We start from the raw sequence: 115,343 nt of genomic DNA, 5'->3' as shown, positions 1-115,343 counted from the left end.
AGAAATATTCTTTACGGCTATCATGACTAAACTACAACATTGGCTTTACTTACTTTTTGGAATTGCGGCATTTGTGTATTTAGGTTATTCCGGCTACAGTTATTATCTCACACCCTACGAAGAAAGATTCTTCCATCCTTCACACACTATCTTAAAACCAAGCGGAATTATTGGTCATGGTTTAGGAATTATTGGTTCGCTAATGATGTTGGTGGGCGTAGTTTTATACATGTTTAGAAAGAGACTGAAATCATTTGCAAGAGTAGGGGCGATAAAAAATTGGCTTGAGTTGCATATTTTTTTATGTAGTTTGGGTCCTGTTCTGGTCTTATTCCATACCGCATTTAAGTTTGGTGGAATTGTAGCGTTAAGTTTTTGGAGTATGGTAGCGGTTGTCATTAGCGGTGTCATTGGAAGATTTATCTATGTTCAGATTCCCCGTTCAATAAGAGGAAATGAATATTCTATGGAAGAACTGAAAATGTTGAACCATTCTTTTGGTGAAAAATTGAAAAACGAATTCAACATGGATAATTCTTTATTGAAAAAGTTGGAACACTTTGCATCGTTAAAAGTTTATAAGTCCCCAAATTTATTCTCAATCATTCCTCTCACAATCAAAGATCACATGGCAAATAAGAAGATCCTAAATGAATTGAAGACTCATTTGAGAAGCGAGAAGATATCAGAAAAATCTATTAATCAAATAGTTGCAATCAGTAAATCAAAATTGATACTTTCACGTAAAATTAGTTTGCTCAATTCTGTACAAGAAATGTTCCGTTATTGGCATATAATTCATCTTCCGTTTGCAATTGTAATGCTTCTGATTATGGTTCTTCATGTTGGAATTACAGTAGCGTTCGGTTACAGCTGGATATTTTAACAGGTATCTTTTGATGGAAGTATTGATAGAAAATATTATTACTTACTCTGTGGTTGTGATATTGATTGTTATACTGATCTACTTCCAGTTAAGAAAAAGTAAGAATCAATCTAGAACGGTTAAGGATAAGATTGAGAGAGCCAAACAACTTGGATTTCACGAACCGGTATCTCTTCATCCGGTTGTAAATTTGGATGTTTGTCTTGGCAGTGCTGCTTGCGTTGCTGCTTGTCCGGAAAAAGATATACTTGGATTGATTGATGGAAAGGCCGCGACAATTAACGCTTCCAGATGCGTTGGACATGGTGCATGTTTTCATTCATGTCCGGTTGGTGCTATTTCTCTGGTAATCGGAACTGAAAAAAGAGGTGTCGATCTTCCTCATGTAAGCCATGAATTCGAAACGAATGTAAAAGGAATTTTTATTGCCGGAGAACTTGGCGGAATGGGTTTAATTAAAAATGCTGTAACACAAGGCAAGCAAGCAGTTGATAATATTGCTAAAAATTTATCGCGCGTTCCGAAATCTGAATATGACATTGTAATTGTTGGCGCAGGCCCGGCTGGAATTTCGGCATCTCTGGCGGCTAAAGAAAAAGAACTGAGATCAATTACGATTGAACAAGATAGTCTAGGCGGGACAGTCTATTCGTTCCCGAGAAAGAAAATAATTATGACTGCGCCAATGCATCTTCCTTTGTATGGAAAAGTCAAATACACAGAGATAACAAAAACGGAATTATTAGAACTCTGGAATGAAGTATTAACGAAGAATAATATTTCAATTCAAGAGAATGAAAGAGTTCTATCTATTGAAAAGCATGAAGATCATTTTGTTGTTCAAACGAATAAAAGGACAGTTGCAGCAAACGCGGTCCTATTGACAATTGGACGCCGCGGTACTCCAAGAAAGTTGGGTGTTGAAGGGGAAGGATTGGAAAAAGTATCATACAGACTTATTGAGCCGGAATTGATAAGCATTCAAAATGTTTTGGTTGTTGGTGGCGGAGATTCTGCAATCGAAGCCGCACTTGCATTGTTGGAAGGAAATAATAAAATTACAATATCGTATAGAGGTGATTCATTTTCTAGACTTAAGCCGAAGAATTTTGAGAATATTAAAAACGCTGTGGATGAAAGAAAAATTGACATCATATTTAAATCCAATGTAACGTCTATTTCCGAGAAAGCAGTTAAAATAATGTTTGAAAAAGATGGTATTACTTTAGAAAAAGAAATCAAAAATGATTTAGTATTCATTCTGGCTGGCGGAGAACTTCCTAATGAGTTTCTAACTAAAGCCGGAATCAGGATCACCAAAAAATACGGAGAGGCGGTATTAAAACATCAAGACTAACATTTATAATATTATTCTTGGTAACTCTGTACTCAAAGTTATTGGGACAGATTTCTCCCGGAGATTTGTCTGCTCTTCATTCTCATTTAGAGGGAATGAGCAATTGCACAAAATGCCATAATATTGGAAGTCAGGTGCGCAATAATGAATGCCTGGCTTGCCATTCAGAAATATCTCAACTGCAAAAAGAAAATAAGGGATTCCATTCAAGCTCTGACGTAAGAAATAAAAATTGCGTTCTATGCCATAGTGAACATCACGGAAGAAATTTTAGAATTGTTAATATCAATCCCAAGACGTTTGATCATTCCAAAACATCGTTTCAACTTACAGGTAAGCATGGTAAAATAGATTGTTTCGATTGTCATAAGCCGGATTTTATGGCGGACGCGAAATACAAGAAACACAAGGGAACATTTTTAGGATTAAAGACTTCATGTAACTCTTGCCACCAAGATTCTCATCAAGGAAGTTTGGGAAACAGCTGTCAGAATTGTCATGGAACAGATGCTTTCCGTCCGGCACCAAAATTTAATCATAGTTCTACAAAGTATGATTTAACAGGCGCGCATCAAAAAGTTGAGTGTATCAAATGCCATTCAATCGAAACTAAAAATGGGAAAAATTTCCAGCGGTTCAATGGAATCGAATTTTCTTCATGCGCTTCATGCCACAAGGATTTTCATAAAGGCAAGTTTGGAGATAAGTGCGCAACCTGTCACGTTACAGAATCATTTCATGTTATTAAGAATTTGGGAAGCTTCGATCATGGAAAAACAAATTATCCTTTGCTGGGGAAACACACTTCAGTTGATTGTAAGGCATGTCATAAAAACGGTTTAAACACCAAGCCAAAATTTGAAAAATGTATTGACTGCCATTCAGATTATCACAAAGGAGAGTTCACTAAGAATGGATATCAAACTGATTGCAGTTCATGTCATTCGCTTGATGGATTTAATTTTACATCTTATACAATTGAGCGTCACTTAAAGAGTAGTTTTATTCTGAATGGTGCTCATTTAGCCATACCTTGCCAAAGCTGCCACAAAAAAAATGAAAAATGGAATTTCAAAATCGAGAGACGAGATTGCATTGATTGCCACAAAGATGTTCATGGCGGGTCGGTTCCGGTTAAATATACCGGAGAAAAAAGTTGTACGGCATGTCACACAACAGAAAAATGGAATGAAGTAAATTTTGACCATAACAAAACAAATTTTGTTTTATTGGGTGTTCACCAAAAACAAAGTTGTACTAAATGTCACACGAGTAATAAAAGTATTAATAGCGTTAATATTTATTTTACAAAAAAATCAGAATGCGTTGAATGTCATAAGGACATTCATGCAGGACAGTTCACAAAAAATGGTATTGTTTTATGCCAGAGTTGTCACCAATTTAATAATTGGAAGCCGGAACTCTTTGATCATAACAATACATTATTTCCATTAAGCGGAGCGCATTCTAAAGTAGATTGTTACAAATGTCACAAACAAGTAGTTGATGAGAAAGGAAAATACATCAAGTACAAATTTGGTGAGGTAAAATGCGCTCTCTGTCATTAGCAATTTTAATTTTATTATCACTTTCTGTATGTAACGGGCAATCTCCGCACGGGAAAAATTTTAAACGTGATTGCCAAGACTGTCATAAAGTTGACGGATGGACTGTAAATCCTGCCAAAATTCTTTTTCGTCACAGCGAAACCGGATTTGAATTAAAAGGGCAGCATCAAATTGTTAAGTGTACTGCTTGCCATGAAAGTCTTGTCTTCAGTGATAAAAAAGGGAAGGACAATTGCTCTGATTGCCATACGGATATTCATGAGAATACTGTTGGTAAGAATTGCGTTCGTTGTCATGATTCAAGAACTTGGATTATAGAAAACATAATTGATCTACACCGGATGGGGAAATTTCCATTGCTTGGTAATCATGCTAAAGCCGATTGTCAGCAATGTCATAGATTAGCTTCCAGTTTGAAGTTTGAACCACTTGGTATTAGATGTTACGATTGCCACGCTGCGACATATGCTGCGACAAAAAACCCGAGTCATATAAAAGCAAATTATTCTACTGACTGTCAGCAGTGTCATAATTTTACTTCATTCAGCTGGTCTGCAACTTCAGTTACGCATGATTTCTTTCCGCTTACCGGCGCTCATAACATAGCAAATTGTTTCACTTGCCATTCTCAAGGAAGTTACAAAGGTTTATCGCAAGATTGTTACACTTGCCATCAGACAAATTATGAATTTGTTCCTTCGCCAAATCATATGAAGTTAAATTTCTCAAAAGACTGCAAGCAATGTCACACAATAAGTGCAGGTTCTTGGAAACCGGCTTCTTTTGTTAATCATGATCTTGTTTATCCATTGTTAGGAGCTCATAACTTAATTAGAAATGATTGCATGAAGTGTCACTCTATGGGCTATAATCAAACCGCGAGACAATGTGTAAGCTGTCATCAGCAGAATTATGATGCTACAGTAAATCCAAATCATAAATCGGCACAATTCTCAACTGACTGTACAACTTGTCATTCACAAACTGGATGGAAGCCGTCAACTTTTGATCATGACAATAAATATTTTCCGATCTATTCCGGAAATCATGGCGGCAAATGGAATACTTGTTCTGACTGCCATACGAACCAATCTAATTTCAAAGTGTTTGAATGCATTAATTGCCATGAACACGCAAAAACAGATATGGATTCTAAGCACAGTGGTGTTAATGGATATGCTTATCAAAGTAATGTTTGTTATACATGCCACCCAAGAGGATCCAAAGACGGTGGAATAAATCATTCACTAACAAATTTCCCGTTGATTGGCGCGCATACAACTGTAGCATGTTCACAATGTCATCAAACAAGTTATGCCGGAACTCCTACTCAATGCGTTTCGTGTCATCTGAATAATTTCGCATCTGCACCAAACCATAGTGCGCAAAATTATCCGCAAGATTGTAAACAGTGCCATTCTCCTGCGAACTGGAAACAAATTAGTTTTAATCATACGTCAACTAACTTTCTGCTTTTAGGCGCTCACGCAACAGTTAATTGTAGTTCATGTCATACTACTAAGTTAGCAGGAACATCTAAGTTGTGTTATTCATGTCATCAATCAAAATATACGTCAGCGCCAAATCACGTTTCTCAAGGATATCCGCAAACTTGCGAACAATGCCACAACACAACTGATTGGAAGAGCGTAACATTTAATCACGCAACAACTAAATTCCCGTTAGTCGGAAGTCATACTACCGTTCAATGTAATTCATGTCATACATCGGTCTTTGCGGGAACGCCAACACTTTGTTATTCATGTCATCAATCAAAATATACGGCGGCACCAAATCACGTTTCTCAAGGATATCCTCAAACTTGCGAACAGTGCCATAATACAACAGATTGGAAGAGCGTAACATTCAATCACGCATTAACTAAATTCCCGTTAGTAGGAAGTCATACTACGGTTCAATGTAGTTCTTGTCATGCATCTGGATTTGCAGGAACACCGACACTTTGTTATTCATGCCATCAATCAAAATATACTGCAGCACCAAATCATGTTTCGCAAGGATATCCGCAAACTTGCGAGCAATGCCACAACACAATTGACTGGAAGAGCGTAACATTTAATCACGCTACAACAAAGTTTCCTTTGACAGGTTCACATGTATCTGTAACATGCATTAGCTGTCACTCCAATGGTTATGTTGGAACTTCAACTGATTGTTATTCGTGCCATCAAGCAAAATTTATTTCTGCGCCCGATCATGTTTCGAAATCTTACCCAACAGACTGCAAAGCTTGCCATACTACTACATCATGGCAAGGAGCAACATTTGATCATGCGACGACTGCTTTCCCATTAACCGGTGCGCACACTTCAGTAAACTGTAATAATTGTCATACAACAACATTGAAAGGAACATCCACTGTTTGTTCGAGCTGTCACACAACAAATTTTCAAAGTACTACTAATCCAAATCATGCAGCTATTAATATTCCTACTACATGCGAACAATGCCATACAACGAATGCAGGATGGAAACCAGCAACATTTCCTATTCATAATAATTACTATCAAATTCTTGGAGCGCATTTGCAAATTGCAAACCAATGTTCGAACTGTCATGCGGGTAATTATAATACTAAACACCCGCAGTGTGTAAGCTGCCATTTAACGGATTACAATAGCGTGACTAATCCAAATCATGCGACGGCTAAGTTTCCACTTACTTGTGAGCAATGCCATACACAAAATGCTTGGAAGCCTTCAACATTTAATCATGATGGACAGTATTTCCCAATCTATTCCGGTGAGCATAGAGGTAAGTGGACTCTATGCACCGATTGCCATACAAACCAAACAAACTATAAAGTGTTTGAGTGTATTAATTGTCATGAGCATAGTCAATCATCAATGAACTCAAAGCATAGCGGTGTGAATAATTATGTTTATCTATCAACGGCTTGTTACAACTGTCATCCAACTGGAAAGAATTAACAAATGAATAAAAGTTTTCTTATCCTTATACTGATTAGCGCTTTTCTTCTAAACGCACAGAATATTAGTGTAGATGAGAAGACCGGCCGGATTTCATTCGTGACTTCGCAAAATATTTATGTCCGGTTTGAAAGTACTAATGGAATAAATAAGAACGATACTTTATATCTGTCCGTAAGCGGTATATTAAAACCTGCAATCGTTGTTCAGTTTATCTCGTCAAACTCTTGTTCCGGTGTTGCTCTATCTAGTTACAAACTCAAAATTAATGAAGAAGTAAAAGCATTTATAAAAAAGAGCCCATTACTAAACAATGAAAAGAATAGAGAAATAATAAAGAGTCCATCAGAAGAAGTTTCAGTAACTCCTATTATTGGATCGATTAAAAGCTCTTCCAAATTCTTCAAGCGTACTAATGGGAATATTTCAATATCATCATATACTAATAAATCTAACGGGCCAAGCTCGCCGGATTTTCAATATTGGCGGATGAACCTTTCATTTAATGCCGATACGATTGCTGAGTCTCCAATCTTTTTTTCTTCTTACGTTAACTTTTCTTACCGCGCAGATAAATGGAACGAAGTTAAAAGTAATTTAGGGAATGCACTGAAAATATATGACTTTGCTTTTAGATATGATTTTACTTCAACAACAAAAATTACATTGGGAAGAAAAATCAATTTCAAAACATCAAGTCTCGGAGCGATTGACGGACTTCAATTTGAGACGACAGCAAAGAAGTTTGTATTTGGAGTGATAGCAGGCTCGCATCCAAGTTTTTCTGATTATGGCTATGATCTAAAAATGTTTGAGTATGGCGGTTATATTTTCAGAAGTGATAGCCTCGGCAGTATTACAATGCAAAATACAGTAGGAGTTTTTGAACAGACTAACAATTTCAAAACAGATAGAAGATTTCTTTACTTTCAGCATTCGAATAATTTATCTCAAAGTTTAGGATTTTTTGTCTCGTCTGAGTTCGATCTTTTCAAACGAAAAATGGGAATTAACCAAAACACTTTCGATATGACGAGTCTCTTTACAATGTGTTCTTACAATCCAAGCAGCTGGATTGGACTAAGCGCTTCTTATGACGCGCGTAAAAATGTGATCTATTATGAAACGTTCAAAACATTTGCGGATAGTGTTTTGGAATCGGCCACTCGGCAAGGATTTTCAGCAAGACTCAATCTGCGCCCGCTTAATTATATCTGGGTTGGCATAAACTATGGATACCGTTTCAGTAAAGATGATCCGCGACCATCTAAAAATTATGGAGTTAATCTGAGTTATTTCCAAATGCCATTAATTTATTCATCTCTTTATATAAACTATAATAAAATTGAATCCGGTTATGTTAACGGTAATTACTATGGCGCCAGTCTTTCGAAGGATTTGTTTAATGGTGTGATGAATTTTGGCATTGGCTATAAACGAATTGATTATAAATTTCCGTCCGGCCAATTTAATTTTTTTCAGCAAATTGGAAACATCGATCTAGCGATGAGAATGTTTAATACAATGTACATATCAGCAAGCTATGAGAGTACTTTCCAAGATACAGCCACTTTTAGCAGAATATATTTTACACTTTCGAAACGATTTTAATTTCTAACCGGAAGGGAAGCGAGAATAAGAAGTGGAATTCCGAAGGATGATTTATCGTAAATTCTCTTCTAAAAATTTCTTTAGCTCATCAACCGTTTCAAATACATAATCACTATTCATTTCCAAAACTTTTTCTTTTGCGTAACTATCCCATACAACGGAAGCAATTTTAACTCCGGCGCTTCTTGCTGCAAGAATGTCAGCAGGTGCGTCTCCAATCATCAAAACTTTTTCCGGTTTCAAATTGAATTTTTTTACAAAGACATCAATTCCTTCCGGAGAAGGTTTATGATCAACAACATCATCACCGGTTACAATCATATCGAAAAGATCAATGATACCGATTTTCTGGAGAGTGATGATTGAAGAGTCTCGTCCCTTACCGGTGTAAATTGATAAAGGAATATTTTTCGATTTGATAAATTCCAAAATTTCTTTCATGCCGGGATACACATCAGCCATTAAATGATGCTTTGCCTCATAGAATTCCATATAATCTTTTCGTGCATCGTCGTAGTCATCATTCATGAATTCTTTTAAAATCACATCTTCAGTCGGTCCGAAAAGAGAAATTATCTCTTCATCGGTCACTTTTTTATTAAGATATTTTTCTGTTACATGTCGAAATGTTGCGAAGATCAGTTCATTTGTTGATGTGAGTGTGCCGTCAATGTCGAAAATTATTCCTTCAAAATTTTGCAAGTTATTACCTTATTCCAAAGATTAGAATTGTTCCGGAAGAAGTGGCAGCTAAAAATTTATTATTGCCTGCCTGTATAAATGAAATGATGCTGGTTTCGCCAAAATCGAAAATCTTCTCTTCTTTTAATTTTTTGTCCAATGCATATATGCAGCCATTATTTGTAAAATAGATTTTATCTTGGTATTCAACCGGTTGAGTTCTGGATGAATCGAAAGAAACGTCATGTTTTAGTTGTCTTATAATAGTTCCTTTTTCAGCCGAGAAAAATAAAAACCTTTTATCTTCACTCTTTGCAAAAAGATTTTTGCTGTCATTTGATAGTCCAATCGAAGTGAGGATTTTCGGCTTCTCACTTTTCCAAATCAGAGTCCCTAGTAAAAAGTCAATGCAATAAAGTTGCGAATCTTTCGAAACTGCAAAAACTTTTTTCCCGTCGCAAACAATTTTAGCTTCGGAAAAATCGGTTGTCTCTGTTTCTTTCCATCGCCAGTTTAATAAACCGTTTCTTGCATCAATACAATACAAATATCCGTCTGTGCTGGCAAAAAGTACTTTATTCTGAATAACGAGAGGTGGATAAATAATTTTTCCGCGGGAATCTTTATTCCGCCAATATTCTTGGAGCGTTTCCAGATCAATACAGTAAATTGTTCCGGGTGTGGCTCCAAAAAGTATTGCAGTTTTTGAAGTTGATTGCTTGGGCAAAAATAATTCTTTATCGCCTTCATACTGCATTTCTGTTAAATCTGTGGTAAGAGTGTCATCTAAGCCTATTGATTGGATCTGTTCTCCGTTATGAGCAATGAGAGAAACAATTTCACCATTGGCAGTTCCAATTGCGATTTGTCCGTCTGTAACTAGTGGTCCGGTTACAATCTCAGCTGAAATGTTATGCTTCCAAATCATCTTCCCGGTTGTATCATAGCAAGCTACCGTCCCCGAATTTTCACAAATGTAAATTTTATTCTCCCAAAGAACTGAACTAACAGCGTTAAGAGATTTGATTTCAATTTTTGCATAAATATCAATTGCAGTTGCGGGAGGGTTTTCATTTCCCATATCCTGCGCCATCGAATTTGTAATTGCGGTGACGATTATTATAATGATAAATATTTTTTTCATATCTGATATTTTCCTATCCAAAATTAATAAAAAGAGAGATGACTTACCCTTGTCGCTAAATTGTAATTCCGTTACTATCTGATTATATTTTTGTAGAATAAATAAAAAATCGTTTCAACATTACATCTAGGAGTCGAAGATGCTGGGAGAAAGATCTAAAATCAAAATCTTAATACCTCTCTTATTCATTAGTTTCAGTTGTATTACACTTGCTCAATCAGATCCAGGTGGTAAAAAAAATGCGGATTCTCTTTCATCTAAATTCAATATTGAGAACTGCGTCAATGAATTTTCCATGGAAAAGACTGTGAAGACAGATGCCGGTTATCAATACTGGTTTATTGATAAAAATTTTATTGATGGAAGGACTCTAAAGATGAGTGTTGTCGCACCTCATATGGCAACTCATGCGCCGCATGCTCACACTGAAGATGAATTCTTTTTTATTCTGGAAGGAAAAGCAGATGTCTATTTGAATGGTAAATGGAAATCTGTTGGACCTAATACAAGTTTCTATTGTCCCTCAAACATTGAACACGGAATACGTAACCCCGGCGATAAAGAACTGAAGTATTTAGTCATTAAAAAATATGAGAAATAACAGAACTATAATTCATTTTTATCGACATGTAAAAATCAGAGGTTGAATATGCAAATCCAAAAATTGTCTACATTATTGTTGATGCTGGTTTGTTCAACTTTAATAATCGCGCAGAATAAAATCTCTGAAAAAGAAAATGCTATACCAATCACCGGATTTTATGACAGCTCTCATCACTGGTACGACATAAATGAAGACGATAGAGTAATCTCACCAATGCCAGGGCAACAGAGATATAATCCCAGTGAAATCAGAAAGATTGCAGACAACATATTGCTCTATCAAAAAACAAATGGCGGCTGGCCAAAAAATTATGATATGCTCACGATTTTAACCGACGAGCAACGAGATGCTGTTCTAAAATCAAAAGGGGAATTGAATACAACCTTCGACAACGGTACGACTCATTCGCAAATAGATTATTTGGCAAAAGCGTTTTCAATCACAAATGATGAAAAATATAAAGAATCATGTATTCTCGGGATTGAATTTATTTTATCCGCTCAATATCCAAACGGCGGCTGGCCTCAGTTCTATCCGGACACAAGCGGATATAGAAAATATATAACATTTAATGATGGTGCGATGATTGGTATAATGGAACTACTTAAAAAATTTACCGAAGATGCGCCTCAATTTTCTTTTCTTAACAATGACCTGAGAGAAAAAGTAAAGAATGCTTTTGATAAGGGTTTAGACTGTATTTTAAAATGTCAGATTAAGGAAGGCGATAAATTATATGTCTGGTGTCAGCAGCATGATAATGTAACTCTGCTTCCGCAAAATGCACGAACATTTGAACCGGCATCAATTTGTAATGGTGAAAGTTCAGGAATAGTTCTTCTGCTGATGAGTATCAATAATCCGGATGAAAAAATAATAAATTCAATTCAGAGTGCTGTTGAATGGTTTAAAGATTCTAAAATTTTTGGATTTAGGGTAAAAGAAATTCCGGCTCCTAGAGTTGAATATAAATATCGTACTACAAGTTCAGATAAAGTGATTGAAAAAGATCCGCTTGCGCCTCCAATTTGGGCACGTTATTATGAATTACGAATTCATAGGCCATTGTTCTGTAACCGCGATGGGAAACCCGTTTATTCATTAGCCGAAGTCGATAGGGAGCGAAGGATCGGTTATGGATGGTATATATATTCTCCGCAAGACGTTTTAAACAAATATTCCGAGTGGCAGAAAAAATGGGCACTTGCTAAGAACGTTCTCGAATAGCAAAATCTATTTTTGATCATTTGTTCTTTCATATACAGAATTATTATACCATCATCATTTTTTATATATTTGCGCACTAAAAATTGAGAAACATGATACACATCCGCAATTTCTGCATAATTGCTCATATAGATCACGGTAAGTCTACAATCGCCGATTGTCTTCTAGAAACAACGCACACAATTTCCAAGCGTGAGGCAAAGGATCAGCTGTTAGATAGTCTTGACCTGGAACGCGAACGTGGAATTACAATAAAATCTCATGCAATACAGATGAAATATATTGCAAAGGATAGCTTTGAATACACTCTGAATTTGATTGATACTCCCGGACATGTTGATTTTTCTTATGAAGTATCCCGCTCGCTTGCCGCATGTGAAGGTGCTATTCTGGTTGTTGATGCTGCACAAGGTGTTGAAGCACAAACTATCAGTAATCTTTATATGGCAATTGATGCCGGCCTGGAAATTATTCCGGTTATAAACAAGATCGATTTGCCAAGCGCAATGATTGATGTTGTCCAAAAGCAAATTATAGATTTGATAGGATGCAAAAACGAAGATATAATTTTAGTAAGCGCCAAGGAACGAATCGGTATCGAAGAGATGTTGGAAGCGATTGTTCATCGGATCGCTCCGCCTACAGGAGACGAAAACGCACCGCTTCAAGCACTCGTTTTCGATTCAATTTTTGATTCTTACCGAGGTGCTGTTGCTTACGTTCGTCTTTTCAATGGCGTTATAAAAGAAAAAGATGAAATAAAATTTTTTGTTAATGATAAAAAATATCTTGCAGAGGAAGTTGGCACTTTACGTCTTGGAAGAATTCGAACTGGTGAACTTAGAGCCGGTAATGTTGGATATCTAATACCCGGCGTGAAAGACGTTCACGATGCTAAAGTTGGTGATACCGTTACACATCTCCGTAATGGTGCAGAAAAAGCACTTCCCGGTTATAAAGAAATTAAACCGATGGTTTTCAGCGGTCTCTATCCAACAAGTTCCGATGATTACGAAAACCTACGAGAAGCATTAGAAAAATTCCGTCTCAACGATTCAGCTTTAAGCTATTCTCCTGAAACATCTGCAGCTCTCGGTTTTGGTTTCCGGTGCGGATTTCTCGGCATGCTTCATATGGAGATAGTTCAGGAAAGACTTGAACGTGAATATGATCAGTCAATCGTTACAACTCTTCCTAACGTTGAATACTGGGTTTACAAGAAAAATGGAGATAAAGTAATTGTTGATAATCCCTCTGATATGCCTGCCGTGGGAGATATTGAACACGTTGAAGAACCATATGTAAAAGCACAAATAGTTACCCCTAGCGAATATGTTGGGAACTTAATGCAGCTTGCGATTGAAAAAAGGGGTGTATATAAGAACACAACGTACATTGATCCGACTCGTGCCGATATTGAATTTGAGTTTCCGCTTGCAGAAATTATTTTTGATTTTTATGATAAATTGAAATCGATCTCGCGCGGTTATGCTTCATTCGATTATGAATTTACCGGTTACCGTGAATCGGATTTAGTTAAGATCGATATTTTATTGAACGGTGAAAAAGTTGACGCACTTTCGATTATTTGCCATGAAAAGAAATCTTTTGTGTGGGGACAGAAAGTATGTACAAAACTGAAAGAATTGATTCCGCGGCAAATGTTTGAGATTGCAATTCAAGCGGCTATCGGTTCTAAAGTTGTTTCCCGGACAACTGTGAAAGCGATGCGTAAAAATGTATTGGCAAAATGTTACGGCGGTGATATTACAAGAAAAAGAAAACTTCTTGAGAAACAAAAAGAAGGAAAGAAGCGGATGAAGCAAGTTGGCAACGTTGAAATTCCGCAAGAAGCATTCTTAGCAGTATTACAAATTGATGATTGATTCTTCATCTTGCTCATGATCTTAATCGTGTTCATGATCTTGCTCAAGAACGAGAATATGAAAATAAAATTAATAAACCAGTTCGCATAGAAATTTGAAGAAGGAAACATGGCGCTGTTAAACGAAGAAAAGAAAGAACAATCAAAAGAGAAAAAGTATCCGGTTGCGAAAACCTCAAAACAAAAATTTTGGGAGTTTTGGAAAAATTTATTATTCGCTGCTGTTGCCGCATTTCTAATCAAAACATTTTTTATAGAAACGTCGCGTGTGCCAACAGGTTCTATGGAAAAAACAATTTGGGTTGGTGACTTTCTCTTTGTTAATAAATTTGTATATGGTGCGTCATCGCCAAGAAATATTCCATTCACAAATATTTCTCTTCCATATTTTCAAATGCCCGCTCTTCGTGAACCAAAACGGGGAGATATTGTTGTTTTTGAATTTCCCGGTTCTAAAGATGAATTAATTCCACCCGATATTAGTAACTATGTTAAAAGATGCATCGGAGTACCCGGCGATACAATTGAAATTGTTGACAAAGTTGTTTTCGTGAACGGAAAGGAAGCGCCGCGCGCACCGCAAATTCAATATGCAAATAATTATGTTACTCCAAAGGGAATTGGTAATGAAGGAATATTTCCTAAAGGAAGTAATTACAACGAAGATAATTATGGTCCGCTTGTCGTTCCGAAAAAAGGAGATGTAATTAAACTAACAATTGAAAACATTGAACAATGGCGCACAATTATTGACCGTGAATTTGGAATGCGTGTTGTTACTGTCGATGGCAACAAAATTATGATTGAAGGCAAACCTGTTGATTCATATACATTAAAGCAAGATTATTATTTCATGATGGGAGATAACCGTGACGATAGTTTGGATAGCCGTTTCTGGGGATTTGTACGCCGGGATAAAGTTGTCGGCGAGGCACTTATGATCTATTGGTCATGGGATCCGAGTATTCCATTCTCTGATTTCTTTAACTTGTTAAGTACAGTTAGGTTAGGAAGAATTGCAAAATTAGTCCATTGAGTTTTTGCAAATAAATCTTTAAATCGAAGTGCGAATAGGGAAAAATTATTTCTCAATTCGCACTTTTTTATTTGGTACATTGTTAAATAGAAAAATTCATTTGTCTAAGAGGATTAAATGAGAAAAATCGTCTTTTTGCTAATTCTTATATCTGCTTCATTCATTTCAGCACAAACAAAATATCTGATCTATTTCAAAGATAAAGGTGTATCAGAGGCAAGAGTACTTCAGAAATCTTCCGCCTTATTTAAAATGGCAGAGAAAGAACTCTCACCTAAAGCTATTGAAAGAAGAAAGCAGGTTATGGGTGAGGATAATTATATAACGTATGAAGATATACCCCTCAACGAAGATTATACTACTCAAATTGAGCAGCAAGGAATTAAAATTGTGAACAAATTAAAATGGTTCAATGCGGTGAGCAGTTACTTAACTGATGCTCAAATAAATCAATTGGAAAAATTATCATGTATTACGAAAATTGAAAGAGTTCGGGTGTTCAAATCAAGAACGGATGAAAATCAATTAATCAATCAGAATAATAATGTTCAGCAATTAAATAAAATTGTTTCGACAACTTCTTTGAACTATGGACCCTCGCTGACACAAAATGCGCTCTCAGATATTCCTGTTGTGCATGATTTGGGAATTGACGGCACTGGAGTTTATGTTGGAATTCTTGATAATGGTTTCAATTGGAAAACTCCCCCCTCTTTATCATCCAGAAAAGTTTTAAGAGAATATAATTATGCCACTAATAGTAGCGATGTAAGTAATGCGAATACACATGGGACCGGAGTATTCTCTATCATGGCAGGATATGATCCCGGGCAAATCATTGGACCAGCTTATAACGCAAATTTTTTCCTTGCCAAAACCGAAATTGACAATGGAAATAACGACCTTCATATAGAGGAAGATAACTACGCCGCAGCTCTCGAAGATATGGAAAATGCAGGTGTTGATATCACCAGTAGTTCTCTTGGATATAGTACTTTTGATCCTAACCAAGCATCATATACTTATGCTGATATGAATGGTCATACTACTATTGTCGCACAGGCAGTTAACATTGCATTTGCTAAGGGTGTCTCAACATTTACTGCTGCTGGAAATGAGGGTAACTATTGGGGAGTTAATCAAGGCGGGATTGTTTCTCCGGGCGACGCTCCTAATATAATTACTGTTGGGGCTGTTGATCATTCTAATTTAATGGCTGGTTTTAGCAGCCGTGGTCCAACGTCGGATGGCAGAACTAAACCTGAAGTCGTTGCAATGGGTGTTGATGTGTATCATGTTATTTCTGGAAGTTCATATGGTTATGGCGATGGAACTTCTTATGCGACTCCAATAACGGCAGGTATTGCTGCCTTATTAAAATCAGCCTGGCCACATTTAACTAATGTGCAAATGAGAAAAATCTTTTTTGAATCGGGCGACAACACAGCTAATCCTAACAACGATAGGGGTTGGGGATTGATTTCAGCTAAGAAAGCAATTTCTTATCCAAATCTAAGTGCAGTTAATAATGTTTACAATGTACTCAATAAAATTTTTATAAATGCTGATGGTGTGAATTCTTCAACAGTAAGATTAAATTACAGTATTAATGGAAGTTCTTATCAATCAGTTCCAATGAATCAAGTTACTTTCAATAATACTCTTAAATTCAATTACACAATTCCTGGGTCTACCAACGGCGCTTCTGTAGAATTTTATTTTACTTATCAAACAAGTTCTGGCGGATCTGTAAGTGAACCAGCTAGCGGTACATACAAATTTTCTTTCGGAAGTTATAATATTAGTAATCTGACTTCTGTAGTAAGTAAAAATGAAATTCCATCTCAGTTCAATCTTTCTCAAAATTATCCGAATCCGTTTAATCCGAGTACAATTATCAGCTATCAGCTTTCAACTATCAGCCATGTACAGTTGAAAGTTTATGATGTGTTGGGAAAAGAGGTAGCCGTTCTTGTAAACGAAGTTCAACAACCTGGAAATTATAATTCGCAATTCTCAATTGTCAATTATCAATTATCTTCCGGTGTTTATTTTTATAGATTGCAGACAGATAATTTTACATCAACAAAAAAAATGATGTTGATCAAATGAGAGATTATTGATGACAAAAATTCTTTATGAGAGACAGCAAGTTTATTTATCGTCATTAAGAAATCCACCGGATGCGCTTCTTAAAGAGATGGAAGAATTTGCACTTGAAAAAAAAATCCCGATACTTGACTGGAATTCAGCTGAGTTTCTTGAAGAACTTATTCTCATTCATCGCCCTAAAAGAGTTTTAGAGATTGGAACTGCAATTGCGTATTCATCAATCAGAATTGCAAGACATCTGCGTAAGAAAGCATTATTAGATACTATTGAGAAAAGCAAAGATAATATTACACTTGCAACAGAATTTATTAAACGCGCCAAACTTAATTCATCAATAAATATTCTTGAAGGCGACGCATTAGAAATAATGCCGTCACTCGAAAAAAAATATGATCTGATCTTTCTGGATGCCGATAAACAAGATTATGAAAAACTTTTTTATTATTCATTAATGTTGCTAAAGAAACATGGAATTTTATTTGTTGATAATCTTCTCTGGCATGGTTATCCGGCAGCGAGATCTGTTCCCGCTTCTTATAGCAGATCAACAAAATTTATACGTGAGTTTAATAAATTGTTTGCTAACCAAACGTCTTTAAAAACTACAATCCTTCCTATTGGCGACGGGATTGGTCTTGGAGTAAAAGTTTAGAGATGAACCTAGAATTAACTACAGAAAATATTATGCTAAAAGTTGATGAACTTGCAGAAAATCATCTTCACAACCGTGAAGATCTCGAATTGATTATAGATACTTCAATTAAACAAAATAAAATTTCTCTTCTAAAAGAATTATCCTTTCAAGCAAAATTTTCAAATGGACTTCTTAGAGTCGTGCAGAAAAAAGACACTGCAATTGATGAACCATATTTTTTAAAAGCAGTGGAAGAATATAAAAACAGTATTGAAAAAGTTAGAATAATTCTGGAAGAACTTTTGAGTAATGGATCTGAGTTCATAAGATCTGTTCTTTCAGAAAAATATCTTCAGTTAAATCAGATCAGCCTCACGAATCTTAATATTTTATGCTCGGACTTGAGTTATCTCAAACTTTTTTTTAATGATTTGAAGAACTTCAAAAGTTAGTTTTCTTTTAAAATAAAAAAAGGATTTAAAGCGAAATGCCTTAAATCCTTTTTCTTCAGAATGATTTTATTGTCTCGGTTTCTTCAAAGTCTCTGCGTATTTTTCCGCAACTTCTTGAACCGATTTACTTGAAATAAGACTATAAATTTTATTCCTCAATTCAGCCCATTCATCATGTAAAGGACAAGGATATTCATCAGAACATTCTTTCAATCCGGTAACACATTTTAAATTAATAACAGGACCTTCAACTCTTTCCACTATTTCAAGAATTGAACTTTTTTTAGCAAGTTCGGTAATTTTGAAACCGCCGCCTCTTCCCTTGAATGAATCAACATATCCGTATTTGGCCATCCTTTGTAAAATTTTTGCAAGGTAATGAGCGGGGATGTCTTCATTTTTTGCAATCTCAGAAGACATAATTAGATTTTCTTTCGTTTGTCGAGCTAAGAATAAAATTGCTCTTATTGCATATTCTCCCGTTTTGGTGTAAATCATTTATGCCTCAGCATTTTATTGATATTATTTTTTCCTTTTAAAGGACTATAGGGTGCTTCTTATCCTAAAATCAAATTAAGTAAATAAGGGCTCTTTGTCAAGATATGCCAAATCATAAAAAAAAGCTATTTATTTTTTGTAGAAAATCTGGTCGGTTGTCTTAACGAGAATCTTACTATTCGAAGATGACGATACTTCCGAAGAAAATTTATTTATGATTGAATTTCGAATTAAGCATATTAATTTTGGATTTGGTTCAAAGAGATGATTTTGTATAATAAGTTGATATTTCGAGATTAAATGATGAATTAGGTTGGAATATTCAAACTCATATTCGATTTCGATCATTGCATGTAAGAATTTTTCTTCGGTTTTTGATGATTCTAAATTATGAATTGCGGCATCATAATAAGCTTTACCCAGAGGTCCAACACCAAGTTTTACACCGCCATAGTAGCGAATCACAATAGTTATCAAGTCTGTAAGACCAAAATGACTTTGCGCATTGAATATTCTTTTCCCGGCAGTTCCGCTCGGTTCTCCATCATCTGAATATTTGAATGTGCCGTCAACTAATTGATAAGAATAGCAGTGATGTGTCGCGTCGTAATATTTTTTCTTTAATGATGTTAAAAATGTTATCGCTTCGTCAATATTTTCTATAGGCTTTGAAATTGAGATAAAAGTGGAACCTTTCTCTTTCAATTTGAATTCACTCTCAGAGGAGATAGTTTTTACCTGTTCGGGAAGATTTGTCATAGATTTTTGATCTCATGAAAAATTGATTTTCTAATCTGCATTGTTTACAATAACATTTTAAACTACGGAAATTTATCTAATTGCAGTCTTTAAATAAAATAATAATAAAAGGTGCCCGCGAACATAATCTCAAGAACATCGATTTAGAGATTCCCCGGGATGCATTTATAGTAATTACAGGTCTTTCAGGTTCGGGAAAGTCAACTCTTGTATTCAATACAATTTATGCGGAAGGGCAGAGACGTTATATTGAATCTTTATCAGCTTATGCGCGTCAATTTCTTGGCGTGCTTGAAAAACCCGATGTTGATTTAATTGAAGGTTTAAGTCCGGCAATTTCAATTGAACAAAAATCTACGCATGGTAATCCGCGTTCAACAGTTGGCACTGTAACAGAAATTTACGATTATCTCCGTTTACTTTATGCTCGTGTTGGAAAACCACATTGCTACAATTGCGGTAGAGAAGTGGAGAAACAATCATCGGACCAAATTATTGATACGGTATTAGAAAAGTTCATAGATAAACGTGTAGTTATTTTGGCTCCGGTAATTAGAGGTAGAAAAGGGCACTACCGCGAATTGTTTGCGGAAATATTGGCGGACGGTTTTGTACGTGTACGTGTTGATGCGGAAACTCATGAATTGACCGAAACATTCAAAGTTGATCGGTACAAAGTTCATGATATTGAAATTGTTATTGACCGGATCAAAGTTGGTGAAAAATCCCGTACTAGAATTGCCGAATCAATTGATGTTGCATTGAACTATGGAAACGGAAACGTAATTATTAATGACGGAACACAAGATCATATTTACAGCCGCAATCTTGCTTGTGCTTATTGCGGAATCGGATTTCAAGAACTTGCACCAAATTCTTTTTCTTTCAATTCACCTTACGGCTCATGTCCGGATTGTGATGGACTTGGTGAGAAGAAAGAACTTGATATCAATCTTATTATTCCAGACTGGGGAAAAACAATTAATGAAGAGGGAATTGCGGCTGTAGGAAAACCGAGAACTGTTTGGTTCTTTAACCAGCTTGAAATTATTGCGCAAAAATTTGGATTTGATTACGACACCCCTCTCGAAAAATTTTCTAAAGAACAAATAGATGTATTGTTAAACGGAACAAAAGAAAAAATTCCTTTTACTTATACATACGGCGGAGGAAGAACTGTAACTTATACTCACAAGTTTAACGGTGTAATAAATTATATAAAACACTATTACGATAACACCTCCTCAAACAAAATGCGGGAGTGGGCAGAATCTTTTATGAATACAGCCACATGTTCAACATGCAACGGCGGCAGACTCAAAAAAGAATCGCTTTCGGTAACATTAAACGGTCTCAACATTTCACAATCAACATCAATATCAATTGAGAAAGCAATAAAATTCTTCTCTAATTTAAAATTGAAGCCCCGAGAAGAAATAATTGCACACCAGATTTTAAAAGAAATTAATTCCCGCTTGGAGTTTTTATTGAATGTCGGTCTGGACTATCTAACTCTTGACCGCTCGGCACGAACACTTTCCGGCGGTGAATCACAGCGGATCAGGTTAGCCACGCAAATTGGTTCTCAACTTGCCGGTGTTTTATACGTATTAGATGAACCGAGCATTGGATTGCATCAAGCGGATAATATCAAACTTATTAAATCATTAAAAGATTTACGCGATCTCGGTAATACAGTAATAGTTGTAGAGCATGACCGCGAAACTATTGAAAGCTCGGATTATATTGTTGACCTTGGACCACGCGCCGGTATTCACGGAGGCGAAGTTTGTATAGTTGGTTTTACCGATAAAATTTTGAAATCAAAAAGAGAAGAAAAATCATTAACACTCGATTATCTCAAAGATTTGAAGAAAATTGAAATACCTGAAGAAAGAAGAAAAGGGAATCATAAATTCATTGAGTTAAATGGTGCGAGCGGTAATAACCTCAAATCGGTTGATCTGAAAATTCCTCTTGGTAGTTTTACTGCAATCACCGGAGTGAGCGGTTCCGGTAAATCTTCTTTGATAAATGAAACTCTTGTAAAAATTTTGACGAAGAAAATTTATAACTCTAAAGTGACTCCACTTTCATTTAAAGAAATTAAAGGACTTGAACAAATTGATAAAGTTATAGAGATTGATCAATCGCCTATTGGCAGAACTCCGCGTTCGAATCCTGCAACTTACACAGGATTATTCACGCACATCCGGGATCTCTTTTCGCAATTGCCGGAGTCAAAAATGCGCGGTTACAAAGCAGGAAGATTCAGTTTCAATGTTTCCGGCGGCAGATGTGAAGAATGCCAGGGTGACGGACTAAAAAAAATTGAGATGAATTTCTTGCCTAATGTTTATGTATTATGCGAAGTTTGTAACGGCAAACGATATAATATGGAAACACTTGAAATTCTTTACAAGACAAAATCAATATCCGAAGTTTTAGATATGACTGTTGAAGATGCCGTAGGTTTCTTTGAAGATCTGCCGGCGCTCAATAGAAAAATAAAGGCATTAAATGATGTCGGTCTTGGTTACATCAAACTTGGGCAGCAGGCTACAACACTGTCAGGCGGTGAAGCGCAGAGAGTTAAGCTTGCAGCAGAATTGAGCAAAGTGCAAACGGGGAAAACAATTTATATTTTAGATGAACCGACAACTGGACTTCATTTTGAGGACGTTAATATTCTTCTTAACGTACTTAACAAACTAGTTGATAAAGGAAATACCGTAATTGTAATTGAACATAATCTGGATGTAATTAAAGTTGCCGACTATGTTGTAGATCTGGGACCAGGAGGCGGTGAATATGGCGGAGAAATAGTAGCGACCGGAACTCCTGAAGTTATTGCTCAAAATAAAAAAAGTTTAACGGGCAAATTTTTGAAAAAAGAATTAAACAGAAATTAGGAAATATTATGAAATCCAATGTAAATGAATTTAGAGCTTACCGGGCAGAAATGAATGACAGAATTCTCAATTCCGGATTTAGAGATTTTAATAAATTTTTTGCGCTCGATAATAAAGCATATATAGACGGTGCGCTTAATGCGAAGACTAAAGAATTAATGGGACTTTCTTCTTCTATGGTACTGCGATGCAATGATTGTATCCTTTATCATATTGACCGTGCCATTCAAGAAGGAGCAACACAGCAAGAACTGTATGAAACATTTAATGTGGCTTTAATTGTTGGCGGTTCGATTATAATTCCTCATTTACGTTATGCTGTAGAAAAGATGGATGAAATATTTGCTGAGAGAAAAATAAATGAAAAGTAAACTGATAGTACCAAACAGGATTGTTACAGTTGACCCGACCAACACAGTTCTTTATAACCATGCGGTTGAAATTGTAGATGGAAAAATTCAAAAAATTGCACCGCTTAATGAATTTAAAAAATTTGATAGAGAGATTCTTAATTACCAAAATTACACTTTGATACCTGGGTTCATCCAAACTCATATACATCTATGTCAAACTTTATTCAGAGGATTGGCAGATGATCTTGAATTGCTCGATTGGCTTCAAAAAAGAATTTTTCCTTATGAAAATTCACACACAAGAAATTCTTTGCGCGCTTCTGTCCGTCTAGGTCTAAATGATCTGATAACAGGCGGTACAACTACTTTGTTAGATATGGGCACACTGCGGCATCAAGAAATTATTTTTGAAGAATTAATCTCTTCGGGTTTACGTGCATTTGCCGGAAATTGTATGATGGATCAGAATGAACTGTATCCTTCATTTTGCGAGACGACCGATTGGAATTTAAAATCAACATATGATTGGGCAAAGTCATTTCATAATTCTAATAATGATAAAGTGAAGTTTGGATTTGCACCGCGCTTTGTTCTTTCCTGTTCCAAAGAACTATTAATTGAAACGAAAGGGATGATGAAAGATTTTCCTGGTTCACTTTTCCATACTCATTCTTCAGAAAATAAAACTGAAGTTGATACTGTTAGAAAAATGACCGGTAAAGAGAATGTTGAATATTTTGATTCGATTGGAATTCTTGATTCTCATACTGTTCTAGCTCACTGCATTCACTTGAATGATAAAGAGTTGAAAACACTCAAAAAGAATTCTGTTCGTGTCTCTCATTGTCCTTCCTCAAACCTCAAGCTCGGTTCTGGTATAGCAAACATTCCGCGTTATATTAAAGAAGGAATTTCAATCTCTTTAGGGGCTGATGGTGCACCATGCAATAACAGCTTAAGTATATTCAATGAAATGCGTAATGCAGCATTAATTCAAAAACCGATTCATGGACCAACTTCGATGGACGCCTTAACCGTATTTCGTCTTGCCACTATTGAAGGTGCTAAGGCACTGCATATAGAAAATGAAGTCGGAAGTATAGAAGTCGGCAAAAAAGCCGATCTTGTTTTACTCGATCTTGATAAGTCAGATCAACCATTACTCCTGAATAACGAAAATGTTTATTCCAGTATTGTCTATTCTGCTTCAAAAGAAAATGTGAAAGTAGTTATGACTGACGGAAATATTATTGTGTCTGATGGAAGGTGTTTGATGTATGATGAATTGGATATTGTAGCAAATGGAAAAAAGGAATTACGTCAGATACTAAGACAAACTGCAAAATGATTTTTAAGTTCTTGAAACTTCTGGTAAATATTTCTTGATGGTCATCAAGAGTTATGAAATACCAGGCGCCCCGCTTTTTTGCGGGGAAGTAATCTAAATTTATTTTGAGTCACGAAGTTTATACCGAACAAAGTGAAAGTACTCGCAAGGATAATTATTGAAATTTTTCAGATGTTTCTTTGTAACAGATGTTACGCATACTTTTTAAAACCTTTGCCACAAAGACACTAAGGCACAAAGAAATATCGAAAAACGAATAAATATCAAATTTATACTTGGTGTCTTTGTGCCTTAGAAGCAAAAAATTCACCTCTTGCGCAACATAAGTTAGTTTTAGAAAATAGTAATAATCAGCGTTCCATTTTAGAGATACTAATGAAAATAATTTTTGCTACACAGAATAAAGGCAAAGCAGATGAGGTAAAAGCCATCTTTGCGGATTCATCAATTGAAATAATTTCTCTTTATGATCTTGGAAACCACATTGATATTGAAGAACACGGAAAAACATTCCGAGAGAATGCATTCATAAAGGCGAAAGCAGTTTATGAGATCTATAGAGAACCGGTAGTTGCTGATGATTCCGGTTTATCTATTGAACAATTAAATGGAAAACCGGGTGTGTATTCTGCACGTTACAGCGGTGAGAACTGCACGTACGAAGATAACAATCTAAAAGTGATTGAAGAATTAAAAGATTTTCCGGAACCCCATATTGCAAAATTTATAAGTTGCGCGGTTTATTATGACGGGAAAATCGAGATTGAAGCGATAGGTGAATTACCTGGGCAGATCATCAGGGAACAAAGAGGTACAAACGGATTTGGATATGACCCGATTTTTATACCGGATGGTTACGAAAAAACAATTGCTGAATTAGATTTTAAATCGAAAAATGAAATCAGCCACAGAGCGCGGTCGTTCAATCAATTAAGAAAAAGGCTGATATAAAAATTTCAGAATACATTTTTCATATATAGATGTTTATATTATCATCAAAGTTTTGAAATGTAAATTCATCTCTTAAATAGAGGCAACAGCTCAATGGAATGGTTAATACTAATTCTTTGGTTATCAATAATTAATGGTGCTCTTGGAGGTCAGTACATTCTTAACTGGATGGGCAACCAAGAAAAGTTTGTTGGCAACCAGCCTGTAGGTGTTTCACCAGGTGTTATGACGTGGTGGCGTGAGATTTCAAAACTTGCCTGGGCAGTAATTGCTGTTATTGTTGAAGTAATTCGCGGAAAGAAAATGAAATATTTGTGGCCGGGTGCCATTTCCATGGTCACAATTGCGATTTGTGCCTTTACCGGAGTTATAGAAAATATTGGTTTCTTTTATTTACCAAGATATTATTCACCGCATTTATTCGCACCATATGTAAATGTTTACCTAGCACTTCTTCCATTCTTCGGGAAAGTATTATTTAACGCACCAATAAGAAAAGCGCACTGGATTGGAATTCTATTGGTAATTGCAGGCCTATCATTTCCTTATCTTCCTCGCATTCTCGGAGGAGTTGTTGATCCGAAGTCGGTTCTAGACGGATCAGCTATTGTCTGGATTATCATAATTAATTTATGTCTCTTCTCGCAGCAGATTCTAAATAACAAAACTGTTCAAACCGCATTTAAGGGAGTTGGTCCGAATGCTCTTGTAGCATGGCGCGAAGTCTGGAAGATGATGTTCATTACATCGGCATTATTCATAATTCCATTTATTGGCAATTTAATGAATGTAAATATTCCGGATAAGTTAAATGCGAACATTATGGAAACGAGAGTTTTTACGAAAATAAACAACGAACAGAAAGAATATCTTCTAAACTGTTATGTAGAAAAAGATGGTCAATTTATACTCAAGAGGGATTTGGCAGAAGTTACTCAAGAAAATGTAAAAAAGATATTTGCAACCACTGAGTATCATAGATTCTTCTCATTATTTCAAGGGACAATATTACCTAAGAACTGGTGGCCGATATTATTTGTAGTGCTCGCCGGATTGACCGGGTACATATATAGTTTTGGATTTTTCAAACTGGCACGCTTCTCTGCACATTTCTGGGTTCCGTACACAAATGTTTATCTGGCGATAATTCCATTTATAATGTTTTTATTCGGGCAAAATGTAACTATCTATCAAGTTATTGGAGCCGTTATTACAACAGCAGGTTTGATGGTAGGTGTTTCCGATTATAAAAATAATAAGATTGAGGAGATTGAGAAAAAGTATAAATAATATTCTTGTTAGTATTAGTTTTTCATTTAGAAAATTTGATGAGTAGTCTAAACTCTGCTTTACATATTCATTTAATCTCGCTATAATGATTACGGAATTATTTTTAGAAGAAGTATTCGTTATTGTAAACCTTCCCTTATTCGGCTAAGTATAAAATCAACTTCCAGTTTCTGATGAATAGAAATCTCAATCTAACGGAGGAAACTAAAATGAAAATTACATTTCTTCTTCTCGTAATTATTTTATCGACTAATTCAATAAACGCTCAAAGTGCCGTGTATTTTAGTAAAGACAATGGGGCTTGGGGAGCAGCATGGGGTCGGACAACCGAATCAGATGCCAAGGAAGCAGCATACCAGCAATGCATAAATTATGGCGGGTTGAATCCGGTACTAGTTGTATCTACCGAACAAAATGGATTTAGTGCCATTGCTATAGGGACCAATAACGAAGGTGCAAGAGTTATCGGTGTATCTTTAGCCGCGGCTGATTCGATCAATGCAAAAGATGGCGCAATGAGACAATGTCAATCTCTTGGTAATAATTGTGAAATAGTGAAAACTTGGTATGATACCAATAAAGAAGATATGTACTTTGATCAGGGATATAATAATATAAATTCCGAGAATTACAACGATGCCGTGACAAATTTTAATTATGTAATCTCGTTGAATCCAAATAACGCGTCTGCATACTACAATCGTGGTCTTGCTAAATATAAATTAATGAATTACTTAGAATCTATTGCTGATTACAACATGGCAATAGAACTTAATCCGAAGGATCCAGACTCGTACATTGGGCGTGGAAATGCAAAAGATAAAATGAAAGATTATTATGGGGCTATTGCTGATCACAGCAGAGCGATTGAATTAAATCCCTACGATGCAACAGCATATCTTAATCGCGGTCTCGATAAATATCACTTAAAAGATTATTCTGCTTCAACAATAGATTATAACAAGGCAATTGAATTGAACCCGAATTATGCTCTTGCATATTCTAACCGGGGTTTAGTAAAAACTCAATTAGAAGATTATTATGGTGCAATTTCAGATTACAACAGGGCAATAGAATTAGATGGGAATTATGAAGTTGCATATTATAATCGAGGTCTCGCTAAATATTATCTAAAGGATTACCAAGGAGCTATAGCAGACTATAACAAAACAATAGAATTGAACTCCACGGACCCGAACGTTTATATCGATCGTGGTAATGCTAAAGATGGTGCTGGAGATAAACAGGGCGCTAGTGCAGATTATAGTAAAGCAATTGAATTGAATCCAAAGAGTGCTGTGGCATATTTCAATCGTGCTCTCACTAAATATTATAGTAATGATTATACCGGAGTAATAGAGGATAATAATAAAGCCGTAGAGCTAAATCCAAATTATACTTATGCATATCTTAATCGGGGTCTTGCAAAAGATAAGTTGGGGGACTATTATGGAGCCATAGCCGATTATAGCCGGGCAATAGAAATAAAACCAGATTATGCTAATGCTTATAATAACCGCGGCTTATCTAAATATCATTTAAAAGATTACAAAGCGGCATTAGAAGATTACAATAAAGCTGTAGAATTGAAATCGGATTATTCAAATGCTTATTTCAATCGAAGTTTTTGTTATGCACAATTTGAGAAATTTAACGAGGCAATTAAAGATCTTAATAAAGTTTTAGAACTTAGCCCAAACTCTGCGGCAGCTTATAATAACATCGGATACTATTATTTATCAAATAAAAATTATAGTTCCGCCAAAAATAATTTTGAAAAATGTCTAGAACTTGATGCAGAACATTGGGATTCAATGCTGGGGCTGGCATTATTATATTTTGAGAAGAAGGATAATATTAATTCTTCGAAATTTCTAAACCTTGCTTTTAGCAAAGAATCGCGATTAAAGGAAGGTCTTGCCGGAATAAATAAATTAGAAAAAGAGGGCTGGAGTTACTCGGCAAAAGAGAAAGATCTATTTGTGAAAATGATTCAACAATTAAACAAATAATTTCTCTAAAAGAAGCCGGTTAAAATCAATAATAAATAATTAGGATGAGCCGAATGTTTGTAAATAGAAAAATTATTAGAAAGATTTTCGTAAAGAGAATTTAGAAACTTCGAATCATTTATTTTTCAGCAATGACAACTTGAGTTAACCCAAAAGTAAGTGAGTGCTTTTCTACTTTAGAAAAACCAGCTTCCTGAAAGAGCTTAACTAGGTCAATTTTTTTGTCAAACTCACCAACCGACTCCGGCAAATAAGTGTAAGCTTCATTGTCTTTAGAAACAATTCTTCCGATAAACGGAAGTACTTTGTTAAAATAAAAAAGATAAAAATTTCTAATCAGAATATTCTTTGGCAGACGGAATTCAAGAACAGTGACTTTCCCTTTTAAGGAAAGAATCTTGTAAAAGGATTTGAATGCTTGAGGGATATTGTAAAAATTACGAACTCCAAATGCTACGGTGATGTTGGAGAAGGACTCATCTTTAAATGGCAAATCCTCTGCGACTGTTTCAACAACTTTCCCATTTATCCAATCGACTTTTTTGTTGAACAAAGAGAGCATGTTGAATGAAAGATCTGCACCGAAAATTTTTTCCACACCGTTTTTTTTGGCTGTAATTGCAAAATCTCCGGTCCCGCATGCTATATCCAATAATCTTGTTTTAGGCGACATGCCGGAAAGCTGAATTGCTTTTTTGCGCCAATAGAAATCAACACCGGCGCTCAGAAAATGATTCAAGAAATCATAACGCTGCGAAATTGAATCAAATATTCTCCTTACTTGTATTTTTTTATTTGTGTCTTCCATCTTAAGTATCTTATTGTTAATTTTTCTACCGAATTGACGGGACAAATTTATGGATAAATATCTTAAAGCATTAAAACAAAATGTTTGTGCAATTTGTGCAGACTCCAATGAAAAAGGGGGCTGCTCATTAAATGAAAAAGAATCTTGTGCAGTTGAATTATTTCTTCCCCAAATTATTCAAGTGGTGCACAATAACGATTCTGACGATCTTCAAGAATTACACAATAAATTAAGAGAAACAGTTTGTGTTGAATGCCGTGCTCAAGAAAACGGAAACTGTTATCTGCGTGAAGATGCAAATTGTTCACTGGACAGATATTTCAGTCTTATAGTACAAACGATTCAAAGGGTTGACGAAGAAACCGCCTGAGGTTTGTAATACCATATTAGCTGTGCTATCTGTCGGTATTTTTGAATCTTTGGATGATTCTTGTCAAATCGACAAATTCTTTAATTGTCAATTCTTCTGCACGTCGAGATGTGTCAAATTCATTCGTATCAATCGTAATATTTGCAAATGAACTATTGCCAAGAGAGTTTTTCAATTTCTTCCGTCTATTTCCAAATGCTGCTTTTACAACTTGAATAAACAATTTGAAGTCAAGATCGTTAGGCAATTGTTTTGAAAAATCGAGATGAATTATTGCGGAATCAACTTTTGGTTTCGGATAGAATACTGTTGGCGGAATCTTAAAACATATTTTCGTATCAGCAAAAAAATTGAGCAGAACGCCGAGTATTCCATAATCGTCACTTTTTTCTTCGGCGGTAATCCGTTTTGCAACTTCAAACTGGACCATTAACATTGCATTTTTTACCAAAGGACGGTTCTCGATCAGCTTGAAGAGTATTGGAGAAGTAATATTGTATGGAATATTGCCGATAATTCGGAGCGGTTTTTCGTTTGAAAATTTGTTGAGATCTAACTTTATGAAATCATGATTTATAACATGAACCGCCGGATAACTAAGAGCTAGGCTTTCCACAACCCGTTTATCTATTTCGACAGCATAAAGTTTTTTTACTCTATTGTTTAATTCGGCAGTAAGAGAGCCGGTACCCGGTCCAATCTCCACCACTACATCGCTCTTCTCGGGTGCAAATTCAGAAATAATTTTCTTGATGATATTTTTATCAACAAGATAATTCTGCCCAAATCTTTTTAATGGTTGCGGATTGCTCATCAACTTTTCATTAATTATTAATTTTCTTTGTGCAATATAAATTTTTCGCTTTAACTTATGGCTGCAATTTTAAATTATTATTTAAACAGAGAAAAATGTTCGAAATTATTTTCTTAATTGGTGTTTCACTTTACTTCATCCAGCTTGTAATTTTTACTATTGGCGCCGGAAAGAGGTACAATCAACTTTTAGACGAACAGCTTCCGGCAATATCTGTTATTGTAGCCGCCCGTGATGAAGAAGATAATATTCTTGATTGTATGGAATCATTGAACAATTTGGTCTATCCGGATGGCAAACTAGAAATAATCATTGTAGATGATCACTCTAGCGATTCTACAGGTGAACTAATATCAGCATTTATCAAGGATAAACAGAAATTTAAGTCCATATCTCCAGAAGGTTCCATCGGTTCACTGAAAGGAAAGACGAACGCTCTTGCAAACGCAATTAAAATTTCATCCGGAGAAATAATTCTTACTACTGACGCCGATTGTGTGGTCTCACCAAATTGGGCAAAAACAATTGCGTCATATTATAAAGAGGATGTGGGCTTTGTTGGCGGATTTACAACCCAAGAAAATCATAATGCGTTTGCCGGTATGCAGGCCATTGATTTTGTTTATCTTCTTACAGTTGCTGCCGGAGCTATCAATCTAGGTAAACCGTTAAGCTGTATCGGCAATAATATGTCATACAGAAAAAGTGTCTATCTTGAAATTGGTGGGTATGAAGGATTGCCTTTTTCCGTAACCGAAGATTTCAATCTCTTAATGGCAATTCACAATTTAAAGAAGTACAAAATTATTTATCCCCTTGATAAAAATGCGTTGGTAACTTCCAAAGCATGCCCAGATTGGAAAACTTTATATTGGCAGAAGAAACGCTGGGGCGTCGGTGGAATGAAGAGCGATTTAATTGGTTACTCTGTAATGGCCTGGGGATATATTGTCCATACTGCAATTTTGTTGCTTCCATTTATTTTCTCACTCCCTGCACTGTATCTAACAATTTTCAAAATTTGTGTGGATTATTTTTTTGTTAAACCAGTTTTCAATAAATTGAATCTCAGAATGAAAATTTCACATTTCATTGCTTTTGAAATCTATTTTATAATATATGTTCTTGTGCTTCCATTTATTGTTCTGCCGAATAGAAAAGTTAAATGGAAGGGAAGAACTTTCTAAATGAAGATAAAACTATTATGAAAAAATATATATTTATTTATCTCATATACATTCTTGGTTCTTCGGTTAATGCTCAGTCTATAACCGAGATTGAATATTTTCCAAATTCTCTTTCTATTCATCCATTTACTGCAAATCAATTGGAGCCAAAACTCGGTTTTGATTTCAGATTAAATAGTAACCAGTTATGGCTTAACATTGGTAATTCGTTGGATATTATACAGATTAAAAATGATTACGAAACTTTTTCATTCGGCGCCGATCTTTTTACATGGACTCTCTTGAAGAAGGAAGATAATTTCCATTTTCCGGTTGATGCAGTTGATTACATGTTTGGAGTCAATTTAGGATACAAAACAAGTGTCCATAATTATTCTTTCGGCGGAAGAATTAGAGTGAGCCATATCAGTGCTCATTTTGTTGACGGACATTATGATGGAGTTAAAAATGAGTGGAAAGATGGGTTAATCCCTAAAGTTTTTAGCCGTGAATTTGTGGAGATGCTTGGGTTTTATGAATTTTATAATCTGAAAATTTATGTCGGCGGAACATATCTTTTCCATGTTGATCCGGCGGGAATTGGTAGAGCTACTTTACAAACAGGTCTTGAGTATTTTATGAAAGATTTGATAAGTTATAATTTATCACCGTATGTCGCCGCGGATGGTAAACTGAGAACAAACGATAACAGCAGAAACTTTGCACTAAATATTGGTCTTAAATTTGGGAAGATTGATGGTAGGGGATTGAGATTGTATTATCAATATTACAAAGGTTATGATATTAACGGAGAATATTACAATCTAAGACGAGAATACTCATCTCTCGGTTTAAATCTGGATCTATAAAATGCCTGAAGATAAATTCGATACTTACACACCGGCAACCTCAAAAAAAAAATTTAAGCACAATTATCTACTTCATATTGTGCTCTTCATTGTTACGTTCATAACAACCTTAATAGCCGGTATAGAATGGACTACTGGAAAAATAGGGCCATATCAATTGGAAGATTTGTATCGTGGGTTGCCGTATGCTCTTTCGATCCTTTTTATTTTAGGTGTTCACGAATTCGGTCATTTCTTTGCGGCATTAATTCATAAAGTAAAAGCGACTCTTCCATTCTTTATACCGCTTCCGCCTATTGGTGGACTTGGAAACTTTGGAACAATGGGTGCAGTTATTAAAACCAAATCAGAAATTCCCAACAATAAAGCAATGTTTGATATTGGAGCTGCGGGTCCAATCAGCGGCTTCATTGCGTGCGTAATTGTTTTGATATACGGATTCACACACCTTCCCGGACAAGAATTTCTTCTGAAAATTCATCCTGATTATTTTTCACCTCTATATGGAAAAGGTGAAATCGGATTAGAATTTGGCAATTCGATTCTCTTTGCTTTACTTAAAAATATTTTTACAAATCCCTCACAGTTTATTCCTCCCATGAGCGAGGTTTACCACTACCCATATTTATGCGTTGGATGGTTTGGTCTATTTGTAACTGCCATGAATTTAATTCCCGTTGGGCAGCTTGACGGGGGACATATTATTTACAGCATGTTTAACAGCAAAAAACATGAAGCGATCGCCAGCATATCGATGATCATTTTGGTACTCTTAGGAGTTTTGGGTCTCTTAGAATCGTTTATAAATTTAGAAGTTCATTTTGGATGGAGCGGATGGTTATTCTGGGCAATCATTCTTTACTTTTTCATAAAAATAAAACATCCGCCCGTAAATCATTTTGAAGAATTAAGTACGGGAAGAAAAATAGTTGGCTATTTGTCTATTCTGATTTTTATAATATCATTTTCACCTACTCCTTTTATTTTTTCACTTTGACATGTTATTAAAATTGACTTGACTATGTATGCAAACATCTTTTAATTTAACACCAAGAAAATGGGAAAGATTATAGAAAATTTTGCTACGGTTTAATTTTACGATATTTTACAACAAAGTTGGCAATTTTCTATTATGTCCTTTTTTCCGATTCATATCAAAACTACATTGAACAGACCGGGCAATCATTCCATTAGTATTTTATCTACCATGAAAAAAATCTTCAATAATAATCTTATTTATTCTTCATTAATTGGTTTTTTGCTCTTATCGTGTACTAAAATTCCGGATGGAGTTGTTGACGTAAGTACAGTTGAATATAATATTGTTTCCATCACAGCCCCGGCTGGTTTTACATATTCACAAACTGATTCTGCAATTGTAACATCCATTCAAGTTGCGAATTACGAAACAGTTTCTAATGTATGGTGCAAGGTGAGCTCCATTGATGGAACTCTTACGGTAATAGATCAGGCCACAATGTATGACAATGGAAACCTCGCATTTAATGGTGATCAGATTAAAGGTGATGGAATTTATGCTGCCAAATTTGTTATGGGGAAATTAAATCCAAACGGTAACTATCAGATCGAATATTTTATTGAGGATAATATCCGTCAAGCTCCGGAAAATTTAGTTAAAGCCGGAGTGCATATCTTCACTTTTAACAATGGACAAAATAATCTGCCCCCTGTTATTTCAAATGAAAATTTTCCGTTTACAGTTAATATTGATCAACAGTTCACGTTCTCTGTGAAAGCAGTTGATCCAAATGGTCAGAGCGATATTGATTCCGTCTATTATAAACTATATCGTCCAAATGGTACATTGGTTATCAACAGTCAAGGAATTTCAAAGTTTTTGTTATTTGATGATGGGAATACTTCTGTACATGGAGATATTACAGCTCAGGATAGAATTTATTCAGCCGTTCTAACATTTCCATCAGGTCAGCCTATAGGAACTTGGCGCTTCGAATTACAAGCAAGAGACCGTGGTGGAAAATTCAGTGATCCAATCTCACATAATTTACCGGTTAATTAATGAAGAAATTATTCCACATATTTTTTGTTCTATTTGTTTCAGTTGAATTGTTTGCTCAGCAGATTCCTTCAGAGTATGATCTTGGAGCTAAGCGGTTATTAAAAACTAACGATCAAAATCCGGCAAGTAATACGATAGAGAGAATTTTAATAAATGATAATATGATTTTGCTTGCAACATCTGATGGGCTCAGCAAATCAACGGACAATGGAGTGAGCTGGATAAACTATGGGAACACAGTATTCGGGACAGAAAGTGTATCTGCTGTTGGATATAATAACGGTGTTATCTGGGCGGCAACATGGCACATGGAAAACTTGCTTGGTTCGGATACTCCGGTTGGAACGGGATTAAGATATTCCACGGATTCAGGCTCAAACTGGCATGAAGTTACTCAACCGGTTGATGCTAATAGTGATTCAACAATTTACTATGGGAATAATAAACTTCGAGCCCTTCCGATAACCGTTCGCCCGGGCAATTTCATCTATGATATAGCGTTTACAAAAAATGCAATTTGGATTGTCTCTTATTACGGTGGGCTAAGGAAATCTACTGATCTTGGTAGAACATGGCGACGTGTAGTACTTCCTCCCGATAATCTTAATTCGATTAAACCAACGGATGTTTTAAAATTTGATCTTTCTCCTTCCTCCGGCGCTTTGGGATTTCAAAATAATTTGAATCATAGAGCGTTTTCGATTCTAGCTATAGATGATAATACAATTTATGTAGGTACTGCTGGAGGAATAAATAAAACAACAGATGCAGGTAGCGAGTTTCCAAGTTGGACAAAATTCAATAACACAAATCAGTCTAAACCGATAAGCGGAAATTTTATTTTAGCCCTTGAGAAAAATGATTTTGATAATTCGATATGGGCGGGAACTTGGAAAGCAGAAGGGCAGTCGGAATTCTGGGGAGCTAGTGTTTCCAGAGACGGCGGACTGAGTTGGGAAAATTATTTAAGCGGTGAAAGAGTTCACGATTTTGGTTTCAAATATTTTGGTCCATTGGGGAATTATTCATCTGCTAATATTTTTACCGCAACTGAGAGCGGTGTTTACAGGAGCAGTAATAACGGCACAACTTGGATCTCTGCACCAGAAATAAAAGATGATAATTCATCAGTCAATATCAACACAAAACATTTTCTTTCTGTTAAGGTTAATAACAAAAGTGATAATACAAGCGATATCTGGCTTGGTTCGAATAATGGTCTTGCACGCTTAAATGAATCAGATCAGGTAACAGGTGCATGGAACGGCACGTGGAAAGTTTTTTTAGCTTCGGAAAAGCTGAGTTCTGCTACCGAGTCATACGCATTCCCAAATCCTTTCTCACCAAACTCAGAGCAGGTGAAACTAAAATATTCTACTGCCGGATCATCAACTGTCACAATCAGAATTTTAGATTTTGGAATGAATCTGGTTAGAACTGTTATTCAAAATGCGTCGCGTATTCCGAATAGCGAACAGCTTGATCTTTGGGACGGAAGAGATGAGAGCGGCAGAATTGTTCCGAACGGAGTTTATTTCTACCGCATTGATTTTGGTTCGGGTGAACCTTTATTTGGAAAAATTATGGTGATCATGTAATGATGAAAAAGATAATTCTCCAAATAATTTTTATTTCTTCTCTTATCTCTGCGCAATCAACTGTTTCCGATATCAGCAGCATGCCGGGCGCTTTCAGCAGAATGGGTTTTGGCGCACGTGGTATGGGAATGGGAAACGCAATGTCTGCCGTGAAAGACGGAAACCTTGTCTCTTACTATAATCCAGCTCTTGCGTCGTTTCAACAGGGAAATTCTTTTCAAACTTCTTATTCAATTTTGTCTCTGGACCGTTCACTCAACTTTCTAAATTTTACACGTAGATTTGAACTCGGCAAGAAGCAAGATGCTGATGGAAATATTAAACCAAGATCCGTAGCTGGAATAAGTATTGGATTAATAAATGCCGGTGTCTCTAATATTGATGCCCGTGATAGTGAAGGGAGAAAAACCGGAGACATTTCAACAAGTGAGAATCAATTTTTTATTGCAGTAGCAAATCGGTTTTCTGAAAAATTATCGATCGGTATTGCATTCAAATTCTACTATTATAAATTGTATGAAAATTTAACTTCATCAGGATTGGGCTTTGATTTAGGCGCGCTCTATTCTTTGAGCGAAAAAATGACATTATCATTTATGCTTTCAGATATAAACAGCAAGTATGAATGGGATTCCGGTAAAATTTATGGAACAAGCGGTAGCGTCACTAAAAATAAATTTCCTCTGCTGAAGAAAATCGGATTCTCTTATAAATTTGATGAACCAAAAATTATTGCAGCCGTTGAATTCGAAAGCAGCAACGGCGGCACAAATATTATACGTGCCGGCGGTGAATATAATATTTACGAAAATTTATTTTTACGTGCCGGTCTTGATAAATTAAATCTGAGCAATTCTGATTTTCCGGCTCGGCCAACATTCGGGTTCTCATATTTCCATTTGTTAAATTCTCTGAAAATTGGTATTGATTATGCTTTTGTCATCGAACCGTATTCATCCGGCAGCCAGCACATAATTGGTATAAACGTTAATTTCTAAAAAGAAAGAAAAATGAAAAAAATTTTATTCATATTTATGATGAGTGCTACATTGTCAGCGCAGTCAGCCGGCAATTCCGGTTTATCATTTCTAAAATTTGGATTCGGTGCACGTAATGTGGCAATGAGTGATCTTGGAGTTGTCGGTGTCAACGATTTATCGGCATTGAATTACAACCCTTCAATTCTAGCTGTGAACAATAAAACTCAGTTATCATTTACTCACAACTCACTTTTGCAAGATTTGAATTCCGAAATGTTCGCCGGAAGTTTTAAAGCGTTCGGTGTACCAATTGCAGTTGGAGTGAACACAACAAACATAGCAGATATTGAGATCCGTACAATACCCGGCGAAGTGCAATCAAAATTTAACGCACATTATTTTAACGGAAGTATCTCAACAGCTTTTCATCTCTTTGAAAAAATTTATTTTGGAGCTACTTATAAATACATTTATGAAAATATGTTTTCAGATGATGCATCAGGATATGGTTTGGATTTCGGTATAAATTATCAGAGTAATATAGCCGGACTAACTTTTGGTGCTGCTATCCGCAATTTAGGATCAATGAATGAACTTCGCAGTGAATCAACAAAACTGCCGACGGATTTCCGTATCGGTACTGCGTATAATTTCTCATTACAAAATTCGAAATTAAATTTTACCGCTCTTGCCGGATTTCAAAAATATACATTACAAGATGATTCACACATTCACATTGGCGGAGAAGCGGTTTATGACAAATTATTATCTCTTCGTTTTGGTTATGCCAGCGGATATGATACCAAAAATCTTTCTGCCGGATTCGGAGTGAACTGGAAAGGGATCAATCTTGATTATGCATATGTTCCTGTTAAATATGGTCTTGGCGATTCGCACATTATCTCATTCACTTATACTTTTGAATAGAATTGAAATCAAATTATAAATTTCAGACTCTTCTTCGGTTAGCAGTTAACTTCAAATTGTTTATTTTTACCCAACCTTTTTTGATAAACTTTATCGTGGATTGAAATGGAAGTAATCAAATACTCTGACGATTGGAGAGAAAAATGGGACCGCTTTGTTCTTCAATCAAACAACGGCACAATGTTTCACCTTCAAAAATTTTTTGATTATCACACACCCGGAAAATTCAGATTCGATCATTTGATGTTTATTGAGAAAAATAAAATTAAAGCGCTGCTACCGGGCAGACTTACAAACGGACTTTTTGAATCACCCGTTGGCGCAAGCTACGGTTCGATTGTAACCGGAGATATTAAATTTGCCGAAGCAATGGAACTTGTTTCTACTCTTCTTGATTACGGCAGGCAAAACGGAATCAATGAATTTGAATTGACGCCGGCTCCGATGGTTTATGAGACTTATCAAAATCAGAATCTCGATTTCGCAATGTTGTGGCAAGGGTTTTCTTTCAAGCTGCACTATATCTCCAGCGCAATCAAACTTGATAAGGAGAGAGATATACTTGAACGCTGTTCACCGACTATCCGCCGCAATGTACGCAAGTCGTTAAAAAATTCTGATATTCGTGTTGAGATCAACGAACGTTACGATGAGTTTTACCCGATACTTCTTGAAAATAAAGCTCGTCATAATGTTAAACCGACTCACTCTTATGAAGACTTGCTTCGTTTAAAAGAACTGATGCCGGATAATTTAAAATTGTTTATGATTTATCTTGGCGATGTTCCAATTGCCGGTTCATCAATGTTTTTTGTGAACAAAAATGTTGCACTCTGTTTTTATAATATGCTGAAATATGATTACGCCGATCATAAACCGATTCAGCGCGTGATGTACGAAGTTTTAAAATACTCCACAGAAAATGGTTACGCTTACGTTGATATTGGTGTTTCTCAAGACACTAAAGCTGTAAATCCTATGACTCCTAGCATGAGTTTGATCGAGTTCAAAGAGAAATTTGATGCGAAGACAATTATGAGAAATACTTTTCACATAAAATTATGATTCTCATTAAATGATGAATCAGCAAAAGAAAATTTGTATTGCTTTCCTTGGTAATGCTCAACACGATTCCCGCATTACAAATCTTGCCAATTCACTCAAAGAAGACGGCTACAAAGTTTCAATAATTTCATTTGATTGGCTTAATCCGGCTGAGAAATTTTCCGGTAATGAATTAAAGATTTTCAAGCTCACCAGAGGAAAGTTTAATCTATTTTTCTATTTACGTTTTGCTTTGATTTTGATCCGAGAGTTATTCAAAACGAAAGCTGATCTTTATTTTGCAGAAGATTTGTACACACTTCCGTTTGTTACCGTAATTGCTAAATTGAAACGGGCGAAAGTTTATTATAACAGCCGCGAACTTTATGCTTTTATCGGCGGATTGAGAAACCGTCCGTTTTTACAAGCCATCGTTAAACAGATTGAAAAATTTTTCATTACAAAAGTTGATCTTGTTCTAACTACGGGCGAAATGGATTCCGCATTCATCGAAAAATTTTATGGAATTAAGAAGACGCTGGTAATTAGAAATATTCCACTGCTTCAAATTCCATCAGACAAAATTGATTTTAGAAAGCTTTACAATATCCCGGCTGATAAATTGATCTTGCTATACCAAGGGGTTCTATTGGAAGGACGTGGCGTGCAGATAATAATGCGTGCAATGGTTAATCTCCCAAATACAGTTTTAGTGATTCTTGGAGACGGGGAACAAAAAAATAATTTTCAAAAATTGTCCGATGAGTTGAAAATATCAGAGAGAATCTTTTATGCCGGTACGATCAATCAGAAAGAATTAATTAATTATACTGCTGGCGCGGATGTCGGGCTTTCATTAATTGAAAACATTAGTATAAGTTATTACCACGCTCTTCCAAATAAATTATTCGAATATATCATGGCCCGTTTACCGGTTCTCTGCAGTGATTTGCCTCAGATGAAAAAAATTGTTGAAGGATTTAATGTTGGTGAAAGTGTCAGTGCTGAAAATGAAAATAATATTTATCTAATTCTGAGGCGATGGAGCGAAAGTCCGGAGCTATTGGACTCATACAGAAAAAATTGTCTTATTGCCGCTCAAGAATTGAATTGGCAAGAAGAATACAAAAAATCTAGAAAAAGATTGCTGGATTTGGATTGATGTCTAAACAGAAAAGAATATTAATCGTTAGACCCGATAGAATTGGCGATGTAGTATTATCAACACCGCTTCCGCGTGAAATTAAGAAAGCTTTTCCGGATAGTTTCGTTGCACTCCTTCTTCGTCGATACACAAAAGATATTTACACGAACAATCCTTATGTAGATAAAATTATTTTGATTGAGGATAAGGATTCGCCGAAATCATTTTTCGAGCAAGTCCGCGAGATTAGAAATTACAAGTTCACTCATTCCCTAACTCTTCTACCAACTGAAAAGTTGAACTACATTCTTTTCTTTGCCGGTGTTCCATTCCGAGTTGGTGTGGGGCATAAGCTTTATCAGTTTCTAACTTTTACGCGGTACGTAGATCGTAAAAAATATATTCCGCTTCGTCACGAAGCTGATTATTGTATGGACCTTGCGCGGAAGATTGGAGTACAATCCAATAATCTTGATTCGGAAGTATTTCTAACCGAAGAAGAAAAGCAAAAAGTTGTAGAAACTAGAATTAAGTTACTGCACGGCAAAAAATATTTAATTGGAATCCACTCTACATGCGGTAATTCTTCGCCAAACTGGTTGCCGGATGAATATAAAAAATTAATCCTAATGCTGAATCATAATGAAGAAATAAGCATTGCTGTCACTGATAATAAAGTTCCGGCAGAACTTGAAGGAATAGAAAATATTTTTTATCCTAATGTTGGTAAGACGTTACGTGAGTCGTTTTTGAATTTTGCTTCGCTTGATTTATTAGTTTCCGCAAGCACAGGCCCAATGCATATTGCTGCAGCTTTAAAAGTTAAAACACTTTCAATGTTTTGTCCTCTTACTGCTTGTTCACCAAAACTATGGGGACCTATGGGCAATCAAAGTAAAATTGTTCTGCCCTCAGAAAATTATTGCCAGACTGTTTGTCCCGGCGATCCGAAGAAATGTTCATTCGCCGGTGTTGGGGGAATTGATTCTGCCAAAGTGTTCGATATAATTAAAGCGGAATTTATGTAGAATGGAACGCGGATTTTTATGATGGTTATGATTTTTAATGATTAATCATTTTGTATAAGAAAAGATCATAATGATCAGCGTTCTATTCTTAATTTTTCTATATTAGCACCCCGATTTTTGCCAGGCACTTACCGGCAAGTTTTTACCCAATCCCGCCAGGTCCGGAAGGAAGCAACGGTTAGTATTTAACTTGGGTGGTTGAGTGCTTGGCATTTTTATTTTGTATGATAATGTTCAAATATCAATTTTGCTTTTGCATTACCAATCTCTTCAGCTAACTTTGTTTCATCAGCAGATTTTATTTCATCCAAACTCATAGCGGTTAAAAGTTTATGCGCAACTTTTTCGCCGATCCCTTTTATTTCAAGAAGTTCGCTTGTAATTGTTCTTTTGCTTCTCCGCTCGCGGTGAAATGTTATTGCAAAACGGTGAGCTTCATCGCGCACATGCTGAAGCAATTTTAGACTTGATGATGTCTTAGGTATTGATTGCGCTTCCGATTCGCCGGGAAGAAAAACTTCTTCCAACCGTTTTGCCAATCCGATAATCTCATAATTTTTTATTTCTAGTTCATTAAGTATCTCAATGGCACTTGAAAGCTGACCCTTACCGCCGTCAACCATGATGAGATCAGGGAACGGCAGATTCTCTTCTTTTAATCTGTTGTATCTTCGGAAAATTATTTCCCGCATGCTGGCAAAGTCATCCGGTCCTTCAACAGTCTTGATTATAAATTTCCTGTACAAACTTTTTTTCGGCTTGCCGTCAACAAAAACGACCATGCTTGCAACTGCGTCGCTTCCTTGAAGATTGCTGTTATCAAAACATTCAATAACGCGCGGAAGATTTTTCAAACGCAAATCTCTTTGAAGTGCCGAGAGCGCATAGGGAACATTCCCTTCCTTCTTCATTCTCTGAAGTTGAATTTCTTTCAGCTGCAATTGTGCATTTTGTTTACACATCATTAATAGAGATTTCGCGTCACTCTGTTTTTGAGGTATTATGAGATGGCATTTCTTAATAGCTTTTATGTTCAGCCATTCCATCAATGCTTCAGAATCGTCTGGTTCAGTTTCAACAATAATCTCACGCGGTACTTCAACAAACTCGCTGTAATAAAATTTAATTATTGCGGCAAAAATTTGACCAGGCTCTTCGTTAACTTCACAACCCAAATTCAATTGCCGTTTACCCGCTAACTTGCCTGCCCGGATATTTAAAATTGTTGCAGCAACATCTTTGCCTTCGTATGCTGCGCTGATAATATCCCGGTCTTCTAAATCGTTTGAAACAACTTTTTGTTTGGAAGAATAAACTTGCAGTTGATCAATTCTATCTCGAATCTCGGCAGCTTTTTCAAAATCTAATTTGGCAGAAGCACTTTCCATCTGATTTTTTAATTCTTGAATAAGTTCTTCGGTTTTACCTCTCAAAACTTTTATAACTTGACTAACCATTCCATTGTAATGCAACTGTGTCACCAGTCCTTCGCATGGACCTTCGCATTTTTTTATGTGATAATCCAAGCAGACCTTAAATTTTTTCTTGTCAATCGCTTGCTGAGTAATATCCAATTTGCAGCTTCTGATCTTAAATATTTTGCTTATCACACGGAGAGAAGTCTTCATATTCTTTACATCTGTAAAAGGGCCAAAATATTTTGATCCATCTTTGATGACATTTCTTGTAGGGAAGATCTGCGGATATGGTTCATTTGTTACACGGATATAAGGGAATGATTTATCATCCTTAAGAATAATATTGTATCTCGGTTTTAAATCTTTAATAAGATTGTTTTCAAGAACAAGTGCTTCAATTTCATTATTGGTAACAATCAATTCCAGATCGTTAATTTTTGAAACGAGCACTTCGGTTTTTGGCGAATCAACATTTTTTTGGAAGTAGGAACGTACTCTGCCGCGCAAATTTTTTGCTTTACCAACATAAATGATTTTCCCTTTCTCATTTAAGAATTGGTATATGCCCGGCAGAGCGGGGAGTGAGTTAAGTTTGTCTTGTAATGTTGAATTCATGCTGAGCTTATTTTTAACTGTACCAAAATAAAATTGATTCTTTAAAATAAAAAGGGCTGGTAGTTACCAGCCCGAATTATTGTACAATAAATGTTTCATTTAAAAATATAGTTTTTGGGAACCACGACAATACCAGTTTCCGATACAGTAAATCTTTTTTTATCTGTTTCGGAATCAAATCCAATTTCAAAACCCTCTGGTACAGAGACGTTTTTATCAATTATGGTTCTTCTAACTCTAGCATGACGCCCAATGTTACAGTTATCCATGATAATCGAATCGGTAACATAGGAATAACTATTAACGCGAACATTGAATCCAACTATTGAACGTTCAACCAAACCGCCAGAGATAATTGTTCCATCTGATATTAACGAATTAATTGCACGTCCGACACGTTCACCTTCATGCGATACGGTTTTTGCCGGTGGATACTGCTGCTGCTGTGTGCGTAGCGGCCAGTCAAAATCGTAAAGATTAAAATGTGGACTGACATTTATCAAATCCATGCTGGCTGCGTAATAGCTATCAATCGTACCTACATCAACCCAATACGGCTGATCCTTTTTGTTCTCATCAATAAAACGGTAAGCCTGAACATGGTAGTCATTTTTTAACATGTAGGGAATAACATCTTTGCCAAAATCATGATTTGAACTTTTTTCTTTATCCATTTTGGTAAAAACTTCTTTAAGTGCTGCAACATTGAAAACATAAATTCCCATGTTGGCAAAGGATGATTCCGGTTTATCGGGAATTGTCGGCGGAGACTTTGGTTTCTCAACAAAGGCAGTGACTTTATAATGTGGATCAATATCGATTACACCGAAACGGGATGCTTGCGCCTTAGGAACTTCAATAGCAGCAAGTGAAAGTGCAGCTTTTTTTTCAATGTGGTACTGGATCATTTTCAAATAGTCCATCTTGTAAATATGATCACCGGAGAGAATTAGAACCCATTCGAAACTTTCGTCATCTATCAAATTAAAATTTTGGTGAATAGCATTCGCAGTTCCTAAATACCAATTGTTGCTTGTTTTAAATTGAGGCGGGATTGAATATACAAATTCTCTCAGCTCCGGATTAAAAATGCTCCAGGCTTCATATAAATGACGGTTTAACGAATCCGATTTGTATTGTGTGATGACATAGATTTTTCGAAATCCGGAATTCAAACAATTAGACAATGTGAAATCAATTATCCGGTATTTACCTCCGAACGGAACGGAAGGTTTTGTTCTCTCTTTAGTAAGCGGAAATAATCGTTCTCCTTGCCCGCCTGCTAAGATCATAGTTAAAGTTTTTCGTAGGATAGTTGAACCGGTGTATGCCATTTCAATCCTATAAGAATTTGATTAAAATATATCTAATTATGAATTGATTGGCAATTAAAGAAATTATTAACTTTGTATGAAATCAAACTCGGACTCCACAACATATTAATGCGAAAAAGACTAATACTTCTAATTTCCTCAATAATTCTGCTTGTTGTTCTAATCGCGGGATTTCTTACGTACCGTTGGCTGGTCAATCGATTCAATCTACCGAGTGATACTGTCAAACTGATCAATCTTTCGAGTCAGTTAAAAAACTTTGATGAAAAAGAGCTGGCAGAATACAATCCCAAAACTCAAAGTGCAATTGATGTCCTTCATTATCAGATCAAAATTGATTTATATCCGGAACAAAAAAAAATCTTTGGTGAAGTAACGATAAAAATGAAAGTAAATGAGAAGCAATTATCAAAAATAGAAATTAATTTTTATGATAATCTTATTATTCGCGATCTTCGCCTCAATGATACCAAAGTGGAATATGATCGTTCCGAAAAATTGTTAAGTATTCACAATAATAATTCTATTGATACGGCGGTTATTAAAATTGTTTATGAAGGGACTCCAAAAAGTTTAGGCTTCGGTTCATTCAATTTTGAAAAAGTTGATAACCGTTACCAGGTTTATACATTGAGCGAACCGGTCTTTGCTTCAACTTGGTTCCCTTGTGTGGATCTGCCGGATGATAAAGCGTTAGCCGATATTTACATCACCAATGATTCCTCAGACGTGTCGTTATCGAACGGCAGATTGATTGAAACAAATACACAAGGTGCACGCAGAACTTATCATTGGAAAACATTTTATCCAATTTCTACCTATTTAATCGCACTCTATTCCGGAAATTATAAATCGGTCTCACAAAAATATATTTCTATTAGTGGTGATTCGTTGAAATTGTCTTACTATGCGCTTCCGGAAAATATAGATAACGCTCAAAGGGATTTTTCCGATCATCCAAAATATCTTAAAACATTTGAAGAACTGTTCGGCGCATATCCGTTTGTAAAGGAAAAATATAGTGTCGCGGAATTTTGGTGGCAGTCCGGGGCAATGGAAAACCAAACTATAACCGGAATTGGATCAAATTTTATTTCCGGGAGAAAATTTTTTTCTGATATGTTGATTCATGAACTTGCGCATCATTGGTGGGGAGATGCCGTCGGTCCAAAAACATGGAAAGATATCTGGCTGAATGAAGGATTTGCGACTTACTCCGAAGCTCTCTATTGGGAAAAACAAAGCGATATCCGGGCACTTCAATCAACGCTCAGAAGTAAGTTCAGTATGTTTCCAAACGGCACTCTATACAATCCCGGGAACGCATTGTTTAGTTCTCTTATATATGATAAAGGCGCATGGGTGCTGCATATGTTAAGAAGAGAAGTCGGCGATGAAATATTTTTTAAGATATTACAGAGCTATTTCAAAGAATACAAATACGGTAATGCTTCAACTGCCGACTTCAAAAATTTCTGTGAAAAGATTTCAAAGAAAAGTTTGGATAAATTCTTTGATCAATGGGTTTATAAAGGCGAAGGGATAATTGAGCTGGATTGTGTTTGGTCTGTTCAAAAGGAGGGAGAAGAATTTATTTCAACAATTAAAATAAAACAGTTACAAAAAGGTTACGATATTTATAAATTCCCACTCGATATTAAATTGATTTCGGAAAAAGTAAGCGAATCGGGAATTTCAACTGTTCGAATTGATGGCAAAGAGGTTATTCTAGAAATGAAATCAAAATATAAACCTGTTGATTTAATTTTGGATCCCGACAGTTGGTTGTTGGCAAAAATCAATTTATCTATAGAAGAGAACGGGAAATGATTCCTAACAAAACCTATTATTTTATTTCTGATATTCATCTTGGGCTCCGTTCTCCGGAAGTTGAGAAAGAAACTGAAAAAAAACTAGTAAAGTTGATTAATCATGCTCAGGATTCATGTGATGAGTTATTTATAATAGGCGATCTTTTTGATTACTGGTTCGAGTATAAGCGTGTAATTCAAAAAGGATTTATAAAAACACTTGCTTCTTTAGCTGATTTTACCGAAAGCGGTAAAAAAATTCATTACATAATTGGTAATCATGATTTTCTCCACCGGGATTTCTTCGAGAAAGAAATAGGAGCCGTTCTTTATCACGATCCAATTGATATTAGATTGAACGGTAAAAAATTTTTTATGGCGCACGGCGACGGAATGGTAAAGAACGATCTTGGTTACCAAATCTTAAAGAAAATTTTACGAAACAAAACACTGCAAAAAATATACTCGCTTGTTCATCCCGATCTAGGGATTAAAATTGCAAGTGCTACAAGTAAATCAAGCCGTGATTATACGGCTAATAAAAATTATGGAACAGTGGACGGACTATTTGAAACCGCAAAGACAAAAATAGATTCCGGATTTGATTACGTAATCTTCGGTCATTCACACAATAGAACGCTTGAAAAATATAAAGAAGGATATTACATCAACCTTGGCTCATGGTTAGACCAGCCATGCTTCGGGAAATTTATTGAAACATTTGAGATAATTGATTGGGAATAAGATGAACATCAAACAAACACCTATTAAAAAGAAACTCACTAAGCCGAATAAAAAAACATTAAAATATTATTTGTTAGGATTCGCTGTATTAGCGGTAGTTGCAATTTTTTTATTCATGCAATACATTTTTGAAGGAATGCCTTCACTGCAAGATTTGGAAAGTCCCAGTACACAACTCGCAAGCAATGTTTGGACCAGAGACGGTCAATTGATTGGATCATTCTTTAACGAGAACAGGGTTGAAGTTAGTATTGATAGTATTCCATCTCATGTTGTTAACGCATTGATTGCAACCGAAGATAAAAATTTTTACAAGCATTGGGGTGTTGATCTACAAAGGTTTATAAAAGCAATTGTCAAAAATGTGATTCTCTTCAAGCGTGAAGGTGCCAGTACAATAACCCAGCAGTTGGCAAAAAATTTATATAAGCTAAAAGTTAAAAAAGAATCGACACGCGGGGCAGTAATTAGAAAAATAAGAGAATGGATAACCGCGATACAAATTGAGAAGACTTACACAAAAAGAGAAATTTTAGAGATGTATTTTAATACATCATACTTCGGGCACGGAGCTTATGGTCTTAGCGTGGCGGCTCGGGTTTATTTCAATAAACGTGTTAAAGAACTTTCGGTTTCTGATGCTGGAGTATTAATTTCACTTCTCAAATCTGATGTTAGGTATGATCCGTTTGATAAATATGATAACGCGTTCCGGAGAAGAAATCTTGTTATGTATAACATGGTTGATGAAGGATATCTAACTGAAGCACAATACGAGAAACTGAAACTTGAACCGATCAAACTTTCTTATAAAAGAATTGAAGAAGGAATTCTTGGAGGTTTAGCTCCGCATTTTCTTGAGTATATCCGTCAGCAAATGAGAAAACTTTCACCAAAGTATGGATTTGATATTTATCAGGACGGATTAAACATAATAACAACTCTTGATAGCCGCATGCAGAAGATTGCTAATAATGCCGCTAAAATTCATCTGGATGAATTCCAAAAACAATTTGATAAACATTGGAGCTGGACTAAATATTCTTCTATACTCACAGAAATGATTGACAAAGCTGCGAAAAATTCTTTGGAATATAAATCCGCTTCGAGTCAAGAAGAGAAACGCGCGGTGTATAAAAATCTTCTCAAGGATACGGCATTTATTGATTCGGTCAAACATGCTGAGAAAAAAATAGAAGTCGGGTTTGTAGCCATGGATCCAAAGAACGGTGAAATACGAGCCATGGTAGGTGGGCGGGACCCAAAATTTTTATACGGCTTAAATCATGTAACACAAATACGTCGGCAGCCGGGTTCTGCATTTAAACCGATTGTTTATTCGGTTGCAATTGATAATGGCCTATATCCCGCATTTCCAATTATGAATGACCGTTTTGCATATAATGACGGATCAGCAAAAATTTGGAGTCCGGAAAATTTTGACAGATCTACAAGCGGTTTTGTAACACTACGGGATGCGTTAAGAGAATCACTCAATATTGTGGCCGGAAGATTAATTATTGAAGATCACGCTCCTCTATGGAAGATTGGAAGATTTGCAGAGAAAATGGGAATAAAAGGGAAATTAGATTTAGTCCCATCAATTGCACTTGGTACTTCTGTAGTTTCTCCTCTTGAATTAACAAATGCTTTTGCTACACTGGCAAATCATGGAGTTTATAACGAACCGATTTCCATTTTAAGAATTGAAGACAAAGACGGGGGATTGATTGATAACTTTGCCTCAAATACAAGCGAAGCGATTCCGGAAGAAACAGCATACATTGTTACAAACATGCTTCAGACAGCCATTGATGCCGGTACAGGCGCCTCAGCGCGCAGTGTTTATAATTTCCGCAGACCGGCAGCTGGAAAAACCGGTACAACGCAAGAATTTGCCGATGCATGGTTTGTTGGATATACTCCGCAACTTGCGGCTGGCGTTTGGGTTGGTTTTGATGATCAGCGTGTTTCATTCACCGGAAATTACGGACAGGGTGCAATGGCTGCGTTGCCTATCTGGGCAATTTTTATGCACGATGTTTATGAGCAGTTAAATCTTCCGCTTGAAGATTTTACACCTCCGGCAAGCGGAAATGTTGTCTCTGCAAATTTCTGCAAAGAATCTATTTTTGAACTTGGAAATCCAAAATTGGTTTCACCCGACTGTCGCACAGGTGTAGTAACCGATATTATAAATATCAAAGATATGCCTGATAAATTTGATGCGTTTCGCGACGGTGATTATAAATATATTGACCGGTTTCCCTATAAAGATACAAGCAGCCATGAGGCAAAAGAAATCAGATAAGTTTTGTTTTAGAAAGCATCGTTCTTTATTTTTGATTTAAAAATATGCCCGGATGGCGGAATTGGTAGACGCGCTAGATCGATTTTTAAATAGCGTAGTTTCAAAACTCTTTCCAGGCAAATTAAAAGTTGCACTTTCAGTTACAGATTGCAACTTTTTTTTTCTTTACGCTGCGAGTAACTCTTACTGATGTCAGAGCTTTTCAATTTGTAAAGTAACAACCTTACAAAAGACCTTACAAAATTTTGTTGTGGATTTTGCTTGAGGAGAATATATGTACCTTATCAAGCGTAACAAAATTTTTCATTTATTTTACAAAGATGAAAATGGAAAAGAAACAAGTATCAGTACCAAATGCACAACAAAAGCTGAAGCGAACAAATTTTTACAAGATTTTACTAACTCCCCCAAAATTGAAGAGTCAAAACATTTAGATTTAACTTTCGAGCAATTCGAAAGTTTTTATTCCAAGTATGCAACAACCAGATTTACTCCCAGTTACCAAGAATTTGTTTGCACAGCTTTTTCACAATTCAACAGAGTTATATCTAGTTCAATTCCGATAAGAAATATTAAGACCGCAAACGTTGAAGCATTCATTAGTCTAAAGCTAACTGAAGCAAAAGCAAGGATAATTAATGGATATTTGAGAACACTACAAGCAGCATTTCAGAGAGCTGTTGAATTCAACTATCTAAAAGAAAATGTATTTGCAAAAGTAAGGAAACTCAAATTCGCGGAGAACAAACCAATCTTTTTACAGGCGGGAGAATTTGACAAAATTTATGAGGTGGAAGAAGACGCTCAATTAAAATCAGTTTATACAATGGCGATTTATACAGGAATGCGGTTATCTGAGATACGATACATCAGGTGGGATGCAATAGATTTTTCAACTAATGTTATAAATGTCCAAAACCATAATGAATTTACAACGAAGAGTAAAAGATCCCGCGTTATTCCAATCCATCCGAAATTAATGATTGAATTACTTGGTCTGCGAGATAAAAAGAATAATGAAGAATATGTATTCATGCGGAATGGAACAGTCATTAGAGATTATCTATTAACTTTAGGTTTTAAGAGAGCTGTTAGAGCAGCTAAGTTAAATGATGTGTATCATTTTCATACTCTTAGACATTCCTTTGCTAGTACGCTTGTCCAAAAGGGAGTCTCCATTTTTATTGTTTCAAAACTCCTAGGGCACGCTGATATTAAAACTACGATGATTTATTCGCATTTAAGAACTGAAGATCTACGCGGTGCAGTGGAAACTCTTGATCTAGGATAGCATAAAGTTAGTGGAAAAATATTTTACAAAACTCTTGACTTTGTACACCAAAAAGTACTATATTTATTTTACTGATTAATAAACATAGGTTATGAGTATGAGCAGATTTCAATTGGTTGACGAAGAAAAGAAAGAACGTGGGATATTCTCGATACGCATGGATGAAGAAGATATTAATAAATTGCAAAGGTGGGCTAAAGAAGAACATTGGACATTCCACCGCTTCGTAAAAGCTGTTATGAAAGGATATATAGTTAATAGAGAAACAATTGGAAAAAAGTAACTCCTTCAGACTGACAACTCAAAACACAAGAAAACTTCTTTAATCGGAAATAGTACAACTCTCTAACTGTAATCCCGCACGAATGGAAACGCACAAAAGCTGTGTTGGCTGCTGTGTTTCTATATCAATTTATTACCAAGGATTTTCATGAATAATTTTAACATTTCCTCTGGGGACAGCGTTAAATCCAATGCTGTAGAGGTAACATCTATTTCAAACATTTTTGAACAAATTAGAACTGACAAAACATTAAAAGAAAACGTTGAACGAATTAGACAATTAGAAACTGATAATGAACGAAGAGACGCAAAGGTAATCTTGCTACCATACTTTGTAGGTGCAACATTTACAAATGGAATTCGAACTGCTGAAAATTTGATAACTGCTGAAATGATGATCTTAGACTTTGATCACGTTGGAGAACAATACGCTGTTCTATGGGAAAAGATCATACAAGATTCAGAAGCTTACTTTGCGTTTCGGTCTCCAAGCGGAGACGGAATTAAAGTCGGATACGTATTTGAAAAACCAGTTACATCTGCTGAGCACTACACCGCTGTTTATCTGAAATATAAAGAGAGAAAGGAAATTGAATACGGCGTAAATGCGGATGAAGTTACAAAGAATGTATCACGTACTTGTTTTCTAAGCTATGATCTAGACTTGTATGTAAATGATAATGCAGTTCCGATAGTTGTAAGTGATATTCAAGTAACTCAGAAACCACAAAGTACAACCAAAACTACCCCCATTAATTTTCACCAAGTCGATAAAAGCAAAACGAAATACGTATACAATGCTGTAAACTTTCTGCGAGAAAAACTAAATGGGTATGCTGAATGGATGAAGTGCGGATTCGCTCTTGCCAGTTTAGGTGACGAAGGCCGGAGTTACTTCCATATTCTTTCTTCGAATCCAAGTTACAATGATTCCTTTGAATACGTTGATGAAAAATTTGAAAACTTTGTTCAAACTGCAACTGGAGAGATTGATCTTGCAACATTATTCGCAATAGCAAAAAGTTATGGTTTTGAATATTCCAATCAATCTGAATCCCCCACGATCATTTCTCAACCGGCTGTGCCAAAATCATTTGGGGATGAATTACGAGAAAAATTTGCCTTCTATGACACTCGTGATCCCAATGAACTTATTGGATATAAATTAGATAAATTCAAAGCGCTAGCCAAAAATTTAGATGGTGTACAACCTGGCTTTTACTTAATTGCTGCAGAATCAAATGTTGGTAAAACTGCATTGTTGACTAATCTTGAACTGGATTTACTTCTTACAAATCCTCAGTTGAAAATTGTTCATTTTTCTATGGATGACAATAAGTTCTATACAGTAAATAGATTAATCAGCATTCTGACTAAATTTAATATTAATAATGTTATCAAAGCTTGCCCGGATCCTAACGATCAGAATACATTAAATGCAAAAAGAGAACTGATCCTTGATCTCGTAGATACTGGAAGATTGATCATGAAGGACTTAGGAGACTTAAACCACATAGACCAAGTATTAGATACTTTAACTTCAATCGGATCATTTGAAAATTTAGTGGTGTTCATAGACGGCATGTATAATCTAAATGTAGAAGCCGGGGAAGGAATTCGGATTGAGAATATTAAAAGGGCTCAAACAATTAAGGAATTAGTTGACAAATGTAAAATCCCCGTAATAGCTACAGGTGAATTGCGCAAGAGATCTAATACAGATAGTAAAAATAAAAAACCGACACTCAGTGACATAAATGAGACCGGGAAATATGCTTACAACGCTAGTGTGGTTTTATTGTTGTATCCACTCAACGTAGATCAATTAAAAGAGGATCAATGCGCAATTAAAATGGAATTTGTTAAAAACAAACTTTCCGACTATAAGGGAATTCAGGATCTTATTTTCATTAGAGCTACTGGCACAATGGAAGAAAACAACCTTCAAATTGGAGTTAGTAATACTAGTACAACACAATCCGACGAAGTAGAATCTGGAGGTGAGCTTGACTAATGAAAGAAAAATATCCAATTGTCAGAATAGACAGATCAACCATGCAAGATTTTTTGCCGATGTTAATGCATAAAGGGATTTTTTCAAATTACCTCTCTTTACCGATTAAAGAGGAGATACTGGAAACAGAAAGAAAGAGATTGGGAGTCGCTGAGCTGACTCCCGAGCTCCAACGTAGCGCCTTAACAGCAGCGGGGCAATACAGATCAACAAATTTCGTAGTTCGTGATTTTGGCGATTACGCGATTGCCTTCAGTGCAAATATGTATGCTGACTATATCGGAAAAATTGAAACCGAACTGTTAGATAAAAAAACCCATTGTACTGATCCTGTTGAAGATGGACTAAAGAGGGTTAGGTTGTTTAAGTTGGCTCATCGTTTAGTGCTCGTGATTTTGTCAAAGGTTTATGAAAAAAGGACTTTTACACAACTGGAAATTTCTAAACATGAAATGCGGGATTGGCTAGGATATTCATCATCGGAAAAAAACATTTATAGAGATATAAGTGATGCCATGTTTTCACTAACCTGGCTCAACTATCAAATATTTAAATACCGGAACAAGACAAAGATTGATCCGAGATACAAAGCATTTGGAAATTTCATTTACAACGTTGTTGAAACTCCGAAAGGATATATCATTGATGTAAATATGAAATTTGTTGGCTGTGTGAGTTCATTGTTTAATGATAAACGGGGAAACACTCCTGAAATGTTTGAACGAGGTTATTTATCCTACCCAACCTCAATCATTTCAGCGACAAGGGAATACTCAACAGCTGCTTATTTATTGACCAATTATCTGATTGCTGAACAGGGAAATGTACAACTGAATGACAAGGATTATAAGGTAGTGGCGTTCACCGTAAAGAGGTTTATGTGGGTTATGAATATAAATTCCGGACGTGCAACTAAACGGAAAGCAGAATTTTTGAAAGCATTGGCTGAAATTGCTATTATTTCGGAGATCAGCCCATCAGTAGCCAACCTAACCAACTTAAGCCCCTCTGAGTTGGAGAACACGGTTATCCATATCAAGGTTAAGAGTGATGTTAAGGAGTTGGACAGCGATATAAAAAGTAATCATTTGGGTGCTAGTAGTAATCATTTGGGTGTCAAATAAGGGAAAAAAGTAATCATTTGGGTGTCAAGGCGTTTTATAACTTCTTTATTTGCAATGAGTTACAGCCATAGAAATCGACTAAAAGATTCTAAAAGAATCTAAAAGACAATATCCCCCTTCGCCTACGGCTACGGGGGATTGTTGTTTTGGTACTAGGGTCTAAACAGTTTATTCAGAATTTCCCAAAACATTTACCTAGGTAGAGAATAACCAACAAAACCAACCGGGTTCAATGCTATTTAAGCAGAATAACCAAAAACAATTACCTAGGTTGTAATTTTATGATACAAAAAAAGCTTTATCAATTGTTGTATGTATTGTTAACGGGATATTTCCATTTTAAGCTACTAAAAAACAACAACGCTTACCCGCGTTCTATTTACATTATTTTCGTTAAGTTTGTTTGGAATAATTCTAACAAGTTTGAGAAATACTATGACTTTTAAGACTATTGAAAAACTTATAAATGATAGAGAAAAAGAATTTAAAAAACTTAATATAATACCAATATCAACTTGTGATAATGTCGAATATGTAAAAGTCTGGTATAATATGGGCTACGAGTATCAAATCGAAATGACTGCAGATTTTATTTATTATATCAAAAATGAAAAAGGTGAATATGTTGGGGCAGTGCAGCATATGAGTAATGGGGATATGCTTTGGTTTGTGAAAAAAGAACATAGCGGAAAGCACTATGTCACAGATGCTCTCTCAAAATATATCATCCCTCATATATGTTCTAGAACTTCTGGTGACTTAGTTTGTACTTTGGGGACTGATGACGGCAAGGCTGTAGGGAAAAAACTTGGATTCGAGATTAATGATGATATAGGTAAGTATGATCGTAACAAGGCAAATCCTTGCCCCGATTTCATTTTGTCTAAAACTCATTTAGAAAAACAATATAAGCATTTGTTGAAAAATGGAATTGATGATATAATAAATAGACTCAAGATCCTTGACGATCATTTGTCATATGCAGATCAGGATGATGAGGCATTTGAATTAAGAGAAGCTGAAAATTATTTAAGAAATATTGTTGAAATTTGGACTGGTCCAACAAATTCGTTTTTGTGATAGTGATTTTTAAAATCAATAGATCAAATTATTAGTGGCGGGAATCATCTGAATTACGATTGTAAGCAAAGTTGTGAGGAACCGAAGAATATTTATGTTGAAATACAAAAAAACTAATATTACTGCTAAGACTGGGGTTAACTATATTCGATCAATAGTTGAAGAAGCAGGTTCTTTATTTCACAAGATTGAATCAGAAAATGATTTGGGAATTGATGCCTTGATCGAATTTATTCGTGATGAAAAACCGTTGAATTCTCAAATTGCTATACAGATTAAATCTGGCTCTTCGTACTTCAATCCTAGTGAGCAAGAATGCATTATCCCCATCGGCAAACATCGAGATTATTGGTTGAACCATCCACTTCCAGTTATAGGTATTGTATATGTTCCTGCTTTAAAATGTGCATATTGGTTAAACATTTCTGACTATATAAATAGCCATCTAGAAGAAACTATGATTCGTTTCAAAGTTAGTAATGTAAATCGCTTTGATAGGATTGCATTTAATCAACTATTTATGCCTAGAAATTTACGTGAGGTTCCGGAACTCTCACTTCTTGAAGCCGTGAAATATTTTAATTCTGAAAAGCCTGATGAATTCTATATTGGATTAATAACGATATTCCGACGTTATCCCAATCATTCCGAAACTTGGGATGCAATGGTTAATTCATTTAAGGAAAAAAAACAAGAAACTATTCCTAATAGAATGATATACTACCTTGCACATATTCCTTGGCATCCAGACATCATGTATACTGGCGAATCAATCAATACTGAAACAAAGGAATATGCAAAGAATCTTTTTAAAACATTTAATAAAAATGATGTAATAAAACTATTGTGTTTTATAAATGAGGAAGAAGGCATCGCTCGAGGGACAATCGGTCAGTCTGTAGAGGCGATTATTTCTTCATTACCAAGTTCGAAATTATATTTGACGGAGATTGTTGAGGATAATAATATACCATTAACTATTCGTCAATCTGCTGCCTTCATATTATTAATGAATGAAGGGGTCTCAGCCATCCCTCTTGTAAAGCCACTTGTAAATGAAGGTGCTTGGTATGTTCAAGAAATTATTAATCATTTAAATCAGTATGGTGAACTTAATCCTTATATGTAATACACTTAACGAATTGCTAAATTCGAAGAGCATTCTTCGCACTCAGTGTTTTACAATTTGTCTAATAGCATAAGGCTTCAACAGAACTATTCAACAATTTTTATTTGATCAACTTTCTTTAGAATAATCTGTGGTTTTTCTTTGTAGAGTTCGACCTTTCCGCTTACTTCAACAGTCTTTCCTTCAAATCGCTTGAGATCACCGAACTTTTCAACATCCTTGGCAAACACTACCGCTGTGAATTGATTCTTTGGGAATTTATCTCCGAAGTTTAGATAGCCCATTCCTTTGGCTGTGATAGTAACCTGAGTTACTTCTCCGTTGATGACAACAGTTTCATCTACATGATTTTTAGCGTCGGTGAAAAGATATTTATCTTGTGCGAATAAAGATGCAGTAAAAATTATTGTAAGAATTAATAATTGTTTCATATCGACCTCATTGTATTTATGTTCATGCTTAAAATAAGCATCTGATAATTAGTAAAGAAGTTGTGAAAAACAAAGCCTAAGACAACGCTTAAGCGAATAGCATAAGCCCCCTGAATGGATACCATGCCTAGCAGGTCGCCCGGAAACGCAGCTGGAAAAAGAAGTCCAGGAAAAGTGACGTACCCCTTTTATTTCTGGATTAGAATGAAGGCAATAAAAATTTTTTCTAAAAAAATATTCATGGCTATATAGATTTTTAATCTAAACAAGAGAATTTCTTCTCTTGTTTGTGCCTAGCTTGGCGTGCCTCACAACTTGAAAAGTTTCGAAACTTCAAACTGATAACCGGCTCGCATCCGCTGTTGAACATTATGAGAAATAAAGTAGGTCAAAAAATTGTAGAGCACCCACATGTTTTTAGCTTTCTGATTTCGTTCATCTTCCTGCTCTTCAACAAACTTCATTACTTTCTTCCCGAGTCGATTCTCGACGGAAGTGCGGAGAGCTTCAGTAACTTTCTCATTTAAGAGCTGATCAATGCGGTGTTTAATAACAGGAATCTTTTCGTATGATGCTTCCGCTTGCTGATTAAGATTTCCAATATTAATTTTTGCTGTATGTTTACCGTAGAACCTTGACAGCACTTCACCGAATACCATACCATTTTTACATATTGCCCTTATCGCACCCCAAAACATTCTTACACCTTCGGAGCCGTCATAGCTATTGTGCAGGAATAGACTGAGCGATACATCTGATTTACCGTCTGAGAATATCAATTCTGGAAACGTGACTTGTAATCTCATCCGGTTGTTCTCAACGAAGGAATGACTTGAATCGATGAACCATGAAGTATCTAGCATATTAAGCTGTTCCATTAGAGGCCTTATCACATCAGAGTTAGGAACGATTTTATATGTATCATTCATAATGCTGATTAATTCCGAAGTGTCTTTTCTTACAATAGCTTTGTAGTCTTTTGTAAGTAAGGGAGAGGCTTTCCCAGAAATGTCGGAATGAAATACCTCACGTTCGATCACTGGGAATAAATATGGTTGTAGTTTTTTATCAACTTCATTCATCTTAACCTCCCGCGAAGGAATGATTTTGTTTTAACCGACTTATAAAAATGGTTACTGCCAATTGATTAACATTAGCCATCCCATTAAATCGATTTTGAATACGCAGGGCTTCCTCGAATGACTTCTCCATCATGTTGTAATAAAAATCATCGGAAGAACTAGTTAGGTTGGTTTGGTTGGTTACTACCGGCTCAACTGCTTCATTCATTTTTTTTACTTCATAAGTCACAACCAACTTTCCATTTCGATTAGCAGCAAGTTTTGTAACAAGAAGTTCATCATCTTTTTTGAACTTCTTTAGTTCTTCATGAAGTTGATCAGCTGCGAATAGCGAATACTCGCTAGAGCCATTCCCGTTTTGCACAGCATACAAATAATATTTACCGAACTTGGGAGTAGAACCTTCGATGCAATCATTAAATAATAATTTAATCTTCGTCGGCTTGTTCACTTCCAGTTCCATTTTTTGACGTTCCATTAACGCCTCCTTTTAGTTTGATTGAAAATTTGTCTGTTGATTCGACAAGAGAAGTTCCAAGTGGGATCTTCTTTGTCATTTTGTAATATTGTTTAATCTTTGTGAGATCCGGTTTAACAACTTCTGGTGACGTTGTTGTTAGATCCGACAAATTGTTATTCTGCAGGAACTGTTCAAGATCCTCCACAACAATTTTTTCAACTTGCTTCCGCCGCAATAGTTGACCATGTGCAAGGTCAATTGTCCGTACGCCCGGCTCTTGTTCATTCATAAATGCTTCGAGTTTTTTTGTCAACCATTCCGCACGTTCGTTTAATTTTGAACTACGTTTTAATGCCCAGTCAGATATTATCTGACGTTCTTCCTCTAATTGCGAAAGTATTTTGGAAATATCTGAATTAAGAGATGATATTTCTTTTAAGACCAGATCAACGTGAGATAATTCCATTTGCTGTTCTTTAGCTTCAACTTCTAGAAGCAGTTCATCTAGAAAATTGTTTTCCATGATTTCCTCCTACTTCTTCTTTGAAGTTGATTCGCCGGAACTTCCACCAAGATTGGAAATGATCCATACAATTACTTTAACGACTGTGTTAAGTATTTTTTCTACTGTTTCATTCATATGATATACCTTTGGTTAGTATTTAGATCTGCGGATTAGAACCGCACATACTTCTTATATCAAAAAATTCTAGATAATAAAAACTGCTAGTTAGTGTTAGCTAAGGCTTAACTTTTCTTAACTCGCTTTTAGCAAATGCCATAACTATTGCAAATGAAATGAGTTATGGTGAGCAAGAATAAATGAATTCGAAAAACTGGATATTAACTATTGATCAACTTAATTTTCGAGTGGAATTTTCCTACTCCATTCCCTAAAGGGATGACGGGAAACCAAGTGTGCCTGGTATAGGCACTTTTTTACAAATAATGAAAGGAGCCCAACATGGGTTCAAGTACAAACTCTTCGACACCAGAGAGACGTATTTCTCGAGGACGAATCACTAATGTAAAGCGTCAGACTATTGGTTTGGCGGAAAAGCTACAGAAATCATTAAACGCGTTAACTTCGGTTAATGGCGAACTTGCTAAGTTTGGTGATGATCCACAATTTTCAGCCAAAAAAGTTGCTTTAGGATTAAGGCAAGAATCTTTGGAAGCTGGGATTAAAAATCTTCAAGCTAAATTCGACACACGTCGTACTGTCTATTCTAGTTATCTAGAAAAAAACAGTAAGCTGATGAACAAGTAGTCTTTGCGTAGTGAAGTATGAGTAAAAGAAGCCGTTGGTTTGTACTTTCAACGGCTGCTTGGTTTTAAAAAAGCCTTATTTTACATACAAATCTTAACTTAATCTCCATTCATATAAATTCTTGATTCACGGTTATCTCACAATTTCATAGAATATAATTTAGATTTACGCTAAATTTAATTTAACATTCGGTGGGTTCATGTCGCTATTCCCAAATTCTGTCGTTAATATGTATCTGGCTCAAAATAAATGTGAATTATAACACAAATGACATTGTTGAAATTATAATTAATTTAAAAAACCTTTTGATTTATTTATGGAGAATTTTTGAAACTTATCGAACAAGATAAACAAAAACTTATAGAGCTAATTCAGCAAGGGAAAACAATACCTTCCTATTATAAATCCAAGTTATTTGACAGCGGTGACAGCGAGTTTGTAGAAGTAACAAAAGATTATAAGCTCATCTATAAAGGCAAAGAACCTAAAGAAAAAATTATTGCCAACACTCTTGCTGCACCTTTCCAAAAAGTGCGTTCTTTTAACAGTGATAATAAGTTTAATGACGGCTGGCAGAATATGTTAATCTTTGGTGATAACTTGCTTGCACTAAAAACTATTTATGAAGACCAGCGTGGTGAAAACAAGTATAAAACCAAAAACAAAATAAAACTTATTTACATAGACCCTCCTTTTGCTACAAAGCAAGATTTTATGAAAGACCGCGAGAAAGCTTACCGAGATAAAATTATAGGTGCGCAGTTTATTGAGTTTTTACGCAAACGCCTTATACTTCTGAACGAAATATTAGCTGATGATGGCTCTATTTATGTCCATCTTGACGAAAAGAAAGGACATTATATAAAGACAATTATTGATGAAGTGTTTGGGGAAAATAATTTTAAAAATTCAATCGCTTGGAAAAGAACAAGCGCACATAGTGATTCTGGCAGATATGGGGCAAATACAGATCATATTTATTTTTATACAAAAAATGAAGTTTATACATGGAATCAACAATATGAAAATTATTCAGAAGAATACATCCTACGTTTCAGTCATTATGATGATGATGGACGAAGATGGACGGATAGTCCACTAACCGCTAAAGGACTAAAAGGTCGTGGTTATCATTATTCATATAAAGGAATTCAAGGTTACTGGAGATGTCCGCTTACAACAATGAAAAAACTTGAAGAAGCAAATAAATTATATTTTACTTCAAAAGGTGGTATACGCGTCAAAAAATATTTTGTTGAAATGAAAGGAATTCCTATACAATCAAGTTGGACTGATATATTCCCTACAAATTCACAAGCTGCGGAACGAATTCATTATCCTACTCAAAAACCAGAAGATTTATTAAGAAGAATAATTTCTTCTTCTTCAAACAAAAATGATATAGTCATTGACGTATTTGCTGGTAGCGGCACAGTATCGGCTGTAGCAGAAAAACTTAATAGGAAATGGATTGCGATAGATTGTGGAAAATTGTCAATCTACACTATACAGAAAAGGATGCTTAATCTATCTACTAAGATTGGTGGGTCAAAAAATGATAAAAAGAATGAATACGAAAGGATTGATAACTTTGATGAACATCTTAAAGACTCACGTGGTTTATTTTTTATAACGGAAAAAGCAAGAAAAGGTGATTTGTTAATTACCGATTCATTCTTAAAAAATCTTGCTGAGTTTATCGAAGAAAATTTAAGCGGAAGTTCAGAAGAAAACTTTTCACTTTGTATTCCCGAAGATAAGTTCAAAGTAAAAGATTTAGAAGTTGCGGAAAATGAAGAAGGTTCAGCCGGCGAAGCAACTATAAAAATTGGCAGAGTTAATTTCCTTATTTCCTTCATTCAGCCCAAAGTAAAACCAGATAAAGAAAAACCGCTTAAAGCAAAAGAGTTTACACTTTACAACGCTGGTATTTATGATAACAACGAAATTCTAAATCTAGACTGGCAGACTTACAAACCATTCGTTTCACAACTTTTCAGCTTACGCCCGGAAGAACACAAGATACACGGTTTTATTGCTGATGGTTACATAGGAACATTTTCCGCTTTTGTATGGAATTACCCCGAACAGAAAAATCTGATAATTGACAGAGAATATGTTTCTACACTGCATACAGTGCTTGGCGGAAAAGCTGGTGATAAATTTTATGTTGTTGCTCCAGTTACAGCAATGTCGTTTATGGAAGATGAAATCAAAATAGAAAACACAAGTTACGTTTTCCTAAAAGTACCACTCTCTGTCTTAAGAGCTTTAATTGAAAGAGGAGAAGCTGGAAGCTTGAAACAGCCAACAAGCGAAAATGATGTAAACGAAGTAATTGACGCAGTTGGCTATGATTTTATTTCTCAGCCTGTTGTACAAGCTAAATATTATAGAGACGAACCTCTTAATGCTACTCTTGAAGATCAAGGTAAGAAAGATTTTGTAATAGAAATAAACGAGTTTAAATCCAATACTCTCGTTTACGACCCGGAAGATTTTGAAAACTTTGAAACGCTTTCTATGGTAATGCTTGACACTAATTACAACGATGATTATTTCAATCTCTCACAAGTATTCTGGTCGGATAAAATAACTGCAGTAAATAAAACCAAAGCAGAAATTAGAATTCCGCAAGATTCATTTACCGGAAATAAAATGATGGTAATATATCTTGATAAATACGGTAACGAACTGAAAATTGTAAAAACTCAAAAGGACTTCAATGCCCCTACAATTCAAAAACGAAGATCTAATTCTAAAGTTAAAGGAAGAAGAAAAAAATAATCTGCTTGTTTACAAGTATGACTCTTTTCTGGATGCCCTTACGACGAATAATTTTGAACATCTAAGGGAAGCCGCACGAACAGCTTTCGCATATTTTCTTTCAAATGATTTTAAGAATACCGAAGATGCCTCAAGATATACTTATGCTGATTCTGAAAATCTTAAAATTCATTTCAGCAGCATTGATGATTACCTGAACAAATTTAAGATAAGAGACAAAAAATCATTCAGCATAGATTTAGCAACAGGAACTGGTAAAAGCTGGGTGATTTACTCGGTTGCTGTAATTATGCTTTCAGAAGGGCTTGTTGATAAAGTATTAGTTTTGTGCCCTTCACTTACAATTGAAGAAGAATTAAAAAAGAAATTTGAATTGTTCAGCGGAGATCAAGTTCTTACTAAAATATTACAAGAGTTAAATTCACCCTATCCTTCACCCGCAATAAAAAACGCAAACGTTCCGATTTTGGAAGGCGATATTTGCATCGAAAATATTCACGCCGCATATCAAAGAACCGGATCATCCATCTCGGACAGCTTCAAAGGAAAAGGAAGAAGAACACTCGTAATAAGTGATGAAGCTCATCATATTTACAGCGAAGCAGATTCAGCAGTAAAAAAATGGTTTGAGTTTTTAACCGATCCCGAATATAATTTTTATTATCTGCTTGGTCTGTCCGGCACTCCTTATATAAACAATGATTACTTCTTCGATGTAATTTACCGTTATAGTTTAAAGCAAGCTATGGAAGACGGTATAATTAAAAAGATTGATTATAAAGTTGAAGAAGAATCGCAGAAGGAAAAAGGATTTTCAGAGACTTATGCTAATCACATAGAAAATCAAAAAAAATATGCCGGTAAGCTAAAACCAATCACAATTATAATTACGGAGAAGATTCATTCTTGTATAAAAGTATGGGATGAACTCGTAAAATTTATTTCAGATAAAGAAAAGATTTCTTATGAAGAAGCTGCAACAAAAGCAATTTGGGTTACTTCCGGCATTCCTTCTAATGAAAGAGAAAAAACCGAGATTGAATCAATAATTTCTCAACCAGAAAAAGTAAGAAAAGAAAACCTTGCTATACTAAAAACAGTTGACGAACCAGATAATCCGGTTGAATGGATAATTTCCGTTTCTATGCTTACAGAAGGATGGGACGTTAAAAATGTTTTTCAAATTGTACCACACGAGCAAAGAGCATTTAATTCAAAACTTCTTATATCACAAGTTCTTGGCAGAGGCTTGAGAGTTCCTCCCGGCTTAACGCAACCCATTTATGTAAAAATAAATAATCATGAAAGTTGGACAGATGAAATACGTAATCTTTACAACGAAGTTTTAGAAATTGAAAACAGAATAAATTGGGGTTATGACTCAAACCGAAAGCAATATCTTTCTCCATTATATAATTTAGAATATTCATCAGAACAAGATACAACAGAAGCAAAAAGAGAAACCGCTTCAGAACCTTCGGAAATAAAATTTAACCCGCAAAGCAAAACTTGGGATGAAACGAGCAAATATTCTGAAACCGGGTTATTCAAATTCTCAGTAGAAATGAAAGATGCTATTACTATTGAAGAAGCTTCAAAAGAAATTAAGCTGTTCCTAAAAGCAAAGGACGAAACTCTTTCAAAAAAATGGACACTGAAAAAAATTCAAGAATTGCTTAAATCTAATTTAGAAAGCAAGGGATACGATTCATCATTCATAACCCGCGAAAATCTTGGTACAGCCAAACAAGCTTTCGGTCCGATGTTCCGAGAACTTGGCAAAGTTGCAGCACGAATGAAAATGGTGCCGAAAGCATTGAGAGAAATTAAAATTGAGGAGATGGCTGCACAATCATTTAGCGAAAATAGCATTAAGACAAATAGTAAAGTATTTTACACTAAATCTTCACCGAAATCACTTTCATCAGAACAGAAAACTCTTTTTAATCAATTCTTATATGACAAGCAAAATTATGATCGTGTTAGAGATACTATAGTAAGATTAGCTGGTAGAAGTGAAGATGAGATAAAATATCTGAGAGAAAATCTTATTGAGCAAAAAGAAGAAATCTTCAAAACACCCCTTAATTTAATTTATGTTTCATCAACACCGGAATACAAATTCACAACATCTATTTTCAACAACATCGAAAAGATAGATTGCTTTATAAAATCACCCGATAAAAATTTCTATTACTTCCCATACTCATACAAACCAACAGATGATGGAAGTTCACATGTGAAAAGGGAAAACTTCAATCCCGATTTCTTTTTTAAGTTAAAAGACAAAAACGAAATATTGGTCGTTGAGATAAAAGCTGATGGAGATTCTTCCCAGAAGAATAGAGCGAAATATCGTGATGGGAAAGCTCATTTTGAAAAACTTAGTGAATTATTGTCCACTGAAAAAAAAGGATGGAAATATTATTTCTATTTTCTTTCTCCGGAAGATATAACAGAATTTTTCCAGGCACTTAGAGAAAACAGATATGAAAATTGGAGATCAAGTTTGATGAATGAGTTAACTGTTTTATAATAAAGTGGCGTCCGCTTAAACGCAACGCCGTTATATGTAAAATAATTTAGGTAATATGAAAGAAAAACCAAAAGAAATATTGAATGGCTTGCATCAGAAATTCTCTAATAATTTTGTCTTAAGTATGGAAGCTGACAACAAAGAACTTCCTAAAGCTTTTTCACTAATTAAAGGTATAGCTGAAATAGGACAGATATTACGCAAACGAGATTTACAAAAACATCAAATTAGATGTTGTAATATTTTCGATGAAATTTTTGCTGATATGTCAATAAGTATTTATCTGGCGGCAAATTCTTTAGATAAGCCAGCAATGATTGTTTTAAGACGTGCACTTGAATTAGGTGTTGCTGTAGTATACTTATGGGATATGCCCCATTTTCTGTACTCTTGGGACATTTTAGAAAAGGATTTAAGTTTCTCTGAAATGCTTTCACACCTTTGTGCAGATGGTTTTATCCATTTTGTTAAAGAGGAAAACAATTATTTAGAAATCAAAAAGCTAATTGATGCTAAAAAGACAAATAGAATATATGGTCAATTAAGTGACACAGTACACGGGAAAATTAAAACATTCGAAACTGAATTGGAATCAAAATATTCATATCTTGAAAAAGATTGGAATGACTTAATTGATATTGTAATTGAAATAGCCCAGCTACTTTTACATATGTATATGATTAGATTTAACAGCCGCACCGAATTAATCAGAGCTTATTCTTCAGTTGAAAAATACTTCGGAGATGTAGATAATGTCTAGTAATGAACTTGATCTTTTACACGCTGCTAGGACAGAAGACCTAGAGGATTCGCAAATAATGAAATTAATGGTGTTTGGAGATTTTGAACAAGAAATCGTGAATAAGCTTTCCTTAGCCGGAGCTCATCTTTTGCAAGGTGCAAGGGGAATTGGTAAATCTATGTTAATGAAAGCCGCAGAAGTGAGTCTAGATAGTAGCTTTAATGACAATAGAATATTAGCCATCTATGTAAATTTTAAAACAAGTACTCTTTTAGAAGGAGTTAAAGCTGGAAATAATGATGCGTTTCAAATCTGGGTTGGGGCTAAAATATTGCAAGCTACTTACGAAAAACTTGTTGAACTTGATTTAATATCAAGTGCTACAGTTGCTGATCCATTTAAGAGAATATTTGATGTAGTTGGATCACAAGGATTAAAAGAAACTCTTCAAGAGAAAATTCATCTATTACAGCAATTATCTCAGAAGGGAGATCACGGAGAAATTATTACAAAATTAGGAAAAGAGTTTATTAACAAAGTAAACGATATCACATATATAAATAGTATAATAAGGGATATTATAAAAGAATATAAAATTGAAAGACTCATATTTCTATTTGATGAAGCTGCTCATACCTTCATTCCAAAACAACAAGAAATATTTTTTGAAATATTCAAACTTCTTCATGGCGGAAAAGTTGCTGTCAAAGCCGCTGTTTATCCAAGCATAACATCATATGGTAGAAACTTCGAAGTCGGGCAAGATGCAATTCAAATCGAATTAGGTAGGTTTGAACCTGGTTTAGCTGGACGGTTCAATACGAGAAAATTATTTCGCAACTTACTTACTAATCGTATACCTAATAATAATCAACTAAAAAAAGAAATATTTAGCAGTGGTGAATTACTTGATAACTGCATTGATTTGTCCTCCGGAAATCCTAGAGCTTTTCTCCACCTATTTAATCGAGTTCATGAAAAAGGATTTTCTGAACGCTCACTTTTATTAGCAACGCAGGAATTTGTTGATGAAGAATTACTCCCTTATCATAATGGTTTATCCAAAAGATTGCCCAAATATGCGCATCACGTAAAAATCGGTTTAAAATTATTACGTGACTATATTATACCGGAAATCAAAAAGAAAAATTTACGTGAGAAAAAAACAAAATATCAATCGGCTTTTTTTACAATTGAAAGAGGTGTATCTCCAAATTTAAAATTGTCTTTAGACTTATTATGCTATTCTGGAATTCTTACACGTCAAGGAACAATAAAAATTGCTTCAAGACAAACCGGGCAACGATACATGGTTCATCTAGCACTTCTTTATACTGAAAAAGCATTTATTACCAACAAGCTCAATGATATTATGCGAATGATTAGTTTGACAGATTATAGAGAGTTTTCTTCAAACGATCCTAGCATTGATGAATATCTAATCGCTCTTAAATCAACAAATGAAGATTGTTCAAACTGTAATTTGGAATTGCCAACCGACGCAAAATTTTGCCCGAGTTGTGGGACAAAAGTAGAAGAAAAATCAATAATAGGAACTCTTCTAGAGGATTCTATTGATGAAATGTCAATTAGCAAAAAGATTGCTAAGAGGATTATAGTTAAATTCAAAACAGTTGGTGATGTCATTCATTCAACAAGGAAAGAACTAATGACTATTAATTATATAGGTGAAGTTAGATCGAAATTCATTAAAAATGCTGCTGATGAATATATATCTGGATAGTTACGTATAACCAGCCAATAAAGCGGACGCAGTTTTCGCATTTGGCATTTGTGCAATTTGATAGTTCGTAGTTCCGATTCAGTTTTTTGTTTAACGTAGTTTGTAAATGAAAGTATGTTCGAAATAAAAGTTAGTCAATAAAATAAAAATAGTTGTGTTGGGCTTCGGCTTAGGCACAACGCTGTTAGTCAGACCGGAGGAAGAACATGATCGATAAAGAACTGGTCGTGATCCTAGAGCGCATCGACCAACTTGAGCTGTCTTGGAATTCGGCGAATCGGCTCGAATATACTTGCGGGACTCTTAGTAATAAGGTGAGTGCGGAATGCTCAAACGGGCTCAGCCTGGAGTTTGGGTGGGACGATGAAACCCGTATCGGCACTTACACCGGTACCGAAGTGTGGTCATGCTGGATCAAACTCTCGGGGCTCTTTCGTCGCTATTCCAGTGACACATCGCCAGAGTCCCAGGCGCATCTCAGGAGGTGGATAGATGGAAAACTCTCATTGGCGTTTGCGGAACGTGCGCGCCAGCAGGCGGCCACTGAGAAGGCGGTACTTGACAAGTTATTCCAACGAGACCCCTAGGGCGGCCGTCTTGGCTTGTGACGAGTCGCTGGCTAACCTCTTTAATAAGTAAAAAAGCAAGAGGATAAAAAAATTCTTGACCGATCCGTGCTAGACGGATGAGTTGCCAGTGGTTGATATTAAAATAAAACTAACTTAACTTTTCTAACTTTAATTCGGGGGCAGGTCGGTGTAAAATTGAGGCCATAGCTCCAAATGGTGATAAAAATTTTTGGGATATAAAGAATCTGATATACTTGCAGTAGTGAGACTATTATGAATAAAATATTTTTTCATTTCCTTACTTGCTTTATTTTAGTAACAAGTATGGCGCAAGCACAATGGACTCGAACAGGGCCTTATGGTGATGTAGTTCTGGATATCGCATTTTCTGGTTCCAATATCTTTGCTGCCACAGAGGATAGTGGAGTCTGGCTTTCCACAAACAACGGAACAAGTTGGACTGCGGTCAATAATGGATTACAGTTGAGCTCAGCGCATAAGTACCAAAGTCTTGCCATTAAAGGCACAAATATTTTTTTAGGAACCAATTCCGGCGTTTATCTTTCCACAAACAACGGAACAAGTTGGACTGAGGTCAATAATGGTCTTAAACCCGGAGCTAATGTCTATCGTCTTACCTTCAATGGTACAAATCTATTTGCAGGTACTGATTGGGGCATCTATCTATCCACAAACAATGGTACAAGTTGGACTGAAGTCAATAATGGATTGACATGGGTGTATGGTGTTTATTCTTTTGCCTTTGACGGTACAAATATCTTTGCAGGAACTATTGGCAGTGGAGTCTGGCTTTCCACAAACAACGGAGCAAACTGGACTTCTGTTGGTTTGAAGAATACTATTACACATTCATTTGCCATCCAAGGTACAAATCTTTATGCTGGAACTATTGACGGTATTTTCCTTTCAACAGACAATGGAACAAGTTGGACGTCAATTGGTTTTTCAGGTGCAATGGTCAATTCTCTTTTCTTCAATGGTGCAAATCTAATTGCAGGAACCAGCAGCGGCGTCTATCTTTCCACAAATAATGGAATAAACTGGACTTCTTTAAATAATGGTTTGACGAATACTTGGATCACGACTCTTGCCTTCAATGGTACAAATCTCTTTGCAGGAACAGATGGCAGTGGTGTTTTTTTATCAACAAACAACGGCACAAGCTGGGTCACTCTCAATACTAGTTTTACAAACACCCATATTTATTCTTTTGCCATTTACGGCACAGATATCTATGCTGGATCGGACAAACATATCTTTCATTCAACAAACAACGGTATAAACTGGAATGTAGTTGCGTTTGTTAACTTTTATGTCTCTTCTCTTGCCTTCGACGGTATAAATCTTTTTGCTGGTCTACATGCAGCCGGTGTTTATCTTTCCACAAACAAAGGAACAAGCTGGACAGCCGTTAATAATGGTTTTCCGCAACCAGATAATACAGTAGTCTATTCACTAGTCATTAAGGGCACAAATATTTTTGCCGGAATCAATTCTGGTGTTTATCTTTCTATGAACAACGGCTCTAGCTGGAATGCTGTAAATAATGGTTTGTCATTTGACTATCAAGGCATTCAATGTCTTGCCGTCAACGGCTCAAATCTCTTTGCCGGAACAAATAACAGCGGTGTGTTTTTATCTGCAGACAACGGCACAGGTTGGAGTGCAGTAAATAATGGTTTGACAAACTTAACGATCACATCTCTTGCTGTTAAAGGCACAAATCTATTTGCAGGAACCTATGGCAACGGTGTCTTTCTTTCAACAAATAATGGAACTAGTTGGACTGCTGTCAATACTGGTTTAAATATTTTTATCACGTCTCTTGCAGTCAGCAATTCTAATATCTTTGCAGGTACTTATAATAATGTTTTTCTCTCAACAAACAACGGTACAAGCTGGACTGCCTTAGGTTTAAATGGTCAGGGTGTAGGTCCTGTCGCTGTCAATAGTACATATCTATTTGCTGCTACATATGATACTGGTGTCTGGAAACGCCTTCTATCAGATTTTACTACAGACATAAATAATGAAAATATCTTCCCGATAAATTATGTACTTGAACAAAACTATCCAAATCCATTCAACCCCTCAACAAAAATAAAATTCAGTTTGCCAGAAGTTTCATTCACAAAATTAATTATTTATGATGTACTTGGTCGAGAGGTAAAAACTTTAATTAATCAAGAAATACCCGCTGGCAATCATGAAATAGAATTTAACGCAAGTAATTTTTCAAGCGGAGTTTATTTTTACAGAATAACAGCGAATAAATTTACAGACTTAAAGAAAATGTTAATAATTAAGTAGTGATTGTAGACCTTTTCTGCAGATTATAAGTCTAATGATGTGACTGTTGATTAAACAACAACAGCCACTCAATCCTTTCATTTCATTTTAAAATCAAACAAAGTGACTGTAGTGTCTGTGATGACTGTTCTTTTTATAAATTATAATAGAATTAATATTAGTAAGTAGAGTAGTAGAAGTATATATATAATTATATAAAAGAGTTTTCGAAAAGGGCAGTCACAGTAGTCAGAACGGTCAGTGGGGGAGTTTTGTTAGTTGAGTGAGCTAACATAACCAAAACAAGCCCCATAAATTATTGATCCTTAGTGATAAGTAAATTCATATCGCTTTTTAATTTTTACTGAAGAATATTTTTATTCAAGAAATTATTATCTTACACCGCGTTAATTAACTGATTTTTAATTTTTACTAGCAAATTACCATACAAAATTTTTGAAATAGTTTTTTACTTTCAAAAAAACTTTGATTATCAGCTGAATTCGCAACTTTAATCAACGCCCGGATGGCGGAATTGGTAGACGCGCTAGCTTCAGGAGCTAGTGAGAGCAATCTCGTAGGGGTTCGAGTCCCCTTTTGGGCACTAATAAATAGTTTGGGTTACATCCGCTTTCGCGGACAGTTCCGGACACAAATAAAAATGGTGCGGCTATTTCATTAGAATCAGCATACAAGCAGGCTCTTCTCTTTACAAAATCCCACTATGAAAATTTTCCGGTAATTTCTTATTTCCTTCCAAAACATTTGAAAGAACATGTAGCAGTTGTATATCAATTCGCCCGTCAAGCGGATGATATTGCGGATGAAGGAGAATTTAATTCAGAATTGCGAATTGAGAATTTAGAATTGTATGAAGAGAGTCTTAAAAAATGTATTACCGGAAAATTTGAAAATGATTTTTGGTTTGCGCTCAATAATACGATCTCTGTATTCAAACTCACTCCCAAATATTTCTTTGATCTATTAAGCGCGTTCAGACAAGATGTTGTTAAAACACGTTACAAAACATTTGAGGAAATTCTCAATTACTGCGAGAGATCTGCAAATCCCGTCGGAAGGATTATTCTGGAATTTTTTAATATATATGATGAAGAATCCTGCCGGTATTCAGACTCGGTTTGCACTGCTCTGCAATTAACAAATTTTTATCAAGATGTTTCGGTTGATATCCAAAAAGGCAGAATTTACGTTCCTATTGATGAGATGCAAAAATTTGGTGTTACGGAGGACAAGTTTGAGTTAAGAAAAAATAATACTAACTTTGAACAGCTATTGAAATACGAGGTAGATAGAACCAAGAAGCTTTTTAGAGAAGGACGGAAACTATTACCGAGACTTCCAAAGGAATTGAAGAGGCAGATACAAATGACAATTAACGGAGGAGAAAAGATTCTAGAAATTATTGAAGAGTACAATTACGATGTTCTCCACTCACGTCCGTCCCTAACTAAATTAGACTACATAAAACTATTCTTCAGAACTTTTTTAAATGATTGATCAATCCAAGCAAATAGCGAAAGAAAGTAATAGCAGTTTCTATTACGCGTTCTCGCTCCTGGCAAAGCCAAAACGAGACGCGATGAATACTGTCTATGCTTTTTGCAGAAAGACAGATGATATTGTTGATGAAGGTGATGATAACGAAGAATTGAAATATGAGAGACTTCGCAAATGGAGAATTGAATTAGAGAAAGCTTTATACGCCACATCAGACTTTCCGCTTTTCAATAAACTTGCCTCAATTATAAAACAGTTCAATATTCCTATCGATCCATTCTTTGGTTTAATAGCCGGTATGGAAATGGATTTGCAGCATAAACGTTACCGGAACTTTGAGGAATTGGTTCAATATTGTTATCAAGTCGCTTCAACAGTAGGACTAATGTGTATCGAAATTTTCGGGTATAAAAATAAATCAACAAGAGATTACGCTGTTAATCTTGGCTTAGCAATGCAGCTGACAAATATTTTGCGTGATGTAAAGAAAGATTCTGAGAAGGGGAGAATTTATCTTCCGCAAAATGATTTAGCTACATTTCAATATAGTGAACAGGATATTTTTAACAAGAAGTACAACGATAATTTTATTTCCCTTATGAGTCATGAGGCAAAACGCGCTGAAAATTTCTTTGATAAGGCAAATCAAGCTCTCGATTTTGATGACAAGCCCGCATTATTTCCTGCCCGGGCAATGCAGCATATTTATCATCGTCTCCTCTCCAAACTGGAAACTGAAAACTTTGACGTGTACAATAAAAGAATAAAAGTCGGCACATTCGAAAAAGCCGCAATATCTGTTGGCGTTTGGGCTAAGTATAATCTCGTTTACTGATGAAACGTGTTATTGTTTTCGGTGGAGGATTTGCCGGTCTAAGTACTTCAGTTTACCTTGCAGAAAACAATTTTGAAGTCACTCTCCTTGAAGCATCTCCCAAACTTGGCGGACGCGCATACTCTCTTTTAAACGATTCACAAAATGATATCTTTGATAACGGTCAGCATATTTTGATGGGTTGTTATGAAGAGACAATTGCCTTCCTAAAAAAAATTAATTCGTTGGATAAACTGGAGATTCAAAAATCTCTTTCCATTCCTTTTGTTAAAAGAGGCGGCTCAATTCATAGACTTGATTCAAAAAAATATTTTTACCCATTGAATCTTTTATATGGAATTATGAATTACAAAGCTCTTTCTGTAAAAGAAAGATTAAAAGTGATCGATTTCTTTTTAGATCTTCTCTGCTGTTATTCATGCGATCTAAAAGATAAAACAGTAAGTGAATGGCTTAAATGCAAAAATCAAAGCGATAATTCGATTAAAGCATTCTGGGAAATTCTTGTTGTTGGCGCATTCAATACAACTGTGGAGAAAGCCTCTGCGGAAATATTTGCGGAAATTTTAAAAAGAATTTTTTTAACTGGAAATAACTCTGCCGCAATTCTTTTACCAAAAGCCGGATTGACACAACTCTACATTGAAGATTCCATAAAGTTCATTACAAACAGAAAAGCAAAAATTAATCTCTCGGAAAAAGTAATTAAAATAATTCTGGAAGGAAATAAAATTACCGGAATCGTGACGGACCGAAATACTTATAACGAATTCGATTTTGTCATCTCTGCCGTACCGGCATACGCACTCGAAAAAATAGATTTTCTTTCAAATCAAAAAATTGAGTTTCCCGGACTTGAGTATTCTCCAATTGTCAATGTTCACCTATGGCTTAAAGAGAATCCATTTAATGAAAAATTTTATGGATTGATTGATTCCAAAATACATTGGGTCTTTAATCATGGTAAGCACATTAGTCTAACCGCAAGTTCAGCGGACATTCTAACCAAGATGGAAAATGAAAAAATAGTTGATGAATTTATTTCCGAGTTAGAAAGATATTTCCCTATATTCCATAGAGAAATTATCCTTGATTCAAAATTTATTAAAGAGAAACGTGCTACGTTTGTCCCTGATATTGTTTCGAATGAATTAAGGAAAAATTTCTTTTTGTCTTTTGAAAATTTGTTCTTTGCAGGTGACTGGATTAATACTGGACTGCCCTCTACAATAGAAAGTGCGGTTTTAAGCGGCAGATTAGCCGCCGGTAATGTAATCACTTCTCTAAAGAAATTGATTTAGAGAATTTTAATATAAACTAATACTCTTAAAAGTAAGGAGGAAAGTATGTCCATCCTAAAGGATAAGTTACGCGAGAAAATAGTAGCTGAACGTCCGAGAACAGAAAAGTTATTAAAAGAATACGGCAATGTTAAAGTTGATGAAGTCACAATTGGTCAAATCATCGGCGGTATGCGTGATATCAAAAGTCTTGTGACGGATATCTCTTATCTAGATCCTTTTGAAGGAATTCGTTTCCGAGGATTCACAATTCCAGAAGTATTTGAAAAACTTCCCAAAGTTGCCGGAAGTGAAATGCCTTCTGTTGAAGGATTTTTCTATCTTCTTCTAACGGGAGACATTCCAACTGAAAAAGAAGTTGCTGAAGTTAAAGCTGAATTCGATAGCAGAAAAACTGTTCCGTCATATGTATTTGATCTTCTTCGTGCAATGCCTCTCGATTCTCATCCAATGACTATGTTGGCAACTGCAATTATGTGTATGCAAAAAGATTCTGTCTTTGCTAAAGAATATCATAAAGGATTGAAAAAAGGAAATTATTGGGAAGCCTATTACGAAGACGCAATGGATCTCCTTGCAAAACTTCCTGAGATTGCAGCTTTCATATATAGATTGAAATACCGTGATGGTAAAATTATTGCCGCAGATCCTAAATTGGATTTTGGCGGAAACTTTGCTCACATGATGGGCATTGATAAACCTTACGACGATGTTGCAAGAATGTATTTTATTTTACATAGCGATCACGAAAGCGGTAATGTCAGCGCACATACCGGTCATTTGGTAGCAAGCGCACTTTCTGATATGTATTATGCTATCAGCGCAATGTTAAATGGATTAGCCGGACCATTACATGGTCTTGCAAACGAAGAAGTATTAAGATGGCTTCATGGTGTAATGGAATCAATGGGCGGAAAAGTTCCGACAGAGGAAGATATTAAAGCTTTCGTTTACAAAACTCTGGAGACAGGTGTAATTCCTGGATTCGGTCATGCAGTTCTAAGAAAGACGGATCCCCGTTATACGGCACAAAGAGAATTTTGCTTGAAACATTTACCGAACGATACTCTCTTTAAATATGTAGATCTTCTTTATAAAGTTGTTCCTTCAATTTTATTGGAGAAAGGCAAAGCAAAAAATCCATGGCCGAATGTTGATGCTCAGTCCGGTGTTATTCAATGGTATTACGGAGTTAAAGAGTATGAATTCTATACCGTATTATTCGGTGTAGGACGCGCACTTGGTGTTTGTTCAAATATCATTTGGGCAAGAGCTCTTGGCTATCCGCTTGAAAGGCCAAAATCTTTAACGACTGCAATGCTTGAAGAAGTAGCCTTCGGAAAGAAATAAAATTTTCGGATAGAAAATTAAAATGTGCCCCGATTCGTCGGGGCTTTTTATTGGTCGTTCTTTATATTTGCACCAAACTAAAATTGATATTTAAATGATTGATAAGAAAAAACTATTTCTGATTATTGCAATTCCAATTGCTTTTACAATTTTGATCTCACTTGTTGTATTTTATTATTTGAAAAGTGAAAAAGCATCACGTCAGGCACCTATAATTATAACAGAGAATGAAAGAAGAATTTATTCTCCACCGATTCCGGAAGAATTGGACTTTTGCGGTGAACGGGTTCCGCTTGAAGATTTTGATGTTCGCGAACGCATTGATAGAGAATTCTTAGTAAATACCTACTGGCATTCGGCAACATTACTTTATTTAAAAAGAGCCAACAGATGGTTCCCAATAATCGAACCGATATTAAAACGGAATGGTATTCCAGATGACTTCAAATATATGTCGGTTGCAGAAAGCGGAATTATTAATTCAGTAAGTCCCGATGGTGCAACCGGTTTTTGGCAACTCATGGAACCTGCAGCAAAAAAATATGGTCTCGAAATAAATGCCGAGATTGATGAACGGTTTAACATTGAAAAAGCCACGCAGGCAGCATGTGATTATTTGAAAGAATCTTATTTGAAATTTGGCAGTTGGACATTGGCCGCAGCTTCTTATAATATGGGTTTAGATGGCATTGAAAAGCAGATTGCACGTCAAAAATCTAAAAATTATTACAACCTTTTCCTGAATGATGAGACGTACCGTTTTGTGGCAAGAATTATAACTCTTAAGGAAATCTTTAAGGATCCGAATAAATATGGTTTTTATTTCTCTGATCACGATCTCTATCCTCAAATTGAAACCCTTGATGTGAAGGTGAACTATCCGATAAAAGATTTAGCCGATTTTGCGAAGAGTAACGGAATTAACTACAAAATTTTAAAAATATTCAATCCATGGCTTAGGGATAACTTTCTGAAGAATAAATCCCGCAAATCTTATTATATCAAAATTCCAAAAGCAGGCGAAATTAACATAGTCCCTGAATAAAAAAATCACTTTGAAAGATTATTTATTTGCTGTGAAATAACTATTTTTTTTTATCTTTGACAAACGGAATATCCAACCAAACCTTTGTCATCAAATGCCTATCAAAAAAAAAGTAAAATACATCTTTGTAACCGGAGGAGTTGTTTCGTCCCTTGGTAAGGGTATAACTGCTTCTTCCATCGGGTTACTTTTAAAACTACGCGGTTATAGTGTCACCATCCAAAAGTTTGATCCTTACATCAACGTTGATCCCGGCACTATGAATCCTTTTCAGCATGGAGAAGTCTATGTAACTGATGACGGTTCTGAAACCGATTTAGACCTTGGTCATTACGAACGCTTTCTTGATGTTGACATGTCCCGCTCCAACAATACAACAACCGGGCAGGTTTATTACGAAGTAATTAATAAAGAGCGGAGGGGAGATTACCTTGGCGCAACTGTCCAAGTCATTCCGCACATTACAGATGAAATTAAAAAACGAATGAAAGTTCTTGGCGACAGCGGAAAGTATGATATTATCATTACCGAGATTGGCGGCACCGTCGGCGATATTGAGAGTCTTCCTTTTATTGAAGCTATGCGACAAATAATGCTGGAAATGGGTAGAAAGAATGTAATTAATCTTCACGTTACTCTTGTTCCTTATATAAGTTCTGCCGGAGAAATGAAAACCAAACCAACTCAGCATGCAGTAAAAAACTTGCTGGAACTAGGAGTTCAACCGAATATTTTGGTTTGCCGTTCTGAAGAAAAATTATCAAAAGAAATCCGCGAGAAGATCGCTCTTTTTACAAATGTTAAGGCAGAAGCTGTTATTTCTGCATACGATTGTGCTACAATCTATGAAGTACCTCTTGTTTTATATGATCAGAACCTGGATCAAATTATTTTGAATCGGCTTAAATTACCGGAGCTGAATATTAAACTTGAAGACTGGCGGAGTTTTGTAGATACGATTAAAAATCCTTCGGGAACTGTCAAAATTGCTGTTGCCGGAAAGTATACCGAAAATAAAGATTCATACAAGAGTATTGTTGAAGCGTTTGTACATGCTGGTTCAGAAAATAATGTTAAAGTTGTTGCCGATTTTATTAGTTCCGAAGCAATCGAAGATAAAGGTGCGGCAAAGTTTCTTAAAGATTACGATGGATTACTAATACCGGGCGGTTTCGGTGAGAGAGGAATAGAAGGTAAAATTGAAGCAATAAAATATGCCCGGGAAAATAAAATTCCATTTTTTGGAATTTGTTTAGGAATGCAATGTGCCGTAATAGAATTTGCACGCAATGTTTGCGGAATTAAAAAAGCTAACAGCGCGGAATTTGAAAAAAATGCTTTTAATGTTATTCATATAATGCCGGACCAGTTAAAGGTAACAATGAAAGGTGCAACGATGCGCTTAGGCGCTTATCCTTGTATATTGAAGAAAAATACAAAATCTTACGATGCATACCGCAAGCCTAAAATTTCCGAACGGCATCGTCATCGTTACGAAGTGAACAATAAGTTCAGAGAAATTTTGGAAAAGTATGGAATGATAATAAGCGGCGTATCACCCGATGAAAAATTAGTAGAGATGACTGAATTGGCAGATCACCCATGGTTTGTTGGATGTCAATTTCACCCGGAACTAAAATCTCGTGCAACAAAAGCTCATCCTCTTTTCAGAGAATTTGTAAAAGCTGCTGTCCAATACTCACAGAGGAAAATTCAAAATTGAAACCAAAATATTTTTTATTCGTTCTCCTATTTACAAGCGCATCAATTTTCAGCCAGTCTCAATTGCAGTCTCTTATAAATCAAGGTATGAATCAAGCATACAATATGGAATTGAGTGCGGCAGAAAAAACATTTAATAAAATATTAGAATTGAAACCCAATTCTCCGCTCGGCTACTACTATATAGCGAAAATTCATTTTTGGATCTATCTCGGTTCCAGAGATCCGGGCGAGTATCCAATCTTTATTAAATTTGCAGACCTAGCCCAGTCAAAAATTGAGATTCTACTCGAGAAGAATCCAAAAGATTTTCAAACAAAATATATTGCCGGGAACCTTGCATTATATAGGGCTATGGCTCAATCTACAAATAATTCCTCGGTTGATGCGTTTTGGTCGAGTAAGAAAGCTGTGAACTATTTTGAAGAAACACTAGAGTTAAATCCCAAATTTTATGATGCTTATCTTGGATTAGGTTTGTTTGATTATGCAATGAGTTTTGTACCGGATTTTATGAAATGGGCAGTTAATCTAACCGGACTTTCATCTGACAAAGCACGAGGCTTCCGATACATCAAATTAGCTTTTAGAAAAGGAACTCTAGATAAAACTGAGGCATCATTTCATCTTTCCAAAATTTATATTGATTATCTCTCTGAGTACGATAGCGCATTCATGCATCTGCAAAATTTAATTTCCCGGTACCCGAGTAATACTTTATTCCTTTATCAATATGCGATCAGTCTTATAAAAGATAGACAGCTTGACAAAGCAGCGGAAGTATTGAATAGAGTAATCAAACTGAATAATAAAAAACTTACGCAGATTACGGCGCTTGCATATTTTAGAAAAGGAGAAATTCTTTTCAAGAAAAATCAATTTAGAGCCGCAATAAAACAATATGATAAATTTTTAGACTCGTCCCGGGAGCTTGATTTTACTGGTCTTGCTGCATTGAACACCGCAATCTGTTACAAATTTTTAGGCAACGACCTTCAGTTCAAACAAGTTCTTTTGCAAGCACGCGGCGGAAATCAGGATGTATTTGAAGACTCATATGCGAAACGCAAGAGTGAACAATATTTATCAAATGGCATTACACCTATCGAGTTAAAATTGATACGGATGAAAAACTATTTTGATTCCGGTAAAGATCAATTAGTTTATGATAGTTTGAAAACAGCGTCAGCTTCAATTGATGGTAAAGAAAACAAGGCGATGGCGTTAATATATTTTGCACAAGCCGCCCAAAACCAAAAAAAATATTCTGATGTTATTCATTCGACTGACCAAATAGAAAATATTAAATTGAGTTTCGATAGATGGATTGAGGCGATGGCTAAAACCTTAAAAGCTAAAACCAAATACTTAACAGGTTCCAAAGAGGAAGCCAAGGATCTATTAAATGATGCAGAAGACGAAAATGATTTTGAGTTCAAGGATTACATCCAATCGCAGATAGAGTGGCTTAGAAGAAGGTTAGATAAATAAAAGCGCCCGAGCCATATAAATCTTTATAAAATCACTACTTATTAATTGATTATTTATCTTCATTTAGATAATTTTTTCCACCAAAAATTGTGATCTATGTTTAATATCGCTGTCTTCGCTTCCGGCAGAGGATCTAATTTTAAATCTGTATTTGAAAAAGTTCCGAAAGAAAAAATTAGAATTTGTGCTCTTGTAAGCGATAAAAAAGATTGCGGTGCTGTTGAGTTTGCAACTCAAAATGAAATTCCGGTTTTTTTGGTTAGCGCTAAAATGCAGTCTGGATTTTTTAATTATGAAGAATTAATCCTTCAGCTTAAAAAGATTCCGGTCGATCTTATTGTTCTTGCGGGATTTCTTAAAATGATTCCCGAAAATATGATAGATGAATTTGAAGAAAAAATTATAAACATCCATCCTGCTCTTTTACCGGATTTCGGCGGTAAGGGGATGTATGGAATGAATGTTCACAAAGCGGTGCTCAAGTCTGGCGCTAAAGTTTCCGGTGCTACAGTTCATTTTGTAGATAAGGTTTATGACCACGGGAATATAATTGCTCAGAAAAGTATTGATATTACTGGATTAAATAGCCCTGAAGAAATTGCCGAACGTGTATTACAAATTGAACATGAGCTGTTACCCTTTGTTGTAGAAAAATTTGCCGATCATAAAATTGTTATAAATAATTGAGCTGTATAATCGAGTAGTAAACGGATTGATTGTGTGAAAAAATTTGCGTTAATAAGTGTTTCTGATAAAACCGCTATTATTGATTTTGCCCGCGACCTAAATTCTTTAGAATACCAGATCCTTGCGACCGGCAATACATTCAAAGTGCTTCATGAAAATAAAATTGATTGTCTAGAAATAAAAGATTTTACCGGATTTCCCGAAATCTTTGACGGGAGAGTTAAAACTCTTCATCCAAAAATTTTCGGCGGAATTTTAATGCGGAGAGATAACGCTATTGATAAAAAAGAAGCCGGTGAAAACCAGATTTCCGCAATTGATATCGTTTGTGTAAATCTTTATCCTTTCCCAAATGTTGTCGACAGAACTGATATTTCTCTCGAAGAAAAAATTGAAAATATAGATATCGGTGGTCCAAGCTTAATTAGAGCATCGGCAAAAAATTTCGAATTTGTTTCCGTATTAACCGATCCGTCGCAATATGCCGGATTCATTACGGAATTAAAAATTGGAATAGTAAGCAACGAGACTCGTAAAAAATTGGCTTATGCCGCATTTAGTTATACATCATTTTACGATACTTTGATTGCGAATTATTTTGAGAAAGAATTTGAACAGCCGAAGACCGCGATCCGCATCAATTTCAAAGCTTCGTTCGATCTGCGCTACGGCGAGAACCCTCACCAGAAGGCATATTTATTTGGCGATTTTGAAAATTATTTTGATATTCTTCACGGCAAAGAATTATCTTACAATAACATTGTAGACTTATCTGCAGCAATTGAGCTTGTGAGCGATTTTGATGAAACTGCTTGTGTTATTGTAAAACATACAAATCCATGCGGTGCTGCAATTGGGAAAAATGTTCTTGATGCATACGAACGCGCATTGTCTTGCGATCCGGTTTCGGCATTCGGCGGAATTGTTGCATTCAATAAAGAAGTTGATGGAGCAACTGCTGAAAAGATGAATGAAATATTTACAGAGATTATTGTTGCACCGGCTTTTTCAGAGAAAGCCCTTGAACTAGTGAAAACAAAGAAGAACCGACGAATAGTTAAGATCAAAAAAAATGCTGATCAAAATGAATTACTTGTTAAATCAATTGCCGGCGGTTTGCTTGTTCAGGAAAAAGATAATTCAAAGATTGATGAAACAAAATTCAAATTGGTTACTGAAAAAAAATATACAGAGAAAGAATTTGATGATTTAAAATTTGCTTGGACTATTTGCAAGCATACTAAATCGAATGCAATTATATATGTTAAGGATAAAAAAGCAATTGGAGTTGGAGCCGGACAAATGTCGCGTGTAGACTCTACAAAGATTGCCGCATCAAAAGCGAAACAATTTGGACATGATTTGAAGGGTGCTGTAGCGGCTTCGGATGCTTTTTTTCCGTTTGCAGATGGTATTCTTGAAATCATTTCAAACGGAATAACAGCAGTTGTACAGCCGGGCGGTTCTGTACGGGATAATGAAGTGATAGCCGCCGCTAACGACAAAAATATTTCAATGATATTTACGGGTATTAGAAATTTTAAACACTAAGAGGAAAAATGGGTTTTCTTGATTTCTTTTCGACTGATGTAGCAATTGACCTGGGGACTGCCAACACCCTTATTTATATTAAAGGAAAAGGAATTGTCCTTAATGAACCCTCTATTGTAGCATTCGATAGAAATACAAAAAAAATAATTGAGCTTGGTAATAAAGCAAAAGAGATGCAGGGAAGAGAACATAGGGAAATTAGAGTTACAAGACCAATGCGAGACGGTGTAATTGCCGATTTTGAAATCGCTGAAGGAATGATTCGTGCATTTATTAAAAAAGTTACACCAAATAATATTGCAAGTAAAAGAATTGTAATTGCTGTACCAAGCGGTGTTACAGAAGTTGAAAAGAGAGCAGTACGAGATGCTGCCGAACATGCCGGTGCTAAGGAAGTGCATTTGATTGCCGAGCCAATGGCTGCCGCGATTGGAATAGGTATTGACGTTGAAGCAGCGGTAGGTAATATGGTGATTGATATCGGCGGCGGTACAACTGAAATTGCTGTTATTGCCCTAGCAGGAATTGTCAATGAAGAATCGATTAGAATTGCCGGCGATGAAATGAACAACGCAATTATGCAATTCTTCAAAAAGAATTATAACCTTTTGATTGGAGAACGTACAAGCGAATCAATCAAATGCGAAGTTGGAAGTGCAGTTCCGCTTAAAGAAGAAATCACTTTGCAGGTAAAAGGACGCGATCTTGTAGGAGGTATTCCTAAAACTGCCGAAGTGAGCTCAGTTGAAATCCGCGAAGCATTGAATGAAAATATCTCGCAAATTGTAGAAGCAGTTAAGCAAACTCTAGAAAGAACTCCGCCTGAACTTTCTGCAGATATTCTTGACCGCGGTGTTATGTTGACCGGCGGCGGAGCCTTATTAAAAGGACTTGACGAACGTATTAGAATGGAAACAAATCTGCCGGTTCATGTTGCCGATGATCCTTTGACTGCTGTTGTACGCGGTGCCGGTAAATGTATTGAAAATCTGAATAAGTATTCAAAGGTCTTCATTCGTAAAAGAACTTACTAATGCTAAAATTTTTAAGAAGACTAGCAGCCGACTACAAAGAATATATTCTGGTAATTGCTCTCTCCGTTATCAGTCTTACGCTTCTATCTAAAAGCGAAAAACCACAAGCAAAACATTTAAAAACTTTCGCGCTGGGTAATTTCGCTATCCTCAGTGAGATAACTAATTCTCTAACTTCAATCTTTAAAAGAGATGTTTCTCTTGATGAATTGAAAATGGAGAATGCTCAACTGATGCTGGAGGTTAACCGTATGAGAAAGTTACGAACCGAGAATGAAGAATTGCGCAATATGATTGCTTTCAGAGATACAAGCAGTTACCCATTAATTCCGGCAAAAGTAATTTCAAAGCTCGTAACCAAATCTCAAGGCAATTTTATCATCAATAGAGGTTCAAACGATGAGATCAAAAAGGGAATGCCTGTTTTAAGTGAAAAAGGTTTGATCGGGTTGATTATGGATGTTGCAGAAAATTTTTCTGTAGTTCGAACTCTGAATAATAGTAATCTGAACATTGCAGTTACTTTGCAAAGAACAAATGTTGACGGAATTTTGAGCTATGACGGAATGAATCTTGTCATCAAAGATATCCCGACAACCTACGATGTTCAAATTGGTGATAGAGTTGAAACTTCGGATTTTAGTACTTTATTCCCGCCGTCAATTCCTATTGGAATTGTTGAGAAAAAAGAATCAAATGTACTTGGGTTACTTCATATTATTACAATAACACCATTTGCCGATATTCCGGCAGAAAATGATTTATTCATTCTAAAAGTTTTACCAAGCAAACAAATAAATAATCTTGAAATGAATCTACTTAAGCAGAATTAAAATGTTTAACAATATTTTAAAACCGATTTTAATTTTCATACCCTTGACACTAATTCAACTGACTATTATACCGATGATTTCGATAGCCAGTATTGCGCCGAATCTTATATTCGTACTAATTGCATACTACACTTTAAAAAACGGGCAAGTATACGGAACCATTCTTGGATTTTTTCTTGGATTCTTTCTTGACCTTTTTTCGGGTGGTTTGATCGGTGCGTTTATGTTTTCATTTACTATTTCTGGTTTTTGGGTCGGATATTTTTATAATGAAAATAAAATTGAGTTCAATACCGAATCGTTTTTCTTCTTATTTATTATTTTTCTTTGTGGAAGTTTAAACGCTTTTATATATGCGACGATTTCTAATACAAACCTAAGCGTAAATTTATTTTTCGTAATTCTTGAAGAAGGTTTATTACCCGGTTTATATACTTCGCTATTTGGATTGCCGATTGTTATTTTTGCCCCTAAGAAAGGGATCTTATGAACGATAATTATTTCGGTTCGATTTTTAGAAGAAGGATTGTGTTTGTTATTATTATAGGTTTTTTTGCCATCAGTTCTATTCAACTGTTTAATATGCAAATTCTTGAACAGCCGTCTTATTCTGAAAAATCCGATGAGAATAGCGTTAAACCAATCTATCAACTTGCACCACGCGGGATTTTTTTCGACCGAAATCATAAAGTACTCGTTGGGAATAAACCATCATTCACGCTCCGGATAACACCGTCAACATACGACAAAAAATTATCTCCGTATTTAGAAGCCATTTTAGGAATGAGTCCAGGGTACATCGACAGAATTCTTAAGCAGAATGAATCATATTCAAAATTTCTTCCCCGTAAAATTGCCAAAGACGTAAGTTTTAAAGTAATAGCATGGTATGAAGAAAATTCTTCTAAACTGCCCGGTGTTGATTATGTCATGGAAACTCGAAGAGATTATTCGTTTGGTGTTACCGGTGCGCATATGTTCGGATACACTAAAGAAATTCCTTTAGATATTTTTCAGCGCAGAAAAGGTGAATATGATATCGGTGATGATATTGGCTTTGGCGGAATCGAAAAAACATATGAAGATTATCTCCGCGGCGAAAAAGGGATTAAGTACATGCTTGTTGATTCAAAACAGAAAACTATCGGCAGGTATAATGCTGGCAATGAAGACCAAGCAACTATTAAGGGTGACGATTTAACTCTGACCATTGATAAAGATGCTCAGCAAGTTGCAGAAGAAGCATTTAAAGATAAACGTGGTGCCGTTGTTGCACTCGATCCTACAACGGGTGAGGTACTTGCATTCGTAAGTGCACCTCAGTACAATCTTGAGGATTTTGCGAAAGTTACTTCTAACGAAGTTTGGAGAGAACTGAATAACAATCCAGAGCGACCGATGTTTAACCGTGCGTCAATGTCTACATTTGCACCCGGATCAACATTTAAAATGATTTCTGCTATCGCCGGTTTAGAAGAAGGTATCATTGATACAAACTTTCAAGTCCATTGCAGCGGCGGTTATCAATTTGGCAACCGTTATTTCAAATGCCTGCATGTTCATGGAACCGTTAATGTTGAAACATCAATTGAAAAATCATGCAATACTTTTTACTATACACTGGTAAATAAATTAGGTTTGGATATATGGTCAATATATGCCAAGAAGTTCGGATTTGGTACTAAAACAAAAATTGACATTCCGGAAGAATCGTCAGGAATTGTTCCCTCGACGGAATATTACAATAGAGTTTACGGTAAGAGCGGCTGGACAAAAGGATTTGTAATAAGTTTAGGAATTGGTCAAGGAGAACTGAATGTTACACCGCTTCAACTTGCACAATATGCTGCTCTCTTTGCAAATTTTGGAAAATCTGCAAGACCGCATTTTCTTAAAAGTTATATGGATACTCAAACCAATAAACAGTACGATGTTAAACCGCAATACTATGATATTGGAATCAGTAAAAAATCGTTTGATATAGTTCGCCGGGCTATGTACTTGGTTGTTAATGGCGCCGGTACGGCAACAAATATAAAATTACCCGATATTGCTATTGCCGGTAAAACGGGTACCGCGCAAAATCCACATGGCAAAGACCATGCGATTTTTGTTGGCTTTGCACCGTATGATAATCCCAAAATTGCTATTGCGGTAATTGTGGAGAATGCAGGATTCGGAAGCATTGCAGCAGCACCTATTGCCAGAGATATAATCAAGGCATATCTTCAAAAAGGCAAAAAAGAAGAGCCAAAAAACTTAGCAGCGCTTCCGCTAGTGAAAGAGGCAAACCTTGAACATTAATTATAAACTTCAGGATAGATTTGACTTATCAATTTTTCTTCCTGTTATCGGATTAATTGTATTCGGATTGCTGGCAATATATAGTTCTACCGTTAATCATCCAACTGCAAGCGGAAATTTTCAAAAGCAAGTTGTCTTTGTAATAATTTCACTATTCGTTTTCTTTGTTACTTTTTCTTTACCTCTGCAAACATTTAAAAAATTTGCAATTGCTCTTTACGGTATTTCAATATTTTTCCTTATTGCTGTGCTTGTAATAGGTAAAACAGTCTATGGAGCAAAAAGTTGGTTCGGTATTGGTGGGTTTGGGTTTCAGCCTTCCGAGCTTGCAAAACTTGGTACAATTTTGATGCTTTCTTACTGGCTCACTTATAAGAACCGTGATATAAATAATCTAAAAGATATCGGTGTGGCCTTGCTGATCGGTATTTTTCCAGTTGCTTTAATTATGCTCGAACCGGATATGGGAACGTCAATCGTTTTTTTGATAATCACGATCTCATTAATTTTTTGGAGCGGCATTAGTCTTTTCGGTTTGTTTGTTGTGTTGTCGCCAGGAATTGTTACACTGGCTTCTATATTGGGAACTTATGCTTTTATTGTTGCGCTTTTATTTGTTGTTGCAGCTTTGTTTTTCTTTAAGAAAGACTTATTCAACAGTATTGCTGTATTTATAATAAATCTCTCATCGGGATTTTTCTTTGATTATATCTACAAAGTATTAAAACCGCATCAGCAAAAACGAATTGCTTCATTTCTAGATCCTTCTGCAGACCCGCTTGGAGCCGGCTATAATGCGCTTCAGGCTAAAGTTGCTATTGGATCCGGAGGTTTTTGGGGAAAGGGATTTTTACACGGTAATCAAACTCAATTAAGATTTATTCCTGAACAATGGACTGATTTTATTTATTGTGTAATAGGTGAAGAGTTTGGTTATATAGGAAGTATGATTGTCATTTTACTTTTTTTGATAATTTTTCTGAGACTTTTCAAACTATCAGCAACTGCTAAAGATCGATTTAGTGTTCTGGTAACAGTAGGAGTTCTAACTCTGTTATTCTCTCACTTTGCAATAAACATCGGAATGAACGTTGGTGTTACCCCTGTTATAGGGTTACCGCTTCCATTTCTTAGTTATGGCGGAAGCACGCAGTTTATCAATATGGTAATGATAGGCATTGTGTTAAATATTTATAGCAATCGAAAACTTCACACTTAAAAGATATAAATAAATGACGGCAAGAGAAAAAATAGAAAACAAAATTTCGAGCGGACACCATATTTGTGTCGGTTTAGATTCGGATATAACAAAAATTCCGAAATACTTGCTTAGTCATTCAAACCCGATACTGGAATTCAATAAAATTATTATTGAAAATACTTATCAAGATGCCGCCGCATATAAAATTAATTTTGCTTTTTATGAAAAAGACGGATCGCGGGGATTTGAGACAATTCATAAAACAATGGAATTGATTTCTAATGATGTATTAACAATAGCGGATGCAAAGCGCGGTGATATTGGAAATACTTCTCAAATGTATGCACAATCAATTTTTGATCATTTTGGTTTTGATGCAGTTACACTTCATCCTTACATGGGTTTCGATTCACTCAGCCCATTTATAGATTACAAGAACAAACTTAATTTTATCCTTGCGCTTACATCAAACAGCGGCGCGTCGGATTTTGAAAAACAAAAACTTGAAAATGGATATTTTCTTTATCAACATGTGATCAAAAAAATTCTCGAATGGAATCAAAATCAAAATTGTGGAATAGTTTTCGGAGCAACAAATATTGATGAATTGAAGAATAATATTGAGTCTTTCGGATCCATACCGGTACTTTTACCCGGAGTAGGAACTCAGGGCGGAAGTCTAGAAGAAGTTACTCATGCGTTTTCCAAACTTCGGAATATGAATTTCATAATGAATATCAGCCGCGCGCTCATCTATTCCGATTCTACGGAAAATTTTGGGAGTGTTATAAACAAAATAATCAAACAGTACAATTCCGCAATCCAATCGATTCTATCTACTATAAAATAAATTGAAATATAAGTTATAGCATTTAGTATGCTATTGTGTTAAATTTATTCAGAATTATGATCGCTTTTCTTCGATTCACTTTGTTAATTATTTCTTGTAACTGAGATGAACGATAAAAATTCAAAAATCCACGAAAGCACGTTATACGAAATCTGGAAGAAGCAAAGCTACCAGCATCCTCTTAAAACAAGTACCGGTGAAGAAATAACAATTCTAGATGTAGGCGTACACAATCAAGAAACCGGTGGCCCCGATTTCAAGAACGCACGGATAAGAATTGGTAACCTTACATATATAGGTGATATAGAAATTGACAGCAATTACTCCGATTGGAAAACTCACGGTCATAATATAGACAGTAAATACACTAAAGTGATCTTACATGCATCGTTATTGAATACAAACAATTACGGGTACGTCTATACGCGTGAAGGTAGAAAAGTACCGTCAATTTGTTTCTCAGATTTTATTGAAATTGAGCACCTTGAAGAAATTAAAAAGGAAGTTGAAGTTCATAATGAAAATTCGGGTTCAAGTATTAAATGTGCGGTAAATATTGATCAGGTTAATCAAGATATTATAGAAAAAGTTTTGCAGCAGCTTGGAATTATACGGTTTGAAAAAAAATGCAATAAAGTTTTTAATCGCCTGAAAGAATTGCAATTCATAAAAGAACTTAACATTAAAGAACCGGTAATATCTTATGAATTGTCGTCTCAATTCCATGAAAGAAAGTTCAACCACTCGGATTTTAGATCCAAAGAAATATGGCAGCAACTTTTTTACGAATTGATTTTTGAAGCTCTTGGTTATTCTAAAAACAAATCTCAAATGATCAATCTTGCACAAGCAGTAAATGTAAATTACTTAAGCAAGATTGAAAATGACGGTGTCTTGGTTGAGAAGTATGAAGCCGCATTTTTGTTTATATCCGGATTGGCTCTCGGTTCAAACAGTGTTACTGAAGAAGTCTCAAAAAAATATCTGGAAAAAATCTCCTATCATTGGAATTCTATCCGTCCGTTTTATGATGGAAAATATTTTGATGAAACTCACTGGCACTTTTTTAGAATGCGCCCTCAGAATTTTCCAACAATCCGCATTGCAGGAGGTGCAAGATTGGTAAGAGAACTTCTGCACAAAAATATGATCTCTGTTATTACAAGAAAAATAGATGAGATCTACAACCTATCCGTGCTAGTTAATTCACTTCGTTCTTTCTTTATTGTTAAATCTGACGGGTTCTGGAAAAACCATTATGTTCTAGACCAGAAAGCTAATGGGGAAATTAAATATTTTATCGGAGTTGCGCGTGCAGATGAAATAGTTGTGAATGTTGTCTTACCATTCTTCTCGGTTTATTTTGATGTTTTCGGCAATCAACAATTGGCAAAAAAAATTGTAAAGGTGTATAGTCTGTACGAACAACGCTCAGAGAATCAAATTGTAACTGATATGGCTCAATCATTAAATATGAACGATCATGTACAGTCGACGATTTATACTCAAGGTATGATTGAACTATTTAGAAATTATTGTTCTAGGAACCGATGTTTGGAATGTGAAATCGGGAAAATAATTTTTAATTAGAACTGCCTCCGAGTTTAGCTATTTCATCTCTCAGCTTCGCTGCTCTTTCGTAATCTTCTTTATCAATCGCTTCGCGCAGCTGATCTTGCAACTGAGCGAGTTTTGTCTCAGTTAAATTCTTCTTAGCAGGTTTGAATTCTGCGTCTTTTTCTTCGGCATCGTTATCGAATGCTTCTTCAACATCTTCGCTTGAAGGAACAAAAGATGCTATTTTCATTACGTCTTCCGATACAAATAAAGGACTTCCCGTTCTAACAGCAAGAGCTATCGCGTCACTTGGACGGGAATCAATTTCGTTTGTCATGGATGAAATTTCTAATTTTATCTTTGCGTAGAAAGTATTCTCTTTCAACTCGTCAATTATGATCTCGGAAATTGTTCCGCCAAGATTATCAATTACATTCTTAAGCAAATCATGTGTAAGAGGGCGAGGCGGTTTAATCCCTTCCATCTCAAGAGCAATTGATTGTGCTTCGAACTGGCCTATGATAATCGGCAGTCGGCGGACACCGTAAATTTCTTTTAGCAGTAACGCATAGGCTCCGCCCGCCGATGGACTTGCTGATAAACCTAATATTTCAACTTGAACTTTGTGCACAATATCCTTCTATGATTTAATTTTCTTTATCTCTTCAATCATTGCCGGAACTACTTCAAATAAGTCGCCAACAATTCCGTAATCTGCAATTTGAAAAATGGGCGCATCCTTATCTTTATTGACAGCCACAATATATTTCGATGAGCGCATACCTGCCAAATGTTGAATAGCACCAGAAATTCCAAGAGCCACATATAAGGAAGGGGATACAGTTTTACCGGTTTGACCAACTTGTTCTCCGTGAGAGCGCCAGCCGGCATCTACAACGGCACGTGAGGCGCCCGTTGCAGCACCAAGTACTTGCGAAAGTTCTTCAACAAGATGAAAATGTTCCGGTCCTTTCATACCGCGGCCGCCTGAAACTATTATATCTGCTTCGGCTACATCTAATTTACCTTCAGATTTTTTTATTTCAGTAACCTTGACGTTCATGTTGGGTGAATCAACATTAACCACTTTCACTTCTGCTTTTGTATCAGACGGAGTACCTGGGTTGAACACATTAGGACGTAATGCAAAAATCTTTTTAGGCGAAGTAATTTTTACATCAAGTAGTGCTTTACCGGCAAAAATAGGGCGGGTTGCATTAATTTCGCCGCCATCTGAATTAAGAGCAATACAATCAATTGCAAGTCCAGCATCAATTTTCGCGGAGATGCGCGGAGCTAAATCCTTTCCCATCGAAGTTGCACCGAAGAATAATATATCAATATTATTTTCATTAACATATTTTGATATTAACTCCGCATACGCACTCGGAGAATAGTTGTCAAGCTCTGTATTCTTGAAATGTGTGACTTGAGTTATGTCGTAAGAACCAACCTTTTCCAAACCTTCAATTTCATTTCCAATTGTTATAGCCTCGGCAGAACCGGAAAGTTTTACGGCTAAATCAGAAGCAACTTTTGCTGCTTCTAACGAAGGTTTTTTGATAATACCATTTCTTTGCTCGATAAAAACTAAAATTTTATTTGGCATTTTTTTTCCTCAAATTACTTTAGCTTCTTCTCTTAGAAGCCGAATTAGTTCGGGAACCGCACTTGCGTCTGTTCCAATAATTTTACCGGCTTGTTTCGATGCCGGTCTTTTCATAGTTAAGACTTCTACATAGTTTGGAACGGAAGCCGGTATTTTTTCTGTAATCTCTTTTTTCTTTGCTGCCATAATACCTTTCAAAGAAGCATAGCGTGGTTCATTCAGTCCTTTTTGTGCTGTTATTACTGCTGGGAGTGTTGTTTCAACAATTTCTTTCCCGCCTTCTATTTCTCTTTCACAAATTATTTTATTTCCGTCAAGCGTAAAACTCACAGCAACTGAAATACAATTATATCCAAGAATTTCAGCTGTTAATTGTCCTACGACTGAATTATCAAAATCAACTGATTGTTTCCCAAAGAATGCAAGTTCTGCTCCTTGAGTTTTAATTTCTTCTGCAAGGGCTTTTGCCACGGAGAGAGAATCTCGGTAACCGATCTCTTTCAGAAGAACAGCGTTATCAATTCCCATAGCAAGTGCTTTACGTAATGTTTCTTTATTTGCATCACTGCCTAAACTAATTGCGACAGTCTCGCCGCCAAATTTTTCTTTGGTTTTTAATGCCTCTTCAATTGCAAATTCATCATATGGATTCACAACATAAGTAACTCCGGCCGGATCTATACTCATACTGTCACTTCCAATATTAATTTTTGCCGCAGTATCTGGAACGTGACTTACGCAAACGGCAATTTTCATTTATCCTCCAAAAAGATTTTTAATGATTGGCGGAACACCAGTCCCATTTCAAGGGCAAATATAAATAAAATTTATTTTTGCCAAGCAATTTTATAAATTTGATTAGGATTGATAGAGATTATGAGCGAAGAAAAACCAACGGGAATAATTGAACCGGTTATTGATGAGGAAGTAAGTATTGGACTTCCCTATAAAGTGGTTCTTTTTAATGATGAATGGCATTCATTTGACGATGTCATCAACCAAATTATTAAAGCAGTTAAATGCACTTTTGAAATTGCACGTGGTTTTGCTTTTGAAGCTCATGTAAAAGGGAAGTCGATCGTTTTTAACGGTGAATTAAATTCATGTCTTAAAGTTAGTTCTGTCCTCGAAGAAATTTCTTTACACACACAGATTATATCGTAATATCGATAGAAAATTTTACTGACTCCCGGTTATCTTCTGCTCAATTTCCAGCAATTTTTAGTTATATTTGATTTGAAATTGTTCACTCTAATTTTTGAGATAAAAAATGCAAATAGGGCTAGTCGGACTACAATATTCTGGAAAAACAACTCTTTTCAATACAATTTCTAATAGCGGCAACCACCCATCGCAGGCACAAAAAGAAGAAGCATCTGTTGAAGTTGTTAAGGTTCCGGATGAAAGATTGAACAAACTTTCAGCAATTTTTAATCCAAAAAAACAAGTTAATGCAACCATCGAAGTGTTTGATCTTCCCGGATTAAAAATGTCTGATGATAATAAAGTGAAAATAACTTCTTCATTCTTAAATGGTGCTCGAAATAACGATGCGCTCTTTTATGTTATACGGGGTTTTAATGATGATTCGGTTGCTCATCCGATGGATTCGATTAACCCGCTGCGTGATATAGAATTTCTTGAAGTTGAATTCCTTCTCTCGGATCTTGCATTTTTAGAAACTCGGCTGGAGAAATTGAAACGGGATGTTCTTAAAACCAAAGATGAAAAAATGAAACGTGAACTTCCGGTAATTGAAAAATGCCTTGCACACTGTGAAAAAGAGATGCCTCTAAGGACTCTTCATCTTGATGAGAATGAAACCAAACTATTATCGGGCTACCAGCTACTAACAATAAAACAGCTTGCCATTGCTATAAATTATGATGAAAACTCAATACCAAGCGTGGATTCTGAAATTCCACTGCTTAATACAAAACTTGAAAAAGCTCACGCAACAATTATTCCTTTCTTTGCAAAAATTGAATTAGAGCTTTCTCAAATGAATGACGATGACCGTATAGCTTTTATGAACGATTATGGAATCAAGGAATCGGCATTGAGCAAAATTTTACGTACATCGTATGATCTTCTTGGACTTCAATCTTTCTTTACCGTTGGCGAAGATGAATGCCGTGCCTGGACGATCAAAAAAAATTACACAGCGCAGCAGGCAGCCGGAGTCATACATACAGATTTTTTTAATCGTTTCATACGCGCCGAAGTTGTACATTACGAAGATTTTATGAAACACGGTTCTTTCAATAAATGTAAAGAAGCCGGTACATGGAGACTCGAAGGGAAAGAATATGTTGTGAGAGATGGTGATATTCTAAACATACGACATAGTTAAAAAAAATCTCAATAGTCAAAACAAACTGAATTTAATTGCCAAATATTTCACGGAGAACAAATGTCAGCATCAGCAATAGAGGGTTTAGCCCCATCAACATTATGGAAAAGATTTTACGAGATTTCTCAAATTCCGCGTCCGTCTAAAAGTGAAGAGCGAATAAGATTATATCTTCGAAACTTTGCGGGGCAAAATAATTTATCCATGAAAGAGGATGAAGCCGGTAATGTTGTAATTCTAATTTCGCCTACACCTGGATTTGAAAAAATTCCAACTATCGTTTTACAAAGTCATGTGGATATGGTCTGCGAAAAAAACAAAGACACGGTTCATGATTTCCTAAATGATCCGATTAAACTTGTCCGCGATGGCGAATGGATTAAAGCCGATGGAACAACGCTCGGTGCCGATAATGGGATTGGCGCTGCCGCCGCACTCGCATTGATTAACGATGATGATTTTGAACACGGTCCGCTTGAACTTTTATTTACAGTAGATGAAGAAACCGGTTTAACCGGCGTAAACAGTTTGCAAAATAATTTTATCACCGGAAAGACTTTGTTAAATCTTGATACAGAAGAAGACGGTGCTTTTTATGTTGGATGTGCCGGCGGAATGGATACAGTAGGAACATATAAAATTGAAAATGACAAAATTGTAAACGGTTACCAACCGTTTACTTTAGCTATTTCGGGTTTATTAGGCGGTCATTCCGGAATCAATATTGCGGATCATAGAGCCAACGCAATTAAACTTTTTGGAATTCTATTAGACCGCCTTTCGGGATTTTATTATCAGCTTGCTTCAATAAGCGGCGGTTCAAAAAGGAATGCCATTCCGCGCGAAGCGGAAGCTGTAATCTTCATGAATCCGGATTTTGAATCGAAAGCAAGAGAAATTATTAATGAGTTTTCTCTTGAGTCAATTATCGAATTTAAAAATGCTGAAGCAAACATAAAGGTTACATTCGAGAAAAAAGATGATTTAACTCTGGAGATCAAAAGTGTTTTTAATAATTCATTCAGAGAAAAAATAATCAATGTGATTCTTTCAATGCCGCATGGTGTTGTAAGTATGAGTCCTGAAATACCGGGATTAGTAGAGACATCTACAAATCTTGCGACCATTCTTTGCGAAGGTGAAGAGCTTAAAATTGGTACAAGCCAGAGAAGCTCAATAGAAATATTTAAGAAAAATATTGCACGCACAGTACGTGCAGTATTTGAATTAAGCGGGGCAGCGGTTAAGGTTGGAGACGGTTATCCCGGCTGGCAGCCTAATATGAGTTCGGAAGTGTTAAAACTTTCTAAACAAGTTTATTCGGAAATGTTTTCTAAAACTCCCGAGATTAAAGCTGTTCATGCGGGTCTAGAATGCGGTATCCTTGCTGATAAATATCCTGGTATTGATATGGTTTCATTCGGACCGACCATTGAAGGCGCACATTCACCGGATGAACGGGTCAAAATTCAAGATGTAGAAAAATTTTACCGTTTGCTCAAAGGTATTTTATCTGAGATTGCTAATAAGAAATAAATTTAGCAGTCGCTTTATGCTTTACATTTATATGGAATTGAATTCCATCAACAATCATAGATGAACAATGAAGAAAGAACTTAAACTTTATGATGTACCAAGAATTAATTCCATCCAAGAGATGGTTATCAATTCTGCTAAAAATTATGGATCGAAACTTGCTCTTGAAGATTTGAATGACACTCCTATCAACAAAGTTACGTTTCGCGAATTACAAGAAAATATTTTAAAATTCGGTTCGGCTCTCAAAGAATTGGGATTAAAGGAAAGGGCTCACATTGCTATCATAGGTGAAAACCGGGTGCAATGGGCAATTTCTTTTTTAACTTCTATGTCGTTCAATTACGTTGCGGTTCCCATCGATAAAAATCTCACCAAGAACGAAATTCAAAATATTATTCACGAATCGGATGCGGAAGCAATTATATTCTCCGGCGGCTACTCAAGTATGATGGCTGAAGGAAGAAATTTTTTGAAAACGCTCAAGTATTATATCTGTATGGATGAAACCGGCGAGGACAAAGAATTTTACAAAATGGTTGACTTAATAAGAAATACCAAATCAATTCATCTCGAAGAATTACCTGCTATTAATCCCGATGATCTTGCGGAAATCATTTTTACATCTGGTTCTCTCGGTCGGGCAAAAGGTGTAATGTTATCACAAAAAAATCTTTCTTCCAATTTAATGGATATGGTAAGCATGGTCCTAATTGATAGCCATGATCGATTTCTATCCGTACTTCCGATGCATCATACTTATGAATGCACATGCGGAATGCTCTGTCCGTTGTATACCGGAGCTTCAGTTCATTTTGCCAGGTCTTTAAAAACTGTTGTTGATGATTTACAAAAAGTCAAAGCTACAATTCTTTTAGGTGTTCCACTTTTATACGATAAAATGTTTAAGCGTGTTATGAAAGGCATTAGAGACGATAAAGTGAAATCGGTTATTGTACCGCCGCTTGTAAAGCTGACGAATCTTTTCTCAATTGTTGGTCTGAAAGATGTCAAGAAAAAAATATTTCATGAACTTCATGAAAAATTTGGAGGATCGGTACGGCTGTTTATTGCCGGCGGTGCCGCACCGGATCCAATGGTTGCAAAAGGATTGCGGGAGTTTGGATTTAGCTTTATTCAAGGTTATGGATTAACAGAAACATCTCCGATCCTTGCATTGAATAGAACAGATGCTTTTAAAGATGATGCTGCGGGATTGCCTCTGCCGCATGTTCAAATAAAAATTAATGATCCAGATGAAAACGGAAGAGGAGAGATTTGGACTAAAGCACCTTGCGTTATGCTTGGTTATTATAAGAATGAAAAGGCAACCGAAAACACTTTTGAAAATGGCTGGTTTAAAACTGGTGATATTGGTTTTATTGATGAAGATGGTTTTCTGCACATAAACGGAAGAAAGAAAAATGTTATTATTTCCAAAAGTGGTAAAAATGTTTTTCCGGAAGAGATAGAAGATATATTGAACCGCAGTCCCTTCATTCTTGAGTGCCTAATTATTGGTGAAGAAGATCCAAAACAAGGGGAAATTATTTCCGCCCAAATAGTTGTTGATGCGGAAGCCTTTATTGAATTGGCGGAAACAAATCAAATTAAGATTAATGAAGAACTGTTAAATCATACCATTGCCGAAGAGATTGAAAAGACAAACAAACAACTTGCAGCACATAAACAGATCAAAAAGTTTTCCATTCGCGAAAGTGAATTTGAGAAAACAACAACTCAAAAGATTAAAAGATACTTAGTGAAAAATGATAATTGATAATGGAACTAAATCCCTTGCAAAGGGGAATCCAGAATAATATTGAATTGAAAAACTTGATTTGCCAGAGCTTTTGCTCTGGCTTTTTTATGTAATAGCTAATAGTATTTTAGACTTGTTACGAAATGGTAGAAAAAACTTCATTGCACATTGTAACAAATATTCTTAAAGTTAATTAGAAAAATGTTGACGAATTTAGGGGTGGTCATGAGATTAGAAAGGATCCAAAATCAGTTCTCATTTTTTACTATCCTTCCTTTTTTACTCTTCCTTAATACTTGCGAGAATATTGTACCAATAAATAAAATACTTACCATTTATACATCACCTAAAATCAATGCTTATACTATTCATAAAGTTGTCTTATTACCAATGGCGCAAGATGATACTACAAATAGCGGTACCTTTTACTCAACAAACCATTTTTTCAATATGCTAGCAGAAAATTATGCAAATATCGAATTTGTTTTACCGTCTATTGGTGATTCTGTCCAATGTGATACCTTAATTCCAAATTTTATCGAATCAATAGAGAAATTAAAAAGACTCGACTTAAAAAACTTTTTCAATTCTGAAATAGGTTCAGCTGTTTATGAAGAAAATCCCGATGCGATATTAATTGGTAGAATAGACAAAAGTACAAGTAAAACCGGATTTGCAATGGGAAACTATGCAAACGTTATTTCTTGTGAATTCAGATATTATCTTATTTCTTTAGGTGACGGCAGAGTTCTGTGGAAGGCGGAGGCATTAGGTGAGGAAGGATATTACATTTTTCAGTCAGGCGATATTTACCCGCCTCTTGATAATGCAATCTCAAATGGAATTGATAAAATTATCAACCGATTACCTTTTAATTAGAAAAGCAGAAATTATGTTAAACTTGTAAAATAGAAACGCTAGGGCAATCATTGTATTTATCGGACGAAAAAATATTATCCGCTCTCTTGAAATTGATGGAAGGAAGAACCTCATCGCAAATTATCAATCATTCTTTCAACAGAATAGAAAACTTGAATAGGGATTAAGGGGTGGCTATGAAATATCAAATAATCGGCAAACAATTTTCTTTTTTTGCTTTCCTCACTTTTCTTTTCTATCTAAATAGTTGCAGAGACCTTGGACCGGAGAGTAATCTGGTAAATATATATACTTCACCCAAAATAAATGTTTATAGAATTGAACGGGTTGCCTTATTGCCAATGGCACAGGATGATACAACGGATAGCGGTACATTCTATTCAACAAATCATTTTTTCAATTCTTTGAAACAAAATTATCCGGAAATGAAATTTGTAATTCCTGCAATTGAGGTATCTGATGAATATGATACACTAATCCCAAATTTCGTTGAATCAATAGAAAAATTAAAAAGACTTGACTTGACACGATTTTTTGAAACTCCGGTAGGTTCTTCAGTTGATGAAGAAAATCCGGATGCAATATTAATTGGGAGAATAGACAATAAAATACCCAAGAGCGGATTCGTGCTTCGCAGCTATGCATTTGCAAATGTGATCTCATGTGAATTTAGATACTACTTGATTTCTTTAGTTGACGGTAGAGTTCTCTGGAAAGCAGAAGTGTTAGGCGAAGAAGGATATTATGTATCTCAGCGTAGAGAATTATTTCCTCCTATCGATCTTGCTCTTTCAAACGGAATTGACAAAATTATTCCTAATTTACCTTTTACCAAAAATAGTGAACAGAATAATCAACAAGAAAAATAGAAAAGCCAGCTCGGCTACTGGCTTTTCTACTTCAGCAATTGCTCTAAGAAAATTTTGAACTATCTTAATTAATTATTAACCACAGTTGTCATATCGATAGGTGTTACCGTCATTGTAGCTTTTACCTTGGCTGCACCATCATTACCGGTTTCTGTTCCAGTACCAACAAGCGTTACCTGTTGAGCTGCAACAGTTGCAGCAACAGCGGCACTCATGTTTGAAGTAGTTTGTAATTGTTGCGGTACAACCCAATTCGTGAATGTATTGTTTCCACCACCAAGAGCGGTTGGCTTTCTGTAATATCCTTGTGCCATTGATCCGATTGTTGTTAAATCGGCGATAACTGCATCACGGTTGGATGAAGCCGCACTTGCGGTAAAAACATTGATTCCAACCACAACAGCGATACCTACAATGATAACGCCGAGTACGATGAGTAATAATTGTTGCTGACCCATTTTTTCTCTCCTTTTTAAAATTGCTTGATGAAATCAAGAATGATTTCCAGAATTACAATTCTTATGCCAAGAGATAAACATGTCTATTCGATTGAATTAAAAAATATTTGAAGAATCTGTAATTAGGTAATTTCAATATGGAAATATTTGCGATGTAAAATATTCCGGTTTAGAATAGATGTTTCTGAAGAAGAAAAAATTTACAGGCATTTTTTTAGTTATCAAAATTTTTTCTTACCTGAATTTAAAGTACAAACGAAAAAAGTCCGAAATCTTAACAAAATCGGACTTTGAAGAGGTGCCGGTCGGATTCGCCCCGAAACTTTGTTTCGGGGGTTGTAGACCTTCCCCTTATGTTGTAACAAATTTCCCCTTTTTACTTTTTATCTGTTTTTCTCTCTTCATTGCATCAGATTTTAAAGCAAATTCCTCAGTATAAATTACTTTTAATGGAATTCGATTCTTTGTTGATTTCACTTTCCCAGAGTTGTGTTCGGTAAGTCGTCGTTGTAGATTATCTGTAAAACCGATATATCGTTTATTGTCTTTATTACTAAGAAGGATGTAGACGGTGTACATTTGAATGAGGAAAAATATTTGAGGTGCCGGTCGGATTCGAACCGACGAATAAAGGTTTTGCAGACCTTCCCCTTGAGCCACTTGGGTACAGCACCATAAAATCAATTGCAAATTGATGATTTGAAGCATCAACTCAACAAATAAAAAGAACAAGGCAAAAAAAAACGGCTTAGCCGGAATGGTGGAGCGGGAAACGGGACTCGAACCCGCGACATCAACCTTGGCAAGGTTGCGCTCTACCAACTGAGCTATTCCCGCATATCAAAATCTTTGGAACAATTTTTACGTGGCAAATATAATATTGTTGTTAATGCCAATCAACATTGATTTAGAAAAAATTTACAATCGTCTTAATAAGAATTCTGGGGTAGTTCAATTCAAAAATGAGGCGTTAACATACTCAAATTTATTTAAATGAAAAGATTATCCGCCAAGTTTTTATCTTTGCGGTGCTAATAATCAATTCATGATGAAAATGTTCGAAAGAGAGAGAGAAGAACTCGTTGAAATTCTTAAAAGCAAAGGGATCACTAATAAAAGTGTACTCGATGCGTTTATTAAAGTTGAAAGACATCTATTTGTCCCGGACATAATGAAACAGCATGCATATAAAGATGTTGCGTTGCCAATCGGAATGGGTCAAACAATCTCTCAGCCTTATACAGTTGCATATATGACTCAGGCCCTCGATCCTCAGCCGCAGCAAAAAGTTTTAGAGATCGGCACGGGTTCCGGTTATCAAGCAGCAATACTATCAGAAATGGGGGCTCGTGTATTTACTATTGAACGTCATCATGATCTTTATAATTCAGCAATGAAAATATTTGATAAAATGAATCTGAGAATTGCTGCACGTTGTAGCGACGGTACTCTTGGCTGGCAGGAATTCTCTCCTTATGATGGAATTATAGTAACAGCAGGAGGTCCTTCTGTACCAGTAAATTTGAAAAAACAACTTGCCGAAAACGGCAGATTAGTTATTCCGGTGGGAGATAAAAAAGTTCAAACGCTGCAGATTATAACCAAACTATCGGATGATGAATACCAAACACGCGAGGTTCCATACTTTGCTTTTGTGCCACTCATTGGTAAAGAGGGATGGAAAGAAAAGTAATTGTCATAGTTGGTCCAACTTGTTCCGGAAAAACAAAAGTAGGAATTTCTCTTGCTGAAAATTTGCAAACGGAAATTATTTCTGCTGATAGTCGCCAAATTTATAAATATTTAGATATTGGCACAGCAAAACCAAATATCGAAGACCTTGAAAGGAATAAGCATCACTTCATAAATTATTTAGATCCTGAAGAAGAATATAATGTAAGCAGATACGAAAAAGACGCTTTGGAAATCATAAATAGATTGATGAACCAAGGTAAAGTACCGGTGGTTGTTGGCGGATCGGGTCTCTATATCAAAGCTTTAATTGACGGTATCTTTAACTCCGTAGATACAGACGAAGACTATCGGGAAGATCTAAAAATTAAACGTGAAAAGTTTGGCAATCAGTTTTTATACGAAGAGTTAAAGAAAGTTGATCCGGAGAGCGCTTCAAAAATGCTTCCGCAAAACTGGAAACGAATTATGCGTGCACTTGAAGTTTTTCATTTGACCGGTGAACCGATATGGAAATTTCAAAATGATAACAAACGAAAAGCTGAATTTGATTTTATTCAATTCGGATTAAATTGGGAACGAAGCCAGCTATATTTAAACATTGAAAAACGTGTTGATGAAATGATTGCGAACGGCTTAGTTGATGAAGTGAAAAATATTTTAAAAATGGGTTATCAAAAAGAAATAAACGCTTTGAATACGGTCGGTTATAAAGAAATTATCTCTTATCTTGGGAACGAGATCACAATTGACCGTGCGGTTGAGCTGATAAAGAGAAATACACGCCGGTTTGCAAAAAGACAAATGACCTGGTTCAGAAAAGATGACAGGATTAATTGGCTCCAAATTCACGATCAAAATGATTTGGAGAATACCGCTGAATTTATTTTGAAAAATTTTTAATTAATTTTGAAAAGAAATATGAAATAATAATATGAAAGAAAAAATCAGAATTGCATCGGGGCAAGGTTTCTGGGGTGACTTAATTGACGCACCGTACACACAGGTAACTGCCGGTGATGTTGATTATTTAGTCATGGATTACCTTGCCGAAGTGACTATGTCAATTCTTCAGAAACAGAAGAATAAGAATCCTAAGCTTGGCTATGCGCGCGATATTCCGGAATTGATGGAAAGAATTCTTCCAATCTGTAAGGAAAAGAAAATTAAGGTCATTACGAACGGAGGCGGCGTTAATCCCGAAGCTTGTGCTGAGGCAATTCTTGAAGTTGCAAAAAAGCTTTCTATAAAAGATTTAAAAATTGCAGTGGTTGTCGGTGATAATATCAAAGATCGCCTGGATGAAATTATTTCTGCCGGATGTGAATTGAAAAATATGGAAACCGGAGAATCGATTAAAAATGTTAAAGACAAATTGTTAAGTGCAAATGTCTATTTTGGCGCAATGCCTATTGTGGAAGCGTTGAAACAAAACGCCGATATAGTAATCACCGGAAGAACTACAGACACCGGTTTGACTCTTGCACCTATGATATATGAATTTGGTTGGAAAGAGAACGATTACGATTTACTTTCAGCAGGTACAATTGCCGGACATATTTTAGAATGCGGCGGGCAAGCAAGCGGCGGTAACTTTTTAGGCGATTGGCAGTCAATCCCTAATCTTGCTGAAATTGGTTTTCCTATTGCCGAAGCATATCCGAATGGCGAAGTAATCATCACTAAGCATGAATCGCTCGGCGGGAAAGTAAGTTATGAAACTGTTGCCGAACAACTTGTTTATGAAATTGGCGATCCGAAAATTTATATAACACCGGATTGCGTTGCGGATTTTACTTCTATTCATCTTGAAGAAATTGCACCGAACCGTGTTAAAGTTTTCGGAATAACAGGGAATAAAGAAACAGAATTTTATAAAGTGTCATGTTCATATTCCAGCGGTTACTCATCATCCGGAAGTTTAACTTATTCATGGCCGAAAGCATTAACAAAAGCAAAAGCTGCAGATAAAATTTTACGCGAACGATTGAAAAATCTCAATCTCAAGTTCGATGAAATTAGAACTGAGTTTATTGGTTACAATGCATGTCATGGTCCACTGGCAACAGAAATTGATGAAGATAAGATCAACGAAGTGATGCTTCGCGTCGGTGTACGCGGAAGTGATTATGATTCAATTGAAAGATTCGGCAAGGAAATTGCGCCGTTGATTTTAACCGGACCTCCAGGCGTAACTGGATTTGCCGGAGGAAGACCGAAGCCAAGCGAAGTAGTTGCTTACTGGCCGGCTCTAATGCCGAAAAATTTAGTTAAACCTGAAGTCAAATTATTTGAGTTGTAGAATGAAAATAAAACTGATTGATATTGCACACGGACGAAGCGGCGACAAAGGTGACGCCGCAAATGTCGGTATAATTGCATATAATGATGATGGCTATGAAATAATTAAAAAGCATCTGACTGTTCAGAATGTAAAAAAACATTTCGAAGGGATTTGTCTTGGCGAGGTTGAACGGTTCGAAATGCCTAATATCCGAGCACTTAATTTTTTGTTGCATAACACTCTTGGCGGCGGCGGGACCGTATCACTCAAGCACGATGCACAAGGAAAAACTTTAGCTTCTGCATTATTAAGAATGGAAATAGAAGTTTAATTTTGTAGTGAAGAGTTTGTAACTCTTCCAAAAAAAATATTTAATGGTTATAAACTATTACTTACTTTAAAAAATCAAAGGGAATAAAATGTTCGAAGATCAAATAAAAAGGCTTAACGACTACGCATTGAAAATCGAGAATCTACGAGGTTATCTTTAAGTTAGCCGATAAAGAAAAGCAAATAGAAGAAATCCGCAATAAAGCCGAAGCTCCGGGATTCTGGAATGATCAGAAGAACGCTCAATCAGTTTTCCAAAAATCTAAATCTCTTCAAATCTGGGTCGATGCTTGGAATAAAATTAATGCCCAGCAAATCAATCTGAGAGAGTTTATTGAACTTGCCGAAGCAGAACAAGATCAAAATTTAGCTTCCGTAATCGAAACAGAAATTGTAGCGCTTCAAAAATCTTATGCCGAGATCGAACTAAAGAGTATGCTGAGCGGTAAGGATGATGATAAGAATTGTATTCTTTCAATTCACTCGGGCGCCGGCGGAACTGAATCTCAAGATTGGGCGCAAATGTTGATGAGAATGTATCTTAGATGGGGTGAACAGAACGGATACAAAATGAATTTGGTTGATTGGCTTGACGGTGACGGTGCAGGAATTAAAAGTGCGACAATAGAAGTAGAGGGTGAGTTCGCTTTTGGATATCTGAAAGCTGAGAATGGTGTCCACCGTTTGGTGAGAATTTCTCCATTCGATTCTAATAAGCGAAGACATACATCATTCGCTTCCGTATTTGTTATCCCAGAAATTGATGACACTATCGAGATCGATATTAATCCGGCTGATTTAAGAATTGATACATTCCGCGCCGGCGGTAAAGGCGGGCAGAATGTAAATAAAGTCGAAACGGCGGTTCGCATAACCCACATTCCAAGCGGAGTTGTTGCCGCGTGTCAAACGGAGCGTTCGCAGCTCCAAAATAAATCCAACGCATTTAAAATGCTGCGCTCACGTCTCTATCAAATCGAAGTAGATAAACAAACAGCAGCAGCAGACGAGATTGAAAAAACTAAAATGAAAATTGAATGGGGAAGTCAAATACGTTCTTATGTTTTTCATCCTTACAATATGGTTAAAGACCACAGAACAAATTATGAGACTTCCGATGTACAGGGTGTTATGAATGGTGAGATAAATCCATTTATAAAAGAATATTTGCTGAAGTTTACTGAGAATTAAAAATTTTCTTAGGATCCTCGATATGAAATTTCACACGGAGTACCATTGGTTTAATACTGCCAAACGAAGAGAATATATCAATATTACGGGTGAAGTTGAGAAGGCGCTAAAGAAAAGCGGGATTAGAGATGGAATGATATTAGTTTCCGCAATGCATATTACGGCTGGAGTTTATGTTAACGATGCAGAAAGCGGATTAATACAAGATATTGACGAATGGCTCGAAAAATTAGCTCCATTTAAATCTGATTATCACCATCATCGCACCGGAGAAGACAATGGAGATGCTCATCTGAAAAGTATGCTTGTCCACCATGAAGTTATAATTCCCGTTACTGATGGTAAACTTGATTTTGGTCCCTGGCAGCAAGTTTATTATGCAGAGTTTGACGGTCAACGCCGCAAAAGAGTTTTAATAAAAGTCATGGGCGAATAAAAAACAATTGCGAATTGAGAATTTCCAATTGAGAATTATTTTTTTGTTATGAGGAAGAAAACAGATTTCTTCGATCGCGTGTATGAAGTAGTTGCAAAAATTCCAAAAGGAAAAGTAACAACGTACGGTGCAATCGCCGAAGTCTGCGGCACTAGAGCAGCAGCACGGACGGTAGGTTGGGCATTAAACGGTGCAAGTGAAAGCGGTCTGCCGTGTCATCGTGTGGTAAACCGTTATGGGGCATTAACCGGTAGAATACATTTTGGAGATGCTTATTTGATGGAAGAACTCCTTCTAAGCGAAGGAGTTGAGTTTGATGATAAAAATTGTGTGAAGATGGAAAAATATTTATGGATTCCTCCAAAGAGAAATCAAAAAAGAAAAAAGAAAAAATCTTAATAACGGTTAACAGTTAAAGAAGAAACTCCTCCCTTAATTTCAATAACAACTCTCTTTGTACTTGAGCTAAAATTTTCTGTTAAGTAATGACCGTCTCCTCTGCTTTCAAACCCATGAATATTTTTTGAACTTAATGCCATATCAGATTGAATTTCGCATCCGGTTGAGCTTGGTACATCGATTGTAATATTTGCTGCGCCCATCTCGATATTTACATTGGTCTCATCATTTCTATCACCAAGCTTAAGATGTGTTGTAGAAGCGCCGGTATGGATATCTACATTTCTTATTTTGAATTTAGTTAGGTCAAGAAAGGATTTTGAAGCACCAACATCAAGAGTAATATTCCAAACCGGTTTTTCGTTTAGAGCTATGCTAAGGTGATTATTGAATGCGTTTCTGAAAAATCGAAATTTTCTTGTATGAAGACTAAATTGCACATTCGCAGAAGTATCATCTTTCCAAGATTCAAAATCATATTCGGCAAAACTTCCTTTCGATTTTCCTTCTGCAAGTTTCTCAGTTGAATTACCAATTAAAAAAGTCCCGGCTCCGGAGTTGATTTGCAGATCGGCAGTTTTGATTGAAGGATCAAAATCTTCATTATAAAATTGTGTATACGGAGAATCATTATCGGAAAAATCAAAACTGTAAAATCCATCATCGATTATTCCGAATAGAAGGAGTGCAAGGAAAACGCCGAATAAAGCACTAATTACCGGGCGTACAATATTTTCTTTGAAAATAACCAGAGCACCCCAGAATACAAAAATTAACGGCCACAAATCCCAAACAAAACCAAACGAACTTTGAAATATGTTATACTTCGTCAGCAAAAAAAGTGCGCCAAGAGTCAAAAGAAAAAAACCCCAAAATAATTTTCCCGTTTTCATTTTATCTCTCCATTACTTTTTCAATGAATTCCAAATTAATAAACCGCCGAGCAATACAAATGCGATTGGCAGAATGTCTCTAAAATCGAAAGACGGAATAAAACGATCTGCAAAAAAGATTAGTCCGAGGGCAATCAGAATTGTTCCGGCAATAACCCTTCCTGAACCTTGTTTCTTTGCTTCTGCGGGAATTCCATCAAAATTCATTGATGGTGCACTTGCTTGTTGTCCTTCTGTTTTTGGCTCATCATTTTTAACTGCATATGCAATCTCAAACGGTTCTTCAGGAATAACAATCCAAAGAATTATATAAAGTATTAATCCGATTCCATGCATCATCGTAAACACAACAAATAGAATTCTAACTATGATAGGATCAATGTTGAAATATTGAGCCAGTCCGCCGGCAACTCCACCGAATACCTTCACTCTGCGTGAACGATATAACTTATCTCTCATAATGTCGCCTCTTTATTTGTTTCTGTCAATTAAGACGCTCTGTTTAATAAAAGGTTTGAAAAATATTGAAACAATTAGCCCCCAAGATTTGAAAATACTCTCCTTCTTACTAACTTTGACTAAAAGATAAAGTGATTTTTGATTAATGAAAATAGCTGTCTGTCAATACAATTCGATTATCGGGGATTTGAAAGGCAACACGACTAAAATTCTTTCCGGGTATAAACGTGCGGTTAACGAAGGAGCAGAGCTGGTTGTCTTTTCGGAATTGTTTCTGTGCGGATATCCGCCGCTGGATCTTGTTGAAAAAAAAGAATTTCGTGAAGCTGTTAGAAATGCCGCAACCGATATAGCCAAGCAGACTAATAATGTTGGATTGATCTTTGGAACTATTACAGAAGATTATGAAGACAAGATTGGTACCGGCGTCTATAATTCTGCATTGCTCTGTTATGACGGTAAAATTCAGTTCATGCAAAACAAAACATTAATTCCTAATTACGATGTATTTGATGAAGTCCGTTACTTTGAATCCTCAAAAGATGTTTTTATTCATGAATTCAGAGGAGAGAAACTCGGGATTTCAATCTGCGAGGATATTTGGAATGATGCCGATTACTGGAAACACAGACGTTATATTTTTGATCCCGTTCAGAAACTTGTTGATGACGGCGCAACTCTTTTGATAAACATTTCAGCAAGTCCATATGCTTATGGTAAACGAAAAGAAAAATTTGAAATGCTTTCCGTTTTAACCAAAAATGATAAATCTCCTTTAGTCTATGTTTGCTCTGTAGGCGCTCAGACGGAATTGATTTTTGACGGCGGAAGTATGTGTCTTAATTCTTCAGGAAAGTTAGATATGATAGGGAAAACTTTTGAAGAAGATTATTTTATTTATGACTCTAAGAAAAATTATAGCGAGATTGAGAAAGTTGAATCGAATTTTGAAGAAGAAGTTCTAAATGCTTTAGTACTCGGTTTGAAAGATTATGCCGGTAAAACAGGATTTAAAAAAGTATTAGTTGGTTTAAGTGGCGGTATTGATTCTGCAATTGTCGCTTTTATTGCAGTCAAAGCTCTGGGTGCGGAAAATGTACACGTTGTTATGATGCCATCAAAATTTTCAAGTAACGGAAGTGTCGAAGATTCAGAGAAACTAATTAAAGAATTAGGCATCTCATCGGAGAATATTCCCATCCAGCCCGTGGTTGATAAAGCTCTCGATATGTTGAAGGATTCTTTTAAAGGGTTGGATGAAAATATTACGGAAGAAAATTTACAATCACGTGTACGCGGATTGTACTTGATGGCTCTTTCCAATAAACATGGATATTTACTTTGCACTACCGGCAACAAATCAGAAATTGCGACTGGTTATGCTACACTTTACGGTGATATGTGCGGAGCCCTTGCAGTTATTGGCGATGTTTACAAGACACAAGTTTACCGGATTGCGGAATTCATAAACAGCGATAAAGAAATAATCCCTTTAGAAATAATAAAGAAAGCGCCTTCTGCAGAATTACGGCCGAACCAGACAGATCAAGATTCATTGCCGGAATACGAGTTATTAGACAAAATTTTGCAGATGTATCTTGAAGAGCAAAAAGAATTTGAGGAAATATCCGCATCTATCGGGAACAATGAGATTGTTCAAAAAGTATTACGTTTGGTTGATCTGAACGAATTTAAAAGAAAGCAGGCCGCACCGGTTCTTAGAGTTTCCACCAAGGCATTTGGCTACGGAAGACGTTTCCCAATTGTACAAGGCTGGAGAAAATAAGTGCATCTCTTATTCGTGATTACTAATTATTAAACAAAAAATCAAAAGAGAAGAAAATGAATTTTAAAAAGATATTTACATTGAGCTTTATATTTATTTCACAATTTATTTTTGCGCAATTGGGTCCAACCGATATTGTGAAAATCAATCTCGTAAAGAACAATTTGAAAGTTAATGCTGGTTCACAATTCAAAGTTATTTTAGAAGCCCACATCAAAGATACCTGGCATATCAACTCAAACAAACCTAATGACGAATTTTTAATTGCGTCTAAGGTAACAGCCAAAAGTGATAAAGCAAATCTTACTAAAATTGTTTATCCGCAGCCGAAAGAATTAAAACTGGAATTTTCCGATAAACCGGTTTCGGTTTTTGGTGGAGATATTAATTTGGAACTCATCTTTTCGGTTGATAAAAATATAACAAGCGGGAAGTATTCGATTCCTATCAAATTAGAGTACCAGGCATGTAACGATCAAACGTGTATGCCGCCGACAGATGTAACAGAGAATCTTATGATTGAAGTTGTTGGAAATTTTTTAGAGTCAGGAAATCAGAAACAAGGGGTAAGTGGTGAGAAGCAAGAAGCCAGAAGTGAGAAGCAAGAGATAATAAACGATGCATCAAAAACGAATAGTGAAACGGGAAACAAAAATATTGAAAAGAAAGATGATGCTTCAATTGGTTCAACACTTGAAAAGAGCGGTCTCTTTTTAAGTTTGATTTTTGTTTTTATCGGCGGTCTAGCTTTGAACTTAACTCCGTGTGTTTATCCCCTCATTCCAATTACAATTGGATATTTCGGCGGACAGAGTGAAGGAAGCACACGCAGACTTTTTCTTCTGGGAATTCTTTATGTACTCGGAATGTCTCTCACGTACTCAGTAATCGGTGTTGTAACATCACTCAGCGGTGCCATTTTTGGTACGTTGATGCAGAATATGTTTGTAATAATTGGAATCGCTCTGCTATTTGTTTTGCTGGCATTAAGTCAGTTTGGTGTTTACGAATTTAAATTGCCGGATTCATGGGTTATGAAAGCCGGCGGTGCAAAGGGCGGAATGTTCGGTGCTTTCTTCATGGGTTTGACCATGGGAATTGTTGCCGCGCCTTGTATTGGTCCTTTTGTTCTCGGCTTGGTTACATATGTTGCCGCAAAAGGAGATCCGCTTTACGGCTTTTTAATGTTTTTTGTGATGGCATTAGGTCTTGGATTTCCATATTTGCTCTTAGCTTTATTTTCCGGTAAGATTAAAAAACTTCCTCGCGCCGGCGATTGGATGGAAGGAGTAAAACACATTTTCGGATTCCTTCTTCTAGGAATGGCAATTTATTTTATTGGCCCGATAATCCCGAAGGAATTGAATAAATATCTTCTTCCTCTCTTTGGAATTATAGCTTCTCTTTATTTGTTGTTAATAGACAAGATGGCAAACAATGTGAAGACATTTCGTATCTTCAAAATTGTTTTTTCAATTCTCGTGATGGCCGTTTCGATCTACGCTTTGATTCCTACCAAAAACTTAGAACCGGAATGGCAGAAATTCAGTGAAGTGAAATATGAAGCGTCATTAAAAAATAACGAAAGAATGGTAGTAGATTTTTACGCAGATTGGTGTATCCCATGTAAAGAACTTGATGCATTAACTTTCTCTGATCCGCGGGTTTTAAGCAGTTTAGGCAATTTTACAACTTATAAAGTAGATATGACCCAAACTGTTTCCGACGAAACCGAGAAATTGCGAAACAAATTCAAAATTGTTGGTATGCCGACTGTATTGATAATAAATGCGAAAGGAGAAGAAGTTGAGAGATTGACAGGATTTGTAAATGCAAATGAATTTATGAAATTGCTTCAAAAAGCAAATTGAATATAGATTGCTAATCCTAATTTGCTTTCATATTTTTGCAGCGCTAAATAAATACTAATTATAAATAATATTGAGTTATACTAATGGCACAAGAAACAGAAACACTTGATCTTAAAGAGGTAACAATTCGTTTTGCCGGTGATTCAGGCGATGGTATGCAACTTACGGGATCTCAGTTTAGTGATACAACAGCATTGATGGGTAACGATCTTGGAACGCTTCCGGATTACCCGGCAGAAATCCGCGCTCCCGCCGGAACTCTATACGGTGTCAGCGGTTTTCAAGTCCACTTTAGTTCCAGCGATATTCACACACCAGGTGATACACCCGATGTTTTGGTTGCAATGAATCCGGCAGCTCTAAAGAAAAATTTAGCGGATTTAAAACGTGATGGAATTATCATTGTTAATACAGATTCATTTGACGCGAAGAATTTAAAGTTAGCAGGTTATGATAAAAATCCTTTAGATGATGAAGAAGCATTGGCTGGTTATAAAGTTTACCCGGTTCCAATTACAACTCTTACTTCGACTGCGTTGAAAGACAGCGGTTTGAGTATTAAAGATATTAATAGATGTAAAAACTTTTTTGCGCTTGGTTTGATGTACTGGTTATACAATAGACCTCTTGAACCAACTCTGACCTGGCTGGTTTCCAAATTCAAAAATAAACCAGAGATTCTTAACGCAAATGAAACAGCTTTGAAGACTGGTTATTTCTTCGGTGATACAACAGAAATTTTTGAAAATCGCTATACTGTAGAACCGGCAAAATTGAAGAAAGGGACTTACAGAAATATTTCAGGAAATGAAGCTACTGCACTTGGATTTGTTACTGCATCTATTAAAAGCGGATTACCGTTATTCTTAGGTTCGTATCCAATCACCCCTGCTACGGATATTCTTCAATTCCTTGCAAGCTATAAAAATTTTGGAGTAAAAACTTTTCAAGCTGAAGATGAAATTGCTGGTATCACTTCAGCAATCGGCGCAGCATTTTCCGGCTCACTTGCTATTACAACTACAAGCGGTCCCGGTGTTGCTCTTAAAACAGAGGCAATTGGATTAGGTGTCATGACTGAATTGCCTTTAGTAATTGTGAATGTTCAAAGAGGCGGTCCAAGTACGGGCTTACCAACTAAAACAGAGCAAGCAGATTTACTTCAAGCGATGTATGGTAGAAACGGTGAAGCGCCAATTCCTGTTCTTGCAGCCGCAACACCAAGCGATTGTTTCTATATGGCAATCGAAGCATCAAGAATCGCAGTCAAGTATATGACTCCTGTTATGTTGCTAACTGATGGTTATATTGGTAATGGAACCGAACCTTGGCGTGTTCCTCATGAAAATGAAATTCCAGATATTCCCGTTAAGTTTGCTACCGTAGCTGAAGGATTTTCGCCTTATTCAAGAGATGAAAATCTTGCAAGACCATGGGCAAAACCCGGCACACCCGGTTTGGAACATAGAATCGGCGGTCTTGAAAAAGCCAATATCACTGGAAATGTAAATTACGATCCTTCTAATCATGATTTTATGGTGAAATTGAGAGAGCAAAAAATTCAAAATATAGAAAACGATATTCCGGAATTAGCAGTACAAGGCGATGCTGAAGGTGAACTTTTGGTTTTAGGTTGGGGCGGAACTTACGGCGCTATTAAAGAAGCTGTAGATAAAGCAACCAGCAAAGGTCTTAAAGTTTCTCAAGCCCATTTGAAATATATTCATCCTATGCCAAAGAATACAAAGGATGTTCTTAGTAAATTCAAAAAAGTTTTAATTCCAGAAATCAATCTTGGACAGCTAGCAAAAATTATTAGAAGTGAATTTCTTATTGATGTCATACAGTACAACCTTGTAAGAGGTTTACCATTCAGATCAAGCGACATCGAAAATCAGATAGTTGAAATCCTCGGAGGAAAAAATGGCAAATAATATAGATGTAGCACCCGTAAAATTAACTGCAAAAGATTTTTCATCGGGTCAGGATGTTAGATGGTGTCCGGGATGCGGCGATTATTCGATCCTTGCTCAAGTGCAAAGATCATTTCCTGAAATCAATGTTCCAAAAGAAAAAATTGTTTGGATCTCCGGAATCGGTTGTTCAAGCCGTTTCACTTATTATATGAGCACATATGGTTTTCATACTATTCACGGAAGAGCTGCTGCAATTGCAACCGGAGTTAAAATTGCACGACCGGATCTTTCTGTTTGGGTTGCAACCGGTGACGGCGATTTGATGAGTATCGGTGGTAATCATTTTATTCATACATGCAGAAAAAATGTTGATCTCAAAATTTTACTTTTCAATAATGAGATTTATGGATTAACTAAAGGTCAGTACTCTCCAACATCGGCTAGAGGATTGGTAACAAAAACTTCTCCATTTGGAAGCGTTGATTATCCTTTCAATCCGCTCAGTTTGGCTTTGGGCGCAGGTGCTTCATTTGTTGCACGTACTGCTGATTCCGAAGCGAAACATATGCAGGAAGTAATTAAGCGAGCCGCAGAACATAAGGGAACAGCGTTCGTAGAAATTCTTCAGAACTGCGTAATCTTTAATGACGGTGTTTTCGATCCGATCACAGCAAAAGAAAATAAAGCAGATAAAATGCTTATGCTAAAACATGAGCAGCCGATGGTATTCGGAAAAGATAATAAGAAGGGAATTAAACTCGATGGGTTTAAACCTGTTGTTATCGATCTTAATGATCCGAAGAATTCAATTAATGACGTCTGGGTTCATGATGAAAAAGATATTAGTCATGCACGCGCATTCATCCTGGCTCATCTTGCCGATGACCCGGAATTACCATCTCCGTTCGGCATTATAAGACAGGAATTAAAACCTACATACGATGAAGGAGTTGAAAGACAGATTGCGCATATTACCGAGAAGAAGGGAAAAGGAAATCTTGAGAAACTTCTTTTTAGCGGAAATACTTGGGAAGTGAATTAGCTGTTAGGATCTTGGAGTCAGTTTGTAGAAGTGAGGCGAAGATTTTACTTCGCCTTCTTTTTTCATAATTAAGCTGAAACACAAACTATGAATCGATTTTCTCCACTTAAAAAATTAATTGACGAACATAATTCATTTCTCCTTTCCACTCATGTTAATCCTGACGCGGATGCGCTTGGTTCTGAACTCGGCTTTTATCTAATTCTTAAAAAACTTGGCAAGAAAGTCCGCATAGTAAATCACAGTGCAACTCCGTATAACCTGGAATTTCTTGACGAAGATAATGTGATAGAAAAATATGATGAGGCACTTCACGCAAATGTTTTTACTGATTCGGAAGTTTTTGTTCTGCTCGATTTAAACCAAGGTAACCGCATTGTAAGTTTGGAGAAAAATTTTCGTGCATTTAATGGTTTGAAAGTTTGTATCGATCATCATCAGGATACCGAAAATGTTTTTGATTTTGTCTTTGGCGGAATAGAATATTCAGCTACTTCGGAAATTATATATGATTTTATAGAAGAGACAAAAATTGTCGAACTTGATACTTCAATTGCACTGCAGCTCTATGCAGGAATAATGACGGACACAGGTTCATTCCGGTTCGACCGCACATCGCCCCGCATTCACCGTATAATGGCGGAATTACTAGAAAAGGGTGTAAATCCGACAGATGTTTATGATAAGATTTATGATCAATTCAAATTCGGCAGAGTCAAACTTCTTGGTGACGCACTGAGCTCGATCCAAATTGACGCAACACAAAAGATCGCATATATGATTGTTACCCGTAAACAATTGGATCAAAGCGGTGCTACTGAAGCCGATATTGACGGATTCGTTAACTATTGCCTAACAATTCAAGGTGTGCGGATTGGAATTCTATTTTACGAATTAAAGGATGGAATAAAAGTCAGTTTCCGGTCGAAAGGAGAAATCCCCGTTAATAAATTGGCTAAAGAATTTAACGGCGGCGGTCATACAAACGCAGCCGGAATACGACTTTTCCAAACAACTATTGAAGATGTAAAAGAAAAAATAATTTCCGCAGCGCAACGCTATCTATAATTTTTCGAAAGAGGGAATCATGCATTTCAATTTAAAAATAAACGCAGCTAAAGATGAACTAATTCTTAAATCAGATTCCGCAATTGTAAAATTCTTTATTGATACTGATAAACTTGAAAAAATTGTTGATGAGTTCTTTCTCTCACTTAATTATCCACTGGGAAAAGTTCAGAAGAAAAATTTCATGGATAAAAAATCGAACGAGTTCACTTATTACAGTCAGACCGATGAGCCATCCGTAATTTTTGTTAAGAAGATAAAACTCGATAAAGATTTTTCTTCCGACTTCTTCAGAAATTATTTTGCCGGATTGGTCCCTTCATTAAAAAAGAAAAATCTGAAAGCGGTTCATGTTGTAATTCCATCATTCTCTGAATTCAAAAATTACTTTGAGAATGAGGGTCAATTCTTGCAGACAATGCTTGAAGGAATTCATCTTGGCAATTATACTTTTGATAATTATAAATCCGATAAGGAGAAACCAGCTGAACTTTCTTTTTCCATTCATTATACAGATCAAAAGCTTCTTAAAAGTAGTATTGAAGTTTCAGATAAACTTATGAGTGCGGTTTACTTCTCACGCGATTTGGTGAACGAACCCGCGGTTACAATGACACCAGCCGAACTTTCAGCGAGGGCTAAAAAAGAACTTACCAAAGCTGGTGTTAAAGTCACTGTGTTCGATAAGAATGAATTGAAAAAACGAAAGATGAATGCAATTTTAGCTGTTGGCGGTGCAAGCGATAATCCCCCATATCTAATTATAATGCATTACAAAGCGAATGTTAAAACGAAAAAGAAAATTGCTCTTGTGGGTAAGGGAGTTTGTTATGATTCCGGTGGACTTTCATTAAAACCAACTTCAAGCATGCTTGAGATGAAAGGCGATATGGCGGGTGGCGCGGCTGTGATTGGAATTATAAAAGCTGCGGCAATGTTGAAATTGCCGGTTGAGATAATTGGTGTTGTTCCGGCAGTAGAAAATATGGTTAACGGTTCGTCATATAAGCCCGGTGACATTGTCAGAGCGGCTTCCGGTAAATCAATTGAAGTTAAAGATACCGATGCCGAAGGAAGAATTGTTCTG

98 protein-coding genes, 3 tRNA genes and 1 other RNA gene (1 of these 102 only partly in view) are annotated in these 115,343 nt (G+C 35.9%); 82 read left to right on the top strand and 20 right to left on the bottom strand.

Going from position 1 to position 115,343, the window contains the following annotated elements:
• The first annotated feature begins 22 nt into the window (after positions 1-22).
• The 5 genes from NTX65_16795 (at position 23) to NTX65_16775 (ending at position 8,373) form a co-directional block, all read left to right on the top strand.
• Positions 23-886 carry a hypothetical protein gene (locus NTX65_16795; GenBank protein MCX6170994.1) on the top strand — a complete coding sequence of 288 codons (864 nt, stop codon included), beginning with the start codon at positions 23-25 and terminating at the stop codon, positions 884-886.
• A gap of 13 nt (positions 887-899) precedes the next feature.
• On the top strand, positions 900-2,243 hold the full coding sequence (locus NTX65_16790; protein MCX6170993.1) for an NAD(P)-binding domain-containing protein: 1,344 nt from the start codon (positions 900-902) through the stop codon (positions 2,241-2,243).
• 95 nt (positions 2,244-2,338) lie between these two features.
• The gene (locus tag NTX65_16785; protein ID MCX6170992.1) at positions 2,339-3,811 is read left to right on the top strand and encodes a cytochrome C; all 1,473 of its coding nucleotides are present in this window, start codon (positions 2,339-2,341) and stop codon (positions 3,809-3,811) included.
• Positions 3,793-6,762 carry a cytochrome c3 family protein gene (locus NTX65_16780; GenBank protein MCX6170991.1) on the top strand — a complete coding sequence of 990 codons (2,970 nt, stop codon included), beginning with the start codon at positions 3,793-3,795 and terminating at the stop codon, positions 6,760-6,762. The genes NTX65_16785 and NTX65_16780 overlap by 19 nt, the downstream gene beginning before the upstream one ends.
• 3 nt (positions 6,763-6,765) lie before the next feature.
• A complete protein-coding gene (locus tag NTX65_16775; GenBank protein MCX6170990.1) occupies positions 6,766-8,373 on the top strand; it encodes a hypothetical protein in 1,608 nt (535 codons plus the stop codon).
• 51 nt (positions 8,374-8,424) lie between these two features.
• Here NTX65_16775 and NTX65_16770 read toward each other — a convergent pair whose 3' ends face one another.
• Both NTX65_16770 and NTX65_16765 read right to left on the bottom strand, forming a co-directional pair.
• Positions 8,425-9,075 (bottom strand): HAD-IA family hydrolase, encoded by a 651-nt coding sequence (locus tag NTX65_16770; GenBank protein MCX6170989.1) that lies wholly within the window; start codon positions 9,073-9,075, stop codon positions 8,425-8,427.
• Positions 9,076-9,079: 4 nt separating this feature from the next.
• Positions 9,080-10,198: a PQQ-binding-like beta-propeller repeat protein gene (locus tag NTX65_16765; protein MCX6170988.1), complete on the bottom strand. Its 1,119-nt coding sequence runs from the start codon at positions 10,196-10,198 to the stop codon at positions 9,080-9,082.
• Between the two features lie 139 nt (positions 10,199-10,337).
• On the opposite strand from NTX65_16765, the gene NTX65_16760 reads away from it, so the two are divergent.
• The 7 genes from NTX65_16760 (at position 10,338) to NTX65_16730 (ending at position 18,148) form a co-directional block, all read left to right on the top strand.
• The gene (locus NTX65_16760; protein ID MCX6170987.1) at positions 10,338-10,799 is read left to right on the top strand and encodes a cupin domain-containing protein; all 462 of its coding nucleotides are present in this window, start codon (positions 10,338-10,340) and stop codon (positions 10,797-10,799) included.
• A gap of 48 nt (positions 10,800-10,847) precedes the next feature.
• The gene (pelA, locus tag NTX65_16755; protein ID MCX6170986.1) at positions 10,848-12,029 is read left to right on the top strand and encodes a pectate lyase; all 1,182 of its coding nucleotides are present in this window, start codon (positions 10,848-10,850) and stop codon (positions 12,027-12,029) included.
• A 92-nt stretch (positions 12,030-12,121) separates the two neighbouring features.
• Entirely contained in the window at positions 12,122-13,915 is a 1,794-nt protein-coding gene (gene lepA, locus NTX65_16750; GenBank protein ID MCX6170985.1) for a translation elongation factor 4, read from the top strand.
• Between the two features lie 108 nt (positions 13,916-14,023).
• On the top strand, positions 14,024-14,950 hold the full coding sequence (gene lepB, locus NTX65_16745) for a signal peptidase I (protein ID MCX6170984.1): 927 nt from the start codon (positions 14,024-14,026) through the stop codon (positions 14,948-14,950).
• 117 nt (positions 14,951-15,067) lie between these two features.
• Positions 15,068-17,062 carry a S8 family serine peptidase gene (locus NTX65_16740; GenBank protein MCX6170983.1) on the top strand — a complete coding sequence of 665 codons (1,995 nt, stop codon included), beginning with the start codon at positions 15,068-15,070 and terminating at the stop codon, positions 17,060-17,062.
• A gap of 10 nt (positions 17,063-17,072) precedes the next feature.
• Complete coding sequence (locus NTX65_16735) at positions 17,073-17,714, top strand: O-methyltransferase (protein ID MCX6170982.1); 642 nt, start codon at positions 17,073-17,075, stop codon at positions 17,712-17,714.
• Between the two features lie 2 nt (positions 17,715-17,716).
• Entirely contained in the window at positions 17,717-18,148 is a 432-nt protein-coding gene (locus tag NTX65_16730; GenBank protein ID MCX6170981.1) for a hypothetical protein, read from the top strand.
• Positions 18,149-18,214: 66 nt separating this feature from the next.
• Here NTX65_16730 and NTX65_16725 read toward each other — a convergent pair whose 3' ends face one another.
• Both NTX65_16725 and NTX65_16720 read right to left on the bottom strand, forming a co-directional pair.
• Positions 18,215-18,646, bottom strand: a complete 432-nt coding sequence (locus NTX65_16725) for an Rrf2 family transcriptional regulator (GenBank protein MCX6170980.1) — start codon at positions 18,644-18,646, stop codon at positions 18,215-18,217.
• 129 nt (positions 18,647-18,775) lie between these two features.
• A complete protein-coding gene (locus tag NTX65_16720) occupies positions 18,776-19,405 on the bottom strand; it encodes a YigZ family protein (protein MCX6170979.1) in 630 nt (209 codons plus the stop codon).
• 80 nt (positions 19,406-19,485) lie between these two features.
• Here NTX65_16720 and uvrA point away from each other — a divergent pair, with 80 nt between their 5' ends.
• The 6 genes from uvrA (at position 19,486) to NTX65_16690 (ending at position 28,271) form a co-directional block, all read left to right on the top strand.
• Positions 19,486-22,317, top strand: coding sequence for an excinuclease ABC subunit UvrA (gene uvrA, locus NTX65_16715; protein MCX6170978.1), 2,832 nt, complete (start codon positions 19,486-19,488; stop codon positions 22,315-22,317).
• Positions 22,318-22,325: 8 nt separating this feature from the next.
• Positions 22,326-22,688 carry a carboxymuconolactone decarboxylase family protein gene (locus NTX65_16710; GenBank protein MCX6170977.1) on the top strand — a complete coding sequence of 121 codons (363 nt, stop codon included), beginning with the start codon at positions 22,326-22,328 and terminating at the stop codon, positions 22,686-22,688.
• Positions 22,678-24,018 (top strand): amidohydrolase family protein, encoded by a 1,341-nt coding sequence (locus NTX65_16705; protein ID MCX6170976.1) that lies wholly within the window; start codon positions 22,678-22,680, stop codon positions 24,016-24,018. The genes NTX65_16710 and NTX65_16705 overlap by 11 nt, the downstream gene beginning before the upstream one ends.
• A 375-nt stretch (positions 24,019-24,393) precedes the next feature.
• Entirely contained in the window at positions 24,394-24,969 is a 576-nt protein-coding gene (rdgB, locus tag NTX65_16700) for an RdgB/HAM1 family non-canonical purine NTP pyrophosphatase (protein MCX6170975.1), read from the top strand.
• Between the two features lie 93 nt (positions 24,970-25,062).
• Positions 25,063-26,259: a hypothetical protein gene (locus tag NTX65_16695; protein MCX6170974.1), complete on the top strand. Its 1,197-nt coding sequence runs from the start codon at positions 25,063-25,065 to the stop codon at positions 26,257-26,259.
• 209 nt (positions 26,260-26,468) lie between these two features.
• Positions 26,469-28,271: a tetratricopeptide repeat protein gene (locus tag NTX65_16690; protein ID MCX6170973.1), complete on the top strand. Its 1,803-nt coding sequence runs from the start codon at positions 26,469-26,471 to the stop codon at positions 28,269-28,271.
• Between the two features lie 118 nt (positions 28,272-28,389).
• On the opposite strand, the gene ubiE is transcribed toward NTX65_16690, so the two are convergent.
• A complete protein-coding gene (gene ubiE / locus NTX65_16685) occupies positions 28,390-29,079 on the bottom strand; it encodes a bifunctional demethylmenaquinone methyltransferase/2-methoxy-6-polyprenyl-1,4-benzoquinol methylase UbiE (protein MCX6170972.1) in 690 nt (229 codons plus the stop codon).
• 49 nt (positions 29,080-29,128) lie between these two features.
• Here ubiE and NTX65_16680 point away from each other — a divergent pair, with 49 nt between their 5' ends.
• Positions 29,129-29,449, top strand: coding sequence for a hypothetical protein (locus tag NTX65_16680; protein ID MCX6170971.1), 321 nt, complete (start codon positions 29,129-29,131; stop codon positions 29,447-29,449).
• A gap of 25 nt (positions 29,450-29,474) precedes the next feature.
• Here the strand turns inward: NTX65_16680 and rsmA are convergent, their stop codons facing one another.
• Positions 29,475-30,263, bottom strand: coding sequence for a 16S rRNA (adenine(1518)-N(6)/adenine(1519)-N(6))-dimethyltransferase RsmA (rsmA, locus tag NTX65_16675; GenBank protein MCX6170970.1), 789 nt, complete (start codon positions 30,261-30,263; stop codon positions 29,475-29,477).
• A 95-nt stretch (positions 30,264-30,358) separates the two neighbouring features.
• On the opposite strand from rsmA, the gene NTX65_16670 reads away from it, so the two are divergent.
• The 11 genes from NTX65_16670 to ffs all read left to right on the top strand — a co-directional run bounded on the left by NTX65_16670 (position 30,359) and on the right by ffs (position 41,275).
• Positions 30,359-31,450: a glycosyltransferase gene (locus tag NTX65_16670; protein ID MCX6170969.1), complete on the top strand. Its 1,092-nt coding sequence runs from the start codon at positions 30,359-30,361 to the stop codon at positions 31,448-31,450.
• Positions 31,429-32,298, top strand: coding sequence for a DUF1207 domain-containing protein (locus NTX65_16665; protein ID MCX6170968.1), 870 nt, complete (start codon positions 31,429-31,431; stop codon positions 32,296-32,298). The genes NTX65_16670 and NTX65_16665 overlap by 22 nt, the downstream gene beginning before the upstream one ends.
• 1 nt (position 32,299) lies before the next feature.
• Positions 32,300-33,295, top strand: a complete 996-nt coding sequence (locus NTX65_16660) for a site-2 protease family protein (GenBank protein MCX6170967.1) — start codon at positions 32,300-32,302, stop codon at positions 33,293-33,295.
• Positions 33,296-33,505: 210 nt separating this feature from the next.
• On the top strand, positions 33,506-34,339 hold the full coding sequence (locus tag NTX65_16655; protein MCX6170966.1) for a hypothetical protein: 834 nt from the start codon (positions 33,506-33,508) through the stop codon (positions 34,337-34,339).
• Positions 34,339-35,937: a hypothetical protein gene (locus tag NTX65_16650; protein ID MCX6170965.1), complete on the top strand. Its 1,599-nt coding sequence runs from the start codon at positions 34,339-34,341 to the stop codon at positions 35,935-35,937. Before NTX65_16655 ends, NTX65_16650 begins: the two co-directional genes overlap by 1 nt.
• Positions 35,937-36,935 (top strand): hypothetical protein, encoded by a 999-nt coding sequence (locus NTX65_16645; protein ID MCX6170964.1) that lies wholly within the window; start codon positions 35,937-35,939, stop codon positions 36,933-36,935. Before NTX65_16650 ends, NTX65_16645 begins: the two co-directional genes overlap by 1 nt.
• Before the next feature lie 12 nt (positions 36,936-36,947).
• Positions 36,948-37,844, top strand: coding sequence for a PorV/PorQ family protein (locus tag NTX65_16640; protein MCX6170963.1), 897 nt, complete (start codon positions 36,948-36,950; stop codon positions 37,842-37,844).
• A 105-nt stretch (positions 37,845-37,949) separates the two neighbouring features.
• Complete coding sequence (locus NTX65_16635) at positions 37,950-38,909, top strand: GNAT family N-acetyltransferase (protein ID MCX6170962.1); 960 nt, start codon at positions 37,950-37,952, stop codon at positions 38,907-38,909.
• 10 nt (positions 38,910-38,919) lie between these two features.
• A complete protein-coding gene (locus NTX65_16630) occupies positions 38,920-40,050 on the top strand; it encodes a glycosyltransferase (GenBank protein ID MCX6170961.1) in 1,131 nt (376 codons plus the stop codon).
• Positions 40,050-41,060, top strand: a complete 1,011-nt coding sequence (locus NTX65_16625; protein ID MCX6170960.1) for a glycosyltransferase family 9 protein — start codon at positions 40,050-40,052, stop codon at positions 41,058-41,060. The genes NTX65_16630 and NTX65_16625 overlap by 1 nt, the downstream gene beginning before the upstream one ends.
• 118 nt (positions 41,061-41,178) lie before the next feature.
• Positions 41,179-41,275, top strand: an RNA gene (ffs, locus tag NTX65_16620) — signal recognition particle sRNA small type.
• Here ffs and uvrC read toward each other — a convergent pair.
• Complete coding sequence (uvrC, locus tag NTX65_16615) at positions 41,276-43,093, bottom strand: excinuclease ABC subunit UvrC (protein ID MCX6170959.1); 1,818 nt, start codon at positions 43,091-43,093, stop codon at positions 41,276-41,278.
• Between the two features lie 95 nt (positions 43,094-43,188).
• A complete protein-coding gene (glgC, locus tag NTX65_16610; protein ID MCX6170958.1) occupies positions 43,189-44,427 on the bottom strand; it encodes a glucose-1-phosphate adenylyltransferase in 1,239 nt (412 codons plus the stop codon).
• Between the two features lie 108 nt (positions 44,428-44,535).
• Between glgC and NTX65_16605 the strand changes: the two genes are divergently transcribed.
• The 9 genes from NTX65_16605 to NTX65_16565 all read left to right on the top strand — a co-directional run bounded on the left by NTX65_16605 (position 44,536) and on the right by NTX65_16565 (position 56,213).
• Positions 44,536-46,257 (top strand): M1 family metallopeptidase, encoded by a 1,722-nt coding sequence (locus tag NTX65_16605; GenBank protein ID MCX6170957.1) that lies wholly within the window; start codon positions 44,536-44,538, stop codon positions 46,255-46,257.
• Positions 46,254-46,982 (top strand): UDP-2,3-diacylglucosamine diphosphatase, encoded by a 729-nt coding sequence (locus NTX65_16600; GenBank protein ID MCX6170956.1) that lies wholly within the window; start codon positions 46,254-46,256, stop codon positions 46,980-46,982. Before NTX65_16605 ends, NTX65_16600 begins: the two co-directional genes overlap by 4 nt.
• A 1-nt stretch (position 46,983) precedes the next feature.
• Positions 46,984-49,293 (top strand): PBP1A family penicillin-binding protein, encoded by a 2,310-nt coding sequence (locus NTX65_16595; GenBank protein ID MCX6170955.1) that lies wholly within the window; start codon positions 46,984-46,986, stop codon positions 49,291-49,293.
• Positions 49,294-49,567: 274 nt separating this feature from the next.
• Positions 49,568-50,584, top strand: coding sequence for a site-specific integrase (locus NTX65_16590; GenBank protein MCX6170954.1), 1,017 nt, complete (start codon positions 49,568-49,570; stop codon positions 50,582-50,584).
• A gap of 97 nt (positions 50,585-50,681) precedes the next feature.
• Positions 50,682-50,867 carry a hypothetical protein gene (locus NTX65_16585; GenBank protein MCX6170953.1) on the top strand — a complete coding sequence of 62 codons (186 nt, stop codon included), beginning with the start codon at positions 50,682-50,684 and terminating at the stop codon, positions 50,865-50,867.
• Between the two features lie 147 nt (positions 50,868-51,014).
• Positions 51,015-52,880 (top strand): PriCT-2 domain-containing protein, encoded by a 1,866-nt coding sequence (locus NTX65_16580; GenBank protein MCX6170952.1) that lies wholly within the window; start codon positions 51,015-51,017, stop codon positions 52,878-52,880.
• Positions 52,880-54,004: a hypothetical protein gene (locus NTX65_16575; protein MCX6170951.1), complete on the top strand. Its 1,125-nt coding sequence runs from the start codon at positions 52,880-52,882 to the stop codon at positions 54,002-54,004. The genes NTX65_16580 and NTX65_16575 overlap by 1 nt, the downstream gene beginning before the upstream one ends.
• Before the next feature lie 435 nt (positions 54,005-54,439).
• A complete protein-coding gene (locus NTX65_16570) occupies positions 54,440-55,084 on the top strand; it encodes a hypothetical protein (GenBank protein ID MCX6170950.1) in 645 nt (214 codons plus the stop codon).
• 94 nt (positions 55,085-55,178) lie between these two features.
• Positions 55,179-56,213 (top strand): DUF4365 domain-containing protein, encoded by a 1,035-nt coding sequence (locus NTX65_16565; protein ID MCX6170949.1) that lies wholly within the window; start codon positions 55,179-55,181, stop codon positions 56,211-56,213.
• An 86-nt stretch (positions 56,214-56,299) separates the two neighbouring features.
• Here the strand turns inward: NTX65_16565 and NTX65_16560 are convergent, their stop codons facing one another.
• From NTX65_16560 to NTX65_16545, 4 genes are all read right to left on the bottom strand, one after another.
• Positions 56,300-56,644, bottom strand: a complete 345-nt coding sequence (locus NTX65_16560) for an exodeoxyribonuclease VII large subunit (protein ID MCX6170948.1) — start codon at positions 56,642-56,644, stop codon at positions 56,300-56,302.
• A 308-nt stretch (positions 56,645-56,952) separates the two neighbouring features.
• Positions 56,953-57,726: a DUF932 domain-containing protein gene (locus NTX65_16555; GenBank protein MCX6170947.1), complete on the bottom strand. Its 774-nt coding sequence runs from the start codon at positions 57,724-57,726 to the stop codon at positions 56,953-56,955.
• Between the two features lies 1 nt (position 57,727).
• A complete protein-coding gene (locus tag NTX65_16550; GenBank protein MCX6170946.1) occupies positions 57,728-58,204 on the bottom strand; it encodes a hypothetical protein in 477 nt (158 codons plus the stop codon).
• Positions 58,155-58,709 carry a host-nuclease inhibitor Gam family protein gene (locus tag NTX65_16545; protein MCX6170945.1) on the bottom strand — a complete coding sequence of 185 codons (555 nt, stop codon included), beginning with the start codon at positions 58,707-58,709 and terminating at the stop codon, positions 58,155-58,157. Before NTX65_16545 ends, NTX65_16550 begins: the two co-directional genes overlap by 50 nt.
• Before the next feature lie 441 nt (positions 58,710-59,150).
• Between NTX65_16545 and NTX65_16540 the strand changes: the two genes are divergently transcribed.
• The 24 genes from NTX65_16540 (at position 59,151) to NTX65_16425 (ending at position 89,456) form a co-directional block, all read left to right on the top strand.
• Positions 59,151-59,456: a hypothetical protein gene (locus tag NTX65_16540; protein MCX6170944.1), complete on the top strand. Its 306-nt coding sequence runs from the start codon at positions 59,151-59,153 to the stop codon at positions 59,454-59,456.
• Positions 59,457-59,783: 327 nt separating this feature from the next.
• Positions 59,784-62,243 (top strand): site-specific DNA-methyltransferase, encoded by a 2,460-nt coding sequence (locus NTX65_16535; protein MCX6170943.1) that lies wholly within the window; start codon positions 59,784-59,786, stop codon positions 62,241-62,243.
• Positions 62,182-64,779, top strand: a complete 2,598-nt coding sequence (locus NTX65_16530; GenBank protein MCX6170942.1) for a DEAD/DEAH box helicase family protein — start codon at positions 62,182-62,184, stop codon at positions 64,777-64,779. The genes NTX65_16535 and NTX65_16530 overlap by 62 nt, the downstream gene beginning before the upstream one ends.
• A gap of 55 nt (positions 64,780-64,834) precedes the next feature.
• A complete protein-coding gene (locus NTX65_16525; protein MCX6170941.1) occupies positions 64,835-65,539 on the top strand; it encodes a hypothetical protein in 705 nt (234 codons plus the stop codon).
• Positions 65,532-67,265 (top strand): zinc ribbon domain-containing protein, encoded by a 1,734-nt coding sequence (locus tag NTX65_16520; protein MCX6170940.1) that lies wholly within the window; start codon positions 65,532-65,534, stop codon positions 67,263-67,265. The genes NTX65_16525 and NTX65_16520 overlap by 8 nt, the downstream gene beginning before the upstream one ends.
• A 206-nt stretch (positions 67,266-67,471) precedes the next feature.
• Positions 67,472-67,852: a hypothetical protein gene (locus NTX65_16515; GenBank protein MCX6170939.1), complete on the top strand. Its 381-nt coding sequence runs from the start codon at positions 67,472-67,474 to the stop codon at positions 67,850-67,852.
• A gap of 255 nt (positions 67,853-68,107) precedes the next feature.
• Complete coding sequence (locus NTX65_16510) at positions 68,108-70,165, top strand: T9SS type A sorting domain-containing protein (protein ID MCX6170938.1); 2,058 nt, start codon at positions 68,108-68,110, stop codon at positions 70,163-70,165.
• A gap of 499 nt (positions 70,166-70,664) precedes the next feature.
• Positions 70,665-70,748, top strand: a tRNA-Leu gene (locus NTX65_16505).
• Positions 70,749-70,816: 68 nt separating this feature from the next.
• On the top strand, positions 70,817-71,662 hold the full coding sequence (hpnC, locus tag NTX65_16500) for a squalene synthase HpnC (protein ID MCX6170937.1): 846 nt from the start codon (positions 70,817-70,819) through the stop codon (positions 71,660-71,662).
• Entirely contained in the window at positions 71,655-72,497 is an 843-nt protein-coding gene (hpnD, locus tag NTX65_16495; protein ID MCX6170936.1) for a presqualene diphosphate synthase HpnD, read from the top strand. Before hpnC ends, hpnD begins: the two co-directional genes overlap by 8 nt.
• A complete protein-coding gene (gene hpnE, locus NTX65_16490; protein MCX6170935.1) occupies positions 72,497-73,798 on the top strand; it encodes a hydroxysqualene dehydroxylase HpnE in 1,302 nt (433 codons plus the stop codon). The genes hpnD and hpnE overlap by 1 nt, the downstream gene beginning before the upstream one ends.
• A gap of 45 nt (positions 73,799-73,843) precedes the next feature.
• Positions 73,844-75,148: a citrate (Si)-synthase gene (locus NTX65_16485; GenBank protein ID MCX6170934.1), complete on the top strand. Its 1,305-nt coding sequence runs from the start codon at positions 73,844-73,846 to the stop codon at positions 75,146-75,148.
• Positions 75,149-75,242: 94 nt separating this feature from the next.
• Positions 75,243-76,193: a lytic transglycosylase domain-containing protein gene (locus NTX65_16480; GenBank protein MCX6170933.1), complete on the top strand. Its 951-nt coding sequence runs from the start codon at positions 75,243-75,245 to the stop codon at positions 76,191-76,193.
• Between the two features lie 94 nt (positions 76,194-76,287).
• Positions 76,288-77,916, top strand: a complete 1,629-nt coding sequence (locus NTX65_16475) for a CTP synthase (GenBank protein ID MCX6170932.1) — start codon at positions 76,288-76,290, stop codon at positions 77,914-77,916.
• A complete protein-coding gene (locus NTX65_16470) occupies positions 77,913-79,406 on the top strand; it encodes a DUF3808 domain-containing protein (GenBank protein ID MCX6170931.1) in 1,494 nt (497 codons plus the stop codon). The genes NTX65_16475 and NTX65_16470 overlap by 4 nt, the downstream gene beginning before the upstream one ends.
• Positions 79,407-79,502: 96 nt before the next feature.
• A complete protein-coding gene (purN, locus tag NTX65_16465) occupies positions 79,503-80,093 on the top strand; it encodes a phosphoribosylglycinamide formyltransferase (GenBank protein ID MCX6170930.1) in 591 nt (196 codons plus the stop codon).
• A 33-nt stretch (positions 80,094-80,126) separates the two neighbouring features.
• On the top strand, positions 80,127-81,644 hold the full coding sequence (gene purH, locus NTX65_16460) for a bifunctional phosphoribosylaminoimidazolecarboxamide formyltransferase/IMP cyclohydrolase (GenBank protein MCX6170929.1): 1,518 nt from the start codon (positions 80,127-80,129) through the stop codon (positions 81,642-81,644).
• 8 nt (positions 81,645-81,652) lie between these two features.
• On the top strand, positions 81,653-82,678 hold the full coding sequence (locus NTX65_16455) for a rod shape-determining protein (protein MCX6170928.1): 1,026 nt from the start codon (positions 81,653-81,655) through the stop codon (positions 82,676-82,678).
• Complete coding sequence (gene mreC, locus NTX65_16450; protein ID MCX6170927.1) at positions 82,678-83,511, top strand: rod shape-determining protein MreC; 834 nt, start codon at positions 82,678-82,680, stop codon at positions 83,509-83,511. Before NTX65_16455 ends, mreC begins: the two co-directional genes overlap by 1 nt.
• 1 nt (position 83,512) lies before the next feature.
• The gene (gene mreD / locus NTX65_16445; GenBank protein MCX6170926.1) at positions 83,513-84,001 is read left to right on the top strand and encodes a rod shape-determining protein MreD; all 489 of its coding nucleotides are present in this window, start codon (positions 83,513-83,515) and stop codon (positions 83,999-84,001) included.
• Positions 83,998-85,815 carry a penicillin-binding protein 2 gene (mrdA, locus tag NTX65_16440; protein MCX6170925.1) on the top strand — a complete coding sequence of 606 codons (1,818 nt, stop codon included), beginning with the start codon at positions 83,998-84,000 and terminating at the stop codon, positions 85,813-85,815. Before mreD ends, mrdA begins: the two co-directional genes overlap by 4 nt.
• Positions 85,805-87,034 carry a rod shape-determining protein RodA gene (gene rodA / locus NTX65_16435; GenBank protein MCX6170924.1) on the top strand — a complete coding sequence of 410 codons (1,230 nt, stop codon included), beginning with the start codon at positions 85,805-85,807 and terminating at the stop codon, positions 87,032-87,034. Before mrdA ends, rodA begins: the two co-directional genes overlap by 11 nt.
• Before the next feature lie 13 nt (positions 87,035-87,047).
• The gene (gene pyrF / locus NTX65_16430; GenBank protein ID MCX6170923.1) at positions 87,048-87,866 is read left to right on the top strand and encodes an orotidine-5'-phosphate decarboxylase; all 819 of its coding nucleotides are present in this window, start codon (positions 87,048-87,050) and stop codon (positions 87,864-87,866) included.
• 105 nt (positions 87,867-87,971) lie between these two features.
• Positions 87,972-89,456, top strand: a complete 1,485-nt coding sequence (locus tag NTX65_16425) for a DUF2851 family protein (protein MCX6170922.1) — start codon at positions 87,972-87,974, stop codon at positions 89,454-89,456.
• On the opposite strand, the gene NTX65_16420 is transcribed toward NTX65_16425, so the two are convergent.
• From NTX65_16420 to NTX65_16410, 3 genes are read right to left on the bottom strand one after another with little or no spacing between them, the layout of a single operon-like run.
• Positions 89,449-90,054: a bifunctional nuclease family protein gene (locus NTX65_16420; GenBank protein ID MCX6170921.1), complete on the bottom strand. Its 606-nt coding sequence runs from the start codon at positions 90,052-90,054 to the stop codon at positions 89,449-89,451. The genes NTX65_16425 and NTX65_16420 overlap by 8 nt on opposite strands.
• Before the next feature lie 9 nt (positions 90,055-90,063).
• Positions 90,064-91,032, bottom strand: a complete 969-nt coding sequence (locus NTX65_16415) for an electron transfer flavoprotein subunit alpha/FixB family protein (GenBank protein ID MCX6170920.1) — start codon at positions 91,030-91,032, stop codon at positions 90,064-90,066.
• Between the two features lie 9 nt (positions 91,033-91,041).
• Entirely contained in the window at positions 91,042-91,788 is a 747-nt protein-coding gene (locus NTX65_16410; GenBank protein ID MCX6170919.1) for an electron transfer flavoprotein subunit beta/FixA family protein, read from the bottom strand.
• 120 nt (positions 91,789-91,908) lie between these two features.
• Between NTX65_16410 and NTX65_16405 the strand changes: the two genes are divergently transcribed.
• The 6 genes from NTX65_16405 (at position 91,909) to NTX65_16380 (ending at position 98,431) form a co-directional block, all read left to right on the top strand.
• Entirely contained in the window at positions 91,909-92,196 is a 288-nt protein-coding gene (locus NTX65_16405) for an ATP-dependent Clp protease adaptor ClpS (protein ID MCX6170918.1), read from the top strand.
• Positions 92,197-92,302: 106 nt separating this feature from the next.
• Positions 92,303-93,385, top strand: coding sequence for a redox-regulated ATPase YchF (gene ychF / locus NTX65_16400; protein ID MCX6170917.1), 1,083 nt, complete (start codon positions 92,303-92,305; stop codon positions 93,383-93,385).
• Between the two features lie 60 nt (positions 93,386-93,445).
• A complete protein-coding gene (locus tag NTX65_16395; protein MCX6170916.1) occupies positions 93,446-94,921 on the top strand; it encodes an aminoacyl-histidine dipeptidase in 1,476 nt (491 codons plus the stop codon).
• 67 nt (positions 94,922-94,988) lie between these two features.
• The gene (locus NTX65_16390; GenBank protein ID MCX6170915.1) at positions 94,989-96,701 is read left to right on the top strand and encodes an AMP-binding protein; all 1,713 of its coding nucleotides are present in this window, start codon (positions 94,989-94,991) and stop codon (positions 96,699-96,701) included.
• Between the two features lie 207 nt (positions 96,702-96,908).
• Entirely contained in the window at positions 96,909-97,562 is a 654-nt protein-coding gene (locus tag NTX65_16385; protein MCX6170914.1) for a hypothetical protein, read from the top strand.
• 176 nt (positions 97,563-97,738) lie between these two features.
• Positions 97,739-98,431 carry a hypothetical protein gene (locus tag NTX65_16380; protein MCX6170913.1) on the top strand — a complete coding sequence of 231 codons (693 nt, stop codon included), beginning with the start codon at positions 97,739-97,741 and terminating at the stop codon, positions 98,429-98,431.
• 68 nt (positions 98,432-98,499) lie between these two features.
• Here NTX65_16380 and NTX65_16375 read toward each other — a convergent pair whose 3' ends face one another.
• The 3 genes from NTX65_16375 to NTX65_16365 all read right to left on the bottom strand — a co-directional run bounded on the left by NTX65_16375 (position 98,500) and on the right by NTX65_16365 (position 99,726).
• Entirely contained in the window at positions 98,500-98,889 is a 390-nt protein-coding gene (locus tag NTX65_16375) for a hypothetical protein (protein ID MCX6170912.1), read from the bottom strand.
• Between the two features lie 600 nt (positions 98,890-99,489).
• A tRNA-Cys gene (locus tag NTX65_16370) sits at positions 99,490-99,563 on the bottom strand.
• Between the two features lie 87 nt (positions 99,564-99,650).
• A tRNA-Gly gene (locus NTX65_16365) sits at positions 99,651-99,726 on the bottom strand.
• 217 nt (positions 99,727-99,943) lie between these two features.
• Here NTX65_16365 and NTX65_16360 point away from each other — a divergent pair.
• From NTX65_16360 to NTX65_16330, 7 genes are all read left to right on the top strand, one after another.
• Positions 99,944-100,582 (top strand): protein-L-isoaspartate(D-aspartate) O-methyltransferase, encoded by a 639-nt coding sequence (locus tag NTX65_16360; protein ID MCX6170911.1) that lies wholly within the window; start codon positions 99,944-99,946, stop codon positions 100,580-100,582.
• A complete protein-coding gene (gene miaA, locus NTX65_16355) occupies positions 100,567-101,484 on the top strand; it encodes a tRNA (adenosine(37)-N6)-dimethylallyltransferase MiaA (GenBank protein MCX6170910.1) in 918 nt (305 codons plus the stop codon). The genes NTX65_16360 and miaA overlap by 16 nt, the downstream gene beginning before the upstream one ends.
• A 31-nt stretch (positions 101,485-101,515) precedes the next feature.
• Positions 101,516-102,883 (top strand): DUF1446 domain-containing protein, encoded by a 1,368-nt coding sequence (locus NTX65_16350; protein MCX6170909.1) that lies wholly within the window; start codon positions 101,516-101,518, stop codon positions 102,881-102,883.
• A 1-nt stretch (position 102,884) separates the two neighbouring features.
• Positions 102,885-103,196 (top strand): hypothetical protein, encoded by a 312-nt coding sequence (locus tag NTX65_16345; GenBank protein ID MCX6170908.1) that lies wholly within the window; start codon positions 102,885-102,887, stop codon positions 103,194-103,196.
• Between the two features lie 152 nt (positions 103,197-103,348).
• A complete protein-coding gene (prfB, locus tag NTX65_16340) occupies positions 103,349-104,386 on the top strand; it encodes a peptide chain release factor 2 (GenBank protein MCX6170907.1) in 1,038 nt (345 codons plus the stop codon).
• 22 nt (positions 104,387-104,408) lie between these two features.
• Positions 104,409-104,822 carry a secondary thiamine-phosphate synthase enzyme YjbQ gene (locus NTX65_16335; GenBank protein MCX6170906.1) on the top strand — a complete coding sequence of 138 codons (414 nt, stop codon included), beginning with the start codon at positions 104,409-104,411 and terminating at the stop codon, positions 104,820-104,822.
• Positions 104,823-104,870: 48 nt separating this feature from the next.
• Positions 104,871-105,221: a methylated-DNA--[protein]-cysteine S-methyltransferase gene (locus NTX65_16330; protein ID MCX6170905.1), complete on the top strand. Its 351-nt coding sequence runs from the start codon at positions 104,871-104,873 to the stop codon at positions 105,219-105,221.
• Here the strand turns inward: NTX65_16330 and NTX65_16325 are convergent.
• Both NTX65_16325 and NTX65_16320 read right to left on the bottom strand, forming a co-directional pair.
• A complete protein-coding gene (locus NTX65_16325; protein ID MCX6170904.1) occupies positions 105,218-106,114 on the bottom strand; it encodes a DUF5668 domain-containing protein in 897 nt (298 codons plus the stop codon). The genes NTX65_16330 and NTX65_16325 overlap by 4 nt on opposite strands.
• A 12-nt stretch (positions 106,115-106,126) precedes the next feature.
• A complete protein-coding gene (locus NTX65_16320) occupies positions 106,127-106,573 on the bottom strand; it encodes a PspC domain-containing protein (protein ID MCX6170903.1) in 447 nt (148 codons plus the stop codon).
• Between the two features lie 145 nt (positions 106,574-106,718).
• On the opposite strand from NTX65_16320, the gene NTX65_16315 reads away from it, so the two are divergent.
• The 6 genes from NTX65_16315 to NTX65_16290 all read left to right on the top strand — a co-directional run.
• A complete protein-coding gene (locus NTX65_16315) occupies positions 106,719-108,359 on the top strand; it encodes an NAD+ synthase (GenBank protein ID MCX6170902.1) in 1,641 nt (546 codons plus the stop codon).
• Between the two features lie 56 nt (positions 108,360-108,415).
• Positions 108,416-110,230, top strand: coding sequence for a protein-disulfide reductase DsbD (gene dsbD, locus NTX65_16310; protein MCX6170901.1), 1,815 nt, complete (start codon positions 108,416-108,418; stop codon positions 110,228-110,230).
• An 83-nt stretch (positions 110,231-110,313) separates the two neighbouring features.
• Positions 110,314-112,164, top strand: a complete 1,851-nt coding sequence (locus NTX65_16305; GenBank protein ID MCX6170900.1) for a 2-oxoacid:acceptor oxidoreductase subunit alpha — start codon at positions 110,314-110,316, stop codon at positions 112,162-112,164.
• A complete protein-coding gene (locus NTX65_16300) occupies positions 112,154-113,188 on the top strand; it encodes a 2-oxoacid:ferredoxin oxidoreductase subunit beta (protein MCX6170899.1) in 1,035 nt (344 codons plus the stop codon). The genes NTX65_16305 and NTX65_16300 overlap by 11 nt, the downstream gene beginning before the upstream one ends.
• An 87-nt stretch (positions 113,189-113,275) precedes the next feature.
• Entirely contained in the window at positions 113,276-114,256 is a 981-nt protein-coding gene (locus NTX65_16295; GenBank protein ID MCX6170898.1) for a bifunctional oligoribonuclease/PAP phosphatase NrnA, read from the top strand.
• Positions 114,257-114,275: 19 nt separating this feature from the next.
• Positions 114,276-115,343 carry the 5' portion of a leucyl aminopeptidase gene (locus NTX65_16290; GenBank protein MCX6170897.1) on the top strand. It continues 429 nt past the right edge of the window, so only the first 1,068 of its 1,497 coding nucleotides appear in the window; its start codon is at positions 114,276-114,278; its stop codon lies beyond the right edge, outside the window.

The sequence above is a fragment of the Ignavibacteriales bacterium genome, assembly GCA_026390795.1.
In the GTDB taxonomy this organism is placed as follows: domain Bacteria; phylum Bacteroidota; class Ignavibacteria; order Ignavibacteriales; family Melioribacteraceae; genus Fen-1258.
This window is presented reverse-complemented; position numbering and strand designations above follow the sequence as displayed.

What these genes read in the sequence shown, in the direction of transcription:
- ubiE (MCX6170972.1), bottom strand. Translation starts at nt 29,079, where the DNA reads ATGGAAGACACAAATAAAAAAATACAAGTAAGGAGAATATTTGATTCA.
- NTX65_16655 (MCX6170966.1), top strand. Translation starts at nt 33,506, where the DNA reads ATGAAAAAAATCTTCAATAATAATCTTATTTATTCTTCATTAATTGGT.
- pelA (MCX6170986.1), top strand. Translation starts at nt 10,848, where the DNA reads ATGCAAATCCAAAAATTGTCTACATTATTGTTGATGCTGGTTTGTTCA.
- NTX65_16295 (MCX6170898.1), top strand. Translation starts at nt 113,276, where the DNA reads ATGAATCGATTTTCTCCACTTAAAAAATTAATTGACGAACATAATTCA.
- NTX65_16380 (MCX6170913.1), top strand. Translation starts at nt 97,739, where the DNA reads ATGAAATATCAAATAATCGGCAAACAATTTTCTTTTTTTGCTTTCCTC.
- NTX65_16315 (MCX6170902.1), top strand. Translation starts at nt 106,719, where the DNA reads ATGAAAATAGCTGTCTGTCAATACAATTCGATTATCGGGGATTTGAAA.
- NTX65_16410 (MCX6170919.1), bottom strand. Translation starts at nt 91,788, where the DNA reads ATGAAAATTGCCGTTTGCGTAAGTCACGTTCCAGATACTGCGGCAAAA.
- NTX65_16345 (MCX6170908.1), top strand. Translation starts at nt 102,885, where the DNA reads ATGAAAATAAAACTGATTGATATTGCACACGGACGAAGCGGCGACAAA.
- NTX65_16735 (MCX6170982.1), top strand. Translation starts at nt 17,073, where the DNA reads ATGACAAAAATTCTTTATGAGAGACAGCAAGTTTATTTATCGTCATTA.
- NTX65_16475 (MCX6170932.1), top strand. Translation starts at nt 76,288, where the DNA reads ATGCCTATCAAAAAAAAAGTAAAATACATCTTTGTAACCGGAGGAGTT.
- NTX65_16575 (MCX6170951.1), top strand. Translation starts at nt 52,880, where the DNA reads ATGAAAGAAAAATATCCAATTGTCAGAATAGACAGATCAACCATGCAA.
- lepB (MCX6170984.1), top strand. Translation starts at nt 14,024, where the DNA reads ATGGCGCTGTTAAACGAAGAAAAGAAAGAACAATCAAAAGAGAAAAAG.
- NTX65_16660 (MCX6170967.1), top strand. Translation starts at nt 32,300, where the DNA reads ATGCCTGAAGATAAATTCGATACTTACACACCGGCAACCTCAAAAAAA.
- NTX65_16605 (MCX6170957.1), top strand. Translation starts at nt 44,536, where the DNA reads ATGCGAAAAAGACTAATACTTCTAATTTCCTCAATAATTCTGCTTGTT.
- NTX65_16390 (MCX6170915.1), top strand. Translation starts at nt 94,989, where the DNA reads ATGAAGAAAGAACTTAAACTTTATGATGTACCAAGAATTAATTCCATC.
- NTX65_16305 (MCX6170900.1), top strand. Translation starts at nt 110,314, where the DNA reads ATGGCACAAGAAACAGAAACACTTGATCTTAAAGAGGTAACAATTCGT.
- NTX65_16690 (MCX6170973.1), top strand. Translation starts at nt 26,469, where the DNA reads ATGAAAATTACATTTCTTCTTCTCGTAATTATTTTATCGACTAATTCA.
- NTX65_16680 (MCX6170971.1), top strand. Translation starts at nt 29,129, where the DNA reads ATGGATAAATATCTTAAAGCATTAAAACAAAATGTTTGTGCAATTTGT.
- hpnD (MCX6170936.1), top strand. Translation starts at nt 71,655, where the DNA reads ATGATTGATCAATCCAAGCAAATAGCGAAAGAAAGTAATAGCAGTTTC.
- rdgB (MCX6170975.1), top strand. Translation starts at nt 24,394, where the DNA reads ATGAAAATAATTTTTGCTACACAGAATAAAGGCAAAGCAGATGAGGTA.
- NTX65_16570 (MCX6170950.1), top strand. Translation starts at nt 54,440, where the DNA reads ATGACTTTTAAGACTATTGAAAAACTTATAAATGATAGAGAAAAAGAA.
- NTX65_16630 (MCX6170961.1), top strand. Translation starts at nt 38,920, where the DNA reads ATGATGAATCAGCAAAAGAAAATTTGTATTGCTTTCCTTGGTAATGCT.
- NTX65_16795 (MCX6170994.1), top strand. Translation starts at nt 23, where the DNA reads ATGACTAAACTACAACATTGGCTTTACTTACTTTTTGGAATTGCGGCA.
- lepA (MCX6170985.1), top strand. Translation starts at nt 12,122, where the DNA reads ATGATACACATCCGCAATTTCTGCATAATTGCTCATATAGATCACGGT.
- NTX65_16425 (MCX6170922.1), top strand. Translation starts at nt 87,972, where the DNA reads ATGAACGATAAAAATTCAAAAATCCACGAAAGCACGTTATACGAAATC.
- NTX65_16560 (MCX6170948.1), bottom strand. Translation starts at nt 56,644, where the DNA reads ATGAAACAATTATTAATTCTTACAATAATTTTTACTGCATCTTTATTC.
- NTX65_16565 (MCX6170949.1), top strand. Translation starts at nt 55,179, where the DNA reads ATGTTGAAATACAAAAAAACTAATATTACTGCTAAGACTGGGGTTAAC.
- NTX65_16650 (MCX6170965.1), top strand. Translation starts at nt 34,339, where the DNA reads ATGAAGAAATTATTCCACATATTTTTTGTTCTATTTGTTTCAGTTGAA.
- mreD (MCX6170926.1), top strand. Translation starts at nt 83,513, where the DNA reads ATGTTTAACAATATTTTAAAACCGATTTTAATTTTCATACCCTTGACA.
- NTX65_16725 (MCX6170980.1), bottom strand. Translation starts at nt 18,646, where the DNA reads ATGATTTACACCAAAACGGGAGAATATGCAATAAGAGCAATTTTATTC.
- NTX65_16765 (MCX6170988.1), bottom strand. Translation starts at nt 10,198, where the DNA reads ATGAAAAAAATATTTATCATTATAATAATCGTCACCGCAATTACAAAT.
- glgC (MCX6170958.1), bottom strand. Translation starts at nt 44,427, where the DNA reads ATGGCATACACCGGTTCAACTATCCTACGAAAAACTTTAACTATGATC.
- NTX65_16325 (MCX6170904.1), bottom strand. Translation starts at nt 106,114, where the DNA reads ATGAAAACGGGAAAATTATTTTGGGGTTTTTTTCTTTTGACTCTTGGC.
- NTX65_16550 (MCX6170946.1), bottom strand. Translation starts at nt 58,204, where the DNA reads ATGGAACGTCAAAAAATGGAACTGGAAGTGAACAAGCCGACGAAGATT.
- NTX65_16480 (MCX6170933.1), top strand. Translation starts at nt 75,243, where the DNA reads ATGATTGATAAGAAAAAACTATTTCTGATTATTGCAATTCCAATTGCT.
- NTX65_16415 (MCX6170920.1), bottom strand. Translation starts at nt 91,032, where the DNA reads ATGCCAAATAAAATTTTAGTTTTTATCGAGCAAAGAAATGGTATTATC.
- NTX65_16740 (MCX6170983.1), top strand. Translation starts at nt 15,068, where the DNA reads ATGAGAAAAATCGTCTTTTTGCTAATTCTTATATCTGCTTCATTCATT.
- uvrC (MCX6170959.1), bottom strand. Translation starts at nt 43,093, where the DNA reads ATGAATTCAACATTACAAGACAAACTTAACTCACTCCCCGCTCTGCCG.
- NTX65_16300 (MCX6170899.1), top strand. Translation starts at nt 112,154, where the DNA reads ATGGCAAATAATATAGATGTAGCACCCGTAAAATTAACTGCAAAAGAT.
- NTX65_16665 (MCX6170968.1), top strand. Translation starts at nt 31,429, where the DNA reads ATGGAAGGGAAGAACTTTCTAAATGAAGATAAAACTATTATGAAAAAA.
- NTX65_16330 (MCX6170905.1), top strand. Translation starts at nt 104,871, where the DNA reads ATGAGGAAGAAAACAGATTTCTTCGATCGCGTGTATGAAGTAGTTGCA.
- NTX65_16585 (MCX6170953.1), top strand. Translation starts at nt 50,682, where the DNA reads ATGAGCAGATTTCAATTGGTTGACGAAGAAAAGAAAGAACGTGGGATA.
- hpnE (MCX6170935.1), top strand. Translation starts at nt 72,497, where the DNA reads ATGAAACGTGTTATTGTTTTCGGTGGAGGATTTGCCGGTCTAAGTACT.
- NTX65_16520 (MCX6170940.1), top strand. Translation starts at nt 65,532, where the DNA reads ATGTCTAGTAATGAACTTGATCTTTTACACGCTGCTAGGACAGAAGAC.
- NTX65_16720 (MCX6170979.1), bottom strand. Translation starts at nt 19,405, where the DNA reads ATGACAAATCTTCCCGAACAGGTAAAAACTATCTCCTCTGAGAGTGAA.
- NTX65_16485 (MCX6170934.1), top strand. Translation starts at nt 73,844, where the DNA reads ATGTCCATCCTAAAGGATAAGTTACGCGAGAAAATAGTAGCTGAACGT.
- dsbD (MCX6170901.1), top strand. Translation starts at nt 108,416, where the DNA reads ATGAATTTTAAAAAGATATTTACATTGAGCTTTATATTTATTTCACAA.
- miaA (MCX6170910.1), top strand. Translation starts at nt 100,567, where the DNA reads ATGGAAAGAAAAGTAATTGTCATAGTTGGTCCAACTTGTTCCGGAAAA.
- NTX65_16775 (MCX6170990.1), top strand. Translation starts at nt 6,766, where the DNA reads ATGAATAAAAGTTTTCTTATCCTTATACTGATTAGCGCTTTTCTTCTA.
- NTX65_16580 (MCX6170952.1), top strand. Translation starts at nt 51,015, where the DNA reads ATGAATAATTTTAACATTTCCTCTGGGGACAGCGTTAAATCCAATGCT.
- NTX65_16385 (MCX6170914.1), top strand. Translation starts at nt 96,909, where the DNA reads ATGAGATTAGAAAGGATCCAAAATCAGTTCTCATTTTTTACTATCCTT.
- mreC (MCX6170927.1), top strand. Translation starts at nt 82,678, where the DNA reads ATGCTAAAATTTTTAAGAAGACTAGCAGCCGACTACAAAGAATATATT.
- NTX65_16730 (MCX6170981.1), top strand. Translation starts at nt 17,717, where the DNA reads ATGAACCTAGAATTAACTACAGAAAATATTATGCTAAAAGTTGATGAA.
- NTX65_16595 (MCX6170955.1), top strand. Translation starts at nt 46,984, where the DNA reads ATGAACATCAAACAAACACCTATTAAAAAGAAACTCACTAAGCCGAAT.
- NTX65_16670 (MCX6170969.1), top strand. Translation starts at nt 30,359, where the DNA reads ATGTTCGAAATTATTTTCTTAATTGGTGTTTCACTTTACTTCATCCAG.
- NTX65_16395 (MCX6170916.1), top strand. Translation starts at nt 93,446, where the DNA reads ATGTCAGCATCAGCAATAGAGGGTTTAGCCCCATCAACATTATGGAAA.
- NTX65_16530 (MCX6170942.1), top strand. Translation starts at nt 62,182, where the DNA reads ATGCCCCTACAATTCAAAAACGAAGATCTAATTCTAAAGTTAAAGGAA.
- NTX65_16760 (MCX6170987.1), top strand. Translation starts at nt 10,338, where the DNA reads ATGCTGGGAGAAAGATCTAAAATCAAAATCTTAATACCTCTCTTATTC.
- NTX65_16555 (MCX6170947.1), bottom strand. Translation starts at nt 57,726, where the DNA reads ATGAATGAAGTTGATAAAAAACTACAACCATATTTATTCCCAGTGATC.
- rsmA (MCX6170970.1), bottom strand. Translation starts at nt 30,263, where the DNA reads ATGAGCAATCCGCAACCATTAAAAAGATTTGGGCAGAATTATCTTGTT.
- NTX65_16705 (MCX6170976.1), top strand. Translation starts at nt 22,678, where the DNA reads ATGAAAAGTAAACTGATAGTACCAAACAGGATTGTTACAGTTGACCCG.
- NTX65_16600 (MCX6170956.1), top strand. Translation starts at nt 46,254, where the DNA reads ATGATTCCTAACAAAACCTATTATTTTATTTCTGATATTCATCTTGGG.
- NTX65_16710 (MCX6170977.1), top strand. Translation starts at nt 22,326, where the DNA reads ATGAAATCCAATGTAAATGAATTTAGAGCTTACCGGGCAGAAATGAAT.
- NTX65_16515 (MCX6170939.1), top strand. Translation starts at nt 67,472, where the DNA reads ATGATCGATAAAGAACTGGTCGTGATCCTAGAGCGCATCGACCAACTT.
- NTX65_16350 (MCX6170909.1), top strand. Translation starts at nt 101,516, where the DNA reads ATGAAAGAAAAAATCAGAATTGCATCGGGGCAAGGTTTCTGGGGTGAC.
- NTX65_16375 (MCX6170912.1), bottom strand. Translation starts at nt 98,889, where the DNA reads ATGGGTCAGCAACAATTATTACTCATCGTACTCGGCGTTATCATTGTA.
- NTX65_16405 (MCX6170918.1), top strand. Translation starts at nt 91,909, where the DNA reads ATGAGCGAAGAAAAACCAACGGGAATAATTGAACCGGTTATTGATGAG.
- NTX65_16545 (MCX6170945.1), bottom strand. Translation starts at nt 58,709, where the DNA reads ATGGAAAACAATTTTCTAGATGAACTGCTTCTAGAAGTTGAAGCTAAA.
- NTX65_16640 (MCX6170963.1), top strand. Translation starts at nt 36,948, where the DNA reads ATGAAAAAAATTTTATTCATATTTATGATGAGTGCTACATTGTCAGCG.
- NTX65_16510 (MCX6170938.1), top strand. Translation starts at nt 68,108, where the DNA reads ATGAATAAAATATTTTTTCATTTCCTTACTTGCTTTATTTTAGTAACA.
- NTX65_16540 (MCX6170944.1), top strand. Translation starts at nt 59,151, where the DNA reads ATGGGTTCAAGTACAAACTCTTCGACACCAGAGAGACGTATTTCTCGA.
- pyrF (MCX6170923.1), top strand. Translation starts at nt 87,048, where the DNA reads ATGACGGCAAGAGAAAAAATAGAAAACAAAATTTCGAGCGGACACCAT.
- NTX65_16455 (MCX6170928.1), top strand. Translation starts at nt 81,653, where the DNA reads ATGGGTTTTCTTGATTTCTTTTCGACTGATGTAGCAATTGACCTGGGG.
- ychF (MCX6170917.1), top strand. Translation starts at nt 92,303, where the DNA reads ATGCAAATAGGGCTAGTCGGACTACAATATTCTGGAAAAACAACTCTT.
- NTX65_16625 (MCX6170960.1), top strand. Translation starts at nt 40,050, where the DNA reads ATGTCTAAACAGAAAAGAATATTAATCGTTAGACCCGATAGAATTGGC.
- NTX65_16335 (MCX6170906.1), top strand. Translation starts at nt 104,409, where the DNA reads ATGAAATTTCACACGGAGTACCATTGGTTTAATACTGCCAAACGAAGA.
- NTX65_16790 (MCX6170993.1), top strand. Translation starts at nt 900, where the DNA reads ATGGAAGTATTGATAGAAAATATTATTACTTACTCTGTGGTTGTGATA.
- NTX65_16635 (MCX6170962.1), top strand. Translation starts at nt 37,950, where the DNA reads ATGGAAGTAATCAAATACTCTGACGATTGGAGAGAAAAATGGGACCGC.
- NTX65_16695 (MCX6170974.1), top strand. Translation starts at nt 25,063, where the DNA reads ATGGAATGGTTAATACTAATTCTTTGGTTATCAATAATTAATGGTGCT.
- NTX65_16360 (MCX6170911.1), top strand. Translation starts at nt 99,944, where the DNA reads ATGTTCGAAAGAGAGAGAGAAGAACTCGTTGAAATTCTTAAAAGCAAA.
- NTX65_16785 (MCX6170992.1), top strand. Translation starts at nt 2,339, where the DNA reads ATGAGCAATTGCACAAAATGCCATAATATTGGAAGTCAGGTGCGCAAT.
- NTX65_16645 (MCX6170964.1), top strand. Translation starts at nt 35,937, where the DNA reads ATGATGAAAAAGATAATTCTCCAAATAATTTTTATTTCTTCTCTTATC.
- NTX65_16320 (MCX6170903.1), bottom strand. Translation starts at nt 106,573, where the DNA reads ATGAGAGATAAGTTATATCGTTCACGCAGAGTGAAGGTATTCGGTGGA.
- purN (MCX6170930.1), top strand. Translation starts at nt 79,503, where the DNA reads ATGTTTAATATCGCTGTCTTCGCTTCCGGCAGAGGATCTAATTTTAAA.
- mrdA (MCX6170925.1), top strand. Translation starts at nt 83,998, where the DNA reads ATGAACGATAATTATTTCGGTTCGATTTTTAGAAGAAGGATTGTGTTT.
- NTX65_16590 (MCX6170954.1), top strand. Translation starts at nt 49,568, where the DNA reads ATGTACCTTATCAAGCGTAACAAAATTTTTCATTTATTTTACAAAGAT.
- NTX65_16525 (MCX6170941.1), top strand. Translation starts at nt 64,835, where the DNA reads ATGAAAGAAAAACCAAAAGAAATATTGAATGGCTTGCATCAGAAATTC.
- NTX65_16780 (MCX6170991.1), top strand. Translation starts at nt 3,793, where the DNA reads ATGCGCTCTCTGTCATTAGCAATTTTAATTTTATTATCACTTTCTGTA.